At 43.4% G+C, this 115,343-nt stretch carries 94 protein-coding genes (2 of these 94 running past the window's edge); 42 read left to right on the top strand and 52 right to left on the bottom strand.

Annotation, left to right across the window (positions count from 1 at the left end; all coding sequences use genetic code 11):
• A protein-coding gene (locus tag N773_RS0102450; RefSeq protein ID WP_024856285.1) for a nucleotidyltransferase family protein crosses the window boundary here: on the top strand, positions 1–413 show its final stretch. It extends 496 nt beyond the left edge of the window; the window shows 413 of its 909 coding nt (coding positions 497–909); its start codon lies beyond the left edge, outside the window; the stop codon is at positions 411–413.
• A 114-nt stretch (positions 414–527) separates the two neighbouring features.
• Here N773_RS0102450 and leuD read toward each other — a convergent pair whose 3' ends face one another.
• From leuD to leuC, 3 genes are read right to left on the bottom strand one after another with little or no spacing between them, the layout of a single operon-like run.
• Positions 528–1,007 carry a 3-isopropylmalate dehydratase small subunit gene (leuD, locus tag N773_RS0102445; protein ID WP_024856284.1) on the bottom strand — a complete coding sequence of 160 codons (480 nt, stop codon included), beginning with the start codon at positions 1,005–1,007 and terminating at the stop codon, positions 528–530.
• Between the two features lie 21 nt (positions 1,008–1,028).
• Entirely contained in the window at positions 1,029–1,415 is a 387-nt protein-coding gene (locus N773_RS0102440; RefSeq protein ID WP_024856283.1) for a hypothetical protein, read from the bottom strand.
• Between the two features lie 47 nt (positions 1,416–1,462).
• Positions 1,463–2,725, bottom strand: coding sequence for a 3-isopropylmalate dehydratase large subunit (leuC, locus tag N773_RS0102435; RefSeq protein WP_024856282.1), 1,263 nt, complete (start codon positions 2,723–2,725; stop codon positions 1,463–1,465).
• Between the two features lie 296 nt (positions 2,726–3,021).
• Between leuC and N773_RS22495 the strand changes: the two genes are divergently transcribed.
• Positions 3,022–3,195, top strand: coding sequence for a hypothetical protein (locus N773_RS22495; protein ID WP_196231594.1), 174 nt, complete (start codon positions 3,022–3,024; stop codon positions 3,193–3,195).
• A gap of 243 nt (positions 3,196–3,438) precedes the next feature.
• Positions 3,439–4,944, top strand: coding sequence for a L,D-transpeptidase family protein (locus N773_RS0102425; protein ID WP_024856281.1), 1,506 nt, complete (start codon positions 3,439–3,441; stop codon positions 4,942–4,944).
• A gap of 98 nt (positions 4,945–5,042) precedes the next feature.
• Here the strand turns inward: N773_RS0102425 and N773_RS0102420 are convergent, their stop codons facing one another.
• From N773_RS0102420 to N773_RS0102395, 6 genes are all read right to left on the bottom strand, one after another.
• Entirely contained in the window at positions 5,043–5,639 is a 597-nt protein-coding gene (locus N773_RS0102420) for a hypothetical protein (protein WP_024856280.1), read from the bottom strand.
• A 38-nt stretch (positions 5,640–5,677) separates the two neighbouring features.
• Entirely contained in the window at positions 5,678–6,172 is a 495-nt protein-coding gene (gene coaD / locus N773_RS0102415) for a pantetheine-phosphate adenylyltransferase (RefSeq protein WP_024856279.1), read from the bottom strand.
• 2 nt (positions 6,173–6,174) lie between these two features.
• A complete protein-coding gene (rsmD, locus tag N773_RS0102410; protein ID WP_024856278.1) occupies positions 6,175–6,723 on the bottom strand; it encodes a 16S rRNA (guanine(966)-N(2))-methyltransferase RsmD in 549 nt (182 codons plus the stop codon).
• Between the two features lie 271 nt (positions 6,724–6,994).
• Positions 6,995–7,753, bottom strand: a complete 759-nt coding sequence (locus N773_RS0102405; RefSeq protein ID WP_024856277.1) for an SDR family NAD(P)-dependent oxidoreductase — start codon at positions 7,751–7,753, stop codon at positions 6,995–6,997.
• Between the two features lie 186 nt (positions 7,754–7,939).
• A complete protein-coding gene (locus N773_RS0102400) occupies positions 7,940–9,562 on the bottom strand; it encodes a hypothetical protein (RefSeq protein ID WP_024856276.1) in 1,623 nt (540 codons plus the stop codon).
• 246 nt (positions 9,563–9,808) lie between these two features.
• Positions 9,809–12,247 (bottom strand): TerD family protein, encoded by a 2,439-nt coding sequence (locus tag N773_RS0102395; RefSeq protein ID WP_024856275.1) that lies wholly within the window; start codon positions 12,245–12,247, stop codon positions 9,809–9,811.
• Positions 12,248–12,991: 744 nt separating this feature from the next.
• Here N773_RS0102395 and N773_RS0102385 point away from each other — a divergent pair.
• A complete protein-coding gene (locus N773_RS0102385; protein ID WP_024856274.1) occupies positions 12,992–13,534 on the top strand; it encodes a DUF5662 family protein in 543 nt (180 codons plus the stop codon).
• Positions 13,535–13,683: 149 nt separating this feature from the next.
• On the opposite strand, the gene N773_RS0102380 is transcribed toward N773_RS0102385, so the two are convergent.
• Positions 13,684–14,163, bottom strand: coding sequence for a metallophosphoesterase family protein (locus N773_RS0102380; RefSeq protein ID WP_024856273.1), 480 nt, complete (start codon positions 14,161–14,163; stop codon positions 13,684–13,686).
• Positions 14,164–14,273: 110 nt separating this feature from the next.
• On the opposite strand from N773_RS0102380, the gene N773_RS0102375 reads away from it, so the two are divergent.
• Genes N773_RS0102375 through N773_RS0102365 form a run of 3 tightly spaced genes read left to right on the top strand, consistent with a single transcriptional unit; the run spans position 14,274 to position 15,150 of the window.
• Positions 14,274–14,522: a hypothetical protein gene (locus tag N773_RS0102375; protein WP_024856272.1), complete on the top strand. Its 249-nt coding sequence runs from the start codon at positions 14,274–14,276 to the stop codon at positions 14,520–14,522.
• Positions 14,523–14,540: 18 nt separating this feature from the next.
• Complete coding sequence (locus N773_RS0102370; RefSeq protein ID WP_024856271.1) at positions 14,541–14,900, top strand: hypothetical protein; 360 nt, start codon at positions 14,541–14,543, stop codon at positions 14,898–14,900.
• Positions 14,887–15,150, top strand: a complete 264-nt coding sequence (locus N773_RS0102365) for a hypothetical protein (RefSeq protein WP_024856270.1) — start codon at positions 14,887–14,889, stop codon at positions 15,148–15,150. Before N773_RS0102370 ends, N773_RS0102365 begins: the two co-directional genes overlap by 14 nt.
• A gap of 37 nt (positions 15,151–15,187) precedes the next feature.
• Here the strand turns inward: N773_RS0102365 and N773_RS0102360 are convergent, their stop codons facing one another.
• Positions 15,188–16,186, bottom strand: a complete 999-nt coding sequence (locus tag N773_RS0102360) for a hypothetical protein (RefSeq protein WP_024856269.1) — start codon at positions 16,184–16,186, stop codon at positions 15,188–15,190.
• A 23-nt stretch (positions 16,187–16,209) separates the two neighbouring features.
• Positions 16,210–17,232 carry a hypothetical protein gene (locus tag N773_RS0102355; RefSeq protein ID WP_024856268.1) on the bottom strand — a complete coding sequence of 341 codons (1,023 nt, stop codon included), beginning with the start codon at positions 17,230–17,232 and terminating at the stop codon, positions 16,210–16,212.
• Between the two features lie 399 nt (positions 17,233–17,631).
• Between N773_RS0102355 and N773_RS0102350 the strand changes: the two genes are divergently transcribed.
• From N773_RS0102350 to N773_RS0102335, 4 genes are all read left to right on the top strand, one after another.
• A complete protein-coding gene (locus N773_RS0102350) occupies positions 17,632–21,201 on the top strand; it encodes a clostripain-related cysteine peptidase (RefSeq protein WP_024856267.1) in 3,570 nt (1,189 codons plus the stop codon).
• Between the two features lie 144 nt (positions 21,202–21,345).
• Positions 21,346–22,716, top strand: a complete 1,371-nt coding sequence (locus N773_RS0102345; protein WP_024856266.1) for a TrpB-like pyridoxal phosphate-dependent enzyme — start codon at positions 21,346–21,348, stop codon at positions 22,714–22,716.
• Positions 22,717–22,842: 126 nt separating this feature from the next.
• Positions 22,843–24,210: an MATE family efflux transporter gene (locus tag N773_RS19650; RefSeq protein WP_024856265.1), complete on the top strand. Its 1,368-nt coding sequence runs from the start codon at positions 22,843–22,845 to the stop codon at positions 24,208–24,210.
• Between the two features lie 184 nt (positions 24,211–24,394).
• Positions 24,395–25,369 (top strand): DUF6612 family protein, encoded by a 975-nt coding sequence (locus N773_RS0102335; protein WP_024856264.1) that lies wholly within the window; start codon positions 24,395–24,397, stop codon positions 25,367–25,369.
• Positions 25,370–25,429: 60 nt separating this feature from the next.
• On the opposite strand, the gene N773_RS0102330 is transcribed toward N773_RS0102335, so the two are convergent.
• From N773_RS0102330 to N773_RS0102320, 3 genes are all read right to left on the bottom strand, one after another.
• The gene (locus N773_RS0102330) at positions 25,430–26,662 is read right to left on the bottom strand and encodes a HAMP domain-containing sensor histidine kinase (RefSeq protein ID WP_024856263.1); all 1,233 of its coding nucleotides are present in this window, start codon (positions 26,660–26,662) and stop codon (positions 25,430–25,432) included.
• Position 26,663: 1 nt separating this feature from the next.
• Positions 26,664–27,329: a response regulator transcription factor gene (locus tag N773_RS0102325; protein WP_024856262.1), complete on the bottom strand. Its 666-nt coding sequence runs from the start codon at positions 27,327–27,329 to the stop codon at positions 26,664–26,666.
• Positions 27,330–27,505: 176 nt separating this feature from the next.
• Positions 27,506–29,875: an ABC transporter permease gene (locus tag N773_RS0102320; protein ID WP_024856261.1), complete on the bottom strand. Its 2,370-nt coding sequence runs from the start codon at positions 29,873–29,875 to the stop codon at positions 27,506–27,508.
• Positions 29,876–29,992: 117 nt separating this feature from the next.
• Between N773_RS0102320 and N773_RS22135 the strand changes: the two genes are divergently transcribed.
• From N773_RS22135 to N773_RS23245, 4 genes are read left to right on the top strand one after another with little or no spacing between them, the layout of a single operon-like run.
• On the top strand, positions 29,993–30,166 hold the full coding sequence (locus tag N773_RS22135; RefSeq protein ID WP_155250852.1) for a hypothetical protein: 174 nt from the start codon (positions 29,993–29,995) through the stop codon (positions 30,164–30,166).
• A gap of 26 nt (positions 30,167–30,192) precedes the next feature.
• Positions 30,193–30,822 (top strand): hypothetical protein, encoded by a 630-nt coding sequence (locus N773_RS0102315; RefSeq protein ID WP_155250851.1) that lies wholly within the window; start codon positions 30,193–30,195, stop codon positions 30,820–30,822.
• Positions 30,819–31,010 (top strand): hypothetical protein, encoded by a 192-nt coding sequence (locus N773_RS0102310; protein ID WP_024856259.1) that lies wholly within the window; start codon positions 30,819–30,821, stop codon positions 31,008–31,010. The genes N773_RS0102315 and N773_RS0102310 overlap by 4 nt, the downstream gene beginning before the upstream one ends.
• Positions 31,011–31,048: 38 nt before the next feature.
• On the top strand, positions 31,049–31,180 hold the full coding sequence (locus N773_RS23245) for a hypothetical protein (RefSeq protein ID WP_278245325.1): 132 nt from the start codon (positions 31,049–31,051) through the stop codon (positions 31,178–31,180).
• Here N773_RS23245 and N773_RS0102300 read toward each other — a convergent pair.
• From N773_RS0102300 to N773_RS0102220, 16 genes are all read right to left on the bottom strand, one after another.
• A complete protein-coding gene (locus N773_RS0102300; RefSeq protein ID WP_024856258.1) occupies positions 31,164–33,701 on the bottom strand; it encodes a heavy metal translocating P-type ATPase in 2,538 nt (845 codons plus the stop codon). The genes N773_RS23245 and N773_RS0102300 overlap by 17 nt on opposite strands.
• Positions 33,702–33,706: 5 nt before the next feature.
• Entirely contained in the window at positions 33,707–34,018 is a 312-nt protein-coding gene (locus N773_RS0102295) for a metal-sensing transcriptional repressor (protein WP_024856257.1), read from the bottom strand.
• A 170-nt stretch (positions 34,019–34,188) separates the two neighbouring features.
• A complete protein-coding gene (locus tag N773_RS0102290; protein ID WP_024856256.1) occupies positions 34,189–40,110 on the bottom strand; it encodes a hypothetical protein in 5,922 nt (1,973 codons plus the stop codon).
• A 17-nt stretch (positions 40,111–40,127) separates the two neighbouring features.
• Positions 40,128–40,484, bottom strand: coding sequence for a hypothetical protein (locus N773_RS0102285; protein WP_024856255.1), 357 nt, complete (start codon positions 40,482–40,484; stop codon positions 40,128–40,130).
• 1 nt (position 40,485) lies between these two features.
• On the bottom strand, positions 40,486–42,414 hold the full coding sequence (locus N773_RS0102280) for a protein kinase domain-containing protein (RefSeq protein ID WP_024856254.1): 1,929 nt from the start codon (positions 42,412–42,414) through the stop codon (positions 40,486–40,488).
• Between the two features lie 23 nt (positions 42,415–42,437).
• Positions 42,438–42,608 carry a hypothetical protein gene (locus N773_RS22130; RefSeq protein WP_155250850.1) on the bottom strand — a complete coding sequence of 57 codons (171 nt, stop codon included), beginning with the start codon at positions 42,606–42,608 and terminating at the stop codon, positions 42,438–42,440.
• Positions 42,609–42,614: 6 nt separating this feature from the next.
• Positions 42,615–42,956, bottom strand: coding sequence for a hypothetical protein (locus N773_RS0102270; RefSeq protein WP_024856253.1), 342 nt, complete (start codon positions 42,954–42,956; stop codon positions 42,615–42,617).
• The gene (locus N773_RS0102265) at positions 42,956–44,836 is read right to left on the bottom strand and encodes an FtsK/SpoIIIE domain-containing protein (RefSeq protein ID WP_024856252.1); all 1,881 of its coding nucleotides are present in this window, start codon (positions 44,834–44,836) and stop codon (positions 42,956–42,958) included. Before N773_RS0102265 ends, N773_RS0102270 begins: the two co-directional genes overlap by 1 nt.
• 3 nt (positions 44,837–44,839) lie before the next feature.
• Positions 44,840–48,370: an FtsK/SpoIIIE domain-containing protein gene (locus N773_RS0102260; protein ID WP_024856251.1), complete on the bottom strand. Its 3,531-nt coding sequence runs from the start codon at positions 48,368–48,370 to the stop codon at positions 44,840–44,842.
• Complete coding sequence (locus N773_RS0102255; RefSeq protein ID WP_024856250.1) at positions 48,357–49,586, bottom strand: hypothetical protein; 1,230 nt, start codon at positions 49,584–49,586, stop codon at positions 48,357–48,359. Before N773_RS0102255 ends, N773_RS0102260 begins: the two co-directional genes overlap by 14 nt.
• 259 nt (positions 49,587–49,845) lie before the next feature.
• Positions 49,846–50,160: a hypothetical protein gene (locus tag N773_RS19645; RefSeq protein WP_024856249.1), complete on the bottom strand. Its 315-nt coding sequence runs from the start codon at positions 50,158–50,160 to the stop codon at positions 49,846–49,848.
• A 24-nt stretch (positions 50,161–50,184) separates the two neighbouring features.
• On the bottom strand, positions 50,185–50,538 hold the full coding sequence (locus N773_RS0102245; RefSeq protein ID WP_024856248.1) for a hypothetical protein: 354 nt from the start codon (positions 50,536–50,538) through the stop codon (positions 50,185–50,187).
• A gap of 105 nt (positions 50,539–50,643) precedes the next feature.
• On the bottom strand, positions 50,644–51,015 hold the full coding sequence (locus N773_RS0102240; protein ID WP_024856247.1) for a hypothetical protein: 372 nt from the start codon (positions 51,013–51,015) through the stop codon (positions 50,644–50,646).
• Entirely contained in the window at positions 51,002–52,528 is a 1,527-nt protein-coding gene (locus tag N773_RS0102235) for a tetratricopeptide repeat protein (RefSeq protein WP_024856246.1), read from the bottom strand. Before N773_RS0102235 ends, N773_RS0102240 begins: the two co-directional genes overlap by 14 nt.
• 199 nt (positions 52,529–52,727) lie before the next feature.
• Positions 52,728–54,386, bottom strand: a complete 1,659-nt coding sequence (locus tag N773_RS0102230) for a hypothetical protein (protein ID WP_024856245.1) — start codon at positions 54,384–54,386, stop codon at positions 52,728–52,730.
• An 84-nt stretch (positions 54,387–54,470) separates the two neighbouring features.
• Positions 54,471–55,124 (bottom strand): hypothetical protein, encoded by a 654-nt coding sequence (locus N773_RS0102220; RefSeq protein WP_024856244.1) that lies wholly within the window; start codon positions 55,122–55,124, stop codon positions 54,471–54,473.
• A gap of 494 nt (positions 55,125–55,618) precedes the next feature.
• Here N773_RS0102220 and N773_RS0102215 point away from each other — a divergent pair, with 494 nt between their 5' ends.
• Entirely contained in the window at positions 55,619–56,206 is a 588-nt protein-coding gene (locus N773_RS0102215; RefSeq protein ID WP_024856243.1) for a hypothetical protein, read from the top strand.
• Positions 56,207–56,230: 24 nt separating this feature from the next.
• On the top strand, positions 56,231–56,749 hold the full coding sequence (locus N773_RS0102210; RefSeq protein ID WP_024856242.1) for an isochorismatase family protein: 519 nt from the start codon (positions 56,231–56,233) through the stop codon (positions 56,747–56,749).
• Positions 56,750–56,842: 93 nt separating this feature from the next.
• Here the strand turns inward: N773_RS0102210 and N773_RS0102205 are convergent, their stop codons facing one another.
• On the bottom strand, positions 56,843–57,328 hold the full coding sequence (locus tag N773_RS0102205) for a GNAT family N-acetyltransferase (protein ID WP_242836136.1): 486 nt from the start codon (positions 57,326–57,328) through the stop codon (positions 56,843–56,845).
• Between the two features lie 373 nt (positions 57,329–57,701).
• On the opposite strand from N773_RS0102205, the gene N773_RS21020 reads away from it, so the two are divergent.
• Positions 57,702–61,727 carry a hypothetical protein gene (locus tag N773_RS21020; protein WP_024856240.1) on the top strand — a complete coding sequence of 1,342 codons (4,026 nt, stop codon included), beginning with the start codon at positions 57,702–57,704 and terminating at the stop codon, positions 61,725–61,727.
• 224 nt (positions 61,728–61,951) lie between these two features.
• On the opposite strand, the gene N773_RS0102195 is transcribed toward N773_RS21020, so the two are convergent.
• On the bottom strand, positions 61,952–62,701 hold the full coding sequence (locus tag N773_RS0102195; protein WP_024856239.1) for an AraC family transcriptional regulator: 750 nt from the start codon (positions 62,699–62,701) through the stop codon (positions 61,952–61,954).
• A 644-nt stretch (positions 62,702–63,345) separates the two neighbouring features.
• On the opposite strand from N773_RS0102195, the gene N773_RS0102190 reads away from it, so the two are divergent.
• The gene (locus N773_RS0102190; RefSeq protein WP_024856238.1) at positions 63,346–66,354 is read left to right on the top strand and encodes a GDSL-type esterase/lipase family protein; all 3,009 of its coding nucleotides are present in this window, start codon (positions 63,346–63,348) and stop codon (positions 66,352–66,354) included.
• A 147-nt stretch (positions 66,355–66,501) separates the two neighbouring features.
• Here N773_RS0102190 and N773_RS0102185 read toward each other — a convergent pair whose 3' ends face one another.
• The 5 genes from N773_RS0102185 to N773_RS22845 form a co-directional block, all read right to left on the bottom strand.
• Positions 66,502–68,421 carry a dockerin type I domain-containing protein gene (locus N773_RS0102185; protein ID WP_024856237.1) on the bottom strand — a complete coding sequence of 640 codons (1,920 nt, stop codon included), beginning with the start codon at positions 68,419–68,421 and terminating at the stop codon, positions 66,502–66,504.
• Positions 68,422–68,778: 357 nt separating this feature from the next.
• Positions 68,779–69,687, bottom strand: coding sequence for a carbohydrate ABC transporter permease (locus N773_RS0102180; RefSeq protein ID WP_024856236.1), 909 nt, complete (start codon positions 69,685–69,687; stop codon positions 68,779–68,781).
• Positions 69,688–69,701: 14 nt separating this feature from the next.
• Positions 69,702–70,589: a carbohydrate ABC transporter permease gene (locus N773_RS0102175; protein WP_024856235.1), complete on the bottom strand. Its 888-nt coding sequence runs from the start codon at positions 70,587–70,589 to the stop codon at positions 69,702–69,704.
• Between the two features lie 94 nt (positions 70,590–70,683).
• Positions 70,684–71,985, bottom strand: a complete 1,302-nt coding sequence (locus N773_RS0102170; RefSeq protein ID WP_024856234.1) for an ABC transporter substrate-binding protein — start codon at positions 71,983–71,985, stop codon at positions 70,684–70,686.
• A 580-nt stretch (positions 71,986–72,565) separates the two neighbouring features.
• Positions 72,566–74,467: a dockerin type I repeat-containing protein gene (locus N773_RS22845; RefSeq protein ID WP_024856233.1), complete on the bottom strand. Its 1,902-nt coding sequence runs from the start codon at positions 74,465–74,467 to the stop codon at positions 72,566–72,568.
• 413 nt (positions 74,468–74,880) lie between these two features.
• Between N773_RS22845 and N773_RS0102160 the strand changes: the two genes are divergently transcribed.
• Positions 74,881–75,807 carry an aldo/keto reductase gene (locus N773_RS0102160; RefSeq protein WP_024856232.1) on the top strand — a complete coding sequence of 309 codons (927 nt, stop codon included), beginning with the start codon at positions 74,881–74,883 and terminating at the stop codon, positions 75,805–75,807.
• A 37-nt stretch (positions 75,808–75,844) separates the two neighbouring features.
• Complete coding sequence (locus tag N773_RS0102155; RefSeq protein ID WP_024856231.1) at positions 75,845–76,654, top strand: aldo/keto reductase family protein; 810 nt, start codon at positions 75,845–75,847, stop codon at positions 76,652–76,654.
• Positions 76,655–76,810: 156 nt separating this feature from the next.
• Here N773_RS0102155 and N773_RS0102150 read toward each other — a convergent pair whose 3' ends face one another.
• Positions 76,811–78,349 (bottom strand): IS1182 family transposase, encoded by a 1,539-nt coding sequence (locus tag N773_RS0102150; RefSeq protein ID WP_043537739.1) that lies wholly within the window; start codon positions 78,347–78,349, stop codon positions 76,811–76,813.
• 151 nt (positions 78,350–78,500) lie between these two features.
• On the opposite strand from N773_RS0102150, the gene N773_RS0102145 reads away from it, so the two are divergent.
• Complete coding sequence (locus N773_RS0102145; RefSeq protein WP_024856229.1) at positions 78,501–79,070, top strand: flavodoxin family protein; 570 nt, start codon at positions 78,501–78,503, stop codon at positions 79,068–79,070.
• Between the two features lie 39 nt (positions 79,071–79,109).
• On the opposite strand, the gene N773_RS0102140 is transcribed toward N773_RS0102145, so the two are convergent.
• Together N773_RS0102140 and N773_RS0102135 are read right to left on the bottom strand one after the other, a co-directional pair.
• Positions 79,110–79,631 (bottom strand): NUDIX hydrolase, encoded by a 522-nt coding sequence (locus N773_RS0102140; protein ID WP_024856228.1) that lies wholly within the window; start codon positions 79,629–79,631, stop codon positions 79,110–79,112.
• A gap of 46 nt (positions 79,632–79,677) precedes the next feature.
• On the bottom strand, positions 79,678–80,190 hold the full coding sequence (locus N773_RS0102135; RefSeq protein WP_024856227.1) for a hypothetical protein: 513 nt from the start codon (positions 80,188–80,190) through the stop codon (positions 79,678–79,680).
• Positions 80,191–80,432: 242 nt separating this feature from the next.
• On the opposite strand from N773_RS0102135, the gene N773_RS21015 reads away from it, so the two are divergent.
• Positions 80,433–81,002, top strand: a complete 570-nt coding sequence (locus tag N773_RS21015; protein WP_024856226.1) for a sporulation initiation factor Spo0A C-terminal domain-containing protein — start codon at positions 80,433–80,435, stop codon at positions 81,000–81,002.
• A gap of 410 nt (positions 81,003–81,412) precedes the next feature.
• Here N773_RS21015 and N773_RS0102125 read toward each other — a convergent pair whose 3' ends face one another.
• On the bottom strand, positions 81,413–82,513 hold the full coding sequence (locus N773_RS0102125) for a TraB/GumN family protein (RefSeq protein WP_024856225.1): 1,101 nt from the start codon (positions 82,511–82,513) through the stop codon (positions 81,413–81,415).
• Between the two features lie 350 nt (positions 82,514–82,863).
• Entirely contained in the window at positions 82,864–84,534 is a 1,671-nt protein-coding gene (locus N773_RS0102120; protein WP_024856224.1) for an FAD-dependent oxidoreductase, read from the bottom strand.
• Positions 84,535–84,559: 25 nt separating this feature from the next.
• On the opposite strand from N773_RS0102120, the gene N773_RS0102115 reads away from it, so the two are divergent.
• Positions 84,560–85,222: a Crp/Fnr family transcriptional regulator gene (locus N773_RS0102115; protein ID WP_024856223.1), complete on the top strand. Its 663-nt coding sequence runs from the start codon at positions 84,560–84,562 to the stop codon at positions 85,220–85,222.
• On the opposite strand, the gene trxA is transcribed toward N773_RS0102115, so the two are convergent.
• Genes trxA through N773_RS0102100 form a run of 3 tightly spaced genes read right to left on the bottom strand, consistent with a single transcriptional unit; the run spans position 85,211 to position 86,412 of the window.
• Positions 85,211–85,519, bottom strand: a complete 309-nt coding sequence (gene trxA, locus N773_RS0102110; protein WP_024856222.1) for a thioredoxin — start codon at positions 85,517–85,519, stop codon at positions 85,211–85,213. The genes N773_RS0102115 and trxA overlap by 12 nt on opposite strands.
• A 48-nt stretch (positions 85,520–85,567) precedes the next feature.
• Positions 85,568–86,167: a 4Fe-4S binding protein gene (locus tag N773_RS0102105; RefSeq protein WP_024856221.1), complete on the bottom strand. Its 600-nt coding sequence runs from the start codon at positions 86,165–86,167 to the stop codon at positions 85,568–85,570.
• Positions 86,164–86,412: a 4Fe-4S binding protein gene (locus N773_RS0102100; protein ID WP_278245322.1), complete on the bottom strand. Its 249-nt coding sequence runs from the start codon at positions 86,410–86,412 to the stop codon at positions 86,164–86,166. Before N773_RS0102100 ends, N773_RS0102105 begins: the two co-directional genes overlap by 4 nt.
• A 676-nt stretch (positions 86,413–87,088) precedes the next feature.
• On the opposite strand from N773_RS0102100, the gene N773_RS21010 reads away from it, so the two are divergent.
• Positions 87,089–89,584: a glycoside hydrolase family 11 protein gene (locus tag N773_RS21010; RefSeq protein ID WP_024856219.1), complete on the top strand. Its 2,496-nt coding sequence runs from the start codon at positions 87,089–87,091 to the stop codon at positions 89,582–89,584.
• Positions 89,585–89,691: 107 nt separating this feature from the next.
• Here the strand turns inward: N773_RS21010 and N773_RS0102090 are convergent, their stop codons facing one another.
• The gene (locus N773_RS0102090) at positions 89,692–91,938 is read right to left on the bottom strand and encodes an immunity 26/phosphotriesterase HocA family protein (protein ID WP_024856218.1); all 2,247 of its coding nucleotides are present in this window, start codon (positions 91,936–91,938) and stop codon (positions 89,692–89,694) included.
• Positions 91,939–92,210: 272 nt separating this feature from the next.
• Here N773_RS0102090 and N773_RS19620 point away from each other — a divergent pair, with 272 nt between their 5' ends.
• The 14 genes from N773_RS19620 (at position 92,211) to N773_RS0102015 (ending at position 109,685) form a co-directional block, all read left to right on the top strand.
• Entirely contained in the window at positions 92,211–93,812 is a 1,602-nt protein-coding gene (locus N773_RS19620; RefSeq protein ID WP_242840343.1) for a glycosyl hydrolase 53 family protein, read from the top strand.
• A gap of 494 nt (positions 93,813–94,306) precedes the next feature.
• On the top strand, positions 94,307–95,899 hold the full coding sequence (locus N773_RS21005) for a leucine-rich repeat domain-containing protein (protein WP_024856216.1): 1,593 nt from the start codon (positions 94,307–94,309) through the stop codon (positions 95,897–95,899).
• Positions 95,900–96,108: 209 nt separating this feature from the next.
• Positions 96,109–97,380, top strand: a complete 1,272-nt coding sequence (locus N773_RS0102070; RefSeq protein WP_024856215.1) for an ABC transporter transmembrane domain-containing protein — start codon at positions 96,109–96,111, stop codon at positions 97,378–97,380.
• On the top strand, positions 97,355–97,834 hold the full coding sequence (locus N773_RS23240; RefSeq protein WP_278245321.1) for an ATP-binding cassette domain-containing protein: 480 nt from the start codon (positions 97,355–97,357) through the stop codon (positions 97,832–97,834). Before N773_RS0102070 ends, N773_RS23240 begins: the two co-directional genes overlap by 26 nt.
• Positions 97,835–97,970: 136 nt before the next feature.
• A complete protein-coding gene (locus N773_RS0102060) occupies positions 97,971–98,531 on the top strand; it encodes a DUF6630 family protein (protein ID WP_024856213.1) in 561 nt (186 codons plus the stop codon).
• A gap of 376 nt (positions 98,532–98,907) precedes the next feature.
• A complete protein-coding gene (locus N773_RS0102055; RefSeq protein ID WP_024856212.1) occupies positions 98,908–100,548 on the top strand; it encodes a hypothetical protein in 1,641 nt (546 codons plus the stop codon).
• 301 nt (positions 100,549–100,849) lie between these two features.
• Positions 100,850–101,518, top strand: coding sequence for a response regulator transcription factor (locus tag N773_RS0102050; RefSeq protein WP_024856211.1), 669 nt, complete (start codon positions 100,850–100,852; stop codon positions 101,516–101,518).
• Between the two features lies 1 nt (position 101,519).
• Complete coding sequence (locus N773_RS0102045; RefSeq protein ID WP_024856210.1) at positions 101,520–102,824, top strand: sensor histidine kinase; 1,305 nt, start codon at positions 101,520–101,522, stop codon at positions 102,822–102,824.
• 9 nt (positions 102,825–102,833) lie between these two features.
• Positions 102,834–104,588 carry a Na/Pi cotransporter family protein gene (locus N773_RS0102040; protein ID WP_024856209.1) on the top strand — a complete coding sequence of 585 codons (1,755 nt, stop codon included), beginning with the start codon at positions 102,834–102,836 and terminating at the stop codon, positions 104,586–104,588.
• A gap of 180 nt (positions 104,589–104,768) precedes the next feature.
• Positions 104,769–105,455 (top strand): nicotinamide riboside transporter PnuC, encoded by a 687-nt coding sequence (gene pnuC, locus N773_RS0102035; protein WP_024856208.1) that lies wholly within the window; start codon positions 104,769–104,771, stop codon positions 105,453–105,455.
• A gap of 313 nt (positions 105,456–105,768) precedes the next feature.
• Complete coding sequence (locus N773_RS0102030; protein ID WP_024856207.1) at positions 105,769–106,515, top strand: DeoR/GlpR family DNA-binding transcription regulator; 747 nt, start codon at positions 105,769–105,771, stop codon at positions 106,513–106,515.
• Positions 106,516–107,415 (top strand): 1-phosphofructokinase, encoded by a 900-nt coding sequence (gene pfkB, locus N773_RS0102025; RefSeq protein ID WP_024856206.1) that lies wholly within the window; start codon positions 106,516–106,518, stop codon positions 107,413–107,415.
• A 25-nt stretch (positions 107,416–107,440) separates the two neighbouring features.
• Positions 107,441–109,360: a PTS fructose transporter subunit IIABC gene (locus N773_RS0102020; protein WP_024856205.1), complete on the top strand. Its 1,920-nt coding sequence runs from the start codon at positions 107,441–107,443 to the stop codon at positions 109,358–109,360.
• 58 nt (positions 109,361–109,418) lie between these two features.
• Complete coding sequence (locus tag N773_RS0102015) at positions 109,419–109,685, top strand: HPr family phosphocarrier protein (protein ID WP_024856204.1); 267 nt, start codon at positions 109,419–109,421, stop codon at positions 109,683–109,685.
• A 281-nt stretch (positions 109,686–109,966) separates the two neighbouring features.
• Here N773_RS0102015 and eno read toward each other — a convergent pair whose 3' ends face one another.
• Positions 109,967–111,268, bottom strand: coding sequence for a phosphopyruvate hydratase (eno, locus tag N773_RS0102010; protein ID WP_024856203.1), 1,302 nt, complete (start codon positions 111,266–111,268; stop codon positions 109,967–109,969).
• Between the two features lie 403 nt (positions 111,269–111,671).
• Here eno and N773_RS0102005 point away from each other — a divergent pair, with 403 nt between their 5' ends.
• Positions 111,672–111,920, top strand: a complete 249-nt coding sequence (locus N773_RS0102005) for a heavy-metal-associated domain-containing protein (RefSeq protein WP_024856202.1) — start codon at positions 111,672–111,674, stop codon at positions 111,918–111,920.
• A gap of 71 nt (positions 111,921–111,991) precedes the next feature.
• Entirely contained in the window at positions 111,992–112,489 is a 498-nt protein-coding gene (locus tag N773_RS0102000) for a hypothetical protein (protein WP_024856201.1), read from the top strand.
• A 230-nt stretch (positions 112,490–112,719) separates the two neighbouring features.
• Here the strand turns inward: N773_RS0102000 and N773_RS22840 are convergent, their stop codons facing one another.
• Genes N773_RS22840 through N773_RS0101980 form a run of 4 tightly spaced genes read right to left on the bottom strand, consistent with a single transcriptional unit; the run spans position 112,720 to position 115,096 of the window.
• The gene (locus N773_RS22840) at positions 112,720–113,283 is read right to left on the bottom strand and encodes a cyclophilin-like fold protein (RefSeq protein WP_242840342.1); all 564 of its coding nucleotides are present in this window, start codon (positions 113,281–113,283) and stop codon (positions 112,720–112,722) included.
• On the bottom strand, positions 113,276–113,839 hold the full coding sequence (locus N773_RS0101990) for a sugar O-acetyltransferase (protein ID WP_024856199.1): 564 nt from the start codon (positions 113,837–113,839) through the stop codon (positions 113,276–113,278). The genes N773_RS22840 and N773_RS0101990 overlap by 8 nt, the downstream gene beginning before the upstream one ends.
• A gap of 20 nt (positions 113,840–113,859) precedes the next feature.
• Positions 113,860–114,858, bottom strand: coding sequence for an alpha/beta hydrolase (locus tag N773_RS0101985; RefSeq protein WP_024856198.1), 999 nt, complete (start codon positions 114,856–114,858; stop codon positions 113,860–113,862).
• A 1-nt stretch (position 114,859) separates the two neighbouring features.
• Positions 114,860–115,096 (bottom strand): hypothetical protein, encoded by a 237-nt coding sequence (locus tag N773_RS0101980; protein WP_024856197.1) that lies wholly within the window; start codon positions 115,094–115,096, stop codon positions 114,860–114,862.
• A 141-nt stretch (positions 115,097–115,237) separates the two neighbouring features.
• Here N773_RS0101980 and N773_RS0101975 point away from each other — a divergent pair, with 141 nt between their 5' ends.
• Positions 115,238–115,343 carry the 5' end (the start) of a LysR family transcriptional regulator gene (locus tag N773_RS0101975; protein ID WP_024856196.1) on the top strand. It continues 785 nt past the right edge of the window, so the window shows 106 of its 891 coding nt (coding positions 1–106); its start codon is at positions 115,238–115,240; its stop codon lies off the right edge, out of view.

Genomic DNA, 115,343 nt, shown 5'->3' with positions numbered 1-115,343 from the left:
ACAGGGGTGTCTGCAAAGTCGATGGCAACAATATGCTGGTCGATGTTGAAGAGACCTACAATATCCGCCGCGATGCCGACGGCAGAGTTCTTTCGGGCAAGGAAGATACAAAGGAGCTCAGTGAAGACAGCTTTGTTTCAATGAATATGTGGGGATGTCCTGCAGGATTCATAGACAGGCTCAACAGGCGTTTTGAGGAATTTCTTGAAAAGAACGGAACAAGCCTTACTGCGGAATTTCTTCTGCCCGAGGGTATCGACTACATGATAAAGCACGGTGAAGCAGAATGCAAACTGCTTGAAAGCCATGACAAATGGTTCGGTGTTACCTATGCTGAGGACAAACCATCAGTTAAGGCTGCAATTTCTAAGCTGATAGCTGATGGTGCATATCCCGAGAAGCTCTGGAATTAAGCATATCAAAAATTGCGCTCGATAATATAATCGGGCGCATTTTTTATTGCACATTTTTTGGGACTGTTACGCAAAAAAGCGGGTACTGACGGCGCAGTACCCACTTTAATATTCTTATTTCAGAGAATTCAGCAGACCATTCGAATTGATTATCTTGATAAGGAACTCGGGGAAGGACTGACCCTGATAGGTCTCACCCTTGGTCTTATTGGTGATAACGCCTGAATCGAAATCTATCTCGACCTCGTCACCTGCTTCGATCTTCTCAGAAGCCTCTTCACACTCGATTATCGGCAGACCGATATTGATCGCATTTCTGTAAAATATTCTTGCAAAGCTCTTTGCGATAACGCAGGATATACCGCTTGCCTTAATGGAAGCAGGTGCGTGCTCTCTGGAAGAACCACAGCCGAAATTGGCTTTAGCCACCATTATATCGCCCTTCTTTACGTTCTTCGCAAAATCTATGTCGATATCCTCCATGCAGTGCTGAGCCAGCTCCTCCATGTTTGCTGTGTTCAGATATCTTGCGGGGATAATAACGTCTGTATCAACGTTATCCCCGTACTTATGTACTTTTCCGCAAGCCTTCATTCTATGAAAACTCCTTTCAACTTACTTGATATATTTGTCGGAATTAAAGATATTCTCGCCTGCCGCCTGCCTGCGCAGTTCTTCATACACCTGTTCAAGGTAGGTCGAATCCATCTTATCCTTGGTGCGGGTGATGAAATAGCAGACCTTTGCCTTTCCGAAAAAACCCTCTTTTACAAGACGGAAGCAGGATACGCCGTTGACAGATTCTGCGTAAAAGTTGTTGAAACCTTTTTTATCGATGATAGCTTGTGTCTGCTCAATGGTGAATACATTTCCGACTCTCAGCTTTTCGATGTAATCCATTACTTGTTCTCTGCGCTGAGCAGGAGTAAACGATGATCCGTATTTTTTGTTCATAATAACGGAAATGGTATCGAAGAAAATATCAACCAAATAATTAGTCATAACCCGCCTCCTATCTGATTATTCAAATAACCCTAAGTATGGGCTTATTACATAACGTCCGCAGGCTGAGCTATACGTCCTGCCACAGCAGAAGCTGCTGCAACGTAAGGTGAAGCAAGGTACACCTCAGACTCGGGATGACCCATTCTTCCTACGAAGTTTCTGTTGGTTGTAGCTACTGCCTTTTCGCCCGCTGCGAGGATACCCATATGTCCGCCGAGACATGGACCGCAGGTAGGTGCGGAAACAGCACAGCCTGATTCAATAAATATCTCCAGCAGACCTTCTTTCATTGCTGTAAGATAGATGTTCTGAGTTGCGGGGATAACGATACATCTTACATGGCTTGCAACGCGCTTGCCCTTGAGTATCTCTGCCGCTGCTCTCAGATCCTCGATCCTGCCGTTTGTACATGAACCGATAACTACCTGATCTATCTTGATCTCGGGGATATCATCAAAGGTTCTTGCATTCTCGGGCAGATGAGGGAATGCTACTGTGGGCTTGATGGTGCTGAGGTCGATGGTATACTCCTCATCGTACTCTGCATCAGGATCAGCCTCATATACTTTATACTCTCTGTCAGTTCTGCCCTTGAGATACTCCCTGGTAACTTCATCAACTGCGAAGATACCATTCTTTGCACCTGCTTCGATTGCCATATTAGCCATACAGAGTCTGTCTTCCATAGTAAGGTTCTTCAGACCCTCGCCCATGAATTCCATAGAGCGGTACAGCGCACCGTCAACGCCGATCTTGCCGATTATATGCAGGATAACATCCTTTGCGGAGCTGTACTTGGGCAGCTTGCCTACGATATTGAACTTGATGGCAGAGGGTACCTTGAACCAGGTCTTGCCGGCAGCCATGCCCGCACACATATCAGTAGAACCAACACCCGTGGAGAATGCGCCCAGAGCGCCGTATGTACAGGTATGGGAATCAGCACCGATAACTGCATCGCCGGGAACTACAAGTCCTTTTTCGGGAAGCAGTGCGTGCTCGATGCCCACATCGCCTACATCGTAGTAGTGAGTGATGTCGTACTTCGATGCGAACTCACGGCACTGCTTGCACTGCTGTGCAGCCTTGATATCCTTGTTCGGCGTGAAGTGGTCCATCACCATAGTGATCTTATCCTTATTGAAGATATCGCTGAATCCAGCCTTGTTGAACTCATTGATGGCAACGGGTGTTGTAACATCGTTGCCAAGCACAAGGTCGAGGTCAGCCATAATGAGCTGTCCTGCCTTGACCTCGTCAAGCCCTGCATGGGCAGCGAGTATCTTCTGTGTCATTGTCATAGCCATGATAGTGATCTACTCCTTATAAAACAATATTCTTATACAATTTTATTATAACTTATTTTTGCTGAAATGTAAAGTGATTAACAGAGAAAATTTAAATAAATTTTTTGGAAGTTTTTGTAAGAAATATCAAAAAGCAGACTATTAACCAATGGTTATCTGTCATGTTCATGCAATATATAAAAAATTGACAACTTAAAATTTCCTAGTATCATTCAATGAATGCAGACCATAATATTAACAGGACAGCTTTTGCTGTACTCAACAATTGTATTACTATCCTGAAAGGAGGAATATATATGATGGGAAAATCTTTAATAACAGGATTATATGCCGGTGTAACAGCAGGGACTATCGCTTACAGTCTTTCACGAAAAGCTCTGCGCGGAAAGCGAAAGCTGAAAGCCCGTGCAGGAAGAGCTCTGAAAAATATGAGCAGCTTCATGGACGAGCTCTCGGACATAATGAAATAGCTGACATCAGGCTGTCGCGCATTTTCGCACGACAGCTGTTTTACTGTACATATTTCAGTACAGTTCTAAAAAGTTTCACAAAAAATATACATATCTGACCCTTATTGCAGCGCAAAATTTGTTAAAGATTTTTTCTTAAAATCAAAGTACGATACTAGACAAATCGACCATGATTGTGGTATAATAAATTATATAAATGAAAGAATATTGTCGATTTGTGTTATGTAAGGAAGGATCAGATAAATGGGCGCAGATGCTGCAGGTTACGGCAAAAAGCTCTCATCTGCCGGGAGCAGGAAACGCGGCAGAAAAAAAGTTAAGAACCAGACCACTCTTATATGCGGTACAGCTATGATCGCGCTGCTGGCCGCTGTAGGTATATCATACGGTGCAGGCAGAGTTTATTACAGAAACAGATTTCTGGCTGACACTTTCATCAATGGTGTCGATGTAAGCGGAAAGACCTATGAACAGGCAGTAAAGGAACTTAAAGCTGACAATATCCCCAAGAAGTTCAAGGTTACTACTATCGACGGCAAGGAAGTTGATATCTCCCCTGCCGATTTCGATTACACACGCAGTGCCAAGGATGAGATCAAAAAGCTTTATGATAAAGTCAATCACGGCGCGTGGTTCTCGGGTTATGCAGGCAGAACAGACTTTAACTATACCGATGAATCCACCTATGATAGTAATAAGCTGAAAGAACTGCTGAACGAGCAGGACTGGGGCAATGTTGAAACTCAGGACGCTTCCCTTGAACTGACCGACGATGGCTATGTGATCAAGGATGAAGTTCAGGGTAATAAAGTCACAAATATGGATAAGCTGGAGGAAGCTGTTATCGATGCGCTGGGCAAAGGCGAATTCGAGGTCAAGCTTGCAAGTGGTACCGGATGCTATGATATCCCGCAGATAACCGCTGACACTTTCAAGGATCAGTGCGAGGCATTGAACAAAGTGTTCAACATATCCATAACATACGATTTTGATTATACCACCGAGACCATCACAGGCAAGACCCTGCTTGATCTTATCGATATGGATGATATGGGCAATTATGTGGTTGACAGAAAAGCTGTAGAGAAGTATGTCAATGGTCTTGCCAAGAAGTATGACACTCTGAAAAAGACAAGAACATTCAAATCAACTCTTCAGGGTAAAGTCAAGGTGGAACCCAGTGATGACGGCCGTTACGGCTGGTGGATCTGGAAGGACGCTACCGTTGAACAGCTGGAGAATCTTATCGAAGAAGGCAAGAGTGTAGAATCCATCGACCCGATATACTTCAGCGATGGTTCTTACGAATACACAGGTGTTGAATCTGCAAGAACCGCAAAGGACGATATCGGCAATACTTATATTGAGATTGACCTTACAAATCAGCATATGTGGTATTACAAGAAAGGCAAGAAAAAGTACGAATGCGACATCGTTTCCGGTCAGACAACTTCAATGGCAAGAACTACCCTTGAAGGCGTATACAAGCTGTGGTCGAAAGAGACCAACAAGCGTATGAAGGACAGAAATGCCGACGGTGAAGAGTGGGATACCACTTGTAACTACTGGAACAATGTTTCCCTATGCGGTATAGGTATGCACGACTCCACATGGAGAGGCGGCGCTTTCGGCGGCACTATATATCAGTGGAACGGTTCACACGGCTGTATCAATATGCCTTACGAGGGTGCTGAGTACGTTTACAATAATGTACCGCTTGGCACACCTGTTGTAATGTTCTACGATTAATATACAAAAATATAACGGACAGTTTTTATGGCTGTCCGTTTTTTTGTACCCGATATCATATCAAAAAAGTCGGGGAAATTATCCCCGACCGTTATTATTTATACCTGTTCACTCAGCTTGATGATAGCATCTCTCATGCGGTTAACGTCATCAAGGCTCTTAGAAAGTCTGTTGACGTCAGACTGGAGAGTCTCGGAAGCTTCGCCAAGAGTAGCGTTGATGTTCGCGATCATAGCATCAAGTATGCTCTGTCTTTTATTGTTAGCATCTGCAATTATATTTTCAGCATCAGCTCTTGCGCGGTTGATTATATCCTCAGCTTCCTGATTTGCTCTGTCGACCTGTTCCTTGACATACTGTTCAGCTCTTGCGATTATAGCCTCCTGAGAAACAAGCTTGTCAGCCTCAGCTTTAGCTTCTTTCATCACAGCTTCCTTTTCGCTTGTAGCAGAATTTCTGATAGCATCAGCTTCCTGCTTAGCATTTTCAAGGATAGCCTTTCTCTGGATCTCCAGCTCCTGAGCTCTCTTGATCTCGGGAGGGATGCTCATTCTAACTTCATCTACCAGTTCATGCAGATGATCGCCGTCTACCATTTTTTTATTTGAAAAAGGTACAGTCGCGCCATTGTCGATAGTTTCGTCTATTCTTTCCAGCAAATCATTCATAGGGGTATAATCGATGTTTTCACTCATAATAATACTTCCTTTCACTTGCCCCGTACTTCTCGGGGTTATTTATCCTCAGGCTTATAAAGCCTGTTTTTTATCATTTCAAGTACCTCGGGTGAAACAAAGCCCGAAATATCTCCGCCGAAGCTTGCTATTTCCTTCACCACGCTTGATGAAAGGAACATATTCTCACCTGCTGTGGTGAGGAATACTGTCTCGGCATCATTATAAAGCTTCTTATTGGCAAGAGCCATCTGAAATTCGTATTCAAAATCAGAGACCGCCCTCAATCCCTTGACAATGACCTCAGCACCTGTCATTTTCAGATAATCAGCCAGCAGACCGTCATAGCAGTCCACCACAACATTATCAAGACCCTTGGTAACGGCGATTATCATTTCCATCCTCTCTTTGGTGGAGAATATCGCTTTATTTTTGCTTCTGTTAAAGCTGACAAGTACTATTACCCTGTCAAAAAGCTTTGAAGCGCGTTGGATTATATCCAGATGTCCCAGTGTAACGGGGTCAAAGCTACCCGGGCATACAGCGATCTTCATAATTACTCTTCCTCTGTCGGTATTTTAAAAATAGTAACGGCTATCTTGCCGTATTTATAACGCTTATGTTTTTTCAGTCTGCCGTACTCATCACTGAGTTCAAGCTCTTTTTCATGTTCGCAGACAACTATTGCCCTGTCACTGAGATGAGCGTCTACACTGTTCAGCACTTTCTCGATTATGCCCTTATTGTAAGGCGGGTCAAGCAGTACGATATCGAACTGACCCTTTGCCACTTTAAGGTAATCAAGGCTGTCCATATTCAGCACTCGGGATTCAGCAACGAGTTTGCAGTCGGAAATATTTTCCTTTATAACTGCAACTGCCGCAGCATTATTGTCAACAAAAACGCAGTGCTTTGCGTCACGGCTGAGGGCTTCGATGCCCATCTGACCGCTGCCTGCGAAAAGGTCAAGCACCTGTGCGCCGGGCACATCAAACTGTATAGCAGAAAAAACTGCTTCCTTGACCATATCCGTGGTCGGTCTTGTATCGAGGTTCTCAAGCGTTTTCAGCTTTTTTCCTCTTCTTGAACCGGTTATAACTCTCATAAAAACTCTCCTAGACTCTGATATTTCTATTATACATTATTTCTCGCATTTTGTCCAGTATATTTTTCACTTTTTTTATAATTTTCACAAACTTTCCCCTATATTTCTTCAACAACGTAGTTTAACACAATATTTCTCACAAAAAAAGGCACCCCCGAAGCTCGGAAGTGCCGAATTATAGAGTGATAAACAGCATAGATACAACTGTTTAACAGTTCTGAATATATAATTTATTATGTTATATACTATAATATCATAACAAATAGTCTGATCACACCTTTTTATCTGACTGAAGTTTACCTGTCGCTGCAAGTATAAGGCGGCGCGGGGGAATATGAGCTGCCTTAGTGACAAAGGCAAGGGTCTTTTCGGGTACGATTATCATTTTTCCAGCAAACATACCCTCAACCGCTCGTTTTGCACAATATTCGGCTGATATAGACTTTACACCGAACTGAGCATTCGCCACGGAATTGAATTCGGTGTCAACAGGTCCCGGGCAAAGGGCTGATATCTTCACACGGCTGCCTGCCATTTTCAGTTCCTCATGGATCGCACTTGTCAGGCTTGTGACATAGGCTTTTGTTGCGTAATATGTCGCCATAAGCGGGCCGCCCGGCATAAGTCCAGCCGAGGACGCAACATTGAGGATATATCCTCTGTCAGCCGCCTTGAAATCCTGCAAAAAAAGTTTTGTCAGGATATGAACCGCTGTGACATTAGTATCTATCATGCGTAGTTCGTCCTCTAACGGTATCTTATCAAAGTCACCGAGTTTGCCGAAGCCTGCATTATTTATCAGAACAGTGACTTTTTCACCCTTGACCTCTTCATGCAGACGCTTACATTCGTCCTCGCGTGAAAGATCGCAGACTATCACTCTGCTGTCGAGAAGTTCATCTGCAAGTTCACGAAGTCTGTCCTCACGGCGTGCTGTCAGTATAACCCTGAAACCTCTGCTGTCGAGTTCTCTTGCTATCTCTCTGCCAATGCCCGAACTGGCACCGGTAACTAAAGCTGTCCTTGCCATACTATCAGTCCTTTCGTTATTAATATAACTATATTATACAGTATCAAGTTGCAAATTGTCAAGAGTTATAAAGTTAGATTTAAATAACCTTACAGAATATTAACACGTAATACAAAAAGACACCCCTGCTTGTATAAGCAGGAGTGTCATTATTTCAAATATTAAGTCTGATATAACTACCGACTATTATGCAGGGTCATTAGCTGTATTATCAGTGGACTCCTCAAACTTATCCCAGTCAAAATCATCATCGTCATCATACTGGCTGCTGCTGTAAGAAGATGATGAGCTGCCCATCAGATCATTATACATTTCATCACCCAGAGTATCCTTGAGCTTGGTCATGAAGCCTTCGGTATCGCAGGTAGACAGATACTCGTTCATTTCCTCTTCATTGAGAGCGTTGTAGACCTTTGCATCGCTGCTGATCTTGTCAACGTCGGAAGCCTCAGTCTTTTTGCTGGTCATAGTCATAGTAAATGCATTCTCTCCGGCAAGACCGAATTCAAATGTTACGTTTACATCATCAGCAGTGGAATCGGACTTGATCTCCATCCAACCGGACTCAGGCTCGCCGTCTTCACTGGAAGATATATCCAGTCTGATAGTACCTGCGAAATTATCGCCAACGTTCTTCATATCAGACATGGTGTAAACGACTTTAATTGTCTCCTTGCCGTCCTCGACAGAAGAAACAGTGTAAGAACCGTTAACTACGTCATTCTCGCTCTTCAGTGCGCCGTAAGCAGTGATAGTGCTGCCATCGCCGCTGTCAAAGCTCATATCCAGACCTTCAGCATCATCGTTGCTGACAGTGATGAGCTTCAGCTCGCCCTTATCATCAGCAGGCTTGATAGTGAAACCTGCGAATTCGCCTTCACCCTTCTCATATGTTTCAAGAACAACTGTCTTCTCACTATCGATCTCGCCCTTAACTTCATCGAGCATCTTGTCAATAGCCTCTTCATAGCTGGGTGAAGATGAAGAACTATCACCGTACTTAGCCATCTGCTGATTTGCAGCTTCCATGCTCTGATCGTACAGCTTCTTGAAATTCTCATCGCCCTTGGCCTTTTCAAGGATCGCGGTAGCTACCTTCTGGCCGTCAGCTGCAGTCAGGTCATATGACTTGGAAGTATACTCATAAGAAATACCGTCTATATCTCCGGACTTCTTGCCTTCCTCCTTAACCTCGGGGAAGTTATCCTTAAATACCTTTTCATACTCCTTGAGATCAGCCTCAAATGCCTCAGTATCAAAGTCGAAATTTTCTGCAGTCTGAGCATACTGGCTCAGGTCCATACCAACGGACTCTTTCAGATAATCCTCAGCTTCTGCCTTATTTACCTTTATATATGCTTCAGACAGCTCGGGAACTCTTACATACATATCCTCGCTGTTTTCTCTGCTGTATATCTGATTTACAGTTACGACTTTCTCGCCGCCGTATGTCAGAACGATATCGCCGCTCTCATTTCCGTCTTTCTGCTTGCTGGATACAGTCATGCCGAAATCCTTGGGAGCTGTGGGCATCTCTTTGGTCAGAGCAGGGCCGAAGCTTATATTAAATGATCCTTCATAAGCATAATCAACCTCGCCCTTAGCGATACCAGCTGCCCTGTCAAGTGTATTGGTGATATTATCAGCCATAACACTCAGCTTAGGGGAAACTACAACAGAGCTGTTGCTCTTTGTCTTTTCATTCTTATCTGCGTTTTTGTTCAAAACAAAATAACCAACGCCGGAGCCGACAACTGCGACACCGAGTACACCTGCAAGTACGGGTGTAAGTACATTCTTCTTAACCATAATGCTACCTCCTGAAAGTTTTTATCTGTGTTATTCTCTCTTTCTTTGCTACGACAGCAGACACCTGTTCTCACAAAACGGAGCCTGCGCCTTTCTGCAAATTAAATATACCATATTTTCAAATTACTGTCAATAGTGAATATATTACAAATTATCTCACATTAGTAACTTGTATTAGGGCAATTTCGGGCATTTGCGACAACTACACGACATCAAAATGATAACAAGGTGACTGTTTTGTGACGGTCACTGTCTTACATCAACGCCGTAGCTTCCGCACAGAGTTTGAAGGGCAAGTTTGAATCCACGACCGATGGTTTTTGCCTTCCAGCCGCTCTTGTTGTAGATCTCCATTGCTACTACGGAGCGTTCATCGTCAAGACCCGTTATTTCATAGCTGCACAGCTCTTTGCCGCCGCAGCTTATATGCACCGTAGGCTTGCTTACACGGCAGAACTCCTGACCTTCCTTATCACCGTAGATGGCAAAAGCCACTGCAAGCTTGGTTATATCAGCATCGAGCTTTGAAAGCTCCACCGTGAACATTCTTGTATTCTCGGGATGATTGTTCACCGCTCTGTCAACAGATGCTTTCTGTCCGAAGAATATAAGATCGGCATCGCTTCTTACCTTACCACTGTCATTCAGAAGGAATACGTAGCCGTCGATGTCCAGTCCGTCTTCAGCCTGATAATCCATATCGATCACCAGCATCTGCGAAGCATATTCGTTAAGATCAAATCTTGCACCGCTGACCAGCTTGACAGCACCATTATCTTCGTGCTCCCTTATTTCATCAGGTGCAACGTCGATGATCTCGTCATCGGAAGTATCATTCTGCTCTCCAACGACTTCGGCTGACACTTCGGGTATCTCCTCAGTCACAGGCTCTGCCGACATTATTTCGGGTTCAGGTACAGATACTTCCTCGGATATTGATTCTTCTGCTGTAATCTCGGGTTCCTGTTCTGAATCTGAGATTTCTCCAACTATTGGCTCCGCCTCAATGATTTCAGGCTCGATTTCGGGTGCAGAAATTTCCTCAGCTGTGGGTTCTTCTTCTGAGTTCTCGCATTCCTGTTCAGGAACTGAAATTTCTTCAACTTTAGGCTCTGCCGCAATGATCTCGGGTTCAGAAGTTTCCTCGGCTATCGGTTCTTCTGCTATGTTCTCGGGTTCAGGCACGATGGGAGATATTTCCTCCACCAATGGCTCCGCAGATATCTCGGGTTCAACGGCAGATATTTCTTCGGCAGCAGTCTCAGTCTTTGCGGGTACAGCCTGAGGAACTGCGGCTATGCACATTTCAGTTTTACTGCCGAAACGAACGCTCTCACCCAGCTGTTTCATACGTGCAAACATCGCCTTATCAGCGTCTTTTTCAATATCAGCTGCACTGAACTGTTTCTCGGCGTGTATACAGATGATATTGCCTGCATGGTCGATCTCCAGAACACAGCTGAAAATATCCTGCTGAGATGAGCTTTTCATCATAGTTGCTTTGATATAGCCGTTCCTGTCGTTGCGGACAGTTTCGGTATCTATCATTTGTCCGAAATTACAAAGCTGTGAAGTAAGTCCCGATTCTGCTGCTTCGGATGAAGTCATTGTTATTATCTCGCAGTCAAAATCGTCGGTACAGCCTTCATATGGGGTAAATCCCACATCGTTCAGCGTGAGTCTGTTCTTATCCTCGCCGCGCAGAACAGAGAAATCGTCAGCAGTTATGCAGACTTCATCTGCTATCTCGATCTCCATAGGCTTGCGCTCGGATTCTTCCAGCAGCAGGAACTCATTACCCTCTGTATTGGCATAGTGCTCAGCAGTACTGCCCTTACAGCCGCCTATAACAACGTCTTTGCCGACAAATCCTCTGCCGAGGACGATGTTCTTTTTGAGGACATCAACTTCTTTAAGAGAGGGACACTCCGTCAGCGCACCGTCGCTGATCTCAAGAAAAACAGGCAAAAGTGTCAGCTTTTCGAGATTTTTACAGCTGAGTTTTTCAAGCACTGTCACACCACCGATCGCCGATGCATCATTAAGTGACAGCATGAACTCTTCGGCCTGACCTTTTTCCCATTCAGCGTCGTTCCTGTCAGTTATCGAAAGCCTGCCGTCCTTCAGCAGCAATGCCGCACAGTCCGCACTGTAGCTGTCACCTACAAAATTCAGCTGCCAGTAGACCTGACTTCCGTTTTTGAAGCTCCTTCTTTCAAAACCGAAAGCGCCTGAAGTCTGTTCACCCTCGGAATAGGAACTGCGGGTGACCGTGATATCCAGCTTATCCGCGATATCAGTATTTGCAAAAAGATCAGCTACGGCTTTCAGCTTGCTTTCGGCAGTATCATCGACCGGCGATGCTATTTTGTAATTGAAGCAGTCAGCCCTGCCCAGTGTACTGAGAGTACACTTCATATCGTCAAAAAGCTTTCTGTCATCAGCGTTCAGCGATGCAGGATCACTGCCCGACCACGCCATGAAGATCATCTGCGGAAGATCAGCCTCGCCGCCCTCTTTCGCAAATATAAGCCCGTCCTCGTCACGGACTGTCCTTACGCCCGATGTGCTCTCAAATCCCACACTTGTGATACCGTTATTAGCAAGAACCTCTGCAAGAACGTCTTCGTTTATTTTATATGTGATAAGTTTGCACTGTGTTCCGCTAAGATTTGTGTTTTCCATTGTTGTTTTCCTCCTCATTCTGTGAGAAACATTCTCTCAGCCTGCCAAACTGCGGCAAAGAGTTTATCAAGTCTATTATATCATAATCCACAACAAAAGTAAAGATACTGTGAAAAAAATATTGAATTTTGTTCTTTATCTATGGATCAAAGAGCATCTAAATATATACCAGGATATACGACCGTATCATTTCGTATTTTTTTGTTACCATCTTTTACGACATCATACAAACCGCTCTCGCTGTTGTAACATATTAAACCAACTCTTTCCACTGTATACATAACAGACCGAAACGTTCATACAAACAAACCGAGATATACAAAGACAACAAAAAACCCCGACTCACGTCGGGGTTTTCTGCGAAGTATAGAAGTATATATGAAGAAAAAATATGAGGATCTCTAGGTTGGTTCTCTGCCTTCATTCCCTCGTCCCGCCATAGTTTTTGACCATGGTCGAGACGAAAGAAGAGGTGGAGAAATTGGAGAAAAAAATATATGAAAAAAAGTTATTATCAAATGTTCTTTATCACTCTCTTTATCTTGTTTATATCATACTCTGTTTATTTGATAGTTATGTGAAAAGTTATAAAAATATAAGCGAAAATAGATCAGACATTTACATAAAAAAAGCATAAAAATCTCTTTACAAATCAACCGTGATTTGGTATAATAGATGGAGAAAAGCACCTATATGGAGCGAAACCACGAAAATCATCACGAAAAGTTAAGGAAGTGTTCAGTTATGGACCGTGCCACCAGTGAAAAAGCACTGAAACATTTCAGGACTGTTGCGCGTCACCGCCATGAAGTAATGAAGAACTGTTTCCGTGCAGGTATACCCTTACAAGGGCTGACTCACGATCTGTCAAAATTTTCTATAGAAGAATTCTCATATGGAGTTAAATATTTTCAGGGAAACCGCTCGCCTCACGAGGGAGAAAGGGATGAATATGGTTTCTCATACGCTTGGATGCACCATAAGGGCCGCAACAAGCATCATTTTGAGTACTGGACGGACTATGACCCTGTGACCAGGGTTATGAGCCCAGTTAAAGTGCCACTGAAATATGTCAAGGAGATGTTCTGTGACAGAGTGGCGGCAAGCAAGATATATATGAAAGATAAGTATGATGACGGTTCTGCGCTGGCATATTTTATGAAAGGCAAAAATACCCGTATGATACACCCCGAGACTTCCGCACTGCTGGAAAAACTTCTGGTGATGCTGAAAAATAAAGGAGAACGCCGCACTTTCGCATATATCAGAAAGCTCAAAGACTACTGATATAAGTCGTAACGTTCCCTCAAAAAGAATAATCACACTGAAAAGCGTCCGCACAAGAAATCTGCGGGCGCTTTTTTTGTAATGTAATGGTTCAAAAACGGATCACTATGCATATAATAAAAAAGAACGCACCAAAAGGTGCGCTCGCATCACAGATTAACGAAATTATGTATCACTCCGGTAGGAGTTATATCAAGCCATGCATAACAAGGCGGCTTTTCGTCACGGGGCTGACCCGCACTGCCGGGATTGAGTATAAGCATAGTACCGCGCTGTTCATAATAGCGCTTATGGGTGTGTCCGAAAAGGGCGAACTGACATTCTTCCTCCTTGGCTTTCTCGTAAATGTTCTCAACAGAGAAATTCACGCCCCATTTATCACCATGTGCGAGGAACATACGCTTGCCGTCGGGCAGAACATAGACCATGCTTTCGGGAAGCTCTTTATCAAAATCGCAATTGCCTTTGACGCATATCATATTATTATCGAGATAATGAGATTTCAGCTTGCGGAACTCCGAAAGACCGTCACCCAGGAATATAAACAGATCAGCGTCACCATTGCGCTTGATTATCTTATGCATAGCGGCAAAATTACCGTGTGTATCCGAAAAAACAATGATCCTCATGGAATGGTCCCCCCTCCCGCATTGTGTATATTATATCACATTTAAAATTAAAAATCAAGACAATTAGTGCAAGTATGTGAATATTTACAAATTTTTAAGGAGGTCATGATATGACTGATAAAAGACAAACTCCGGAGAATATGCGACCCTTACTGGAAGAAGCTGCAAAAAAGCTCGGCGTTACGCCCGAATCACTTGAAAGAAATCTCTGCAGCGGCGATATTGGCAATTTGCTGAAAAAACTACCCGCCGTTCAGCAGGAGAAGCTCACAAAAACTCTAGCAGACAAAACTGCTTGTCAGAAAATCATGGAAAGCCCGCAGGCACAGGCACTTATTCGGAAATTTACGGGAAAATAGCGTAATAAGGGGGATAATATGGAAGACATGATGAACAGGATACAGGACGTACTGAACGACGAAGAAAGCATGAAACAGCTGCGTGACCTTGCGGGTATGCTGAGCGGTGGCAAGTCCGAGAGTATACCTGCTGCGCCAGTGTTACGATCCGAAGCCGATGGCATAGATACGGTGAAGCTGATGCAGCTTGGTCAGATATTGCAGACTGCATCACAGGACGACGATCATATCCGCCTTATGACTGCACTTCGTCCGCTTTTAAAGGAAGAGACCCGAAACAAGCTGGACAGGGTGATAAAAATATACCGCCTGATGAATATTTATCCTGCACTGAAAGAGAGCGGGCTTGGAGGAGGAGGGCTTCTTGGCATCATCTGACAATAATTTCAGCAAAATGCAGGAAGATGCCATGCGCCGTGTGATGGAAATGCAGCAGCGTTCCCGTGATGCTGTGAAGCATAACAGCGAGAAAGATGATACTTCTGCTGAAAAAACAGATATTGCTGGACTTTTCGGCGGTATAAAGATAGACGAAGAAAAAGCTCTCATCGCTATGCTTATATTCATTCTTTACAAACAGGGTGCTGACATAAAACTGCTGATGGGACTTGCATATCTGTTATTATAAAAGCTGCCCGTTCGGCATGAACGGACAGCTTATAATATTATTTAAGTACTATCATGCCTTTGCGTGCATCGTCTACAAGTTCCGCAGAAGCTACGAGAGTGTCGGCGTTTACGGAAACAAGGCTCCTGCCGCCGGTACCGTAGAATGGATCACAGCAGTAAAACTGTATATCTCCCTCTTCTTCGACCTCGTATCCGCATACGACCACATACTGTGTACCGGAACTGAGACCGTAGTAATCGCTGTAATCGAAATCCGCTATACCGTCATAGTAACGCACCGCAAGGAGGATACGCCTGCCTTCGTCAATGCATGAAGCCAGATCATTGGCGCTGAATGAGGTCTTTCTTTCGGCGATAAGGTCTCCGCCCGAATATTCTTCTATCAGTTTTACATAGTCATCGCCGGTACCAAGAGTACCTGCCGCGTCTTTAAGTTCGTACTTATCCCAGTTGTAAAGCTTCTGGCAATTGACCAGTGCAGCAGCTGCGATGAATCCGCTATCTTCGGCATCACTTGGGAAAGTTGAATTATTCGTATCAGTCCTAATACCGTTACCTGCTGTAGGAAGTACTGTCGCCGCACCGACTTCTTCAAGGTCATCGGCGGGAAGATATCCCTTTTGGGACAGATACTCCACCTCTATCTGCTGACCGGTACCAAACTGGGAGATATCAAGTTCATCGTAGGAAGAAAACAGTTCACCCTCTCCCGCTGCACCGATGTATTCTCCGTTCTTATCGGTGACAGTAGTATCGGCAGCAACTCGATAAAGATGCCCCATAGGTCTTTCGCGTTCATCCTCCCACTCGGAATCCTCATCAACATTCACAGCTTCGGACTTTTCAGCACTGCCCTGTACCGCCGGGGAATTTTTATCAACTTTATCAGATTTTTTGGTCTTTGGTGCTATACCATAGAATACAACACCTATTATAATGACCGCACCGAGAACTATACCGACCATCAGCCGTGAAGCCTTGGCTATGTCGTTGCGGTTATCATTCATTATTTTTTTTATCTCATTATTCTTCATAGAATATTATCCGCTTTCATTACTTATTTCAATTTGCACATAAGCAGAGTACAGTCGTATTTATCGCGCCAGTAAGGGTCATGGAGCTCGTAAGCATCGAGGTAACAGTTATAAGAAAGATAAGTTGTCATATTGTCGCTGCCTGCGGGCAGGTCAAATTCAACCGAAGTATCTGTTTCGGTATACCCCATCTCTGTACCTGTTTTAAACGTGCCCTCACCTTCTGAATCCGAGCCGTCTGTCTTTTTACATTTGACTTTTACCTTGCCGTCCTTGAATGTAAGCACAGGGAAAGCCTCATCGGCAATAAGCTGATGCCAGTTTTCCATTCCTTTCAGCATTACTTTTGGTACAAGAGTACAGCCATCGGGCAAATTCATTTTATCCTTTTCTTTGAAAGTATACGAATCTCTTTCCACCTGAGAAAGCGGCATAAGATCATCATTGAGATACATCACCGCCAGCACCATCTGTCCCTTGCTGTCAAAATAAAACCTCAGACCAGCATACTGTCCCAGTCTTCCTGAATCTTCGGGGAAAGGATACTTATAATCGAAATAATGATCTGCATGAGCTGCGTTCAACAGAAAAGCTTCAGTTTTTGTAAACTCAGCATACTGCAATAATTTGTCATCATCTTTCGAGGCAGGTATTGACTTTCCGCCGTAACATTCAACAATATCATAAGGGGTAGATTCGTAAGGTGTACGCATGAAGAAACTAAGATCGCGGTACTTTTCGTCATTCTCATCATAAGCACCCCAGTATACGAAGGTCCAGACCCTCTGCTCATCGTTCACGCAATTGTCGAGAAAATTAAAATCGTCCCCGACCGAAAAATCATCGTGAACAAGCTTACCGCCATTTTCCCACTCTTTGTTATCCGGTTCGATATGTGCAGGGAGAACTTCGTCAGAAACAACACTATCATCTTTATATTCCCTTGCTACAGGCTTATTGCTGTTGTTTTTTTCAGCCTGCGGTGTAACAGTACACCCGCAAAACATGATTGCTGCCAGCAATGCCGACGCTGCTTTTATCCTCACAGAGCAAGCCCCCTTTCATTTAAGATATATCATTAATTAGTATATCACACTTTCCTTCAAATGTAAAGATACTCCTGTACAATTTTTTACATTTCGGTACGATCGGGTATCTCTTAAAAAGCGCCCTGAAAGTGCTGGAAATATACGGATATCACAGCTGTAATTAATATTCATAATTTCACTGAAACAACTGATAAGAATTTTTAACTTTGCAGTTTTTACAAAAATTCTTCCTGTATGTGACGACAACCCATAATATAGTTAAAAATCATGTGATATGTCTTTACAAATTATCTTTATTGTGTTAAAATATCATTTGGTGAATTTTTAAAATTCTGACTACAGAGATCGGTTGCAGTAAACGAATAAGCGTCCGACAAAAAACACAGGAGGGATCCGATGAAAAACAAAAAGTTCATCAGTGCGGTAACTGCACTGATGCTCACAGCCTCACTTATGGCAGGCTGCAGCGACAAACCGGCGGAGGATAGTTCCCCGGCTTCTGATAGTTCTTCCGCTGCCGCCACTACGACGTCTGCTGATAAAGAAACTACCCCGGAAGAAACCACATCTGAGGAAGATACTACCGACGCAGAGACCACCGAAGATGAAAACGGCATGAAAGTCATTGATCTTTCAGGCGGCGGTGCTATCGCCGATAACATGAGAATGACTTCCCTTTCATCCGTGGAAAGAGGCGCACTCAGAACTTCATCTAACACAAGGGTGAATGTCGGCACTTCGGGCAAAGCCAGAAAATGGTCCGATAAAAAGAAAGAAGCCAAGAAAAAGCTGACCATAATGGTATATATTGTAGGCTCTGACCTTGAAAGCAAACAGGCTTCAAAAGCCGCGACCATTGACATAGGCGAGATGATATACAGCGGTCTCGACGACAAGGACGTTAACCTTGTGGCATACTGCGGCGGCGCTCAAACCTGGTGGATACCCGGATACCCCTCAGGTAAGAACGCTTACATTGAGTACAAGTCCAAAGATGCTGATATACAGGCTGACAACGGTGCAGGTATAAACATCTACGAGACAGATAAGAAAAACATGGGCAAATCCGATACTTTCAGCGATTTCCTCAAAGATGCACCTTCAAAGTATCCTGCTGATAACTATGCGCTGATCTGCTGGGATCACGGCGGTGGACCTGTTCTGGGCTACGGTTCGGACGAACTGAATGTTGACAGCAAGACTAATCTCGGCGACAGCCTTACCCTTGCCGAGATGAAGACTGCTCTCGACAAGAGTGATTTCAAAAAAAACAAGCTGAAATTCGTTGGTTTTGACGCTTGTGTAATGTCCTCGATAGAGATAGCAGACCTATGGCAGAACTATGCTGAATATCTTGTAGCATCTGCTGATACGGAACCGGGCTGCGGCTGGAACTATGAGTTCCTCAAAGATGTAAACGGCACCACCGATACCCCAAAGATCTGCAAAAATATTATCAAGACCTACTTCGATTATCTGTCCGAAGCAAGCGTACACTGCTATATTCCCGATGCTACTCTGGCAGCCTTCGATCTTTCTAAGACTGATAAGGTAAAAGACGCTGTGGGCAGCGTATGCAAGGCGATGAATGATGATCTTCAAAACGGAGATACAAGATCCTACGACAAATTTCTCAAGGGTGTACACAGCTACGCCTGCTACGACCTTGCCGATCTGGGAACTATTGTGACTTCCCTTTCAGGCGCCTATGCCAATGAAACAAAGCAGCTGAAATCTGCAATGAATGATATGCTGATCGACGGTACTACCACCATCGCCAACACCTGCGGTATGTCGGTATATTTCCCGCTTTCAAACAGCACAGCCGATCTCGATACCAGCATGGTCATCCTGAAATATCTGGGCGGTATCGATTATATCAGAAATACTCCTATCAACGCTGAATACGAGGAACTTATGAACACTCTGCTTAGTGAGACAGCGGGCACCGGATCTTCTTCTGCTTCCAAACCCGACAGCAGCTCTTCTAAGAAAGACAGCAGCAGTTCCAAAACCGAGTCAAGCTCATCAAAGAAAGAAGAGAGCAGTTCTTCCAAGGCTGAGTCAAGCTCTTCCAAAAAAGAAGAAAGCAGTTCCTCCAAAGCTGAGTCAAGTTCTTCAAAGAAGGAGAACAGCAGTTCATCAAAGGCTGATTCAAGTTCTTCCAGGAAAGATGAAAGTTCTTCCAAACCAGATAGCAGCTCTGTAAGCACCAACACCAATCCAAAACTTTCAAAGCTCGATCTTGAAGTAGTTGAAAAGGGTGCTAAATCCTCCAACAAGGATTTCAAAGACGACGGCTACGCTTACTCACAGCTGCCCAAGGAAGAAATGAGCAATATCCGTGGTGTATACTACACCGTACTTAAAAATTTATCTCTCAGTGAAGGCAAAACAAACTGGGCTCCTTATGTGATCTACATACCAGCCGAGATCGATGACAAGGGCATTGCCAAGATGGATCTCGACCCGACAATGATCGGTGTTGTTACCGATAAGGAAGCAGAGCCAAACCTCTGCCAGACAAAGTATCTCGGTGACGGCAATTATCGCTCCGCAGGTCTGCTGAGTGCTACCCGCGATCTTTCGGATGAATATATGTCGGTAATGGTGCAGTCTCAAGTAGACAAAAAGGGCAATGCCTCTATCACCGGTATTACTACTAACCAGACAACCGCAAACGGCGTTCCCATAACTTCAAAGGACGAAATAGACCTGAACGAGTGGCTCTCATTTGAAAGCCCCTTCGTAGCCTATGCTCCTGACAAGAGCAATCCCCGCAAGCATTACAGCGAAAGCGGTGAAAGTACATTCGGCGGACAATTCAGCCTGCTGGGCGATAACTTCGATGTAAAAGCCTGCAAGCCCTCAGAGATTTCGGGCGAATACGCCGTACAGATGAGTGTATTCACCATCGATGGTAAAGAGTATTGCAGCAATATCGGCAGCTGGACCATAAAAGACGGCAACACAGAAAAGCTCAAAGAGCAAAAGGTGGATAACGGCGTACTGAAATTCGCTATACTTGACGACCATGCTGAGCTCGTAAAGTTTGAGAAATCTGGCAAGAACGAGACAAAGAAGCTGACTGTACCCGACAAGGCAGACGGAAAGAAAGTCACCATTGTACGTGAGGGCGCATTCTCAGGAACTAACCCCGAAGAGATAGTATTCCCTGATTCTGTTGAATATATCGGCAGACTTTCATCTGGCGTTTCCACCACAAAGAAGATCACTCTGCCCAAGAAGCTGAAAACAATTTCGGAATCCATGTTCAGCTACTATAAAGATCTTGAAAGCATTGAGATACCTTCAACTGTTGAAAGTATCGGCGCATTCGCTTTTGAAAATACAGGTCTTAAAGAGATCAAGATCCCGAAGAATGTTGCTTCTATCGGCGAAGGCGTGTTCAACGGATGTAAAGACCTTGAAAAGATCACTGTTGAGAGCGGCAACAAGAACTACACCGCAGATGTTAACGTTCTTTACACCGCTGACAAGAAAAATCTTATTGCCTTCACTGGTCTTTCCCATGAGGAATTCACAGTGCCCGAAGGCGTTACCGAGATTTGCAGATACGCATTTACGGGATGCTTTGAAAAGGAACTGAGCTTTGGTAAGGAAGACAGTGATGAAAAGGGTCTGAAAAAGATCACATTCCCGAAAACTCTTGTGAAGATCAGTGACTTTGCATTTGAGGGCTGTACAGGATTTGACGAGATAACTCTTCCCGACAGTCTGGAATATCTGGGTTCAGGTGCATTCGGTGTATCGTTCATGCAGACTCCCACAAACGAGATAACACTGAAATTCGGTCCGAATGTAAGAAGAATACGTACCTGCGCATTCTCAGGCTACAAGATAAAGAAGATAGAGGTTGACAAAAAGAACACCTGCTTCAAGACCGACGGCAAAAAACTGACGAGTATCGATGGTTCCGCAGTGATCGCACTTACAAGATCATAATTCGGATAACCAGCGGCAAAACAGGCTCCTGTAAATTACATGAGCCTGTTTTTACGGTCAAATACCCTTGACATTATCACTTTAGTGTGGTATAATATCAGTGCTTTATAGTATTTATGTATTGAAAGGAGTTAATATCATACTATGGATAAGAATATACCTTATAAAACATACCTTGAAGAAAGTGAGATGCCGAAGCAGTGGTACAACGTCAGGGCTGATATGAAGAACAAGCCCGCCCCCCTGCTGAACCCTCAGACACTCAAGCCGATGACAGCTGAAGAGCTGGGCGTAGTATTCTGCGATGAGCTCGTTGAACAGGAACTGAACACTACCGATGCTTATATCGATATTCCCGAGGAGATACGCGATTTTTACAAGATGTACAGACCCTCTCCTCTGGTAAGGGCTTACTGCCTCGAAAAAGCTCTGGGCACTCCCGCTAAGATATACTACAAGTTCGAGGGCAACAACACCTCGGGCAGCCATAAGCTCAACAGTGCCATTGCTCAGGCTTATTATGCTAAAAAGCAGGGTCTGAAAGGTGTTACAACAGAGACAGGCGCAGGTCAGTGGGGCACAGCACTTTCCATGGCTTGTGCATATTTCGGACTTGACTGCAAGGTATACATGGTAAAGGTAAGCTACGAGCAGAAGCCTTTCCGTCGCGAAGTTATGCGTACATACGGCGCATCTGTCACACCTTCGCCCTCTGAAACAACTAACGTCGGCAGAAAGATACTGGCAGAACACCCCGGTACATCAGGAAGCCTCGGCTGTGCTATATCCGAAGCAGTTGAAGTTGCTGTAGGTACAGAAGGCTACCGTTATGTTCTGGGCTCGGTACTCAATCAGGTACTGCTGCATCAGTCTGTAATTGGTCTTGAAAGCCTTGCTGCATTTGAAAAACTGGGCGAAAAGCCTGATATAATCATCGGCTGCGCAGGCGGCGGTTCAAACCTCGGCGGACTTATCTCACCTTTCATGGGTCAGAAGCTCCGCGGCGAAGCAGATTACCGCTTCATCGCAGTTGAACCTGCTTCATGCCCCAGCCTTACACGCGGCAAGTATGCTTACGACTACTGCGATACAGGTATGGTTTGCCCCCTGGCTAAGATGTACACTCTGGGCAGCGGATTCATCCCCTCTGCTAACCACGCAGGCGGTCTGAGATACCACGGCATGAGCAGCACACTTTCTCAGCTGTATGATGATAAGCTGATGGAAGCTGTATCCGTTGAGCAGACCAAGGTATTCGAGGCTGCACAGCAGTTCGCACGTATCGAGGGTATCCTCCCCGCACCTGAATCCAGCCATGCTATCCGTGTAGCTATCGATGAAGCACTCAAGTGCAAGGAAACAGGCGAAGAAAAGACAATTCTCTTCGGTCTGACAGGTACCGGCTACTTCGATATGGTCGCATACCAGAAATTCAACGACGGTGTGATGACTGACTATATCCCCACAGATGATGATCTGGCTAAGGGATTTGCAGGTCTTCCTAAAGTAGACTAAAATGATATTCAATTGTGCGTCCGCGGTTATCCGCAGGGCGCACTTTTTGTTTATTCAGCCGATTGAAAATCAAAAAAAATAGGAGTATAATGTTAGTTGTGATTTTTTTCGGGAGCGGTGATAAAAATGTCAAAAAGGACAATGACGGAGGGTACTCCGTGGAAACATATAATCAGCTTTGCCCTGCCCGTGCTGGCAGGATCGCTTTTACAGCAGCTATACAATACAGCCGATTCGGTAATAGTCGGCAGAAATGCAGGACAATCCGCACTTTCGGGAGTCGGAACTACGGGAACTTTCTCATTTCTTTTCCTTGCAATAGCGATAGGTTTCTCTTCGGGAAACAGTGTTGTAATAGCGCAGCACTACGGCGCGGGAAATGAAAAAGCTGTTCGTCGAACAGCTTCAACAGGTATAATTCTACTGCTCGCCCTTGGTATCGCATCATCGGTAATAGGGATAGCCGTCAGCGAACCCGCGCTGACCCATATTGTAGGGGTAAAACCTGCATATCACGACTATGCTGTGCAGTATTTCCGATGGTACTGCTTAGGACTTATCTTCCAGTTTGGCTACAATGCCTTTTCATCAATACTCAGGGCGGTGGGTGACAGCAAAGCCACCCTTTATTTTCTGCTGATTTCTTCTGTGCTGAACATCGCCCTTGACCTGCTTTTCGTAAGTGTATTCAAATGGGGAGTTTTCGGGGCAGCGATAGCTACGGATATATCCCAGGCAGGTTCATTCATCGCGGCATATATCTACATGATAAAAAAGTACCCTGTATTCCGTTTCAAACTTAAAGAATTCGTATGGGACAGCAAAGCCGCAAAAAGAACTGTCATAGTCGGTACCCCCATAGCACTTCAGCTTGTTATAGTTTCTATCGGTTTGACTTTGATCCAGCGTGCAGTCAATGATTTCGGAGAGAATATGACAGCATCGTTCACAGTAGGTTCCAGAATAGAAATGTATCTGAACCTCCCCTGCAACGCTTTTCAGACCACTCTTGCCACATACACGGGTCAGAATTACGGCGCGGAAAAACCCGAGCGAATCAAACAGGGTGCGCGTCAGACGATACTTATATCAGTCGGCATAACACTTGTTATCTCGGCAGTGATAATGCTTACTGCCCAAAACATCATAGACCTTTTCAAGCTGAACGATGCTGCTGCGGGCTACTGTATACAGCATCTGCGTACGATAGCACTGGTGAACGTAGTTCTTTCGGTGTATATCCCGCTTTTCGGAGTATTCCAAGGAACGAACCACAGCGGAATGCCTACTATTGTCGCCACCTGCGCACTTTCTGTCCGCTTGATAGTGACCTATCTTTTCAGGTACAGCAGCTTTTTCGGATACACCATAATCTGGTGGAACGGACTTTTCGGTTTCGGCACGGGCTGTACCATTACATGGCTAAACTATCTCAACGGATGGTGGCTCAAAGGCACTAAGGTGCACGCTGAAAAGATATCTGAAAAAGAATGACAAGTACTGCATGGCATTGTCTGAAAAAACGATTTTTTAGCAAATCTATTGACTTTTCAGGAGATAAATGTTATAATGTAGTCGCAATTCCGCAAAGGTTAATTCATTTTTATAATGTATATTTGCGGAAAGCATTGAATGATCAAGGAATTTATAATTTCAAGAAAGAAAGGATAATCGAATTATGAAAAAGAAACTGATACTTATGCTCTGCGTAGCTGCACTCACTCTTAGCTTTGCATCCTGCGGAGATACCGACAAGGGCTCTAAGGACAACGAGTCTGCTGCTTCATCCGCAAGCGAGACAGTTGAAAGCGCGGCTGATGTAAGCGAAGCTGAAACCACCGAAGAATCTGCTGCTGAGGCTGAGAGCGCAGCTGAGGTCGAATCCAAAGCTGAGGCTACTGAGTCCAAGGCTGATTCCGATAAGCCTGCTGCTTCCAATGAAGAACTTACCGAGCTGCTTGCCAAGGTAAAGGAAACAACTGCTGACAGCAAGAATTGTGAAATGACTGCTAAGATGAATATAGATATGGTAATGACCATGAGCGGCACTACCACAAATATGAAAACCAACACTGATATGGTTTCAAAGACAAACGGCAAGAACACCCATACGACCCAGACCACTACTACCGATCAGGGTACAGGCAGTCCTATTTCAGAAACTCAGGATATCTATCAGGCTGAAGACGGAAATACCTATGTAACTACAGACGAAGGCAAGACATGGACAAAGACTGTTGGTCCTGCTACCACTCTTGACGCTGATGCATTCTCCAACGAGGTCATCGGTGATGAGGGAGCATTCAAGAATGCTACTCTTGAAAAAGACGGCGACAATTATGTTATCACCATCTCCCTGAACGATATTCTCGAAAACGGCGGTGAAGTTGCAGAGTCCCTCTTCGGTATGGGCGGCGGCGGAAAAGCTGAGGGTAATATGATAATGACCATCGGCAGCGATTATTATCCTGTAAGCATTACTATGGAGAACATAGCTTTTGATATGTCAGAACTGCTGAGCTCACTCAGCTCCGAGGATACAGGTGATATCTCGATGGATATGACAATGAACATGACTCTTAACTTCAGCAACTGGGGCGGCGTTTCTGATGATGAAGTTGCTGTTCCCGAGGCAGCACTTTCTGCTGAATAATTTATAACCAATATATAAAGACTGTGTGATCTCAGTGATCGCACAGTCTTTTTTGTGTATTCAGCTTTTGCGGCATACGGCGGTAACGAACATATAACCGTCGTTTATATCGGCAAAGATATCGCCGTGCATACTGTTCATCAGCCTGCGGCATATATACAGACCAAGCCCGCTTCCCTGTTTGCCATTTGTGTTAGAACCTCTCCAGAAGCTGTCGAATATATGGTCAAGTTCGTTCTTCGGAAGTTCACAGCCGCCGTTTTTCACTGTCACAAGACGACAGTCTTCTTCGTCAGAAAAGACGATCGAAATATTCTTGCCGTCACCGTATTTGATGGCGTTTTCAATGATGTTTTGCAGTACCTCGGTAAGTCGGTCAGGGTCGCCGTATATCAAGCAGTCAGTGTAGTTTTCCAGTGTTAATTCTGTTCCGTTCAGCGAAAGCTTGCTTTGGTAGAATGATTCCACGCTATCGATCACCTGTGACAGATAGAAGTCACGGTTCTCCACCTCAAAGCTTATAAAATCATCAGATGAATGCTTGATTATCTCTTCGAGATAACGTTCTATCTCGTCAGCCTTTTCACCGATACTGCCGTAGATCTCATCAAGCTTTTGCGGATCGGTGTACAGCCCTCTTGCCAGCGCTTTTGAATAAAGTTTGATGGACGATAGCGGAGTTTTGATATCATGTGAAAGGGAAAGTATCATTGTCTTTTCGGCTTTCGCGTGTTCAAACTCTTTCTGCTTTGAAGATTCCAGCTTCTCTCTCAGCATATCAAGTCCCCAGACAAATTTGCCGAAATACCTGCTCTTGTCCTCTTTTAGTGGGTCTGTCAGATTGCCCTTTGAAAGCTCATAGGGCAGTTCGCTAATACGATTGAAAGGCTTAATCATCTTGCTTCTGAGATACAGCAGTACAGCAAGACCTATTACCGTAACAGCGATAAAAGCAATGTTCACAGCGACAAATGATCTCCTTCTGCCGTTTTCAGTTTTGTCATCATACTCTATCCTGTAAAGTCTATCCCCCGCTTTGCAGATAACGTACTCTCTCTTGCTATCAAAAGCCGCTTCATCATCTGCATCGATATCATAGATGCCTGTTATGGCAGTAAAATCATCAGCGCTGACTTTTTCACCCGCATCAAGCCGATGTTTCACTCTGTTGACCTCAACAAGGTAATACTCAGAAGTCTCCCCGCGGTCTTTAAGCAGTATATGGTCAACTGAAGCTGTCAGCACTATCATTATCACAACGAAGAATACTATAAGCTTGTCGAAGCTTTTCATTTCAGCCCTCCCAGCGGTAGCCCTTTCCCCAGACCGTCAGTATGCGCTTAGGTTCTTTGGGGTCGGGCTCGATCTTCTGACGAAGCCATTTGATATGTACGGTAAGGGTCTGTATCTCTGATTCACTGTCAGAACCCCATATCCGATTAAAGATGTATTCTTTGGTAAGAGTCTGTCCCTTGTTCTCGATGAACAGCCTTAACAGTTCAAACTCCTTAGCTGTCATCTGCAGTGTTTCGTCGTTTTTGGTGACAGTCCCGCTTGTAAGATCGAGAGTGATATCGCCGTCGGTAAGATCGTCCATTGCAAGACGCCGCTTGAATATACCCTTGACCTTTGCTATCAGGATATCGATATCATATGGCTTTTCAATGTAATCATCAGCACCGAGTATAAGACCGTTCAGCTTATCCTCCCTGTCTATCCTTGCTGTCAGTATCAGTATCGGAGTATTGCTCTGCTCACGGATACGTCTGCACACGGCAAATCCGTCTATACCGGGAAGATTGATATCCAGAAGCACAAGTCTTGCGCCGTATTTTTCAAAAAACGCAAGAGCTTTTTCTCCGCTTTCAGCTGTGCTGACGGTGTAACCTTCAGCCCTGAGAAAATCGCACAGCAGAACGCAGAGCTCCTTGTTGTCCTCAACGATCAAAATATCTACCATATCACACCTCGCATAAATTTTTCCTTATCGTTTATATTATACTATTCTTTTGCATAAACGTCAACTGCAAAATCTTTTCCCGGGAAAACAGCAAACGACATCTGATCTTCTTTCGTTTTAAAAGATCGGTGTCGTTTACTGTGTAAATATCAGGCTGTAGGTAAAACAGTTCTTTCTTATTCGATGCTTGAAGTATCCGAAGCCCTGACCTTACTTGTATAAAGCGATGTTAAAAGTACGCTCACCACTGTTACAGCTATGATCACCGCGGGATAAATAACAAACATCGAAAAGATATCGAACTTGTATTCAACGCTGTTCATAACACCCAGCATACCGAATATCGGGTCCATAGTCAGCTTTGTGAAAGGCACGCAAAGTGATGCTGAAATAAGAACTGCAAGTATCGAAATGACCAGAAAACGCAGTGTATGGTGTGCAACTACCGAGCGTTCCTTGAAACCGATAGCTTTCATCAATGCTATCTCAGATCTTTCCTTTGCGATGAATGAACGCTCCATAAGCACACTTATCAGTACAATGATCACTACCGCAAGCATCAGTGCGAGATCTCTTACTGTTGACATAGTATCACCGACACCCATACTGCTTTTCGTAAATTCTCTTGAATCCTCGACAATACTGATATTCATGATGTCTTTCAGCTTTTCCCTGCGTTCGTCGATAACTTCCTTGCTTGGATGATCATCAAAATCTATCTGGAATGCAAATATTGAAGATGGTGATGTTTCCTTTATCTCGATATCCTGATGCAGTCTGCCTACCATGCCCATCTGGTCAAAACTCTGGAACAGTGCGGATACCAGATATTCATCTGTACTGCCGTCAATAGTAATCTTAACAGTATCGCCAATACCTATGCCTATCTTCTTTGCGGCAGCCTCGGCAAAAGCTACCTCATTGGTGTACATCGGCGCTGTGCCTTCGCTATACTCGTAATCTGTTGTATCCGTCTTGCCGCATTGCAGAAAACTGAGATTTGTGTTCTTGCCCTCATACTCAACGTTCAGCTGATACCATGGTTCAGCCCAGACCTTTCCGGGCATATCGTTTTCGGCAAGTATCTTTTCTATCTCTGCCGATGCTTCATCGGGAGTTTTTAACCCTCCTATTATCTCCATGCCTCGCTCACTGTCGGTCAGATAAACATCGCTCCGCTTAACACTCAGCAGATACAGCAGCGAATCGCTGTCGATAGTATTTGCTGTCGCTGTCAGTATCATTATCAGCAGAGTGAAAAGCACGAATATAAAGGTTATAAGACCGTACTGCTTTGGTGCGCTGAGTATATCGTTCACGGATAAGAAACCCGTACTGCCAAGCTTGCTTTTGCTAAGGCTCATAACGCTGCGTTTCTTGAATCGCTCACCTGTCTGACCGTTGCGTACAGCATCTATGGGAGAAAACTTGTTTATCTTCGAGGTGCATCTCCAGCAGAACAGCATTATCATTGCAACTACCGCCAGACAACAAGCTATACCTATCAGCACACTGTTATCACTGCCAAGCACCATGTTTTCGCTGACGCTTTTAAGAAGTGCCGCACCGAAAGGTACACTTATAGCATATCCCACAGAAGCACCCAGTACCGCGATACCAAGATACTTCACCAGATACATTCCCCTGATAGAGCTGTTTTTAAGACCGACCGCTTTCATTACACCTATCTCTCTGAATTCTTCCGAGATAGTAAAGCCGATGGTAAATCTTAGTACCACAAAGGATACTACCAGCAGACCTATACTAAGCACCATAAGTATCGCCGCTACCAGTATATCCATGATGTAAGTCATTCGGATAAGGTTCTTATCAAAATTCAGCTGAAGATAGGGTGCGTTTTTGGCAGAAGCATCTTCAAACCCTTTCTCATCGGTGATATCGAAATAATACATATTTCCTGCAAAATCAGCCTTTATCGTTTCGTTCTCGGCGAACACGCTGTAATCCTCGCTGTTTATAACGTATCTCGGATTAGACATCATAGAAGAACCGTAAAGAGCGTCCTTGATAAATCCCGCAAACTCAAAATCCTTACTTACGTCTCCCAGTTTTATGGTTATCTTATCGCCTGTCTCAAGATCTGTCTTTTTGATATCCTGACCCGCAATGTAGATCTTTCCTTTTTCGACCTCGGACAGCATCTCGTCATTGCTGTCAAAAAGATTTATGCCCACCGTATCAATATTGTTGAGCATACCCACTCTGTCAAGATCACAAAGATTTTTACCGTCACGCAACAGATTCGAGGATATGAGGTAAATAACGTCCTCGCGTCTGTATTCGTTGACGTATTCGCTCTCCTGCAAAAACTCCTCGATATACTGTGATTTCTTTTCACCGCGTGTCGCATAGAACACATCGGGCATATTCGCTTTATCGAAGAAGTAATCCAATCCGTTTACCACAGACAGGATATTATTCACACTCGATGCCGCGAACATTGCAGAAAGTATCACGAACAGCAGAAGTATGATGTTCATTGTCTTTTTTCTTTTCAGGTCTTTCTTTAATATTCTCAGATACATGTTGTTGCCTCCTTTTCTCTGTTCACATTATAGCATGGGGATTATTAAATAATCCTTAAATCGAAAGCAAGGCAGGGCTTAACTGCTACATCGAGCGCAAGGACGGTCACAAATGCTGTGACTGGTGCTCGAAACTTGCAGGGCGTTATCGTTACCCCGATGAAGTTCCGAAGGACGTTTACCGCAGGCATGATAACTGCACATGCGATGTGTCCTACGTTTCGGAGAAAGGGCGGCAGAACGTTCACAGTAAGCGGTGGGCTAATGAGCAGGCTAAGGCTCAGCGGATAGAGTATGCGGCTAGTCTGCCTAAGCCTATGAAGCTGACTAAGGCAGAAGCACAGGCAAAACACTCCGAAATTTTGGCTCAAAGACAGTTGACTTATGGAGTAAGTCGTGGTATAATAAAGTCAATAGATGTAGATGATTATAAGATCATCACCGGAGGGAAAGGAATATCTCAGGAAGTTAATGATGTTATAATCAACACTATGAAAAAATGCGAAAAAGATGGGCAGTTCGTAATTAGTGAGATTTCAGATAAGATTTCGCTGACAAAGACAGAAGGTACTCCTGTACTTCAAATTGAACCTATGGCAAACGGTTTATTGAAACTTAATGTTAATACTGAATATTTATCCGGGAAAACGTTAGAAGAAATTAATAAAGCATTTGCTGATACAAAAATAAATGTGGCAATCTCTTTAGAAGAAGCTATCATTCATGAAAGCGGACACGCGATTTCTATAAAAGGTAAAACGGGCAAACAAGTCGAAGATTTTTATGCGATGCTTAAAGACAAAGGTCTGCCGGGTATTAGTAAAATCGCACTTGACGATGGAGCTGAATGCCTTGCAGAACTCGAAGTCCTACGTCATCGAGGTACTAAAGTATCAAAAGCACTTTCTGATTTCTACGAACAATATATGGGGAGGAAATATTTATGATGTGTGTAATTGATTGCAAAGATTGTAAAAATAGGCTTCCCAATATAGATGGTTGGCTAGCCTGTTGTAAAGCTTTCCCTGACGGATATCCAAAGGAGTTTAATTTTATAGATCTTAAAAAGCGCAAAGAATGCAACAATGGTATAGGCTTTGAGCCAATTGAAGATAACGATAAACCGTCTGAATGATCAGGCGGTTTTTTCATACCCAAACGGAGGTAAAGACAATGCCAAGATCACCCGAACCGACCTCAAAGCCACCTCCTGCGGCTGATGAGGAAATAAATGGCAGCCTGCGCGACCTGCACAGACTGCCTTTCTGCTATAACAGATATTTCATGATCACTCGATACCGATGACCTTGTAATCCTTTGCTTCAACAGCATTTTTCAGCACATCGTTCTCAACCTCAGCCGAGAGTGTTACCACAGCAACACCTGCGGTGTGGTCGGGTGCGGCACTTTCAACGCCCTCAATAGCTTCAAGAGCCTTCTTTACAGTTGCCTCACAGTGGGGGCACATCATACCTTCGATCTTCATTGTTTTTGTCATGGTTTTATCCTCCTTTTTTTCTGTCAGGGAAACTATCTCTGCGATAGCTTCCCTATTTATCTGCCCGATCTTTCGGTCATGAGCGGCATCATATGGCTTTACCAGATTAAGCCGCAGAGCATTCATACATACGAAAAAGCTTGAAAGTGCCATCGCCGCCGCGCCGTACATCGGCTTCATCTCAATTCCGTACAGCCCCATTGCCAGAGGTATGCACACCGCATTGTAGAAAAATGCCCAGAACAGGTTCTGATGAATGTTGCGTATAGTGTGTCGGCTAAGCCTTATGGCGGCAGTTACGTCGGAAAGGCGGTTCTTCATAACCACTATATCCGCGGCATCGACTGCGATATCTGTTCCTGCGCCGATTGCTATACCGCTGTCGGCGGAAGTAAGTGCAGGGGCATCGTTTATTCCGTCGCCCACCATTGCGGTCTTGCCAAGGGTCTTCATGGCGGTCACTACCTCTGACTTGTCAGCAGGCAGAACATCTGAAATAACATGGTCAACGCCTGCCTGTGCGGCTATGGCTTTTGCTGTGCGATGATTATCGCCTGTAAGCATTATGGTGCTTATGCCCATATTTCTAAGTTCGCGGACTGCTTTTGAGGAATCCTCTCTTATCTTATCGGAAACAGCGATAAGTCCTGCCGCTTCACCGCCATATGCGAACATCAATGGCGTTTTGCCCTGTTCAGACAAAATATTTGCTCGTTCTGTCAGCGATGGTTCGGATATACCCTTTGAAGCAAGAAACTTCATACTTCCGCCGATAAGTTCTTTGCCATCGAGCATACACCTGAGACCATGCCCTGAAAGCACCTCAAAATCCGTAACTTCCCTAATCGGCAGACCATCAGCAGCAGAGGTCACCGCCTTTGAAAGAGGGTGCTCGCTGTTCTTTTCAAGTGATGCGGCAAGGGTCAGAAGTTCATTTTCATCTCTGCCAACTGGAATTATATCGGTAACAGATGGCTGACCCTCGGTCACTGTGCCTGTTTTATCAAGGGCTATTATCTGCGTTCTGCCTGCGGCTTCAAGGGCAGAGGCAGTTTTGAAGAGTATGCCATTTTTCGCACCTACACCGCTGCCCACCATTATCGCAACAGGTGTTGCAAGCCCAAGTGCGCAGGGACAGCTTATAACCAGCACAGAGATACCCCTCGCTATGGCAAATGTAAAGGACTTCCCTGCTATCAGCCAGCATGCAAGTGTCAGTACAGAGAGGACTATCACCGTCGGTACAAATATCATTGAAACTTTATCGGCTATTCGAGCAAGGGGGGCTTTTGTAGCGGCGGCATCGGATACAGTACGTATTATACCTGCAAGAGTGGTATCCTCTCCGACCCTTATTGCCCTGCATTCGATATACCCCTGCTGATTTATCGTTGCAGCGGAAACATTGTCCCCTTCAGACTTATCTGCGGGTATGCTTTCACCTGTCAGTGCTGATTCGTCCACCGATGTGCTGCCTTTCAGTATAACTCCGTCTACGGGTATCTTTTCTCCGGGACGTACTGCGAAGATATCCCCTGCGACAACTTTATCAATGGCTACTTCGGTTTCAACACCATCTTTCAGTAGCACAGCGGTCTTCGGTGCAAGGCTCATCAGACCTTTGAGTGCATCAGTAGTCCGTCCCTTTGACTTTGCTTCAAGCATTTTTCCTACAGTAATAAGTGTCGGTATCATGGCGGCAGATTCAAAGTACATATTCATGCCGTACTTCATCACGATATCATGTCTGCCGTTACCCTGAGCAAGTATCATGAGAAAAAGCTCTGCGACAGAATAAATAAATGATGCTCCCGAGCCCAGTGCCACAAGGGTATCCATATTCGGAGCTTTATGCAGAAGTGACGACACGCCGGAAACGAAGAATTTGCCGTTTATGACCATAACAGCCGCCGCGATAAGCAGTTCAAAAAGTCCGAGAAAAACATGATTATCGAATGCTTCAGGTGCATACCAGCCCCACATCATATGACCCATCGAAAAGTACATGAGTACCATCAGCAAAGGCAATGACCACATCAGACGTTTTTTCAGAATTGGAGTTTCACGGTCTTTAAGTGCGTCAGAATCTGCCCAGGATGGCGCACTGCCTGTGTCAGTTTTTGACAATGTGCTCTTGGGTGATGCTCCGTAACCTGCTTTTTCAACGGCTTCAACTATGTCAGCCGCCGATGCACTTCCCTCGACCCCCATTGAATTTGTCAGCAAACTTACACTGCATGAGTTCACACCGGGAACTTCCTTTACTGCTTTTTCCACCCGACCCGCGCAGACCGCACAGCTCATGCCCGTGACTTGATATTGCTCCATTGAAATCACCTCATAAGCTTTTCAAGAGTATTCATCAGTTCATCGATAGTATCCTCGCGCCCCTCACGGATATCCTCCGATACACAGGTGCGAAGGTGGCTTGCAAGAAGAGTTCTGCAAAAACTGTTAAGTGCAGAATTTGCCGCCGAAGCCTGAGTCAGGATATCGGGGCAGTATGCATCTTCATCAAGCATACGCTGCAAGCCGCGTATCTGACCCTCTATTCGTTTCAGACGGTTCATAAGCTCGCGGCGTTCCTTTTCACTGCGGACTTTTTTTCTTTCACAGCAACAGCAATTATGTTCAGTATCCGACATACTTTATCAGCTCCTATTATACCCCACAGGGGTATTCTTTATACATACATTATATACCCCCACAGGGTATTTGTCAAGAGCTTTCACAGAAATTTAATGTTCAACATTCGCCGCATACAAAGCATACAAAAAGCTGTGCAGAAGTTCATTCTGCACAGCTTAGTATGATTTTACTTATTGGATAATCTGCGGCGTCTGCTTCTTGCTACTGCCGTTACACCACCCACGGTAACGATAAGCATAGTAGCACCTGCCGTGCCCAGCCATATCCTGGTGTTGCCCACGGAGAAATGCTCAACTTCGGAGATTATACGCATATTACCTGCCTTATCAACAAGCTTAGCACCTATCGAATAAGTACCTGCGGGAAGTGTCAGACACAGCTCATCGTCCTTTGCATTGTAGGAAGCGCTGACATCTTTGCCGTCAACACTTGTCTGCAGACCGTTTGCCGTAACTTCCTGACCATTGACGTAAACAACTGTTTGATTATCGTCAAGAATCTCGCTTATATTAGAGAAGGTAATGGTCTTTTCACCTGAGCCTTTGAGCCAGCCCCAGTCAGAAAGATAATCGGGTACTGCGCACTCGGGCTTTGTGTTGTCGATGTACATCTCACCAAGGTCAACATATTCGCCGTCATTTTCAGCTCTCAGATACAGTCTGGTATCTGCATCGTCTGTAAAGGTCGTAGCGAAGAATTCACCGGAAAGTCTGTACTTTGTTGCATTGACCATATAAAGCTCATCTTCTATCAGGCTCTCACCCGCAGCAGTTGCATGAGTGTCGGTCTCAGCTTCGGTATCCTTATCAACCAGAAGCAGCTTAGGCGAAGTGCCTGCCTTTGAGAACATGACTATGTCAAGATCCTCAAAGCTTGTAGGCTGTTTCGATATAGGACCATACTCGTCGTCCTCAAATGAGTACCAGCCTGTACCCTCTTTCTTACTGCTGTTTTCGATATAAGCCAGCATTGGAGTGTTCATTATGCGGACATAGGTATTATCACTAACCTCACTCTTATTGCCTGCCATATCTACTGCATACAGCTTAACGGAATACACGCCGTCCTTGTCAAAATCGGGCACAGTATATCTGATAACGTCCTGCTCAAGAGCTTTTTCGGACTTCGAGATATCTATAGCCTTGTCCTTTTCAAAGTCGCTGTATTTCTCATCAGCCTTTTTCTCGCCCGGAAGTATCTCGCCTATCTCCCTGCCGTCGCTGTAAGCAGGCTTAAAGGAAGTCAGCTCGTATTCCAGTCTGTAGAGGTTGGTGTCTGTAAATTCAACAAAAGGCGCTTCGTCTTCAAATCTGTCAATGTCATACACTGCAAGAGCATCGTATTTATCATCGGTCAGTTCATTATAATCGCCTTCGTTACGTGCACCGAGAACAGGAACAGTTGTATCGACCTCGAATATATCAGTCTTGCTTGAAGAACCTTCTGCTATCTCACCGTCGTTGCCCGCACGATCCTTAGGGCTTATCTCGATCTTGTAAACACTGTCTTCGTCGAGTTTGAAATTCAGTCGATGAGAATCCTTAGCAGTATTGTGGGTCCATGTATACTCGGGAGAGGTTTCAAACCACTCTTCACTTTCGTCTTCTTTGTGAGAGCTTCCTGCTAATTTGCTGAATACTCTTATGTTCAGGTCTTCTTCTTCAAAGTTCTTATCGGTAACATTTACCTCAAATTCTGCTTTTCTGTCGCCCTGATTATTGTAGTAAAGTTCGGTGCTTCCGCTGATCTCATCGGGAGTACCTGTCTTGAAATCAGCAAAGTTATTGGTGATAACAGGCTTTGTCTTATCAATGATAAAGTGCTGTCCGGGATCGAATGTACCGGGATTGCCTGCAAGGTCGGAGTATTCGACTTTAACAGTGTAATCGCCGTCATCTTTCAGATCAACCGTAGCAGTATGAGTAAGACCGTTGCCTGAATCGTCACCGCTCCAAGCAACTTTCTGCTCAACGCCGTTTACAAGTACCTTCGCATCAGAGCTATTGAAGTTCTTTTCAACGATCGACAGGTTGACCTGCTGATCCTTATCATAGTAAATACCGTTCTTAGCATCACTGTTGCCAAGAGATGTGCTTACAGCAGGCGCAGTCAGATCAAGGGAGAATTCTGCGGAACTGGACAAAGTGTTGCCAGCGTTATCTGTCATGGTTACAGTAACTTGATTGTCGCTTTCATCTGCCTCAACAAGGAGCTGGAATGATACTTCTGTTATAAGGTTAGCATCGGTGCTGATTATTTTCTCATCAACAGGATAATCACTTACCAGCGACATATCATATGTGGAAGCATTCAGCTGACCGCTCTTGTTATCCTTGTCTATGGACCAGTTTATGTTGGATATACCCGAGAAAGTATCCCTGACAGTTACATTAAGAGCCAAGGCATGATTATACAGACCGTTTACGGGTGTACCCACAGGAGTGATAGTAACCGTAGCGTGTTCGGAATGGAGCTGATCGTCCTCAATAACTGTTCCGTTAGGACCCAGTATTTTAGAGGAGCGACCGACATTATCTGTTACCTCAGCCGCCAAATGACCCTTGAAGCCCTTGGGGATCTCAAATTCAGCATAAGTTCCTTTAGTATCACTTCTCACCTTTTCGGGGTCAACCGGCCACGAAACAGGATCTCCGCCAACTTCGCGTGTCCAAAAAGTTATAGAATCTATTCCCGAAGAAACACCGGGGTCATTCACATAAACTCTTGCAGTAGCTTTTTCCTTAAAGAAGTAGCCGTAAGTTTCGTCGTGCTCGAAAGGTGCTTCTTCAGATTCGCCGTTGATAATGAACTCAGTTATCTCGGGATCCTTCATATCGATAAAGAACTCCTCAGAAACTTTGTTAGAATTGCCTGCATTGTCAACTGCCTCTGCTATCAGGTTATAACGACCTTCCTCAGTAATAGAATAATTATACTCGGCAACATCTTTTACAAATCTGACATCCTCAAAGTTAACTCCATTATATGAAGTTTTCTGCAGGATACGATTGTTTTCGTTAGGTTCGTCGCCATTGTAAACATTTACTTCTTTCAGACCTGACCTGTATACACCCAGATCCTTAGCCGATACTTTATAATCGACTTCACCTGAGTACCATATCTGATCATTGATCTCAGTATATTCGCTGCCAACGCCGACCTTAAGACTTACTGTAGGTTTGCCATTCTCCAGCGTCAGGAACACGCGTTCATGAGCTGTTTCGGGATCTTCACGGATAAGTTCTCCGACATTCGAGCCTAATGAGTTAGTAGTGAAATAGTAGGTGTTCTCATTATCCAGATTATCACGAACTGTGATCTTGGGATCACCTGTATAATAACCTTTTGTTTTATCAGGGATGTCTATACCAATAAATACATACTTGCCCGATTTGCTGTCATAGGTGCCTTTGTATGTTTGATTTCCCCATACAAGTTCTGCTTCCTTAACACCGCAGCCGAAGTGGTTATCTTTTACAGAAATTGCGAGAGATATCTTTTCACTGCCGAAGATACCGTATTTCCTATAATTCAGCGCATCATTCAGCTGACTAAGAATCAATTCTCCATCGACTATTTTTACATCTACGATCTCGTAAGAAGAACCATCGAAGCCCTCAAAACCATTAATCGTAGGAGCGGCCTTATCAACATAGAATTCCCGATAAGCAGTTGGTACATCATTTACTGATCCTGCAAGGTTGCTTACGTGTCCATCAAGATGATATCTGCCTGTCGGAAGATCAGTGGGGATATTTACAGTGTAAGATGTAACAGGTTCATCGCCTTCAATATACGACTTCCTGCTGGTGTGCTGTGCATCTGTTCTGCCATTATCGTCAGTAATGATAATTTCATGCTCATTAAGAGCATTAGCATCAGTGAACGTAAAATCAAAGGAATTTTCGGAAGAATTGCCGAAGAACTGGGCATATTTCTTTCCGTCAACAGGGTAAAAGTTCTGACCTTTTCCATTAGCTTTGATTTTTATTTTCGGCTGTTCTTTGTCGATCACAAGCTTGACTTCATTTGGTGTCAATGTAAGCTTTTCGCCGGTCATCTTTTCGTCAAAATTCTCAACTGTTTTAAAGTAATAGGTTCTGGTATTGCCTGCCTTATCGGATACAGTTATATGAGCTTTGCCGCTTACATAGGAGTTGATTCCTTCAAATATATAGCTGGTTCCTTGCGGCTTAGCTATATATACATTATCTCTGTTGTCTTTATCGATTATATGGAGCTGTATATCATCAGGGTTGATATTATTTGGTAAATTATCATCGGCAGAAAGAGTGATAGTCAGACTTTTATCTGAGAATATACCGTAAGGTGTATATTTAGGTTCAGGGCTGATCGTATATGTGTTGCCTGAGATCGTTGGAGCTTCTCTATCAACAGCAAATTTGTATTCATAGGTTTTTACATTGCCGTCAATATCGCTTATTTTGATCCATGCTGAATAAATGCCATCTTTAGCGAGCGGTATCTCCTCCGATTGTACAGATAATGTTGGTTTATAGTAAACATCGCCTGCTGTATCTGCATTTTCATCATCGACAGGAACCGCAGTTGCCGTAACGTCAACGTCCTTAACTTCATAAATTGTTTCGTTATCTTTCTTGATCTGAACCGAATACTTAGCAATACCCAGATCATCACTCAGATTGAACGCGATTCTGTTGCCATTTTCACCTTCATCGATGAGATAAGCATTTACAGTCTCATCCAGATCGGAATGATCGGCGTTATCATGGCTGACATTTTTATTTCCTTCAACAGGAGACATTGATGCATATGCGTCACGGTCGTCAGTCTTTGAATAGTAGAAATCCTCAGACAATTTAACGCCCTTAGAATCAAACTGCCTATCCGATGCGGAAACAGTGAATTTATAATTGCCGTCATACTTCAGATTGAGCATGGAGAAAGGTACGTATACAACATCCTTTTCAGGAGTGATGCCCTCAGGAACAGGGATATCCGAAAGTTTGACATCACGAAGCTGATCTCCATCTTTATCAGTCCACTTGACTTTTACAGAGCAATTTTTTATAGTATCGTCACTGACCTTAACCTTCAGGTAAGAAGCATCACTGGTATAGGTATAATTTGTATACGGATACTCGCTAAGATCTTTATTACCGTAAGCCTGTGTTGTAACAGGAGTTTCTTTTCCGTCGTTGATATTTACAGCACCAAGATACTTGAATTTTGGTATGCCCTTGTTTCTGAGTGAATATTGTTTGATCTCATGCTTACCGGATTTATCAAAGACATAGACATAAATAGTTTTATTGCACATCTCCGGTTCAAAAGGGAAACAAATATCAAAAGCACCGTCACTGCGGTAGAAAGGGTTAAGTTCATGACCACGTTCTTTGAGTTCGTTCCAGTTAGTGCATTCCTTACCGTATGAATAATATACCTTGTAAAGACAGTTAGCATCTTTTTTAATGGGCTCATCATTTACGATGAAGATACCTGTTTTTGAAAAATTATCTATCAAATATACAGGGTTAACGCAAAACCACGGAACTGCTTTCAGATTACTTAAAATAAGATCATTTTTATCAAGCTTGTAGTGGTAAACTTTAGAAATTGATGCCATGTCCGAACCGGGCCACATAGCATAAAAACATATATAATGTTCGCCTTCCGGTAATGGATGATCCTCCCTGATATCATAAGAAGCTGCTGATCCAACTCTAATATCCGATTCGTTGGGTTCAAAACCTGTAGATTCGATCCTGTAAAAAAGGTTAGCACCCGGTTCAGTTGAAACCTCAAAATTTCCCAGATCCTTTACCCAGTTGTCATTTTCAGGGAATTTTACATTAAGCTTCGGTCTTAATGTGTGACCGTTCTCATCGGTAGCATTCTCATCGTTAGTTGTGTCCTCATCAGAAGTTGTCAGGCCGTCACTATCTTCGTCATCGGTGAGAGTTTCGTCACTGAGAATCTTGTTATTTTGAACTCTTTCTCCATGGTCAGCATTCATCAATGTATGCGCCAGCCCTATAGGAACGCTGTTGTTTGAAACAATAGAAAGTGCTGCCACCATAGAAAGAATCCTCTTTGCGATAGTCATACTTTTTCTCCTTTCAATTAATCCTTTTTTCCATACAGTATCCTGCTCAGCGCCTTATATGAAGTGCCGTTTTTATAGGGCTTTCCGATAGAGGAATATCTCCTGTACTTTTTCAGTCCTATATAAACCGCATATAAGAAAAACGCCAGCGCCGCAGCGAAAAATAATTTCACAAGAAATATCAGTGCCGCAGAATTATACCTGATATCCCATTCGTTTATAAAATGCTCCAACTCACCTGTGAACCACAGAATCCCCATTGCCAAAAGAAGCAGAAACAGAGATATTGCGATGGTTATCAGAAACGGCTTTCTGCCGCGCTTAAAATACGCACCAAACAATTCGGCGAGCTTTGATAGTAATCCATCTCTCATATTATACACCACGCTCCTCAAAGCTGTCAAGATATTCTTTTACAGAACGTCTGACCAGAGCATCAGGCTCATCACTTTCACGCTGTTCTGTTATCTTGTCTATCTTTTCATCTGTGTTGAGCTGTTTTGCAAGATAAGCTAGAAGATTGTTGTATTCTTCTCGGTCTCCGTATTCAACAAGTGACTCATAACAATCATTCGCATATCTCGGCTGTCTTGATTCATATATTTTTTCTAGCAATTTATAACTGATACACTCGCTGTCTTCCTTGATATCAAGATCAGCTGCAGCGGCGTATTCCGAGAACACAAGTAGCACTTGTCTGTCGGTATTGCCAAGAAGCTCATCAAACTGCGTCCTTGAATACTCCTCGTCGGGTATCATATCCAGAAGCTGAGCAAGATCCTCAGCCTCTTCTTCGCTCATAACTGTTTTATCAGTACCCTCGTTCTCATTATAATAAAAATCATATATTCTTTCGTAGATCTTTTTTCTGCCATCCGGATCAGTAGCTTTCATCTGTTCCTCAGCAGCACGTCTCAGCGCGTCATGTTTCGATACCTGATAACTTTCCATGATAGAATCTATCTTATGGGCAGCAAAATATCCGCCAAAAAAGTACAGAAAGCTCTGAAAACACAGAAGAGTGACAAGAAGGCCCATAAACACTGCACTTACATTGAAAGAATTTCGCACCTTTATGTCATCAGTTCTCAGCACCGCGGGTGAACGCTCTCTTGCATCGATTATATCGTTTCTCAGCGTTGCATAGTCATGATAATAATTTTTATTGCTCTTGTCAAAATAATTATATGACCTTGATCTTGTCGCCTTTTTGATTATCTGCTCCAGCTTTTCGTAGAAATGCACGGAAGCCAGTGAAAGATCGCGGTTACAGTATGTTTCCTCGTTTAGCATTATCGAGGTATCAAAAAATGTCTGATAATGATATCCTCTCAAAAACTTCTTGCGGTATTCCTCGTTGTTCATGTACAGTACGAAAATGTTCATACATTCCCACAAAGTAGCGCCCAGTGAAAAAATATCGCTTTCTACTGTAAGACGGCAGGCACCATTCATATCTTCATTCAGATTTTCTGAAGTAAAGTGAGCGTGGGGTACCATTTCAAGATTATAGGCTTCAGGAGCGGCATATCCTACCGTACCGTATTCCTCAAGGCTTTCTCCACCGAACTGTACAGTTACATAATCCTTGCCGTAATCCATATAGTTCGCTCTGCCGAAGTCGATAAGCACGACTTCGTTGCCTGCATTTGTTATCATGATATTATCAGGCTTGATATCCATGTGGAGTATCCTGTTTCTGTGCATATAATCAAGCACATCACAAAGCTTTACAGCAAAATTATAGATTACACTCTGAAAACGCAGACAGAAATCATTGTCATTAACATACTTACGGGTACGCATCTTGCTTTCATCGCTGTAATCATTAAAACCTGTAACAGCCTGATTAGATCTCATTACCAGCGGAAAATCACCATATTCCAGACAGAATTCTTCAAGGGTCTTACCTTCGATGAATTCCTCAACAACACAGAAGAATCCGTGACGATTGATATAAAACTCCTCTTCACCATCGGCTACGTGTTCAAATTTTATCGAAAAATCACCAAGATCTTCTATAAGATCGTATATCCTGACTACCGAACGACAGCCCTGAAGATCGTTGAATATCTTCAGATCCTTACTCTTAAATCTGCTCAGTATCCTGTCGTTTGTACCTCTTCGCTTGAATTTGAGTACACAGCTCATGCAGATATTCTCGCTGGAGATACCCTCTGCCGCTCTTATGCCTTTATATACTATACTTTCTGTACCGCGGGCAATAAAACCGTCGCCGTATCTGTAAAGGTCCTGGTAGCTGGTGTCGATCGTATACGTAAATTTTGTACCATGAATCTGCATAACGCCGCGCTGCTCCTATCCGATCAGTCTTCGTCTATAAATCCTAACAGATCAAATATATTGACCTGTAGTTTATCATCGACGATACTTTTCTTTTCAGCAGTTGTATTCAGCTTCTGAGGCTTTGCCTCTTGCGCTCTGTATTCTTCTTCCTGCTGAAAGCTGTCCGTACTGTTGACAAAACCATTTGCCATTAAAGATCACTCTTCCTCGTCATTAGCCATTTTTCTGATCTGCTCTCCAAGCTCGGCATCCATATCGCTGATCGACTGCCTTACATTGCTTATACCATCTGTATTGAGTGCGTCAACGGCACTGTTCATGTCGCCTATCTTTTCAAGTATATTATCTGTCTCATACTTATACTCGTCAGCGCCTTCGCCTTCCCAAGTATCCAGCAAAGCTCCATTAATTCTGTTAAATTCCGTTTTGAGATCTTCAAAATCTTGAACAAGCTGCTGTGCTTTAGTTTGAAGCTTTGATATCTCGGTAGTATCAACAACCTTAAACACAGCGTCATTAACTACAAATTCGTCTGCCATCAGAAATCCTCCTCTTGTATCATCTTAAACTTTTTCAGGCTGTCCGCCTCTACGTCATAAAAATATCCATCGCCCTTTTCACAGAGCGCATAGTCTGCTTTGAGCATCTTTACATCGAGATCACCGAATATGGTCTTCTGTCCTTTCTCCGCTACGAACTCAGCAATATTGTCAAGCACAAAAGCCGTATGTACCAGAGTATTGAACTTATCGTTCATCTCGATATCCGACATTTTCCTTACATCCGAGAAAATGAATATGTAATCCCTTTCCTCAGCCATATCGGAAAGTATCGGCATTATGTATTCAAGGAACTGCTTGTTCTCGCGCACCGAGCTGTATACCAGCTTGCTGTGGAGTACGAAAACGGTGGGGTCACGGTAAGTTTCCAGGCACCCTATGGGTACGTTCGGATTTCTCTCCAGCATGGAAAGATATTCCTTGCCCGTGTAAAGCAGGCTCGCAAAGTTGCCTACGTCCACGCATTCCTCGTGTATGTATTTTATAAGCTGCTGCATAGGTGAAAGCTTTGAACCCTGTGGTATCACAGGCTTGCTTATCTCGGGGGGCTTCGCAAATCTGGGTTCAGCCTTCTGTCCGCTGAAAAAGCTGCTGCCTGCCGAAGTCCTTCCTGCCATCATTGCTGATGCCGCTGAGGGTACAGGTTCAGGCTCTTTCGGCGTTTCCTTTTCCTTTTCCAGCTCGCTCCTCGCTACATACTGTGATATGTATTTCGCAGCGGGAAACTTATCTTTGAGCATCTTCAGCTGACCGCGTCCGTCATCGAAAAGTACAAGCTTTCTGTGATCGTGTTCCATCAGGCTCGTAACTATCCTGTCCAGCAGCTGATCCTGTCCCGCACCGCGCTTAGCGTATACCGCCAGAAAACGCGAATCCTTGAAATTCACCACAACAGGCTTGAAATCAACATAGTCGAGTCCCACAGCAACTTCATACTGCGGATCTGTTATATCCTGCTCGCCTTCCAGCTGATGATGGTACTCAGCCACTCCGAAAGTCTGGGGAAATATCTTGTATTTCTCCACCTGTTTTCCGAAGCACTTATTATCCGCATCGTACTGAAACTTCTTGTGGAGATTTATCCTGAAATCGCCCTTGTTGATATCCTCTGCGAAGTTGCAGTGTATCTCGTAGGGAGCGTTTATATTGTAAGTACCCGTTATCTCGTGATACTTTCCCTTGCGGTCCTTTTCACGAAGTCTCATGGTTATGTTCGCAAAACCGCGGCCCGGAATGTTACCTATGCTGGATACCTTTCCGCTGAATATCTCGCCGTACCTGTCGTTTGAAAGGTTAAGCGCTATCTTCTGCCCGAGGTTGTTTATGTATGAACTCATTCCCTTGTTCTCCGACGCAGTTACCACTACGGATATGCCTTTCGACAGACCGTCACGGCAAAGTCTTGCAAACTTTTCCTGATAGCCCTGATATCTCGGCTCATCAAGGAACGAATTGAAGTTGTCTATAAAAAATGTTATGTGCTTTGGCTGACCATCCTTTTTAGCAGCAAATCCCACGCCCTGCAAAGCCCTTGTGTTTTCTTTCAGCTTTGTTTCAAGTATCTTAAAAACACGCTTTACGTATTCTTCGTTGGAATTGTCAAAATACGCCGATACCAGCGGCATGGTCTGATAATCAGCCAGTGCGCCGCCGAAATCGAGTATGAATATCTGCTCATTCTCCACATTCATTTTTTTGTGAAGAATATTGATTATAAGCCTTATAAGATTAGTCTTGCCGCTCTGGGGAGAACCGAACAGGATTATATTCGATTTCAACAGATCGACCTCGAAATCAGGCTGCTTCTGCAGAATGGGAACATCGTATTTTCCAAGCTGAACTATGATGTTTTCCGTCATCTGTCAGATACCCTCCCATTCTGTCTTGTCCATTACTGATTCAACATCAGCCTTGAGCGGATTGAGGAACAGCTGTATCGAAGGCTCATAATCATCTTTCAGCGCATTTATAGTGTTGATGATGTAGTTGAGCTGGTTGTCGTCCTCATTAACGCTCTTGTTCTGTTTTGCCATTCTAATATTATCTTTTTTGGAATTATAGAAGCTGTCATCAAAGCCGCCGCATTCGGGCACCATTGTCATATTGACATCGCCCTTTATGGACAGGTTCCTGTTTGCACCGGTGTATGCAGACTGGAAATACTCGTATCTGCTTCCCGTGCCTACCAGTATGTACGCTCTTCCGTGTCCGGGCATGGTAGCCGCGGCCGCATCGGGCGTACCTATCATATCCTTTGATGCGCTCTTGGTCGCAACTTTAAGACATATCCTCGCCTTGGAGTTTACACGTATATCTTCGGTTATAGCACCCTCGATGTTCTGCGATACCAGTATGATATGGAATCCCAGAGTTCTGCCCACACGGGCTATCGTAGTGATATCCTTGATAAAATCTATATCGTTGCTCTCGCTTGAAAATCTTTTCAGCTCCGTGAACTCGTCCACTATCAGCAGCAGATGCGAAAGCGGCTTAGGTTCGGGGTTTTCGGGATCACAAGCTTTTATCCTGTTATCCTTATTTATGAATTCTTTCTTTATCGAGGTCAGAGTCCTTGTACCTTTCTGTATATCCTCGCGGTATTTCAGGACTGTCTTTCTCGTCCTCATGTACGAATCTATATTATCCGTATCAAGTTCTTTCAGAACTACCTCGCGTCTTTTTATCTCAGCGTTAAGCGTTTCCAGGAATCGCTTCAGCATATACTCTGGTGCGATACCTTCGGCTTCACCCGTGGTATTAGTAACAGCGCCTACCAGGTGCGGCAGATTGCCGAGTCTGTCAGAAAAGCCACCGCCCTTCATATCTACCAGCATGAAATTCAGCTCATCAGGTCTGTACTTCATGCAGCAGCCGATAACGTAGGTTATCAATGTCTCGGATTTACCTGAACCTGTAGTACCCGCTACCAGACCGTGAGGTCCGTCGCCGTTCTGGTGCATATCGAGATAAGTTACCCCATGCTCGTTCTTGCCTATTGGCACACTGAGCCCTTTGGTAATATCGTTCTGGGGAGAATCCCAGTAATCCTTTATCATCGTATATACCTTGCTCTGTGCAGGGTCATCGGTGACAGCTTCCTTGTCTATACCCCATATTTCAAATAGCGATACCACATCGGGAACCTTGCCGTTTTCAGCTATACGCTTGTAGTACAGCGAACTAAGCTGCCTGTAGGCACTGCCGAATTCTTTTTTTACATCGACCCTGCAGGTATTGTTGTTATGATCAAGATACTGAAAATGATCCTTGAAAAGGTAATCGCTTTCAAATCTCTTTTTATCTACCATACTGCTGGTATCAGCAGCATTGCTGTTGTGTGCCAGTGTTTCACGGGAGAGCACGTTGTAGCGCCTTGTAAGCTCACCTCTGGGACCTGTGCAAAGCTCTATCATGCTGCTGCAATACTTCGGCAGCATACCCTTCTTGTCTTTCAGGAATATGAAAGACAGTCCCAGCTGATTCTTGAAATCCTCACCCTGCTTCGGTGGCTCGGGCAAAAATCTGGAAAACACCGTTTCCTTGATATCATAGTCATCAAACATTATGCAGACTATCTGGGTGAAATTCTGATCCTCGGATTTTTCATCGCCGCCGTCGCCATTATCATCATTAGTCTTTATGCTTCCGCTTCTCTCGTTCATTATACCAAACAAGGCACTGTAAACATCGCCCGCACTCTTCTTGTCGAATACGAACTGAGATAGCGAATTTCCGAACAGCTCGTTAGTATGCGGAAGATACTTGTAGTTCTCGATAGTGCGGTCACGCTCATCGATATTGTCAGTACGCTTGAAGAAGAATACAAACTGCAGATTCTCAGGCGAGTGATAGTATGAAAGCTCAAATACTACATGGCGAATAAAATTCAGCGCAGGATCACCTTCGCTGTTGACCTTGTCGTCGCTGACAGGATCGTATATAACACCAAGAGCGCCACAGTTTTTCATCTCAAAAAGCAGCGGAGGAAGATTTCTGGGATTCTTGTAATCTCTCAGATATCTGAATCCTACCCTGCTTTTTCCATTACTGCTGTTATCCGTAGTACCTATATCCGCAGGATCATTGTGTGCGAGATCGTAAGCCAGTTCCGAAAGCAGAAGCTCATCACTGTTATTCACATCAACAATGTTTTTCAGCTCGGTAGTACCATTTTTCTTATCCTTTTTGCGGAGCTTACGCTGTTGCTTACGCAGCTTCGTCCTTGCTTTTTCATCGGGCTGATCTATCCTGAAAACAAAGTGAGTATCGTTTGTCGGATTGACGATCTGCTCCAGCCTATAAGTTATAGGCTCCGATAGACCCTCATCCTTTTTCTCAGCGCTTATGGTGAACATAGGCTCGATCTGCCTTGACTGACCGAGGGATATCATAAGATAGTCATCATCATTGTGCGAACGCGAGAATATGGCATCCGAGGCATTGCGCACACCATCAAAAAGCTTGGAAACATTCGGATATACAGTATTCATGTACTGTATGTCCTGCCTCTGATAATCCTCTATCTGCTTGAGCTTTTTCAGTATGTAGCTCTCGTAGTTGCTCACCCAGTCATCAGCATTGCGTATGGACTTTCTTCGCTGGCTTATGCCGTTTACCAGCATAGTAGTCGCAGATACAAGACCCATTCCCACTGACATGATTATCATGGAATTTCCCATACTTGCCATTGCGCTGCCACCCATATAACGCATACCTACACGCATACCTACACCCATCATAATGGATATCATAGAAGTTAGCATGGAACCGCCCAGCGCACCGCCCTCTATCTTGGGATATTCGCCCGCAGGCGCTATCTCTATCACCGAAGGTTCAACAACATTGATATCGCGGGTACTAATGTTGTATTCAAGATTTTTCTCCTTTACAACATAAGATGGCGATGTCATCTGCTTGTCGTCGCTGTCGGTAAAGATATACGGTCCCTCTGCTTTTACAGCATTAAGATCGAAATCCAGAACCGAAGCCGTAACGATACCAAGTTCTTCCAGTGTAAGATCATATATCTTAACGTTTTCAGCTTCGTTATATTCTGCAATTATCCTGTTGAAATCAATGCAGCTTTCAGTTATAATCTCCTGCTTGATATCCTTGCACTCGGTAAAGCCGATGGACTTGTACTTTATATTGATAAAAGGGTATTTCTGAAGATACTCCTTCATTATCTCAAAGCACTCTGTCATCGAAAGATCCACATCACCATAGTCGAAACCACTCTTGGCTTTTTTCCTCAGACCATAGAATATACCCTCTGTCAACTCACGCAGGGTTATGCTTTTCAATACGAGAAATGTCAGTTCGCGCGATTTTACAAAAGAATCATCACCTTTTTTTGAAAATCGTGCCGAAACCATTATCTCATTGTTTTTCATTCGCTAAATCACTCCGCAATTTTTTCAGGATCTCTGCAGTTTCCGATTCAAAATCGGTTTTTATCTGAGGAACGAACACCTTCACTCCCAAAGGCTTGGCAATCTCGGGCTTTACATAGTCCACAGATGCAACTTTCGGTACTACAGGCTCGACCTTTGGTGCCACAGACGTTTTAGTGGTCTTCCCTATCTCGCCAATATTTATCTCGGGTACGAATACCTTAACAGGAGTTACAGGCTCTCTTACAGGCTTCACAAATTCGACCATGCTGACTTCGGGAACCACCTTTTTGATTTCCCCGATAGCAGACCTCTCGGGCTTTTTAAACTCTACCTTGCTTACCTCGGGAACTACCTTCTTGATCTCACCGATAACAGGCTTCTCGGGCTTTTTAAACTCTACCTTGCTTACTTCGGGAACTACCTTTTTGATCTCCCCGATAACAGGTTTATCGGGCTTTTTGAACTCGACCTTGCTTACCTTGGGAACTACCTTCTTGATCTCCCCGATAACTGGTTTCTCGGGCTTTTTAAACTCGACCTTGCTTACCTCGGGAACTACCTTTTTGATTTCCCCGATAACAGGCTTTTCGGGCTTTTTAAACTCGACTTTGCTTACCTCGGGAACTACCTTCTTAATCTCTCCGATAACAGGTTTCTCGGGCTTTTTAAAGTCTACCTTGCTTACCTCGGGAACTACCTTCTTGATTTCACCGATAACAAGCTGCTCGGGCTTTTTGAACTCGATCTTGCTTACCTCGGGAACTACCTTTTTGATCTCACCTATAACAGGTTTCTCGGGCTTTTTGAACTCGGGCTTTTTAACATCCGGAGTTACCACCTTGAATCCCTTGACCTTTACAGGCTCGGGAGCTATGAACTTACGTCCGCTGACAGTAGGTACAAACACCTTGTAGCCCTCAGGTTTCTTCATTTCGGGCGCTTTATACTTACCCTCAGCCACCTGCGGCACAGGAACTTTCGGCGCATCCACCGGCTTTCTTTCGATTTCTTCAAAGTGAACTTCTGCAGGCTTGATTATTTTCGGGAATGTCAGTTTTACTTTCGTTTTAGACAGATCGAGATTTGACAGTCTCTCAAGAATCGTTGCAAAACGCATCCTTTTACAATACATATCGTATTCGCGTTCATATATCTCTTTTTGATCGGGAGTCAATCTCTCTATCTCTTCTTCACTCAATACCCGAAAAGCCATTTATTCCACCTCATTTGTATGCCATCACAGACATACGATCCAAAAACTAAAAAAAACTGATAACTTCAATGAATACAAAGCACCGCTTTCAAAACAGAACAACTTCAAAGCTATCAGACAAATCACTGCCATATATAATTGAAAAGCTGTATGCAGCAGTATGCCCATGGGACATATCTGCTGCTTACCAGCTCAACTCAGCACTGTCCCCGCAATAATGCGGAAGAATGCTTTAAAGATCTCTTATCCGATATGGATATTACTGTGAACCGCCCTTGATGCTCTCAGCTATGCTGTGGTCAACCGAAGCAAACTGTGAACGGTTAGTTTCGATCAGATCACCGAAGCCCATTACCATTGCGGGTATACCGCTCTCCTCGCTGCTTACGAGATCACGGATATTATTATTGAAGAACTCTTCAAGAGCGTCCTTTGCCTCACCCTTCATGTCAGCAATAGCTGCATTGAAAGAATTAACAAAGGTAGTACCTGCTGTTAAGAATTCATCCTTTACAGTAGTCTTGATATTGTTAGCTGCGTCCTTGACCTCAGCATTTTTGATCATACAATCCATGGTATAGTTCTCCTTTCTGTTATATCACTGTCTGTTTACTTTACCAAGCTCGTTATCTACCCCTGCGTCGCCGGGGATCTGGTCGCGAGCAGCCTCGCAAAAGCCCTTCAGAGCATCCACAAGCTGATATACGCTACCGGTATCCTTCTTCAGCATAGCCTCTATCTTATTTGTATAGAACTCCTGCAGACCATTTGCAGCATCACCTGTAAAGTTTGCTGTAACATTTGCGTACTGTGTATTCAGATTACTAAAAGCGCCATCGATTGCTTCCTTGTAAGCTGCGATTGCGTTAAGCGCATCTGTCATCATCTGAGTCGACATGTTCACAGTACCCTGAGTACCCATTGTTCCTACATCCTGATTTACATCAGCCATTTTCAAATACCTCCTTGAAAACTCTCATTGTTCTGCCGCATCTGCGGCTGTTATTTTTATTTGATCACAGGTATTTTTTTATCCTGTGATATTAACTTGTTAATATTAAGTAGTGATACCCTCTACGAGAGTATTGAAATCATCGAATATTTTCTTGTAATAGCCGTCGCCATCGTCACTTACGGTAATCGGCTGACCATCACAAGTAGTAAGAGGTTCATTGATAACGATCTGCAGCGTATTATACACCTGTTGTATAACGATTTTCAGATTATCGATCGGCTCTAATATGACATCCTGACTTGCAACCGTAAGCTCATCTCCTGTTTCACACTGGAGTGCTTCCGCAAAATCCTTAAACAGTTGCTCAAATTCACCTTTCAGGTCATCTGCGCTATGCCAAAGTTTTTGCAGATCACTTATAGCTGTGTCAAAAGCATCGTCGTTGATCTTAACGTCTTTTTTAAGTTTCGCCATTCTCTGCGCCCTCCTCTGACTTCTTCTGAGCATCTCTTATCTGCTTCATCAGCGGCTCTCTTACATTCTTAGAGAGTGTTCTGCAGTAGCTTATAGCCTCATCATATTTTTCCTGATCTATATAACATTGTACCTTAAAGCTGAATACTGTTATATCCGAAGGATCCTTGATGATCTGCCTGTTGTAGTACCTTATGAGTTCATCATACAGTCTTTCGGGATCAGGTGCGCCGCTGTCTACGCGGGCTTTGGTTTCCATATATCTCGCCGTATTCACAAGAGCTGCTTCCTTGCTGCTCTGGAGTTTTACAGCATATTCCAGCACTCTGTCATTTTTATTGAGAGCAGAGTAAGCAGTAACATAAAGCAGGTTCATCTTGTCCCTGACTTCGTCGCTAAGCTCTCTCGGTTCATTCGGGAGCTTGTACTTCTCGGGTTTGTCATCGGGTATAGGCGTCATCATGTCGGGATCAACAGGTTCCTGTTCCTCCTGCATCGACTTTGCTGCCATAGCCTCAGCTTCCCTGTTAAGTTCCTCAGAACTCATACCGTCATACTTAGCAGAATTTGCTGCAAAATACGCATCGCTCAGCGGTGATTCAAACTCAGGCGGTTCTACCCACGGCAGTACCGAGAATCCGCTGTTGAACGACTGTACAGGCTGATCGGCAGCCTGCAGCATCTGCAAAGCTTCCTCATTCTTGCCTGTCTGTAAGCATATTTCAGCACTCTGCAAATAAGCATTCACAACTTCACCGACATCGGGCTTTGTTTCTTTAAGTCCCATGTCCAGCATACACAGCGCAGCCACGAGATGATCGTTATTATTGTCCTTTTTGAACATCTCTCTCTCGTAGTCAGAAACACTGAAATAGTAATCCATCGGGAGTTCCTTGACATATTTCTTCGCTCTGAGCAGTTCCTTATTGGCTTCCTCATACTGTTCAAAATTCACCAGTATCGTGTAAGCCAGTTCGTAACCGTCATACGAAGTCGGAGCAAGCTGCTTTATCGTGTTAGCTGTCCTGAGTGCCTCACCGAACTTGCCCGCCATCGAGCAGGCTACCGTTTTGTACATCAGCAGTTCCAGGTCAACCATTCCCGATTCCTGAGCCTTGGTATAATTTACGATAGCGTCCTCATACCTTCCAAGCTCCTGATCTACCATAGCGAGTGTCCTGTACATACCGCTGAGGTGATCCTCCGATATCTCATGTCTTTCAGCTTCTCCGAAAGCCTCCAGCGCTTTCATCGTGTCGCCGTTGCTGCCGTAAGCTACGCCAAGCTCCACATATCTGTCGCCGTTATCAATATCGCATTGTACAGCTTTCTGAAAGTAGAATATAGCTTCTTTGTAGTTTTCCATCGCCTGATAGGCTTTAGCCGCCAGTTCCAGCGGATCGGGATCCTTAGGTCTTAACTTATGACCCTCAACGCCATACTCTGCAGCCGTCTTGAAATCTGCCGTAACAAAGGCATTTTTTCCGACCGCCATCAACTCATCAAATTCCAATTTATCACCTTCCTGTTGTTCTCTTTTTTTACAGTTGCGGACTTTTGTCCTGTCCGTTTCTGCATATAGATATCTTTAATATATTGTATCTATCAATGTATAATCTGTAGCGCAGACTTTACAGTATCGCTGAAGAGCTCACAAACATCTCCGTTTTTGTAGTGAGATCCTGTGTTCCTTTGACCTTGTCTTCTATTTATTAATTAAATATCGGTAGTTTTTCAAGGCTCTTAATGCCCAACTGCTCACGGTCACTCAAACCCGAATTAGGAAGTATAACTTCGTTAAAAATAAACTCAGGAGCTTTACCAAACAGATCACCTGCACATTTCTCGCCAAAGGAATTCTGGAACATATTATTCATAGTATTCATATATCTATTATAATCGCCCATCACGATGCTGCGGAAATCATGATTAACACCGGGAATATTACTGGTCAGAATACGAGATGTTTCCGCTCCGCCATCGGTAGCTCTGTATGCCCATGATGGAACAACTGTTACATTTGCAGTTCCGGCTGCATCGCCGGCACCGGTACTAAGTGTAAAACCATTGTGTCTCAGAGCATCATAGAGATCATCTCCGTTTGAGATATTATTTATATCAACTCCCGTGCTATCCAGCAGCTGCCTGGAAAGATTTTCATTTCCCTTGACTGAATTAAGGAAAGCATCTCCGGAATTTCCGGTTCCGGTAGGAACATTAACATCCATTCCCTTGAAAGTTGCTCCGTTGGTAGTAAGACTACTGTTGTTTCCCATAAATGCATTAAGTTCATTTCTGTTCGCGTCAATCATATTATCATAGCGCTGCATATTTGGTCCATCACTCAAGTTCGGGATATTATTCAATCCAATGAGTTTGCACGCAGTTTCACTTAGCGCAGCTCCACGCTGACCACTCTTATAAGCTTTCCAAAGTGCCTTACCATTTTTCAGTTCATCCAGACCTATCAGTTTTCCGCCCCATTTAAGTGCTCCATCACGTAAAAATTTCAGACCATTTTTAAAGCCGCTTCCAAAAGCAGTCCTCGCTCCGCCAATAGCAGTCTTGACCGAGTTCCATCCACCTTTTAAAACATTGCCGATCGAACGTATCGGGTGTGTGAAAGCTTCTTTGAGTGTACTTTTGACCGAAGCTTTAAACGCCGCTTTTCCAGCTGCAGACATTGCACCTATAGGAAGTATAACACTCGCAATATCAAGACCCCATCCAAGGCCCTTATAAAATTTCGCAAATGTTTCAAATCCCATATATTCCAGCATACCGGCTACATCTGTTCCGAAAACCACTGTGAATACGATATCCGCAATACCCATCACGGCAGACAAAACACCTACAATAATGGCAAGTATCGCACAAGCTCCGGGAAAAAAGACAACAATCACTATTGCCGCGAGCACAATCAAGGCAGCCGTAATAACATCAAGATGATCCGCTACCCATCTTCCTATTTTTTTCCCAAAATCTGCAGCCCTGTTCCAAAAGTCTTTTTCGCAATCAGGTTCCAGATAACTATAATTCTTATAAAAATCTTTCTTTTTTTCTCTTATCTTATCAGCCGCAGCCCTTTCATGCTGTACCGCATCATTTACAAAAGTTTCGAGCTTATCCTTCAGATCATTTATCTTCTTTTTCTTATCTTCCTTGCTTTCCTCTGAATCCACTATAGCATCGATAGCGTCACTCAGATCACTTGATACTTGATTGTTTTCTTCACATCCAACACCTGCAACCGTGTTTCTGAGATCTTGTACAGTTGAGTCATAGACATTCAATTTTGAAAGAAGTCTATCAAACACATCACTAAAGCTGTCAAATTTCGACTTCTTTAGTGTTATGACCATTCCGCTCAAGTTATCGCCTCCATATTGTTTTTCTCTTGATCGTATACCGCATATTCAGCAGTACACTTTGTTATCACACAATTATACAGGAGATCAACCTGCATTTGCAGCGGCTGCAGCAGCTGCTGCCTCGGCAGCCTCTCTCTCAGCCTTTCTGCGGGCTTCTTCTTCCTCGGCAGCAAGTCTGCGTTCAAGAGAAAGATACATCTCCATCTCATTGGACTTTTCGTTCTTCACGCCGTCCCAGTAGCTTATCTGACCCTCGAGTCTTCTTATCTCTGTTTCAGCAGCATCTATCTCTCCGTTTGTCTTTTTGATAGAAGCTTCAAGCTCTGTGATCTTATTTTCGACCTTTTTCTTGGCACTGTCAATATTAGTGAAGATCCTGCCGACTACCGACTTTCTGTGGGTCTTGTCGTCTTCATTCATTATGTGCTTTGTGAGGTCAATAGTGCCCATACTGGATTCGCCCAGAGTCTTGAAATAAGAAGTGGCATCGTCCATTTCTGTATGTACTTTATTAAGATCACCATCTACCTTGTCGCGTATATTCGCCTTAACAAGAGTCTCATTAGCAGTTGTATAGCGATTCTTATCAGCAGTAAAATCATTCAATCTTACCTGTGCTTCTCTTTTGAGTATCTCCTGCCTGTATTTGCTGTCAGCGCAAGCATTCTTTTCAGAAATTGCTTCCTCGTACTTTGACTTAGCATTTAAATAGCAACTGTGTGCTTCACCCGAAGTCATTAACAACTCTCCCTTCTGCAAGTTTCTCAGCCCTATATTATTATAGTACTGAATCATGTTCCGACATTTATTATAAAATTTTGACAAATTATAAATTCTCTCTTCAATTATACCATCTTTTAATATGATTGTCAAGGTATAATTAATAATAATTTTACCTAAATACATCATCTTGTATATATTTTTATTAATTAGCAAGCTTTATACTAAATAGCGTCTTAACTATGATAATATTAGTATGTTTTGCCTTTATTAATAGTTATAATGTATTAATCCAGTAATTTATTATTGATGATTTTTTACATATCATTTTATATAAAAGATATCGTAGGTTGCTTTAGAAAATAAACTTACAATAAAGTTCGCAAAAAATGTGAAATGCACAATAATTGGTCAGTTTATTTCTATCTTATCTCTTTCATGGGTTGACAAAAACAATATAACATGGTATACTGGGCTTATCAATTAAACACGTTTAATAGTTAGGTGATGATATGGCTCAAAAACAAAAACGTGATCTTGACGCTACAAAGGAAGCTTTGCTCAAAGCCGCAAAAGAGCTCATGACAACTTGTACCGATTCAGATGATGTTACCTCACGTAAGATAGCAGCAAAAGCTCAGGTCAATCCTGCAATGATAAACTACTGCTACGGCTCGAGAGAAAATCTGCTTTATGAAGTTTTCAAACAGCTGCTTGCCGATGCGCAAAACGTCCGTCCAGAACTTACCGAAATGATCAAATCCGATATTCCCGCAAAACAACGCCTTATTATGCTGCACTTCGGCATGATGAAGCTTATGATAGAAAATTACAGCTACTCGAAAGCAATAACGAAGTACATTCTTCTCAATCGTACGGACGGCATCGGCATGGAAAGTCTCCCCTTCATCACAGAACACTTCAATGGACATAAAAGTGAGAAAGAATGCAGACTTATAGCCTTTGAACTCAGTAGCCTGCATGAACTTGCGGTTCTGAGACACGAAGAAATAAAAGAACTTTGCGGTATTGACCTGACAAATGATGAAGAACTTTCATCATATGTCACCACTAATGTCGATCGTTTTCTCGGGCAATAATTCAGAAATTACAGGAGGTCACTCATGACAGATAAAAAAGCACTTCTCGTAATAGATATGCAAAACGATTATCTATGGGCGGAGCGAAAGACCATATTTTCATACGACACCGATAGCCTTGTGAAGTCGGTGAATGATACTATCGCACAGCATAAGGCTTCAGGCGAAGATATAATCTACATAGGTCAGGTCTTCCCGAATATCTTCACTAATCGCCTTATCATCGGTTTTTCGATAAAGGGCTCAAAAGGAGCTGAGCTTTACAGCGGACTCGATGTGGTATCACAGCTGTACTTTGAAAAGTATCTCCCTAACACTTTTACCTCTAAATGTTTCAAAGAACATCTATCCCAAAATACGTACAGCACTTTCACAATATGCGGCTTAGACCTTTGCGGCTGTGTCGGTGCAACAGCTGAGGGTGCGCTCAGAACAGGGGCAGAAGTTTTTCTTGACGAAAAAAGCACAGGATGTAGATTTTCAGCCCATAAAGCTCAAAAGCGCAAAACGGAACTGATAAATAAGGGTGTGAAGTTTATTTAGAATTATTAATTCCAAAGCTTCAAAATATACTATCTATAAATAAGTAGGACCGTTCCCACCAAAAAGCAGGAACGGTCTCTGTTTTTTATCTTATCACAAAAGGCTTTTTTCCATATGCACACAGCGGAAAGTCCCGCCCTCGATAATATTGTCACAGTCTGCAATATAACCGAGTTTTTCATAAAAGCCCGTCTTTTCCACACGGCTTTCCAGCACTGCACGGGTGTAGCCCAGTTCACCTGCCCATTCTTCGGCTGAAAGCACTGCCCTGCTGCCAAGACCTCTTTCACGGTATTCGGGCAGAACAACTACCCTTCCTATCATCACTGCACCATCTTCGATTTCGTAAAAACGACAGGTCGCAACGGGAAAATCATCGTCGAGGATAACTATATACTTTGTTTCATCATTGTCATGTTCATCGAATTCCTCTTCCAGCGTGATGTGATATTTCTTCGCCATCGCCTGTATGCGGACGTAATACGCCCCCGCCCTTGTCGCTGTATTTTCAGCCCTTATCACCTGCACAGATATCACCTCTGCAAACATTATAGCATACCTTGCTTGAAATGTAAACATTTTATCTGATGACCGAGATAGTTAAGATATATAAATATATTATCATTTTCCAAAGTTAAATTAAGTCTATATTTTGAATTATTATAATTTATAATTATATGAAATCAAATTCATGAAATATCGGCTTACGAAAACCTTTTCGAGCAAAAAGCCCGATAAAAATGCATCTTCACTTTTGTTATATGATTTGTATAATATCACTTATTTTCATATTATTCACAAAAATAATACAAAAAATGAATATTCATCACTGAATTTTGAATAGAATTGTTTGAAGTTTTAGTGTATAATTAACATTGTTAGGAGGATATTAACCTCATTAACATCAGAATGGAATATAAAAATCTGAAAACAAAAGGAGAGCTGATCAATTATGAAAGCTATAATCATGAGAAAGACAATGGCGACACTTATGGCAACTGCCGTTGTTGCATCGTCTTTCGGTGCAGGGGTCATCAATTCCGATAACGGCGCTCTGTTTGGCGTGAACAGCATTATCGCAAACGCTGAAAGCACCTCATCGGTAACCGTAACAGCTTCGGCAGGATACGCAGAAGGCGCTTATGCCGAATGGAAAGCAGTTTCCGGAGCTTCGGGATACAATGTATATGCCGACGGATACAAGCTTGATTCTATGCTTATCCGCCAGTATTCCTCATGCTTCCGTGCAGACGCTCTTGGTCTGAAGTCGGGCAGCCATACGCTGAAGATCGTTCCTATCATAAACGGCAAAGAGGATTCTTCAAAGTCCGCATCAGTGAATGTGAACACATCAGCCCACGACCGTTCGGGCTTCGGCTTCGTCAACGGAACATCATCGGGTGCTTATAACGACAACGGTTCACTCAAAAGCAATGCAACTGTTATCTATGTTACCAATGCAAACAAGGATTCCGTCACTGTTACCATGCCCGACAAGAAAGGCAATTCAACATCTTTAACAGGCGTGCAGAATATCCTTACCAACTTGAAGAGCAACAGCAAGGTAGGTCCTGTCTGCATACGTTTCATCGGTAACATTCAGGATCCTGCAAATATGCCCAGCGGAGACCTTTATGTTGATGCAATTACCTGTGGTCTTACCATCGAGGGTATCGGCAAGGACGCAACTTTCAACGGTTTCGGTATCGTTGTAAAGAATTCTTCAAATGTTGAGATCAGAAATCTCGGTTTCATGAACTGCAACAGTTCCGAGGGCGATAACGTCGGCCTGCAGCAGAAGAATGATCATGTCTGGGTACACCACTGCGATATGTTCTACGGCGATGCAGGTTCTGATGCCGATCAGGCTAAGGGCGACGGCGCACTTGATACCAAAACATCCAGCTATATCACCCACTCATACAATCATTTCTGGGATAACGGCAAGTGCAATCTCCAGGGTATGAAGTCTGAAACTACCAGCAATTACATAACCTATCACCACAACTGGTATGACCATTCCGATTCTCGCCACCCCAGAATACGCACCTGCACTGTACACATCTATAATAACTACTTCGACGGCAACGCAAAGTATGGCGTTGGTATGACCCTCGGCGGATCAGCTTTCGTTGAGAATAACTATTTCCGCAACTGCAAGTATCCTATGCTGATATCCATGCAGGGCTCCGATAACGCAACAGGCGGAACATTCTCAGGCGAGAACGGCGGTGTGATAAAGTCCTACAACAACAAGGTAACAGGCGACAAGACCAAGGGCTATGTTACCTATCAGCAGAATTCCACCGATTTTGACGCTTATGAGGCCAAAAGTGCGACCGAGCAGGTACCTTCCTATGTAAAAGCAAAGCAGGGCGGCAGTACTTACAACAATTTTGAAACTTCAAGCGTGATGTACAAATACTCCGCACAGAGCCCAGAAGCCGCTGCCGAGACTGTTAAAGCTAACGCAGGACGTGTACAAGGCGGCGATTTCAAGTGGACATTCAACAATTCCGTTGATGATGAGAGTGCCTCTTTAAATACAGGTCTGAAATCTGCACTGAAATCCTACAAGGATTCCATCGTTGCAATCGGTTCAGGATTCTCCGATTCCACCACACCTTCAGGCAATGACTCATCAAGCAGCTCAAAGCCTGATAATTCCAGCAGTTCCAAGCCTGATTCTTCAAGCAGTTCCCAGACTTCTGTACCCGCATCATCAAACGTGCATAACTTCACTAAGAACGGAACATCGAGCAGCTTCTTCTCTATCACAGGTAATCTGTCAACATCTAAGGGCACCGTTAACTACGGCGGTCAGACCCTGACCCAGTGCCTGAAACTTGAAAGCTCCACAAGCATAAGCTTCAACGCTCCTGCTGCCGGTAAGCTGACACTTGTATTTGCCGAAAGCACTGGCACTATCAAGCTTGACGGCAAAAAGCTGACTGCATCAAACGGCGTTATCACAGCAGATGTTTCCGCCGGCAGCCACACCCTCACAAAGGCAGATGTTTCAAATCTGTTCTACATGGCTTATTCAACTCAGGGCGGTACATCTTATCAGCAGCCCGATGACAGCTCACAGAGCGGCGGAAATAATGGCGGCAATAACAGCGGCAACAACGGCGGAAGCACAGGCGGAAATAACAGCAGCACCACTATCAACGGTGTTAAGGCTGTAAGCGCAGGCGGCTGGAACGAAAGTCTGTATGTTGTATTCTCGGGACTTTCTGATTCCGATGTTACAGGAGTGTCATACTCAGGCACAGCATCAGGCAAGCTGGCAGGCAACGACCTGAAATATCTGGTTCGTGATACCTCGTCAGGTCTGAGAGTTGATATCCCCGGCGTACCCGCAGGCACTTATTCTGTGACCTTAAACACAACAAAGGGCACTATCGTCCAGAGCGGTTTGAAGGTAAATGCACAGGACCGTTCGGGTTATGCACACTACAATTACACCGCAGGTGTCGGTGCATACAACGATAACGGCACACTGAAATCCAATGCTATCGTGCTTTATGTAACAAACGACAACAAGGACTCCGTTTCTGTAACTTCCAAGGACGGTACAACTGTTACCGGTATCGGCAACATACTCAACTCTGTTGGTCAGGACGCAGGAAGCGGTAAAACTTCCAACGGCGGTAAGGCCAATTCCAATAAAGGCATCATCAAGAAGCTGGCTCAGGACGGTACACCTCTTGTTATACGTATAATCGGAGATGTCAAGGCTCCTTCGGGTCTTACAGCTTATGACTCCATAGATTACGGCGGAATTGTCGGCGACAACGGCTATATGGCAAGAATGAAGTCGGGCAAGGATATCACCATCGAGGGTATCGGCACTGACGCTACTATCAACGGCTGGGGATTCCATTTCATCTGTGAATCTTCTGCTCCAAGTCTCGGCAAGAGCTTTGAAGTAAAGAACATCGCATTCAGGAACGTTCCCGAGGACTGCATAGGCATGGAGGGCGTTCAGGAAAGCTCAACACTGACAGCTTCCGTTGAAAGATGCTGGATACACAACTGCGAATTCTACGCACCTTCAATATCTAATCCTGCTGAATCAGATAAGGCAGGCGGCGATGGTGCCTGCGATTTCAAGCGCGGTCAGTACTTCACAAACAGCTACTGCTACTATCAGGGCTACCACAAGACGAACCTCGTTGGTTCCTCCGACAGCAGCCTGCAGTACCACCTGACTTATCATCACAACTACTGGAACAAGTGCGAATCCAGAGGACCTCTGGCTCGTCAGGCAGACATACATATGTACAACAACATATTCAGCGGACAGACAAGCTACTGCATGAACCCGAGAGCAAATGCCTACATTTTCTCTGAGTACAATATCTTCGATAGCTGCAAGAATCCTATGCAGGTTAAACTGGGCGCAGTAAAGAGCTTCAATGACGTATTCAACAACTGCAAGGGCGATATGCAGGGCACTATCGTATCAAGCAAGAGCACCAAGGTAAACACCGATAACAAGTATGCAAACTTCGATACAAACTCATCGATATGCTACATTCCTTCGGGCAATTACTTCCTCCAGACCGATACATCAAAGCTGTCCTCATACTTCAACACTTACGGCGGAACTCTCGATGCGACCACAGTTGTAAACGGCTCAACATCATCTTCGGGAACATCACAGACAACTACTCCTACTCTTGATCCCAATGTTTATCCCGTGATAAAGTCTATCGATTACAACGAACAGTACCACCAGATAAGATTTACATGGAGTCCTGTTCAGGGTGCTTCAAATTACGGTATTGCTGTATACCTCGCAGGCAAGTGGAGAGTCCAGACTTCTGCCATCCCTGCTTCGACACTCAGCTTTACTACTCCCAAGAATCTCACTCCCAATATGACCTATAAGGTAGCTATCGCTGCCAAGATCAACGGCGAGTGGACATCGACTGCTTCTATCAAGCACGCTGTTACAGTTACTGTAAGGTAATTCAAGGAAAGAACCATCCTTAAAAAGAAGAATGCACCTCGCCACTTGTACGGGGTGCATTCTGTATATATTGACATTTTCATGATCGGGAAGTATAACGTTCACATATGATCTCCCAAAAGTGTTCGATAATCATTTTGGCAAACCAAAAATAAACTCAGCCCCGCAGATGACTAACGCGGGGCTGAATCTATATCTACATGAGGTTTGATGTAAACAATGTTTTATGCGCCAGCCGAATGCATGGCGGCATAGTTTTTCGGCGAGCATCCGAAATTCTTTTTGAACACGCGAGAGAAATACAGCGAGTCGGAATATCCACAGATATACGCGATCTCGGATATATTCTGCTCAACGGTATCAGGAGAACAAAGCAGTTTCTCTGCCATATGTATCCTCAGATTTGTCAGATAACTATGAGGTGTCATACCCATCTCACTTTTGAAAAGCTTTCGCAGATAATCGTAGCTGAATGGTATCGAGCGTAGATACGAGTCAAGTTCGTAATCGCAGTCTGTAAAATTCTGCATGATATTGCTCTTAATCTCATCCACCACATCACGCAGAGGTTTAGTTTTGCTGAAAGCAATAACGTAATTCACGATGAGGTCACCGAAAGCAGCCATAATTGACTGCCTGCTGTTGATATCACTGTTGAAGAAATAGAAGGCATCCTTGAAACCGCCCATGATATGCTGTTCTGCATCATCTGAAATAAGCAGAGGTTCCTTGAAATTGAACGTCGCATCTGTAATGTTTATGTGGATATTTGTAAAACCATCTTCGCTGTTATTAGCGTGTACAACATGGGGCGGGATTATCACAAGATCCCCCGTTGTGTACTCGATCGTGCTGTCTTCAAATTCAAATCTGCCCTGACCGCCCGTACAGTATACAAGTTCCCATTCTTCATGAAAATGCTGCTTGCAGGTAAAAGTAGTCATATTCCTGCCTACATAAATGATATTATTCATGTTCTTCCCCCTCTTCGGATAACTGTTGCCAAGAAACTGTCATTTTATCCGCTGCGCAAGAAATACGGTAATATGAAACATATATCATTATTCTTATAGGTGTAATATTTTCCAATTTGTAATCATATCATTCTTTAAACATTCGACAAACGTTCACCGAACATATACAAGAATATTCTACCGTTTTTCACGCACACATATAACCCATTTTCCGAAAATCCCTATGTTTCGGTCTTTATTACTTCACTTTGTTTCTAATAAAATTATATCATTTTGATATTTTAAAGTCAATAGTTTTAACAAAGCACCCTTTCGTTATGAACTAACTTTGTTGAACTTAACATTAATCAACAATGTGATTTGTTGAATATTACACGCTTTTCACCTTCAAATATAATAATATTATCCAATAAAAAAATATTCTCAGTCAAAGAATTTACCTCTCCGCCACATGATATGCCCATATCTCTGCAGGTTCTCATCGAAGCATTATATCACATAAAATCCCAACGAATTTCAATAGAATATGTAAATAATCCACTATTTTTTAAAAATAATAGATTGACAAACTATTATGTTATATGATATAATTAAAAAAGGTGGTACTATGGATACAATACCATATTTTGATTGGAGGTAATTGAATGAATCTTTTTCACAGAAAGAAAGTGTCACGCACTTCGCGTGTGCTGAGCGGTGTGACCTCGGCTATGATGGCACTTTCGGCTTTTTCAGGTCTTTCGGCAAACACAGCTTTAAAAGCTTCTGCCGCAACGACTAACTGGAAATTTGACCTTGGCGGCAGTGGTGCCGCTAGCGGATACACAGGAGTTTCCGCTTATGACGGCTATAACAGCTCCAGAGGCTACGGCTTTTCGGGAAGCGTTTCAAACGTTAGTGCAGGCGGTTACGGCGCACTTTCCGACGCCGTAAAATTCACGGGGGGTACTTTCAACGTTGACCTGCCAAGAGGTCTTTATCAGCTGACAGTCACAACAGGCAACAGCCCGCGAACTACTATTAAAGTCGAGGGTATGTTACAGATGATAAACCTCACGGGAAACAACGCGAGTGAGACTATACAAGTACCTGTCACCGATGGTCAGCTGAATATCGAAGCTGTTGCAGGTATGAAGAATGCTGATTATACTATCTCAGCGATCGAGATAACCCAACTGAATAACACAGGTGAGATGAAACCTACTATCTGGATATGCGGTGATTCTACCGTTGCAAACTACTACAATACCTCAGATGATAAACAGCACGGCTGGGGTCAGTACCTGAACCAGTATGTCAACACCAACGTCTTTGAAGTCCGCAATCTTGCGTCCAGCGGACAGTACGCCAAGGGATTTTATCAGGACGGTCAGTTCGCTCCGATAAAATACTACGGCAAGGCAGGAGATTATTATATCATCTCCATAGGTATAAATGATACCAACTATTCCAATTCGGACGAATATTACAGCGTTGTGACCAGCATGGTAAAGGAAGCTAAATCCAAGGGCATGAACGTTATACTCGTCAAACAGCAGGGCCGTCACGGAGACATGAACCGCAATCCCAGGCTGACAGGCAGATGGTTCGGCGGACAGCTGGATACTATCGGCAAAGAGCAGAATGTCAAAGTCGTCGATCTCTTCACCGCATGGCAGAACTTCGGTTTCAGTTCAGGCGGCTACGATGCTATGACACCCTACTATGCATATAATGACGATCTTCACCAGAGTGCCAGGGGTGCCCAGAAAAACGCCGAGCTGGTTGCAGGTCTCATGAACATAGGTGATACCGCTATGGATACCGATACCTACTATACCTTCAAGAACATGAACAGTGGTCTTGTAATGGATATATCAGGCGGCAAAATAGCAGAGGGCTCAAATATCCAGCAGTGGACTTCAAACGGTCAGAACAATCAGAAGTGGAAACTAACCCCCTTCAATAACGAAACTACATATTATTATATCCGCTCCGCCGCAAATCCCGACTACGTACTGAAAGCCATGTCAGGATCAAACGGCGGCAATATCGAGCTTGTCCCCTATTCAAGCAAAGACAGTATGATGCTCTTCCAGTTCACCAAGCTGGGCGACGGTAGCTACTACATATCCACACGTTCTTCAAGAGATGTGTGCTTTGTTGAAGTTGATTCCGCAAGTACATCAGGCGGAGCAAACGTTCAGCAGTGGGGCATGACCTACAACAAGTGCCAGAGATGGACAGCCGAAAAGACCACCGCTTCAGTTAACACCGATCCCGTTAACAATGATCCCCCTGCACAGAATGATCCCTATGTCGGCGATGTTAACATGGACGGCACTATCGATGTATTTGATCTGGTAGAACTAAAGCACATCGTAAATAATCCATGGAACTATAACTCCGTACCTACTTCTGTCTGCGACTTCAACGACGATAACAATGTTAACGATACAGATGTACAGATAATGCGTGAATATCTCGCAGGACTGAGAACACAGCTCACTGATAACAGCCAGAATGAGCAAAATTCCGAACAGACCTATTACGCAATAGACCAGACATGGTCAGAAGCAATTATCGAGACAACGAATTCGGGCTACACAAATGCCAATGGTTATATAAATCTTGATAATACCGATACCAGCAACATTACATTCACAGTAAACGCAAACCAGACAGGCAACTATATGACACATATCCGTTTTGCAAACGGAACTTCCGAAGACCGTCCCATGAAGATATATGTGAACGGTGACACCAGCCGTTACTGGCTGCAATCCTTCCCGGGCACAGGCGCTTGGACTTCATGGAATGAATTCGGAATAGTGCTTCCCCTTGTAAAAGGTGTCAATACCATCAAGATGGTTTCCACCGTTTCAGGCAAGGGCGGTCCAAATCTCGACTATATATCTCTCATAAAAACCGATGAACCTTATGCCGAGACTTACGACCCCAACAACAATCAGCAGTATTACAACAATAATCCCACAGTATTCATACTCGGTGATTCTACTGTACAGTCCTACCGCGCAAGCTATGCTCCTCAGCAGGGCTGGGGCTATTATCTGGCAGACTACTTCAACGGAAATGTCAATGTCGATAACCGCTCCATGGCAGGCAGAAGCACTAAGAAAGCTTATGACGAAGGCAGATGGCAGAGTCTTGCAGACAGTCTGAAATCAGGCGATTATGTTCTGATACAGTTCGCTATCAACGATGCAGGCAAATCCAATGCTGACAGATATGCACCTGTCTGCGGTAACGTAAACTATCCCAGCGAAGGTTCCTACGAATGGTATATGACCCAGTTCATCAACGGTGCAAAAGCTAAGGGTGCAACACCGATCCTTGTAACCACCGTTATCGGAATGAACGCATACAACAGCTCATCAGGAAAATTCACCAACAGCTACATCGATTACTGCAACGCCTGCAAAAATCTTGCAAGCAAATACAGTATCCCCTGTATCGACCTGAACACCATCATGGTGAACCACTACAACTCCGTTGGCTACAACACAGCACTTTCCTACCATCTGAAAGGCGCTGTACAGGGTTCAACAGATGGTACTCACTTCTGTGAAAAGGGCGCTAACATCGTGGCAGGTCTTGTAGCACAGGCTATAAAAAATCAGCAGATATCAGGACTTTCAGGTTATGTAAAATAACGACCATCCAAATAACGAAATATCAAAAAGCACATTTCCGGGCTGAATGCACAGCTCGGAAATGTGCTTTTTAGTTATTGTATCAAAATACAGCAAACTTGACAATCTGAAAAGCCGGAATATCCTGACTTTTGACGGTCAGAAATTTCATTGATCAGCTTTTAACAGTTCTTTTTTCATAAATTCAATATCTATTTGATCGATCTTATTATCTTTGTAAATATCTCCTGCTTCCCTGTTCGGGAGATACACATTACGCCCCGCGATAAACCTCTCAGCCAGCACAATATCTGATACAGTTAGTTCACCATCAGCGTCAACATCACCTTTTACATACTTAGGTTCTATCGTTAATGTTCCTTCAAGAGGCACATCCCACTTCTTTGCATCAAGATCATATCTCCAGATGCTTCCGTCAGTACGGAGGAAATATACAAATCCTCCATCCAGCTTAGTATCGTATGTGGCACCTATTGCACTTTCAACATTGGTCAGGCTGCACCAGTCATCAAGAAATACCATGCGCAGGGTCTTGTTCTTATCTATATAATAATCAAAGACTGCATCGTTTTCACTGATACCGCGATACTGATATTCGTGAATATAGAAATTGCTCACAGTTATCCCGAGTTTTGCTCCGGCGTTAACATAGTAATAGCTATCTGGTATCGATACCTCAGCTACTGTACCGTCTTTTTTAGTGTACACAGCCTTTGAACCATCAGCAGACAGTTCCACAGATGCAACACCCTCAGCTATTGCCGTTTTTGAAAGCGAACTTGTATATTTTATTTCGTAAAGTGTACCGCCGCTCTCCACAACATAGCAGGTCGAACCCATAGCGCAGGCACTGACAGGTTCACCTATATTTGTGTTGCCTGTATAAGCACTTATCCTGCCGTCAGCGATCAATCTTTTGCTGTAATACTTTATCTGTCCGTTCTTTGAAACATAAAAAGGCTCACAGCCGTCTATCCAGCCTTTTGAATCTGTTGCTACTGCCGCAGTGGTAAATTTGTCATCATTTGGAACGAGGGTGTATATGCTGCCATTCTCAGCAAGAAAATAACCGCTGCGAATAGCCTTGACCTTAATATCTGTTATAGGTTCACCGTTTACAAGCAATGTGCCGTCCTTTTTCAGTACCATATCGGCATAGTTGTAATCTGAGTTGTAGGCACGCCCGTAATAATGTTCATAATCTGCAACATCGGTTTCAACGGCTTCAAACGCTCTTCCATTGATGGTGTACAGTGTACCGTTAATGAGCGTTACAAGATCGCTGCTGCCCCTTTCAATATCGGGATTATAGTAGGAACTGTATCCGACTTCAAAATTATCGATATATGCTTTACTGAGACTTGGATCGTACACATTTTCAGAATTCTGAACTGTGATGTTTCCTGTGTAATGATGCTTTCCGTTCACAGATATCGTGTAGGTTGTTTTACCTGCAGTATTTCCATAGATTTTTTCATCAACATTATGACTAGATGATGTACCGTTAAGAAATACAGCAGTATTTTCATTTGCTATCGAAAGATCATACTCCGCCAATCCTTTTGGTTTATATTCGATCTGCGCAGCAGTACCTTCGGGAAGTTCAAGGTCAGAAAACTCAACCACCTCTAACCGCTGTTCCGGTGTGATCTGATCCATTTTATAAAACCAGCAGTATTCAAGATCCAGATCTTTAATAAAAGAAATATCAGTGATCGGAACTTCTCTCATATCCAATACTCTGAGTAAAGGCATTTTTTTCAGCGGAGAAAAATCTGTGATAGTACCATTACTAACGACTACATATTCACAGGATGTCATTTTTGAGACCCATGACAGATCGGAAATGCCATCAAGATCAATATACAGTTGGTAGGCCTGTGCAAGTTCATCATCAGTAATAATTCCATCGGAATTATCATCATACAGAAATTTATGTTCTAAAAGCTGTGTATAAACAGCTTCATCAACATTTGCAGGCTTCGGTGAAGTTTCCGCAAATGCTGTCATATTACAGCACGAAAGCAGTGCAGCAAGTGCTGTAATTATCGATATGTTTCTTTTCATTGTTTGCTCCTCCGCTAAAATTTATATTTTTCATTGTCATGGTAAAATATCATACCATGGCTATATGTTCAGATCATAAAAAAGATAAAAGAAATCCCGCTACATATGCTAACACGATATAAGCGAACAGTTAAGATCTTACCATCCTTCATCAGTCTGAACTAAAATATATTATATCATAATTCTATTAATAATTCAATACCTATAACAAATAATCAGACAATCAATAAATAAATCCTACGGCTGTATAAAGGTATACCATTTGAAACAGATAAATATAAAGACACCTCTGTCACCAAAGCAACAGAAGTGTCTTGAATTACTTTGTTTAAGCACCCGATAAGCAGGTACAGATTATTAGCCCTTTACAGCGCCTGCAGTCAGACCGTCAACGATCTTGTTGGAGAATGCGCAGTAAACTATGATAGTCGGGATGACAGCTATCATGATAGCCGCGAACATCTGTGAATAATTCGTATTGTAAGGACCAACGAACTTCGACAGAGATACGGGCAGAGTCTTTTTAGCATCATCGGAGATAAATACCATCGCAAGCAGAAGCTCGTTCCAGTTACCTACGAACGTCATCAGACCTGTTACAAAAAGACCTGTTCTGCCGAGAGGGAGACATATCTTGAAGAATATCTGGAAGATATTCGCGCCCTCCATACATGCACATTCGATAAGCTCATTAGGCATACCTGAAAAGAAGCCTTCCATAATGAATATCGTAATAGGAAGTGAGAATGTAAGATAAGGAAGAACAAGGCTTGTAAGGGAGTTTGTGAGATGGAAATTCTCAAATCCCAGATTATTCATAAATTGTGTGATCTTCGCAAATCTTGTGAACAGGGGGATAAGTACACAGTGGATAGGAATCATCATACCTGTAAGGAAATAAGTCATCGCAAGCTTTGAACCTTTCCAATGCAGACGTGAGATACCGAATGCTGCCATCGAACCAACGAGCAGACCAAGTATCAGCGCGATAACACAGACGATGAACGAATTGAGTGTCGCTGTACCAAGATTACCTGCAGTCCAAGCGAATGAATAGTTATCAAATGTTACATTTTTTGGAAGTGCAAAAGGAGCGGTAAAAATCTCCCTGTTAGTTTTGAACGAAACGTTGAACATCCAAAGCAGGGGTAACAGATATGTTACGGCTATCACTGTCAGGAATACATATATCAGTATCTGCACAGGAGTGATCTTTTTTTTGGAAGAAGGATCCGCTGCTGCAGCTCCATTTTTTAAAGAACTCATTAAGCTGTACCTCCTTACATCTCGTACTGCTCGGTCTTAACGACCTTATTGATGAATAATGTTACTGCCAGACAGAGAATGAGCAGTACAACGCCTATAGCACTTGCATAGCCGTATTTTGAGAACTTGAAGCCCTGCTGATAGAGGTGAGTTGCAAGTACCTCTGTTTTATGGTTAGGACCACCTTCGGTCATGTTGAATATAAGATCGAAGAATTTCAGCGAACCGATGGCATTCAGCGACATAGCAGTAGCTACCATGGGCTTTATAAGCGGAAGGGTAACATATCTGAATGTCATGGGCTTTGTACATCCGTCGATATAGCTTGCCTCCATAAGGGACTTGCTTATACCGGATATCTGAGCCATATAAAGCATCATTGACTGACCTACATACTGCCACAGAGCAACAAAAGCTATAACCCACATAGGGAGTATGATAGCGCCCTTGGTATCCATAAGCCACATAGGAGGATCTTTAATTCCGATCTTTTCAAGTATATGATTGAGACCGAAAGATGAACGGAATATAAACATCCACAGCAGACCAAGTGCTGCCGATGAAAGTACGCAGGGAAGGTAAATAATGTTCTTGAATAAATTACGTCCTTTCTCGATGTTTGTAAGCAGCGCTGCATAGAAAAGTCCTATAATAAGCTGCGACACACATGAAAAAACGAGGAAGAACATTGAGTTCTTTAAAGCAATAACAAACGTTTTATCGGATAGTATAGCCTTATAATTATCAAGCCCGATATACTTTGGTGGCTTGAGTACACTATATTCACAGAATGAATAATATACCGACTGAACGATCGGTACAAATAGCACCAGTGTGAACAAAAGAAACGCAGGAAGCATAAAGAAAACAATCGCTTTCTTGTTCCTAAGCATTTTGTCCATCACGGATCAACTCCTTTCAAAATAGGGGAAACGTTAAAAACAATATAGAGGCGTAATATGCGCCCCTATATCGTCTTTGTAATAGATCGAAATTTTACTGTCTGCAATTTGCAGCGTAGAATTCTTCCATATCCTTAGCAGCTTCCTTAGGTGACAAGTCGCCGAGGAATACAGAAACCATAGTGTCATCGAAGTGAGAACCAGTCTCAGTAGTAGGCATAGACTCGTTGTAGAATCCGAATGTACCCTTTGCACCACTGAATACGTCCATAACGTAAGCAAGCTGCTGAGGAGCTGCGGATGCGTCATACTCTACCTTAGTTACAGGAATCTTACCACCCTTTTCAGCGGTATACTTCTGAGCTTCATCATCAGTGAAGTACTTGATGAGTGCAGCAGCACCTTCAGGGCAAGCAGTTTTAGAACTCATGCAGAGAGAGTCAGACTTAGCGATAACTCTGTCAACGCCGGGGAACTGGAATACGCCGCACTTGGACTCAAAGTCGGGATTCTCACCGTTGATCTGACCAATAGCCCATGAACCCTGGATAAGGATAGCAGCTTCACCGTTGTAGAAGTTTGCAGTTGCAACATCGTTAGTATCACCGGCTGCAGTCTTCTGGAAATACTTGGACAGGTCGAGGAGCTTGTTGCAAGCGTTCTCAAGCTTACCATCTTCCCATGAAGCAGAACCGTCAGCCAGAGCAGCAAGGTCAACGCCCTCACCCTCACACAGATAACCTGCAACCATTGAGAGACACCATGCAGTACCTGCGGAAATTGTTATAGGAGTATAACCTGCATCCTGAAGCTTAGCACAAGCATCCAGCATTTCTTCCCATGTAGTAGGAACCTTTGCGCCTGCCTTCTCGAACATCTCGGTGTTGTAGAAGCAGCAAGCAGCAGCTGTATTCAGCGGAACTGCGTAGATCTTGCCGTCATAGGTCTGCTGAGAGAATACTGCGTCACTTGTAAAGGTATCCTTCCAGCCGTCCTTTGCAAGATAATCATCAAGAGGAGCTGCAACGCCGGGCTTAACATAGTCAGTCAGCTGAGGACCGGGGCTTACGATGAATACATCAGGTGTCTCACCTGCTGCAACCTTAGCGTTGAGGTTGTTGTAGTATTCCTCAAGGTTGGTAGTGATAGGTGTTACGTGGTATGTACCCTCGTAATCCTTGTTGAATCTTTCGATAGTCTGCTTGTAACCCAGCGAGATAAGATCCTCGGTAGCGTTCAGGTCATCCCAGAACATCCAAGTGATCTCCTGAGAGCCATCAGCATTTTTCTTGGCTTTTTTAGTGCCGCCATTACCGTCTGTGTTGCCGCAGCTTGCAAATACAGTTGAGAGCATAGCTGCTGAAACAATCGTTGCTAAGATTTTTCTCTTTTTCATTAGTATTACCTCCTAATAAGATACCCGTCGGCAGATCCTTCAAATTTGACATATCCAACCAAAAGATATATTCCGTGTGCCTCCAGGTAAGCATTTTTGTCACACCAAATTCGTTATTCACCCTTTCGGTGTCTGTATAAATCTTACCATAATTATATTAATTTGTCAATAAATATAAGCAAGAAGCACAAAAATTGATAAAGATTTTCATATTCTTATAAAAAAGAGCAATAAATGGTCAAGCCACATATCAGCTAGTCGTCCAAAATATGACAGCATATCGTCTCATAATGCGGTAAATAGCCTTATATCATTTGTGCATAATGTGTAATGATATAAAATTCATCTATTAATTTTATCCGAAAATATTAAAATCAACGGTAACTGTGTATCAAAAATCAACATCATTCCTTACTAAATTTTGTAATTTTGTTTTTTCAACTGCGCTAAAACTGGTATAAACAATTATTTCTTAGGATAATATTTTCTAAAAACTGCATTTTCAGACTATGAGAGACATAATAAAGGCACCTTTGCCAAAGTCATGACAAAGGTGCCCGAAAAATAGTCTGTATTTTCTTTAGCGATCATTTACGATCAGCTTTTTGCCCTTAATATGTGCAGCTATCCTTATGATATCTGTTACATTTACAGAGCCATCTCTGTTTATATCTGCACGTCTGATCTGATCGTCGGTAAGCATCCTTTTTCCCTTGACGTGAGCAGCTGCCTTTGAAAGATCGTTTATATTTATCTTTCCGTCGCTGTTTACATCACCGAGTATGAAATTCTCATCGTACTTAGCTTCGATCTCGGTATCTCCTGTAACTGTCAGGCAGTAAGCCTGTTCTGTGGAAACAAGTTCTGCGCCGATGTACCAGCCTGCAAATGCGGGAGTATCCTCTGCCTCAATAACTATCTTGTCATCATAAAGATATACTTCCTTTTCACCATCTGCAATAGTACCACCCTTTACAGTTACGGTATATGTGTCGTCAAAGATCTTTGTATCGGTGTAGGTCTTTTCATCAAAAACAGCTATAGCAGTATAGGTAGTCTGCTTGCCGTCATCCTTTGAACTTACCTCGGCTTTGATATCTTCAGTATCACCGCAGGTCTTGCACTTGAACTGAATGCCGACATCAAAACCATTCTCGCTTTTTGTCCATGTCCATACGGGAGCCTCAGTGTCATAATCATGACCCTTTGCAGGTATAACTACTGAACTGTCGATCTCGTTCTCGCCCTTATCATCGCTGAAAAATTCGCCAAGTTCGTTAGTCCAGTACACTTCCTTTGCACCATCTTCTGTACAGGTTGCATCAGCTTTTTCGTGTTTGGTATACAGGTGGTCAATGGTAACTTCGAGACTGCCGACCTCAGAGGATTCCCAGTTGCTTGTTTCTTCGACTTTGTACCATACGGTATACTTTCCTGCTGCTGTGGCTGTTGGTATCTCCTCACTGTAAGTTTCACCGTCAAGGCTGTAAGAAAGCTTGCCGAAGGTTGAAGAACCTGCTGTTACCAGCTCCTGCGCCTCGCCATTGTAAGTAAGTTCGTTAGCAGTGGGCGCAGTCACTTCGGGTACAGCTTTGTCGATAGTAACAGTGAAGCTGTTATTACCTGTGCCGCCATCGAACTCACCATCACAGTCCCACATATAGTATACTGTGTATTCACCTGCATCAGCGGCATAAAGAGGTGCGCACTCGGCATTTATAACACCGTCCTCAACTGTACCCGCTTCATATGTATCCGACTCCTGTTCGCCACGTGTGAAGTAGTATGTGAAATATCTCTGTTCTTCATCAGCTGTAGGTACAACACCGAATGTTCCCTTGAAAGATGAATCATCTATGAGCAGCTGAGGCTCACCGTTGTAAACAAGACCTTCCTTTGCAACAGGATCAGCGTAGGCATTGAAACCTGTGCTGTCAGCTGGTTCATAAGTTCCGCTTTCTGTTGCGAAAGTTCTTACAGTAGTATTGCCCAAATAGTAGAATTTTCTGTTTCCGCCGAAAATTACGTTGCGTACTGTAACATTTATAAGTATAACAGGATATGTGTATTCATAGCACGGACCCGAGGTATCATCAATACAATCCACCGAGCCGTTCTTTACGATCAAAATACCGTTTTTGTTTTGCAGATTGAGATAACCGTTGATCGAGAATCCGTTGAGGTCAATAACACCATCATCTCTGGTTATGATTATCGGGCCGTAGATATTATCCTGAAGTACCAGTGTAGGATTACTGCCGGGCTCTGCTGCTTCAAACTCTGCAACAGTGAAAAATGTGTTGGGAGCGATCACAGGTTCATCCGGCTCTTCCTTTTCATTCCCGACCTCGGTGACCTCCTCAGTTTCAGCGCTTGCAGTCACCGTAAACGATCCCCTTGCACCGAACTCGGCAGGGATAGTTCCCGCAGCTAGTGCCAGTGCCAGAAGTGCAGCAGCTGCTTTCTTGATAGTTTTTGTCATGTTTCTTTCCTCCTATATAAATGTATTACAAAATAAAAAGCACACCAACAGAGCTGCTGCCCCGACAGTATGCTTTCTTTGACTTATATGAACGGGTTAAAGCAACTGTTAACGCAGAAAAAACAGTATATGCAGGCACAGTCCTCGACCCCTTTCAGCAATTATTTCATTTCATACTATTTGTTATTTGTTTTACATTATAACACAGCACGTTAATGTTGTCAATAGTTTATGTAAATATAATAACAAAACAACATTCAATTATATAGAATAATAACACTTAAAACAATATAGTTTTATACAATTTTTTCAGGAGTATTTTTATATTTTTAAATTCTGAGATATGCTATAATACCAACATAGTTTTTAGTCTGAAAGAGCTTTACAGCTCATGAAAGAAGGAGCGAAATGATATGAAAATGCAGAATGTAGTTAACGGACCTCAGAACGTATCCAGCATAATCCTCGGCTGTATGAGAATGCCTGCCCTCACTGTTGCTGAGGCAGCAAAGATGATCTCATGTGCAGCTGAGCTGGGTATAAACTTCTATGACCACGCTACCGTTTACGGTGAAGGTGAAGCCGAGACACGTTTCGGTGATGCTTTCCCCCTCACAGGTCTCAAAAGAGAAGATGTTATTCTCCAGAGCAAATGCGGACTTCATTTTGACCGCGGTGAGTTTGACTGGACACAGAAAGATATCCTTGAAAGCGTTGACGGAAGTCTTAAAAGGCTGAAGACCGATCATCTCGATGTACTTCTGCTGCACCGTCCCGATGTTCTTTTCGATCCCGAGGAGATAGCTGAGACATTTGATATGCTGGAAAAGAGCGGAAAAGTACTGCACTTCGGTGTCAGCAACGTTACTCCCGGTCAGCTGGAACTTCTGAAAAAGTTTGTTAAACAGCCGCTGGTATTCAATCAGCTTCAGCTCTCTCTCGATCAGTCACAGCTGATAGATGCGGGACTTTACATCAACAATACCACCACAGACCGTTCAACCGACAGGGACAACGGAATTCTTGATTACTGCCGTCTGCACGATATCACAATTCAGGCATGGTCACCTCTGCAGATCAGCATGTTCAAAGGCTGTTTCGTAGATCACCCCGATTATCCCGAGTTAAATGCCGTTCTTGCAAAGCTGGGTGAAAAATACGGCGTTGCCAAAACAGCTATCGCCATCGCATGGATACTCAGGCATCCCGCAAAAATGCAGGCTATCGCAGGAACAATGAACCCCGATCACCTTAAAGATATCTGCGATGCTACAAAAGTTGAACTAACACATCACGAATGGTATGAACTCTATCTGGCATCAGGTAAATTCCTGCCATAAAACATAAGTCAACCATCTCAAACAGGAGGCTAAAATAATGATATACCGCGAAACATACACCCTGTCAAACGGAAATACCATACCTAAAATAGCACTTGGCACATGGCAGACTTCTGATGAGGATGCTGAAAGAGTTGTTAAATATGCGCTTGATATTGGCTATCTTCATATCGACACCGCTATCGCTTACGGCAACGAAGTCGGTGTGGGCAAGGGCATGAAAGCAAGCGGTAAGAAGCGCGAAAGCTATTTTATTACATCAAAACTCCCTGCTGAGATAAAATCCTACGACGAAGCAGTAAGGCATATCAACGAGTCTCTTGAAAGAATGGTCACACCTTATATCGACCTGATGCTAATACACTGGCCGAGACCCTGGTGCGGCGATCCGAACAAGACATATAACGAAGAAAATCTCGCTGTGTGGAAAGCTTTTGAAGGAGCTTACGAAGCGGGAAAACTCAAAGCTATCGGTGTATCGAACTTCTCTGTTGAAGACCTGCAAAATCTCTTAGACAATGCTAAGATAAAACCTATGGTCAACCAGATAAGAGTTCATATAGGTCATGTGCCGCATGACCTTATAGAGTTCTGCAAGGTTAATGATATTCTGGTCGAAAGCTACTCCCCAAATGCAACAGGCAGACTTTCAGCAAAGAAAGAGATCACCGATATGGCTGCAAAATACGAAGTTCCCGTTTCACAGCTGGCTAACCGTTTCGATCTTCAGCTGGGCACTCTGCCACTGCCGAAATCGGTACATGAGGAATACATCAAGCAGAATACCGAGCTTGATTTTGTCATCAGCGATGAGGATATGAAGGCACTGCTTGAAATAAAAGAATAGTATGACAAGGGGGTGTTGCAACCGCAGCACCCTCTAACCATATCCGAACATCAGAGTAAAAAAACATAATTACAGGTGAAATAAGCTGTTTCAGTGCGCACACCCCCAAGCCCTCTTCAAAAAAGAGGACTCGGGGGTGTTTTGTTCTATTTGTTTTTATGCCGTTTTCAGTTCAAAAAGAGAAATTCCAAGTCGGTTTTCTGAGATCTTAGCAAAATGCTTCTTTATGTTGTATGCAAGTCCCAGCAAAAGGAACTCAGTTCTGATGTTATTTTTGCCCCTGCACAGGAATCTTCTGAAGCCATGATCCTGTTTCAGCACTCCGAATACGCCTTCAGCCTGTATGCTTCGGTTCATTCTGAGCTGTTTTCCGAATTCGGTCGTTATATTTTCCAGGCTTTCTGTTCTCAGTTCTTTGAACTTATGCGATATAGACAGCGTCTTGTTTCCTTTTGCTTTTGTACAGTTCTGTTTGTAGGGACAACCTTCGCAGCTTTCACATCTGTACATAGCTTTTTCGGAAACGAATCCCGTCTTGCTTTTTTCGTGTTTAGTCCCGACTCTCCAAAGTATCCTGCCGGCTTTGCATACGAAAATATCGCCCATTTCGTGGTATTCCATATTCTCGGGTCTGCCGTATTTTGTACGATAATTCCGCTTTTTGCTCTGCTCATAATTTACGGGTTTTATGTATGAGGTCATGTTATGTGATCTGATATAAAGATAGTTCTCCTCGCTCTCATAACCCGCATCACAGATGATGTTTTTCAATACAAACAGCTCCAGATCGTTGAGCTTTGACAGAAACGGGATCAGCGTATTTACATCGCTCCGTTCGCTTGAAACGTCTATACCTACAATATACTCGCCTTCCACTGCTGCCTGTATGTTGTATCCGGGTTTCAGCTGACCGTTTCTCATATGGTCTTCCTTCATGTGCATGAATGTTGCATCGGTATCTGTCTTTGAAAAGCTGTTCCTTCCGTCAAAAAGGCTGTTGTAATAGTCATACTGTGCCATTTTATCGCGATATCCTTCCAGCTTTTCAAGTGCTTTCTGATATGATGATTTATGATGTCCTTTTCCGTAAACTCGTTCAATACCAAATTTTATCATAAGTGAAGAAAGTGTACCGATCATATCCGAAACTGGCGTATTTTCGGGGAATCTCACACCATAAGCATAATTTATCTCATCAAGTATCTCAGGCAGTTTTACTCGCAGTTTCTGTTCGTTTTTGGATACAGACTTCTTCCAGACGAATGTATATCTGTTTGCATTAGCTTCGATCTTGGTGCCATCAATGAACAGGTTCTTACCGCTTATCTCTTTCATATTCAAAAGATACTTTACAACAGCGTAAAACACACGCTCAATCTGTTCTCCCATTTTCTGTCGAAATCTTGAGATAGTGCTGTGATCCGGAGCTCCAAAGCCATCGAGAAGCCACATGAAATGGATATCCCTTTTGCAGAGCTGTTCAATCTTACGGCTTGAAAAAGAGTCGTTCATGTAGCCGTAGATGAGTATCTTCATCATGATATCCTCGGGTATGGCGCCATTCCACTTGCTTACTATCGTGTATTCTTCTTTTTGATAGATCTCATCTATAACATTGCTCAATACTCTGACAGGTGAGCTTTCTTCGATGTAGATCTCATAATTCATGTTAAGACGCACTTGACAATTTCTCATTTTTGTGGTACAATCCTTTCGTTGGTTTGATGTTATATTTGCAATTACATTATACCACAAAATGAGACGCCTGGCACTACCTTTTTGGTGTGTCAGGCGTCTTTTTCTTTGTTGGGGCTGCAACAGCCCCATTTTTAAAGGAGGACTTATCATGAAAAAAGTAGCAGTAATATGGTCGAGCCCGAATAAAAACGGTCTGACAGCATCTTCAAAAGAACAGATTTCAAATGGTATTGCCGATGCAGGTGCCGAGGTCTGTGAGATACACCTTAACAGCAAAAATATTAACCATTGCCGCGCCTGCGGAAACGGATGGGGTACCTGCAACAAAAATGGCTCTTGCGTTATCGGGGACGACTTTGCCGATATTTACAACACCCTCAAAGAAGCCGACGGTATCGTATGGATAAGCGCTGTTTACTGGTCTGATATGACCGAGTGTTTCAAGGCTTTCTTTGACAGACTTCGCCGCTGTGATGCCACATTCAGCCACTCCCTTACCGAAAAGCGCTGTATGCTGATAGCCTGCGCAGGCGGTACAGGCAGAGGAACTCTCGAATGTCTTACCCAGCTTGAACGTGGTCTTGTTCACATGGGTATGCGCGCATATGACCGTATCCCCGTTGTTCGTTTCAACAAGGATTATATGCTCCCCGCACTTTATGATGCAGGCAAGACATATGCTGATCGTCTTGAAAACGGGTTTGATATGTATTACTAAAGACAAGGGCGCAGAAATCACCTGCGCCCTTGTTGCATTTTATTTCAGCATAGCCCGAACTTTATCATAGAATTTTTCGTATCTTTTCACACTGGTCTTGATAGCAAGATCTGATTCCGAATACTCTATCAGTCCTGCCGCATCTACCCATTTGTATTCCGTCGTTTCAGTATCCTGAAGAACAACTGCGTTCTTTGGGCAATCGACGGTCGCAGTAAAACAGTATACCAGACTATGACTTTTATCGCTGAATGCTATATTTATCAGTTCAAGGTTTTCCGCCGTAAGACCTGTTTCTTCAAACAACTCACGCCTTGCACATTCTTCGGCATTTTCACCCTGCACCGCAGAACCTCCCGCACCTGCTTCCCAGTATCCGGGGTAAACATCTTTACTGGTATGTCTTTTACACAGAAGAAAAGTGCCGTCCCTATGCTGTACCAGTACATCACTCACCAAATGGTAACGACCCATTGGTATCTCAAGAAAATTTCCGTATCTGCGTTTCCAGACTTCTCCCGTTCTGTTTCCTTCACCGTCGTACAGATCCCATAATTCCATGACGCTCCTCCTTTGTAAGTTTCAGATCTATATACTTACACTCATTTCAATCCACCGAGTTTCCTGCAGCCGACGGCATCGCGCCACCGTTCTGCAGATAAGCATCAAGCAGCTGCTGCAACATTCTGTCGCGGTCGAAAAGAAGTCTGTCAAGCTGATCGAGCTGCTTTTCAAGCAGAGATATGGAACGTTCATATGCTTTTCTGCGTTCCTCATATACCGAAAGACGCTTGTCAAATTCGTCCTGCTTGCTTTCGAGCTGAACAAGAAGATCATCTATCTGACGATTGCGATCTTTCAGCATCTGTTTCAGTGCCATGACATCATCCGAGGAATAATCATCGCCATAAACATCTATCAGCGCTTCATATATCGGTGCAATGGACTGATAATGAAAATTCTTTTCCTCAGAACCGTCAGCAAAAATGTCATACATCGTCCGCGGCGATACATACCCGCCATGATCTGCAACTATGTCCTGTATCTGCGGAATAGACATACCGTGCTGATTTTTTATCTCTTTGATCGTTTTGATCCTTTGTCTTAATGTTCTTTCCATACACTATCCTTTCAAAAACTTGCAGGAAACTTGCAAGATCATTTCATTGAATAATGCCCAGTAATCCTGTATAATTAATCATGCAGCTGCGTATTTCACCTATGGGATGTACAACTTACTCATTAAAAATTAATATGTATATTATTTTACCATATTTGAAGTACTTTGTCAAATATGATCAATTATGCACTTGATGCAATATTGGATCAATGTAAAAATATTAAGGAAGGTTTGGATGAAGTATGATCATTGAAGAAAAAGAAGAACTGCTCGCGGCAAAGCTTGCAGACAGATTAAAGAAAGAAAATATAAATGCTGTTGCAAATGGTACTGTACTCAAAGTGCAGGACTATACATTCGTACTGCAAAGTTCAAATGAACAGCCCATACACTGTGGGGTTAGGTACGAAATGCCTTCCGGATACGGTGAGGAGACACTCTACAGCTACATAAAAATGACCGTTTCTACCCCGCTGGAAAGAAAAATAGAGGATATGACAATAGATACCATACTTTCCCTGGGAATATCCCGTGCACTGAAAGGATATCTGTATCTTGCCGAATCGATAGTAATGTGTGTTGTAAAACCGGATAAGCTTTATTGCCTGAGCAAGGATGTTTATCCTGAGATCGCTCAAAAATACGGCGTTGATATGTCCTGCGTAGAACGAAGCATACGCCACGCCATAACCAAAGCCTATTCCGAGGACCCGACACCAATGCGTGCAATGTTCAGAAGACCGATACAACGCCCAAAATGTCAGGAACTGATAGCTGAATGTGCGGATACTATCAGGCGTGTGTTTTATTGAAGTCGAAAAATCAAAAAAAGCCGGACGTTCAGGAAGCACCAATTTGGACGCACACGATAAAAATACTACACCTATAACGTCATTGCTATGACCTTCAATAAACGAAAAGTGCAGACGCGATGTCTGGGCGGATGATTAAAACGACTTTTTCATCTGATGCACTAAGTTCGGAAAATGCCTTTTCCTGAACAAACGCAGCGGTTAAAACACTATCTGTGTATGAACGGTCGGAATTCGTTTTCATACAAATAAACTCACCCGTCAGCAGTTTGAACTGTTAACGGGTGAGTTTTTAATGTATAATTATTATACAGTTTTATTGTATATAATAGTTTTTCATTCTGATGCTTTATCAGCATTAGTGAAATTATATTTACAAGTAAATATTTACCATGCTATCCGGTTTAATATCAGCCGATCTTTTCAACAGTAAAGCCCATTTTTTCAAGAAGATTGTCAACACCGTTATCACCGGAATAGTGAGCAGCGCCTACCATGAACAGGCAGTTCTTGCCAGCCTTGATATATTCCGATGCCTTATCAGCCATATACTGATTGCGATTCTCAAGCAGTGCCTTGTTATAAGCATCATGGTCATCCAGCAGATCTTCGGGTATCTCAGCAATATCCTCTTCAGTCTCGCTTGCTATCTCGCCGTCGCCCTTAGCCCACTTATCAAAGAGGTCGCCGAAATCCTCTGCAAATCCGTCTATATCGTCGATATCATCGATCAGATCTTTGATGGTATAATCAGCATATTCATCTGTATAAGCGGTGAGAGCTTCTGTCTGCATGGATATATCTTCGATATTGATAACTTCCTTGCCGTCTTCCTGTGCCTTGCCTATGAAATATGCATCTGTTCCTGAAAGTTCAAGATTTTCAAGACGCAGAAGCATTACAGTGTTCAGCTGGTTTATCCAGTAACCTGCAGTGTACTGATCAAGCATCTCACTGTATGCACCTATCTTTGTGAAATAATCCTTTGCCTTGTTGTAGGTATCCTCGGAAATATGATCCTTAACAGTAGTTCCGTCAGAATATGTCATGCCCTTTACATACTCCATCTGAGCGTTGATATCATTCTGCAAAGCAGTTACATCATACTCAACTGCGATAGAATCACAGCTGTTGTAAATATCCATCAGATCTGAAGGATAATCGGAAACATCCGCAGGCAAAACATGAATAGTACCTAAAAGGTACATTGAATTACCGCTTTCGGGATCGGTAACTTTCCACATGGGTGGGTCGATCTCCTTAGTATCAATGAAGTCATTGATATCAGCTGTAGTACCGAATTGATTTTCAACAGTTTCCTGATCGGTAGTCTCAACTGTTTCCTCAGGGGTAGTTTCGGTGATATCTTCATCACTTGTTACCACAGTATCAACAGGAGTTTCCTTTGCTTTGGAATCAGCCTTTGAAGAATCATCTTCCTTTTTTCCGCATGATGCACATGAAAATGCCATCACAAAAGCAATTGCTGCTATGAGAGTCTTGTTTTTCATTTTCAAATTTTCCTTTCCTATAACGATACATGATAAGTATCTTTCGTTTAATAGTTTTTACACACAAACATTTAATAATATACAATTACTTTCATCATATGTCAATGATTTGAAATGACATTTCACTTAACCAACACAATGATTGTTATATTTGACCTCTGTATTTAAGTGATTAAGCTTATTATTTGTACATCATTACATCAAGAAAATATAACAAAAAGAGCTTTACTTTACATAAAAGCAAAACTCTTTTTAATATAGATAAGCACAAATATCGGGAGATCACCGACTCAATACCTTCTTGACATATCACTGATCAAAATGATATAATTAACCTACCGAATATGGAATTATTTATCTTCGGTGCAAATATAGTCCTTAACCTTCTGAGAGCTGATAACCGAGCTGTAAAGCCTCCAGCCCCCTGCAAGGTTATAGCAGTCGTACCCGTTGCCTGACAAAATCCGACAAGCGATATAACTGCGCAGACCGCTGTGGCAATGTACATACACCGGTCTGTCTTTCGGGATAGAATCAAGATTTCCACGGAGAGAATCCAGCGGGATATTTATAAATCCGTCTATCATTCCTCGTGCGACTTCGGTCTTGGTACGAACATCAAGCAGAGTGACACTTCCGTCACGAGGCAGGGATCCAACATCATGCCAGAAGAACTGCTTCACTGTACCGTTTATGATATTTTCTGCAACGAAACCAACCATATTCACAGGGTCTTTCGCACTTCCGAAGGGCGGCGCATAGCAGAGTTCCAGTTCTTTAAGATCAGTAACTTTTGCGCCGAAACGAATCGCCGCAGCAAGAACATCCATGCGCTTGTCAACACCATCAAAGCCCACTATCTGCGCACCTATCAGCTTGTGTGTATTCTTCTCCCACAGCACCTTAACAGACATGTTCTCCGCACCGGGATAGTAACTTGCGTGAGATGCCGAATAGGTGTAGGTCTTATCAAATTCGATGCCTGATTCTTTTGCACGCTTTTCGTTTAGTCCCGTAACAGCGATGGTCATATCAAACAGCTTAAGCACTGATGAACCCTGCGTTCCTTTGTATTCCGATGGTATGCCCGCAATGTTATCAGCTGCAATGCGTCCCTGCTTATTGGCAGGTCCCGCAAGTGGAATGAAGACTCCCCTGCCCGTCACGAAATCACGAACTTCCACTGCATCACCCACAGCATAAATATCTGGAATGCTTGTCTGCATATGGCTGTTTACAATGATGCTTCCCCTGCTGTTGACTTCCATTCCGCAGTCTTTTGCAAGTATCGTCTCTGGGGTTACACCCACAGACATTATCACCATATCAGCATCGATATTACCCTTCTGAAGAATCACTCGGTTTTCGGTGATCTCTTTTACGCCATTATCCAAATAAAGCCCTATCCCTCGGCTTCTGATATACTGATGAACGTCAGCCGCCATATCAAGATCAAGGGGCGCGATAAGGTGATCTGCAAGCTCGACCACAGAAACTTCCAACCCTGCATCAACAAGGTTTTCAGCCATTTCAACTCCGATATATCCACCGCCTGCGATAACTACTTTCTTCGGCTTTTCGGTTTTGATAAAATCCATTATCTTCATAGTATCCGGAATATTCCGCAGGGTGAAAACATTGGGCAGATCAATGCCTTTGATATTTGGACGTATAGGCTCAGCACCCGGAGAAAGTATCAGCCTGTCGTAGCTTTCCTCGTAAGTCTCTCCAGAATCAACATTGCGTATCTTCACAATATGTGCCCCGGGATCGATCTCCACTGCTTCGTTTCTGATACGGACATCAATATTGAAACGCCTGTTAAAACTCTCGGGAGTCTGCAGAGTCAGCATTTTTCTGTCGGCGATCTTTCCTCCTATATAATAAGGAAGACCGCAGTTCGCAAAGGAGATAAATTCTCCACGCTCAATAATTATTATTTCGTCTTGTTCGTTCAGACGGCGAAGTCTTGCGGCTGCGGAAGCACCGCCCGCAACGCCGCCAATAATTACAGTTTTCATAAATACCTCCGAAAGGATAGTTGTTATGTTTGAAAGTGTTTACAAGAAAGTTTTCCCTTTCTGGGATGATTTATCCGATAATGACCGCAGTTTTATCTGTGAAAATTCGTATAAAAAGACATTTGCAAAAGGAACAAATCTCCACAGTGGCAGCGACTGCTCGGGAGCATTCTTTGTCTGTTCGGGAAGTCTGCGTGCATACATTCTATCAGAGGACGGCAAGGACGTAACCCTCTACCGTCTTCACAAAGGGGATATGTGTATGCTGTCAGCTTCCTGTGTTTTACAGACCATCACATTCGATGTGGCTGTTGATGCCGAAGAGGACAGCGAATGTATCGTCCTCAGCGGCACAGCATTCAAGCAAATGTCGGAAAAATATCCCGCTATCCGCATATTCGCCCTCGAGACTGCTGTATCCCGCTTTTCCGATGTTATGTGGGTAATGCAGCAGATACTTTTCATGAGTATGGACAAACGTCTTGCCATATTTCTCCACGATGAATCAGCAAGAACTTCCTCAGATACTATCTCTCTCACTCAGGAGCAGATCGCAAAGTATATCGGCTCTGCCCGTGAGGTAGTTTCACGTATGCTCAAATACTTTGTATCTGAGGGAATTGTCGAAGTATCTCGAAAGGGCGTGCGTATCCTTGATAAAGAACGTCTGCGAAAGTTAGCCCTTTAACATATCGAGTATAACGGGCTTTGGTCTGAAACCAACTTCCTGTGCGGTAACTCTGCCGTTTTTCATAACAACAAGAGTCGGTATACTGATAACACCGAACTGCGCTGCAAGCTCAGGCTGTTCATCAACATCGATCTTGCCCACGGTGAATTCCGAATTTTCATCCGCGATCTGTTCTACAATCGGCGATACCATCTTGCACGGTCCGCACCATGTTGCGTAAAAATCCAGAAGAACAGGCTTTGCACTGTTTACGATATCAGCGAAATTTTCCTTTGTTACATTAATTACTGCCATAGTGATACTTCCTTTCTGTTTGTTTTATTGTGTCTTAATTATACACAATTATTCCCCTGCGGTATGTGACTTTGTCGCGTTCTTTGCCTTGCAGATAAGTTGTGTCATGGTACCCATAGGGCAGTAAACACACCATGAGCGCGGCTTGAAAAGGAGCATTGTCACAAAACCGAGTATTGTTGAAGTCAGCATAATGCTGTAAAAACCAAATGCGAACTGTGCCACTCCATCGGAGAACAGCGTACCGTGATATGCCCAGTGCCAGGGCACCTTAAATGTCCAGATAAGCTTGACTGTCTGCGACAGCGGACGTCCTCCTGCAAACACAAGATAAGTGTTCCACAGCATCACAAAGAACATTGTGAAAAAGAATATCAGAAATCCATAACGGAATGCTTTCGACCTCATCCACTTCGGCATATCGTGCTTTCGTGACAGACCAAATCTTCCTCCCAGCATCGTAAACAGCTGTCCCCTGCCGCAGTATTTGTTGCAGTAAGCCTTGGTTCCGTGACTGATTGAGATAACAAGCGGTGTGATAAAACAGATCATACCCAGCCAGGCAAAAAGTATATTCACAAAACCCAGCAGCAGATATGTCATAGAAAATATCCAAAGATGATCATACCATTTTTTACGCTGTATCATTTTATATCGCCCCCGATCTCAATAATGCTCGCGGGGCATTCTTTCGCACATTTTCCACATCCGACACAAAGAGCGCTGTCAACCACAGCGAACACACCGTCAGGGACACTTATTGCAGATCTCGGACAAACTTTCACACAGCTTCCGCAAGCCACACATAGCTCTGTATTTACGTTAGCTTTTCGTTTCATATCATCGCCTCCGAGATATATTATATCCGATCGGGCGCGGCATTTCTGTGACAAAGTCACATTTGAATTGACAATACATCAAAAATTGCGATATAACAGCTGTTCAGTTATGATTATAACATAAATATTAATAAATTTCCATTCCCGAATCTTCCAAAATCTAACACTGGTTTTTGTAATATACACTGAATTCTCCAATATCATACTACCAATAATCGTTTTTGCTGCATTTATTCAATAACTTACTGCAAACCATCAGTCTATTCTTCGCATGGACTCCGGACAGCGGAAAACAACTAATATTTCGTGTATGATGTACGACTGTAAACTTCTCAATATTAGCGCGAAAAATGTTATGTTTTTGACAAAAAAATTGCATTAATATCAGGTGAATTATTATATCCAAACATACGTTTCTATACTATCAATCATGTGAAGTTGCGCAATTCAGGACTTTTATGCGTTAAATGCTTATCTCTAAAATAATTAAAAGATTTGCGATAATTATAATTTAAAAAGTAAACAGTTGATGCACTAAAGGTGAAATCGCAATTTTTGGTATCACCTATATCACAATGAGCAAAATTTGATTAGAACCAATGACTAAAAAATTATAAAATATAATCAAATGATACGGAAATTAACATTTGAACAAAAGGGTCAATGTGCTGTATCATTGTTGGTATCTATTTATAGTTTTATATTTTTTAGAAAGAGAGGTAATTTGTTTATGAAAACTGTTTCAAAGCGTCTGTCAAGTGCTTTTGTTGCAGGTATGATGATGGTTTCACCCATCGTTTCATCAATTTCTGCATCAGCTGCCAAGGTGCTCACAACAAGCCCTTCTCACACACAGGAAGTGGGCTGGTACAATGATTACCATCATGAGATCTGGCAGGCAGATACCCCCAACTCTTCTACAATGACACTGCACGACAATGACGGCGGTTTCAGCACATCATGGAAGTGCGGTCCTAACGGCTCAAGAGGTAACTTCCTTGCTCGTCGTGGTCTGTACTGGGGTCTGAACAATCCTAAGACTTATAAGGATTATGGCGACTTCTACTGCGATTACGACTGCAGCTGGTCCGCAGGTTCATCCGGTAACTCCAGAATCTGTATCTATGGTTGGGCACAGAATCCTCTGGTAGAGTACTACATCATCGAGGACTGGAAGAACTGGTCACCTGCACAGGATTCTACTGCACAGTACAAGGGTCAGGCTACTATCGACGGCAGCGTATATAAGATCTATACAAGTGCAAGAAATTCTTACACCATTGAAGGCAACAAGAACTTCACACAGTACATCAGCATCCGTCAGAACCTGAGAACCAAGGGTACCATCAGCGTTTCCGAGCACTTCAAGGCTTGGGAGTCCATGGGCATGAAGATGGGCAACCTGTACGAAGTAGCTTTCAACGTTGAAGGCTGGGAGTCCGATGGTCAGGCTGACGTTACTCTGAAAATGCGTGAGGGCGGCAGTAGCTACACTCCCGATCCAGAGCCTGAGACCCCTGAGATCGAAGGCACACTGTACTCCGCTACTTTCGAGAACGGCACCAATTACTGGACCGGCAGAGGTTCTGCAAGCGTAACATCATCTTCTTCCACTGCTTATGAGGGCAGCAAGTCCCTGTATGTAAGCGGCAGAACTGATAACTGGAACGGCGGTGAGATGGAGCTTAACACCTCTACTTTCAAGCCCGGCAGCGCTTACAGCTTCAGCACAATGGTAAATCCTACTGAAAGTACTACTCTTCAGCTGACTATGCAGTATGATGACCAGAGCGGTACCACCAACTACACTCAGATAGCTGAGGGTTCCTGCACAGCAGGCAAGTGGACCAAGCTGGAGAACACAAGCTTCACAATTCCTTCCGGTGCATCCAACGTTAAGGTATATGTTGAAGCTCCCGACAGCCTGTGCGACTTCTATGTTGACAGAGCTATCATCGCTAACAAAGGCTACACCGCAAGCGGCAGCTCTTCCAGCGGTACAGGCAGCACAAGCGCAACTGTTCCTTCAAACATCAAGGTTGCTTACAGCAGCCAGTACAAGCAGCTGCAGTTCACTTGGGACAAGGTAAAGGGCGCTGACAAGTACGGCATCGCAGTTTATCTGGCAGGCAAGTGGAGAGTTCAGACTTCTAACATCTCCGGCAATTCTTATGTTACACCTAAGAATCTTACACCCAATATGTCTTACAAGGTAGCTATCGCTGCAAGAGTAAACGGCAAGTGGGATACTGCAGGCGCTCTGGAAAACTACGTAACAGTAACTACCAGAGCTAACAACAACATCGAGTATCATACTCCTTCCAACTCAGGCAATAGCAGCGGCAACAACGAGAATAACGGCGGTAACAACAACCAGCAGCAGACAACATCGAATTATAACTATCAGTCAAATATGCAGTTCAAGGAAGCTCCTTCTTACTACTTCAACAGCTGCTCACAGCAAGGTAAGGTAGTAAAGGAATCCTATAACGGCATCAACGGTTATAACTCACTTAACGTATATCTGCCTTACGGCTATGACAGCAGCAAGAAGTACAACATCTTCTACCTGATGCACGGCGGCGGAGAGAATGAGAATACTCTGTTCTATCAGGACGATACAATGATGCAGAATCTCTTCGACAACATGATAAAGAACGGCGAACTCGATCCTCTGATCGTTGTTACACCTACCTTCAACAAGACTGAGGCAGGCAAATTCTACAACGAGTTCCGTCAGAGCGTTGTTCCTTTCGTTGAAGGAAAATATTCTACCTATGCAGGCAAAAATACTTCACAGTCATCGCTTCAGGCTTCAAGAATGCACAGAGCATACGGCGGATTCTCAATGGGTGGCGTTTCAACATGGGCTGTAATGGAGAACTGCCTTGACATCGTCGGCTACTTCATGCCTCTCAGCGGCGACCACTGGAATGGAAACTCCGGTTACGACAAGGCTAAGTCTATAGCAAATGCAATAGACAGATCCGGTCTCCAGAAGAATCAGTACTTCATCTTCGCAGCAACAGGTTCTGACGATATAGCATATCCCAACGTAAATCCTCAGATAAATGAAATGAAGAAGATGAGCCAGTTTGTATACACATCTGATTTCTCCAAGGGTAATCTCTACTTCCTTGTTGCATCAGGCAAAACACACTGGTGGGGCTACGTAAGACACTATGTTTACGATGCACTTCCCTCTTTCTTCCATGAAGGACAGTAAAATTTCTACTATAGAATAACGATTAAAGCCCTCGGGATTGTTCCGAGGGCTTTTTCATATATATTCACATTGTTGTGGAAGCTAAATATATAACGATACTATAAATATCATTTGCTTCGATTGCAGATAAGTTCGATGTACGTCTGTCTTGTTATCCCGCCGTATTTTTCTGCAAAGTCATCATATCCCGAACCTTTTGGCAGACCCAGAAATTTCATGACCATATCAAGTCGTTCCCTGTTTTCGGGAAAATGGAGATCTCCGCCCAATATATTTCTTGGATATTTTTGCAGTATCTGAGTCAGGGTCTTGCCGCAGTAAGCACCGCTTATACCCAGTGACACTCCGCCGTTGCTCCAGCTGCGCTCGCTCATCATATCCCTTATATTTTCCGGGGCATCTGCCCAGGGTATTTCCATTGATACAAAGCCCCATTCGATGTACAGCGACATAGGCTCGCGTGTCTTTTTGCCATTTTTTTCATCCTCCCTCATAAACAGCTCAGTTGTGAAAGGTGTTATATGTTTGTTTTTTACGACGATACGTGTAAGGTGTATACAGAACTCTATATCATCCGGCACAAGCTCCTTATGACAGATGATCTTATGTCTGCCCCAGATGATATCACCGTCTGAGCATATCTCGGGCGGACGAAGGGAAATATCTGCCAGCTGAATTGCTGTCATATTACTGTCGGCAGTAACAAAGTCGTACATACGCACTATGATAGGCTGAGTCATAAGATGTCGGAAAGAGTGCTCCTTCGGCAGTTCGTCCCATTTCTCGATATCCCGTGTCTTTCCGATTATCAAACCGTAGGTGTAGTGCTCACGGTCGATCTGACAGCGGAAAATATCGCCTGCCCTGAACTTCACCGTCTGATGTTTCATGTTCCTTATCTCAGCAATACGCTCAAAATAGTTATCGGGGCAGGTGGACATATAGTACTGCATGAACTCATGGAAATCTTCATCCGTCAGGATATTTCTTACTCGTTCTTTTTCGCCCACAGCGATCTCCTGATTATTTCTCAGATTACGTGCGGCAATTCTGCTTTCGCCCTTTTGCAGAAAGATATAAAAATCACACCCGAAAGGCTTCACAGCCATGATATTTGTAGGAGTCACAGGCTTCGCTCTTCCCCTTGAAGTCAGCGGAAGAAGCATTGTTCTATTATCAGTTTCGAGCTTTGTATCAAATTCATTGTAGCTTTTACACTTGCAGGAACCATCTTCGTTTATCGAATATTCCTCATATATCACTTTTAAGATAGTATTTCCCTCATAGAAAATAACCGTTCGTTTTTGTGTGCAGTAAGTAACGCTGTACAATGTCTCAGTTTCCCATGATTCATCAAGAGGATCGAGAGCCAGATATCTTCGCTCGTCATTGGTAAGCGTTATGGTATATACGCCGTCGTTGAAATACTGTTCTGCCTTTGAAGCCGTTCTCTTACTTGGTACATCTTTCTCCTTTTTTTCGGGAGCAGCTGCCTTTTCAGGTGAGAGCTTATCACCGCATAAACATCCGAAAATCTTATCTACCGCATCATAGTTCACGCCGAACTTTCCGCGCCAGAAATTCAGCGGAAAGAATGTCAGGCCGTCTCGCCCGAAGCCCTGCTCGTCCCTGTTTGTGAATTCATAAAGAAATCCCTTTTTCTCATCGCTCTGTAATATACCGCATACCGAAAGTATACCCAATATACAGTGTATTGCGTTGCCTGTAGCATCGAAGAATTTCTGCCTGCGTATCTCGGAAACAAGGGCTGTATCCATATTGTGGGACTTCATTTCTTTTACACAGGCAAATATACCGTTCAGTATACGGTAATCATCTTCGCATGGTTCAACGGCAGGAAGTTTTTCAAATTCCCGCAGATCGTTAAGAACATATTCAGGACTAGTGAAATCAGGTTCTCTGCCGTAATGCTTGGGCGAAAGATATCTGAAAACATTGAACTTATTCCAGTCGATCATTTCACTTGCTTCCAGTCCGTGGGTACAGCCACACACGATACACATAGGACTGCGCCAGCCACCGGGTTCAACGCCGTTAGATACAAACTTATGTTCAGTCAGAGCCTTAGCCCATATAAGAGATGACACAGCTGAACGGTAGCGCATATCTCCGCTTGAAAGACTATAAAGAAAAGCTTTTGCGGCACTTTCAAGAGAGATACGTTCTGATAGTTCCTTGATAGCTTTTACGATCTCATCGTGTGTCATTTCGGAATCAGGTACAAATACACCGCTTTTGACCGCATCTGCAATGTCAGCTTCCGAGGGCTGTCCATCTGACTTGTAAGAAAGATAATACTTCTTAAATAATGTCAGTGCTTTTTTATCCACCATAGCTGTGACCTCCTTTTTACAGATAAGTATAGCAAAATGTGTTATTTATGTCAAGAACTATGCGAACTGTTGAACAGGATTTTACTTGAAAAGGAATGAAAAAATAATTAATCATGGTTATCCCCCTAACATACTGCACCATATTTTCAATATGCTCCGTATCTCGTCTGTCAACCGGATTACGTTGACAAGCGAGTGAAAAGATGATATAATAAAAATACTAAAATGGTTATTTGATTATACCAAATAATATTATAGGGAGGAAAAATTAGATGGTTATGAAGACAAAAATATTTCAGCGCGCAGTAAAAGTATGCGCGGGACTGACTGCATCTGTTATGATGCTGACATCCTCTGCATTTATAATGAGATCGTCAGCTGCAACTTATAACAAGAGCGTCATTTTCAATTCTTTTCCCGTAGCTGTCAATGACGGTGAACCGATACGCGGTGTTGATATTTCCTCAATTCTCTCGATAGAGAAGGCGGGTGTCGTTTTCCATGATGATAACGGAAAAGAAGAAGATATTTTCCGCGTGCTCCACGACCACAAGATAAACTACATCCGTGTACGTGTTTGGAACGAACCAAATGACGGAAAAGGTCACGGCTACGGAGGCGGAAACAACGATGTTAATGCTGCCTGCGAGATCGGCAGACGTGCTGCAAAATACGGTATCAAGCTGCTGGTGGACATTCAGTATTCCGATTTCTGGGCAGATCCTGCCAAGCAGACACGCCCGAAATACTGGGCAACTCACGATCACTATACCCTTTCGAGAGAGATATACAAATGGACGACATGGGTATTGACTGCTATCACGGAAGCCGGCGGCGATATAGGTATGGTGCAGGTGGGCAATGAGACCAACTGCTTCTTCTGCGGCGAAACAGATATGTACAAAATATGTGAGCTTTTTGCAAGCGGTGACAAGGCAGTGCGTGATTTTGACAGAAATATTCTGATCGCACATCATTTTGCAAATCCTGCTAAAGTAGATCACTTTTATTGGTATGCAAAGATAATGAACGAATGCAATCTTGATTACGATGTCTTTGCAACTTCTTACTACCCATACTGGCATGGCACAACGGAAAATCTCACCAACGTACTGAGTACGATTGGCAATACATACAACAAATATGTTATGATCGCTGAAACAGCTTATCCGTATACATCCGAGGACGGTGACGGTTTCGGAAATACAATTTCCAAATGGTCTACAGGTGTTAATCTCAGCTATGATATATCCGTTGATGGGCAGACAGAATCTCTGACAGATGCATTTCAGGCTATTGCAAATTGTCAGGGAAGAGGTATAGGCGTATTTTACTGGGAACCTGCATGGCTGGGCGTCAGTGGTATCTCGCAGTCACAGCAGAGAGATAACTGGGACAGATACGGTTCAGGCTGGGCATCATCTTATGCATCAGAGTACGATCACGATGTGACTTCAGCAGGCGGTTCGTCCTTTGATAATCAGGCGTTGTTTGATTTTAATGGCTATCCTCTCGATTCACTGGATGTATTCACCCGCATTTATCCCCAAAAACAGAGGCCATTCTTTCCGAAAGACCTAGATAATGACAATACCATCACATACCCCACAAACATCACAGTTTCATACAGCAAAGATTATCATCAGGTAAGATTTACATGGGATAAGGTTCAAGGTGCTGACAGATACGGAATCGCCGTATATCTGGCTGGAAAATGGAGGATACAGACCCAGAATATCACCAACACCATTTATACTTCACCCAAGAACCTTGCTCCCGGCAAGTCTTATAGAGTCGCAGTAGCAGCGAGAGTAAACGGAAAATGGGATACCGCAAACGCAATCAAAAATGCTGTGACTGTTACCATAAAGTGATATACAGCTGATCTTTTACAAATATATTCAATATATTAAATGCTCCCCTTTTGTCAGGCAGTTTGGTATGATAGAGATATTCCGAATTGCTATCGCAAAAGGGGGCTTTTTATAGCAGAAATTAAGTTTCTAAATAGCATTTATGAAATTCATCTTCATAGATCAACAACAGCTTATTCGATATACTGCGCTCAATAATTTACTTACTATTATTTCAAATCATTAAATCCATTTCACTATAAATGTATGTCTGCTTGACAATTATGAACATATATGCTATAATGTCTAAAATAGAAATATAAATTGAACTATTAATTAACGCGTAAAGAGATGACAGGTATGCCGAAACGTGTTATGCTTTTACATTCGGTGTTTACTTGTATTCTTCTTATATGTTAATACAAGCGTATCTCAATGAGATAGGTTCTCTTTGCGGTGCGCTTTTAATGTAATACGGCAATTACAAAAACATTTGAATGAGGAGGACCGAGCTTATGAACAACACATTGAAAAAAGTTACAGCAGGTATGCTGGCTTTGGCTCTTGTAGCAGGCGCTGTGCCTGCAAACGTAGGGAGCTTTTTGACAGGAGGCACGGCTATTGTGGCGAATGCTGCAACGGTTAGTTCATCGGGAAACTGCGGTACAACCGGTCATGAATCCGAAGTTAGATGGACGCTTGACAGCGACGGCGTGCTTACGATTACCGGAACAGGGGCTATGGCGGATTATAATACAACTTCGAGACCTCCGTGGTATAATAATATAAATAATATCACAAGAATAGTTGTAGACTCAGGTGTCACCAAAATAGGTAATTATTCATTTTATAAATTTAGTAAGTTAAATAATGTTACTATTCCGAACACTATTATAAGTATCGGTTCTTCTTCGTTTAAGGATTGTTCTGCATTAGATTCTATTTACATTCCGAATTCTGTTATTTCCATTGGTAGTAGCGCATTTAAGGGATGTTCAAATCTTATGACCGTTAGTTTTGAAGACAGGATTACATCATCTCTTACTATTGGCAGTAGTTGTTTTGTTAGCTGTAGCAACTTGAATACTATCATCCCATCCGGATTAAAGTATAATGATTCAAAAGGAACATATGACCTTTCTAATACAGCACTAGGAAGTGGTAATTTAACTATCCTGCCAAACGTTACACTTGCTTTGGTTCCCGCCGCAGATGCAACCTGCACCACATCCGGAAACAGCGAGTATTACGAAGGTTCGAACGGAAAATATTACAGCAAAAGCGGAGATACTTATACCGAGATAGACGAAAACTCATGGATGATCCCCGCAACAGGAGTTCACACCTACGATGAATCTTCACCTATGTGGACCTGGATAAGGAAAGACGACAGCTATGATGTTACCGTGAAATTCAAGTGCAAGGACTGCGGTGATATCGAAACTCCCGACGAACAGCCGACACTTAATGTCGTTGACAATGGCGGTTTCAGAACATTCACTGCCACCGTGACTTATAACGATATTGAATACAAAAGCACCAAGAGCGAGGAAACCTGCATTAACATCACTGTCAACGGTACTGAAAAGCAGTATAGATACGGTGTTCAGGTAAAGGCTGTCGCACAGGTACCCGCGGGTAAGTATTTTGAGGGCTGGTATGAAACAGGTACTGAAAATAAAGTCAGCGGTTCTGAAACTTACTGCTTCTATGCTACCCGTGATATGAGCATTGAAGCAAGATATACTGATGATCAGGTTGCGGCAGAGCCTGTTCTTACTATGAATCTTTCTAACAGACAGGCTCTTACAAATGGCAAGAATAAGGTATCATTCACATACGATTGGGAACTGCCAAAGGGTTGTACACTTCAAAGTGCCGCTATTATAAGAAGCTATGTTATAGGTGAACCGACAATTTCCACTACGGACACCAATGTGCATTACACCGCTCTGACAACTGCAAGAGGTACATACAAGATCAACTTAACGATCGGTGCTGCAAATGCAGATAAGGCAGTATATGTTCGCGGATATATCAAATATATGGACAAAAACGGATCACATGAAGCATATACAGATGTATTTACTTCTGCTTCGTTAAACTAAAAAACGATTGGAGAATAAATAATGGAAAAGAAATGGCAGAAACCTGAAATGGAGATAATAAAATTTGAAACCATAGATATCATTGTTGCATCTGACGGTTTTCAGGAAGACGATATTGAAGATTAATTAATGATACAAAAAACACGCATCAGACGGCAGGCAGCTTCGGCTGTCTGCCGTTGATACTGCATTTACCGGAGAAACAATAAATGAATAATAGCGCAATAAAGTGGCTCTATGCCGTACCAAAAAATAAAAAGCTGTATATTCTCGCGCTTATGCTTGTGCAAGCTATTCTCGGTGCATGCGGTGTTATGTATGCACTGCTGCTTCGGAATATCGTTGACAACGCAACTGCTCATAACAAGACGGATTTCCGTAATTATGTTATTATTACCGTACTTCTGGTGCTGGCACAGATAGGAATGAAAGCTGTCCTGCGTTGGCTGAATGAGCTGTCTAAATCAACTTTTGAAAATATATTCAAAGCTCGGTTAATGAGAAATATCCTGCATAAGGACTTTGCCAGCGTAAACGCCGTCCATTCTGGCGAATGGCTGAACAGACTTACAAATGACACTGTTGTAGTTGCAAATGCCTATGTCGAGATACTCCCGGGTCTGGTGGGAATGATCGTGAAGATGATAAGTGCTGTAATTATGCTGATCGTGCTGGATTGGCGGTTTGCCTGCGTTCTCCTGCCGTGTGGATCTCTGCTTATCGGTTTAACCTATGCTTTCCGTAAAGTGCTCAAAAAACTCCACAAGCAGGTTCAGGAGCGCGACGGAAAACTGCGTATCTTCCTGCAGGAGCATATCGGCAGTATGATGATAATACGTTCTTTTGCTGCCGAACAGCAGACAGAAGTCGAAGCAGTCACCAAAATGCAGGAGCACCAGTCCTCACGAATGAAGAAAAACCGCTTCTCAAATCTCTGTAACATCGGCTTTGGGATAGCTATGAACGGAATGTACCTATTTGGTGTGGGCTACTGTGGTTACGGCATTCTTCTCGGCACTATAAGCTATGGCACACTGACTGCGATAACACAGCTGATTTCTCAGATCCAAGCACCTTTTGCGAATATTACGGGTTATCTTCCGAGATTCTACGCTATGACAGCGAGTGCAGAAAGGCTTATGGAGATCGAAGGCTTCTCCGATGACAGCGAAAAATCCGCACCGGATATTGATACGGTCAAAAAATACTATACCGATAAACTTAGGTCATTCGGTCTGAAAAACGCCGATTTCACTTACTATCCGGCGGTTGACAGCATCAAAGATCTGTCAAAAGAAAATCAGCCGATAATCTTGAAAAATATCAGCATTGATATCAAAAAAGGCGAATATGTTGCGTTCACGGGGCATAGCGGCTGTGGCAAATCAACAGTGCTTAAACTGCTGATGAGTATTTATCGGCTTGACAGCGGCGAGCATTATCTAATCGATACAGATGGCAAAAAAAACGTTATCAGCTGAATGGCACAGGCTGTTCGCCTATGTTCCGCAAGGTAATCAGCTGATGTCGGGTACTATCCGTGAGGTCGTTTCTTTCGCCGATAAAGCAGATATGCAAAATGATGAGCGTATCAACATGGCTTTACATATTGCCTGTGCTGATGATTTTGTATCCGAGCTCGAATGCGGGATCGATACACAGCTGGGCGAGCGTGGCACAGGTCTTTCCGAGGGACAAATGCAGAGGATAGCCATAGCACGGGCGATCTATTCGGATAGTCCGATACTGCTCCTTGATGAAGCAACTTCAGCACTCGACGAGCATACCGAAAAACGCTTGCTCCATAATCTGCGAAGTATGACGGATAAGACCGTAGTGATCATTACACATCGTCCTGCTGCGTTGGAGATATGTGACAGGGTGATCGATTTTGGAAATACTGGCACCGAAAATAAACAGACTGTTTCAGTTTAAGCAATTGAATAATCATATATACTATACTTAATTTCTCAGAACCGATGCTTTATAATCAAAGAAAAGATCACTATTCTGCTTGCCCGATAAAGTTGAATTTATTTTAAATGATAATTAGTGTAAAAGGATGGTAGATATGGGATTATTTGACAAATTCAAAAAAAACAGATCCAGCGACAGTAAAGACAATTCTAAGATAATAGCTGATATTTTCAGAACAATTTGCAAAGAAAACGAAGCTATCACTGCCGAGATCTCCGAATGTACAAACTCACCTAAGGAATACGCTGTTAAAAATTCAACGCAGTTTTCAGAGCGTGGAATATCTCACAATGATGCCGATCCCGACACTCTTATGTGGATAGGCTGCGTGGATATACTGATAAATAACTCATATGCAGCGGAACTTGATTTCAGCTGTGAACTTGAAGATCTTATTTTCAATCTGGGTAAACTTAAAACTATTACCGCCGAAAATATAATACTTGACGAGAAAGATTTTTCTTCAGATGAAGACATTATCCTTTGGCTTAGTCAACTTGACGGACAGCTTAAAGAGCGAAACCTCTGCATAGGAGGTATAGATATTGACAGCGACAGCTATGTTATTTTTCTTACCGATATCCGAACGTTTAAAACAATTAAGGATAGTGCCGATAGTATTGGACACAGGATCGACTATGCTAAAAATTTGTAGATCTGATGACAGATGGTTGTATCGCTTTATCAAATCTATAATACTGCATTTCATCATAAAACAGAATAACAGGATTTTAAAAAGATCGCAGCCTATAACTGTGATCTTTCTTTTGCTTTTTCTGCCTGCAATTGTCCTACCATGATGGAAAATGCAGGAAATTCAGGGCTTTTTGACGATTCAGGCAGTCGTCACCTTTGCCTAACTTACAATTTTATGAATGTTTAATTTCAACAAAATCATCGGTAAAATATAAAATGTCAGCAAAAATGCTTGCATCAAAAATAAAGCTGTTATATAATCATTAATGTTAGATGAATAAATCATCAACATTCCAGTGTAGTAAAAAGATATTATGAAAACGGAGGTACTCAAAGTGGAAAAGAAATACAACGTCATTAAGCGTACACTTGCTGGTCTGACCGCTGTTATGTGCATGGCAGGCTGTCTGCCTGCTTTGGCAGCAAATGCGGAGGATAAAGGAGAAAATTACGGATATCACGAAGCTTCGGAGCAAGTCGCAGGCGGCTGGGAGGTCGTAAGGGGAGATACTTCACCCGAAAGCAATCCCGATGCTGTTGCCGCGATGGATAACGCCCTCAAATACCTCGACGGAGTTGCATACACCCCTGTTGCAGTTCTGGCAAGACAGTGCGTTGCGGGAACAAATTACTGTATGCTATGCAAAGTCAAGCCTATCACTCCAAATGCTACGCCTTCCTATCATCTGGTATATGTCTATGAGGACTTAAAAGGCAATGCGGAGATCATAGGCAGGACAACGGTATTGAACAGCCCAAGTGAAGGTGCAACCGGCGGCTACTCTGTCAATGACGGCGATACCTCGCTTTCAGCCCACGAAGATGTTCTTGCGGCTTTCAATAAGGCGATGGACGGCCGCGGAGGTGTAGATGTCCGTCCGATAGCTTATTTAGGAAGTCAGTTAGTAGCGGGAATGAATCATATGCTTCTTTGCAAATCGACAGTTGTTTATCCGGGTGCAAAACCAAGTTACAGTATAATGACTGTTTATGAAGACCTTAATGGAAATTGCCAGCTGAGCACATCGCTGAAAATAGATTTCGGTAATATCAGCGAATTCAACAGGACCATACATTATATTGCTAATGAACCTACCTGCACCAAGGACGGAAATATCGAATACTGGTACAATACGTCCAGTTACAAATACTATTCCGACAAAAAGTTTGTGAATGAGATCAGCTATGAAGATACCATCGTCAAAGCACTCGGTCACGACATGGACAGTCCGGAATGGACATGGAGCGATGATCATACATCCGCCCACCTTATCGTTAAGTGCAATAGATGCGGCGAAAAGGCGATCGATGAAGACGCTGTAGTAACAAAAAAACAAATATATCCAGCCACCTACAACAGAACAGGCTTCATTAGCTATGTTGCGACAGTGACCGTCAACGATGAGTCATGGGAGAACAACTGTATTGTAGTTCTGCCAAAGCTTACTTACACTGCACCGACCATATCCTATGAAAAAGGCGAGGGCGCAGTCAAACTCTGCTGGACAGAAGTTGAAGGCGTAGAAGAATACGGAGTTGCAGGATTCATAGGCGGCAAATGGCAGCTTCTCAATCACGGCAAGGGTACATCTTATGTACTTAAAAACCTTAAAGCAGGCACCAGCTACAAAGTTGCAGTTGTCGCTAAGGCAGACGGACAGTGGATAAAGGACTTCTCAAATGCTGTAACAGTTGATCCGAAGGAAGCTTCTTGCTATCCAAATTTCAGGACACAAGTGATAAATGGAAAAATCGGTTACAAGTGGGAAGCAATTCCGGGCGCTGAGAAATACGCGGTAGCAGTTTGCCTTGCTAACAAGTGGCAGATCGTTAAGCAGCTCGACAGCAATGTTCTCACCTGGACTTCACCTAAGGTACAGAGCGGCACTTACAAGACAGTTGTTGTAGCCAAGATAAACGGCAAATGGGTGACTGCACAGGCTCCCGCGCACGCTGTTACGGTTTCTGTAAATTGATACAAAACAGAACAAAAAGAGATATTTAAGATTTTAAAATAAGGCTGCGTGATCCGTATGGTTACGCAGCCTTTCTCTTTACAACTGATATCAACAAATGGAAATGATAATATACAAACAGAATGTAATAACACTCTGTTTTGTCCCGATCGGTGGAGTAGAATAGCAAAGAAGAATATTCACATCAAAGCAAATCATCTTTATATGTAATTTGCTCTTTTATTTAACCTGATTTTAACATACCGATACTATTCAAGTTTACATTGATATGATATACTTTCTATTAAAGGGGCGTGATTAAGTGCTTATATATATAGTTGAAGATGAAGAAAGCATCAGGGAGCTCGAAAGCTATGCCCTTGAAAAAAATAATTTTGAAGTTATGAGCTTTGAGAGTTCCGAGGGTTTCTATAAAGCGCTGGAAAACAGGATACCCGACCTGATACTGCTGGATATAATGCTTCCCGATGATGATGGGCTTACGATACTGAAAAAGCTTCGCTGTAATGCTATTTACGAAAAAATACCTGTTATTATCATATCTGCAAAGACCACAGAGCTTGACCGCGTAAAGGGGCTAGACCTTGGGGCTGACGATTATATGTGCAAACCTTTCGGGGTAATGGAGATGGTCAGCCGTGTAAAGGCGAGACTTAGGGGAATAACAAAGAATACAGAAGATCGGCTGACGTTCGAGAAGCTGACGATATCTGAAAAAACAAGAGATGTCATCTTAGATGGAAAAACAATAGAGCTTACTTATAAGGAATTTGAACTGCTGAAAATGTTCATGGAAAATCCGAAGATAGTGCTCAGGCGTGATGATATACTTGACAGGATATGGGGACATGACAGCACGGGAAGAACTCTTGATGTGCATATCCGTACACTCAGGGCAAAGCTGGGAGAATACGGAAAATATATCGTGACAGTTCGTAATGTAGGCTACAAGCTGGATAAGGACGAGTGATATGGAAAGAAAAATCGAATTCAGCTTGTTCTATATGGGGATAGTCACAGCCATAATCGGTATCGTTATAACTACTTTTGTATGCTACGGATTTTTTCATAAGGAAGTCAAGGAAAATCTGGCACATGAATGTAATATCGTTGCACAGTGCTATGATAAGATAAGCTCTCCCGATGAACTTGAACGTTTCACACAGGAAGACTTCCGTATCACGCTTATCAAAAAAGACGGTGCGATATTGTACGAAAGTGACGCCGATGCTGTAAATATGAAAAATCACCTTGACCGCCCCGAGATAATCGAAGCCATTGAAAACGGAACAGGAAGCGATACACGTTATTCTGACACTATCGGAACGGAAGATTACTATTACGCAGTCAAACTCGATGACGGCAATATCCTGCGTGTATCTATCCGTTCAGATTCGATATTCAGGCTGTTTGAGCGCTCTATGCTGCTGATACTCATTGTAACTATCTGCATCATATTGGTATCAATGTTCGTTTCCGTGAAGCTTACGGACAAGCTTATAGCACCGCTTAAACGCATCCCCGAAATGATCGAAAAGGACAAGTCGCCCGAAGAAATGGGGATATACAGCGAGATAATCCCTCTTGCCGAGGAAATAAAAAATGTAAGAAGCTCGCAGGAACTTATGCGACAGGAATTCACGGCAAATGTTTCTCACGAGCTTAAAACACCGCTGACTTCCATATCGGGTTATGCAGAACTTATCGAAACAGGCATGGCACAGGGAGAAGACAGCAGAAAGTTTGCGGGAAATATCAGAACAGAGACCGCAAGACTGCAAATGCTTATCAGCGATATACTGCGTTTGTCAGAGCTTGATACAGTTAATTCACTGTCACTGGACGATGTGGTTGATATCGCCGCTGTTACAGAGGAATGTAAGGAAAGACTTTCAGGGCAGGCTGAAAAGAAAGGTGTTCGTATCACTATTCACGGAACTTCCGAAACTGTAAAAGGCAATCATACCGAACTGACCGAGCTTATCTACAATCTCATCGACAATGCTATAAAGTACAACCGTGAAAACGGCAATATCGACATTACCATCGAGGATAAAAAATTCATCATAGCCGATACGGGTATTGGTATACCGAAAGAAAGTATCCCGCGTATTTTTGAGCGTTTCTACCGTGTTGACAAAAGCCGCAGCCGCGCAAAAGGCGGAACAGGTCTCGGACTGTCGATAGTTAGGCATATAGCAGACCGCCACGGAGCAAAGATAGATGTAGAAAGCACTGTGGGAGTCGGGACAACAATAAGTGTAAATTTCAGATAGGAGACAGTTATGAATATTTTTTCGATATGTACACTATGCGGAGGACTGGCGTTCTTCCTTTTCGGAATGCACGTTATGTCAAAAAGCCTTGAAAAAGTCGCAGGCGGCAAGCTTGAAAGCACGCTGAAAAAAATGACTTCAAATCCTGTCAAGAGCATGGCACTGGGTGCAGGCATAACCATCGCAGTGCAGTCGTCATCTGCTATGACAGTAATGCTTGTGGGACTTGTAAATTCGGGTATCATGGAGCTTGAGCAGACTGTGGGCGTTATCATGGGTTCAAACATCGGCACTACGCTTACCGCATGGCTTCTCAGTACCGCAGGTATAAAAAGCGACAACATCGCCATCTCAATGCTGAAACCCGAAAACTTCGCGCCTATCGTTGCCCTTATCGGTATAGCAATGCTGATGATGAGCAAGAAAAAGAAACGACAGGATATCGGTACCATAATGGTGGGATTTGCAGTGCTGATGTACGGAATGCAGCTTATGAAAGATGCAGTATCTCCCATTGCTGAGACCAAAGGCTTCTCGGATATGCTTATCGCATTCAAAAATCCGATACTCAGCGTATTGTTTGGTGCACTGTTCACAGGTATCATACAGTCATCTGCGGCTTCAGTAGGTATTTTACAGGCACTTGCTATGACAGGTGCTATATCTTATCGTATGGCTATACCCATCATCATGGGACAGAACATCGGCACCTGCGTGACCGCTCTGCTTTCCTCTATCGGTGTAAACAAAAACGCCAAAAGAGTAACAGCCGTGCATATGTCTTTCAACATCATCGGTACTATCGTTTGTCTGACCCTGTTTTACATTGCAAACGGACTGTTCAATTTCAGCTTTGTGGATAAGCCCATAGGTGCTGTTGAGGTAGCAGGGGTACACTCCGTATTCAATATAATGACCACAGTTATCCTGCTGCCGTTCTCAAATCAACTTGTAAAGCTTGCTAAAAAGCTTATACCCAACTCAAAAGAAAAAGAAGATGAGGTACTTCTCGACAAGCGTTTGCTTGCAAACCCTCCCCTTGCAGCTTCACAGTGCAGAGAGAGGACAAAGGAAATGGCAGTTATGGCAATGGAGGCACTGCATGAAGCCTTGTCAGCGATGTTCAATTATACGCAGAAAGGCGTTGTGAGCATTGAGGAGAAGGAACAGGAACTTGATGTCATGGAAGACCAGCTGTCAACATTCCTTCTGGAACTTTCATCACGCAACCTGACTGATGAGGACAGCCGTACCGTAACCGAACTTCTCCACAGTATAGGCGATTTTGAGCGTATCAGCGACCACGCAATAAACATGATAGAGATAGGTGCGGAGATGAATCAGAATAATCAGAACTTCTCTGACAGTGCGAGAGCTGATTTTGCCACACTGTTTGCTGCACTTACCGAGATATCGGAGATAACTGTCAGGGCATTTTCCGAGCAGGATACCAATATTGCAATGACTGTTGAACCGCTGGAAGAAGTAATCGATGACCTGACAGCCACGATACGTGATAAGCATATCTCCAGACTTCGTACAGGCGAATGCAGTCCCGAACTTGGCGTATATCTCTCCGATCTGCTAATAAACTGCGAGAGAGTATCCGATCACTGCTCCAATGTAGCTGTATCCATAATCGAGATAGGACAGGCAAAACTCCTTAATCACGAATATATGACTGCGCTGAAAGCCAAAAGAACTCCGCAGTTTATTGAAAACTATACTGCTTACGGACAGAAATACAGGCTGGCAGAGAACTAAAAACAGCTACCCATTATGATTTGCCATTTACGCCATGTATTGACTTTTTTAAGCCTTCGTGCTATGATATAAACAATATAGAAACTGCCACCGGGTAGAAATGCGTAAAGCATTTGTTCACACATCGTTAGGTCTTTGAAGATGTGTGCGCAGATGCTTTATTTTTTGGAGGAAAACAGAATGATAAAACGTATCAAAGAATATTTTTCCAAGTCTGAGATCATGCTTTGGAGCATTTCAACTCTGCTTGTTCTGACTTCGTTTTTTGTATTTGACAGGAGCAGTTATCTGACTTTATGTGCTTCACTGATCGGTGTAACTTACCTGATATTCAATGCAAAAGGCAATCCTGTCGGTCAGGTGCTTGTTATAATATTCAGCCTGTTGTACGGGATCATCTCCTATAAATTCTCGTATTTCGGAGAAATGGTCACTTACCTCGGAATGACGATGCCTATGGCTGTATTTGCTCTTATCTCATGGCTTCGCAATCCATTTAACGGCAACAGAGCAGAAGTTAGGGTCAACAGCATAAGTAAAAGTGAAACAGTGTTTATGTTTGTTTTGGCAACGATAGTGACCATCGTATTCTATTTCATATTACAGATGTTCCATACCGCAAAAATCATTCCAAGCACACTATCGGTCACAACGAGCTTTATAGCCGTCTACCTGACATTCAGGAGAAGTCCCTTTTATGCCATAGCATATTCAGCCAATGATATCGTCCTGATAATACTCTGGATAATGGCCAGTATTACCGACACACGCTACATATCGGTCGTTGTATGCTTTGCAGTATTTCTTGTAAATGATATATACAGCTTTTTCAGCTGGCAGAAGATGAAAAAACGTCAGGCAGCCTGAGTTTACAGATATTCCGCATATCATACTTTTTTGAGAATAAGCCGGGAGACTTTCAGCTCACGCATGGGCTGAAGTGCCGAGTACCGCACTTATATGACTATTTATGAAACTATGTGCAGTGATAGTGAAAGGAATAGTCAGATCAATTTATTCATAATCACCAATCCATTGCCATCAGAAGTGTACGGTTATACAAAAATGATTTATTTTGAATGAAAATGAATGATTTTCCTTGACTTACAAGAAATAATATGATATATTTACGTTAGAAACAGTCAAATTCGTTCAAAAGGAACACAAGAGGTGATCGATAATGCTTACTGAGGAAAGACATTCGATAATCTTAAATTCAGTTAATTCCAACAAAAGTGTACAGCTGGGAGAGCTTTGCGAGCTGCTGAACGCTTCTGAATCTACAGTAAGGCGCGATCTTAACGCTCTAGCAAAAAAAGGACTTCTTGTTAAGGTTCACGGCGGTGCGATCTCGGTAAATGACTCATTTGTATATGAAGAACAGGATATAGAGAAAAAGTCAAAACTGTTCAATGATGAAAAACTGGCTATTGCAAGATATGCAGCATCACTTATCGATGATGGAGATTTCGTATTCATTGACGCAGGTACTACTACCGAAAAGATGATAGACTTTATCCCCGATAAGGATGTTACCTTTGTGACCAACGCATTCATCCACGCAAAGAAGCTGGCACAGCGAGGATTTAAAGTATTTATACCCGCAGGTGAGATAAAGCTTGCTACCGAAGCTATCGTAGGTGCGGAATGTGTGAGCAGTCTGCAAAGCTACAACTTCACCAAGAGTTTTATCGGTGCAAACGGCATCTCACTTTCAGGAGATATCTCCACACCCGACAGAAACGAAGCGAGCGTAAAAACTGCGGTGATAAGAAACAGCAGAATGGTTTATATTCTTGCAGATCATTCCAAATTCGAGCAGATCACATCAGTATCTTTTGCTGATCTGGGACGGGTAATGATAATAACCGACAAACTCGGTGACAAGAAGTATTTGTCAGCAACAAATATTAAGGAGGTAATGTAGATGGTATACACAGTAACATTTAATCCTGCAATCGATTATGTTGTCCGCATGGAGAAACTGAAAACTGGTGAAGTAAACCGTGCTTCTTACGAAGAGATGTTCTTCGGCGGAAAGGGAATAAACGTTTCTATAGTGCTTAACGAGTTGGGAATAAAGTCAAAAGCGCTGGGCTTTACAGCAGGCTTTACCGGTGAGGCTATCGAAAACGGATTAATGGCTATGGGCATCGACGCTGATTTTGTCAGACTTGAAAAAGGCAATTCCCGCATAAACGTAAAAATAAAAACCAACGAAGAGACCGAGATCAACGGACAGGGACCTCACATTGATGAAAATGCCCTCGCTGCACTTTTCGGGAAACTTGATAAACTGAAAGACGGCGACACGCTAATACTAGCAGGAAGTATACCCAACAGCCTGCCTTCCGATATATACGAGAAGATCTTACAGCGGCTTTCGTGCAGGAATATCATGACAGTTGTGGACGCTACAAAAGATCTTCTGCTGAATGTTCTGAAATATGAACCGTTCCTTATCAAGCCAAATAATCACGAGCTGGGTGAGATGTTCGGCGTAAAACTCACCACTATCGATGAGATAGAAAAATATGCCAGAAAGCTTCAGGAAAAGGGTGCAAAGAACGTGCTGATATCTATGGCAGGCGACGGTGCACTTCTTGTTGACGAAAACGGGGAAACTCACATAAGCGGAGTTTGCAAAGGCATCGTTAAAAATTCGGTTGGAGCAGGCGATTCAATGGTAGCAGGCTTTGTGGCAGGTTCGGCAGAGGGCGATTACGAATATGCGCTGAAGCTCGGAACAGCGGCTGGCGGAGCAACAGCATTTTCAGACGGCCTAGCTACAAAAGAAAAAATAACAGAGCTTCTGAATACACTTTGATATCATCAGAGAAGGAGGAAAATTTATGAAAATAGTTGATTTGCTAAGTAAGAACAGCATACAGCTTGGCGCTTCACCAAGATCAAAGTCCGAAGCGATCGATATGCTTATAGACCTTCAGGTAAAAGGCGGCAGTATCGCCGACAAGGACGCATACAAAGCGGGAATTCTTGCAAGAGAAGAAAAAGGTTCTACAGCAGTCGGCGAAGGCATCGCTATCCCCCATGCCAAAAGCGATGCGGTAAAGGCTCCTTCTCTGGCGGCTATGACGGTTCCCGATGGCGTTGATTATGAAGCTCTCGATGATGAACCTTCAAACCTGTTATTCATGATAGCAGCACCAAACGACGGTGATGTTCATCTTGAAGTGCTGTCCCGCCTTATGACAATACTTATGGATGAAGATTTCAGAGAAAAACTCCTGGGTGCACATGACGCGGATGAGTTCTTAAAGATAATAGACGATATGGAAAAGGAAAAATATCCCGATGAGCCTAAAGCAGAAAAGACTTCGGCAATGGGTTACAGAGTACTTGCCGTTACTGCTTGTCCCACAGGTATAGCACACACATATATGGCAGCCGAAGCCCTTGAAAAAGCGGGCAAAAAGCTTGGTATCACAATAAAAGTCGAAACAAACGGCTCGGGCGGCGCAAAGAATGTTCTCACTAAAGAGGATATCGAAAACTGCGACGGTATAATAATCGCAGCAGACAAGACGGTGGAAATGGCACGTTTTGACGGCAAAAAAGTTTTCAAAACAAAAGTGTCGGACGGAATAAAGATCCCTGAAGAACTGATAAAGCGAATTGAATCAGGCGATGTTCCAGTATATCATCATGAGGGCGGAGCAGACAGCAGCATTTCAGCTTCGGGCGATGATGAAAACTTCGGCAGAAAACTTTATAAGCACCTGATGAACGGTGTATCGAATATGCTGCCCTTCACGGTAGCAGGCGGTATCTTCATAGCTCTGGCATTCCTGATAGACTCCCTTGGCGGAGCACCGCAGGACGGCGACTTTGGTACGCATCTGGCAGCAGCAGCGTGGTTCAAAACTATCGGCGGCTATGCTTTCCAGTTTATGGTACCGATACTTGCAGGATATATCGGTCTTAGTATCGCAGACAGACCTGGTCTTCTGGTCGGTATGGCAGGCGGAGCAATGGCGGCAGCTGGCGCAACCTTTGCAAACCCCGACGGAAATGTTCCATCTGGCTTCCTCGGAGCTTTGCTGGCAGGATTCCTCGGCGGTTACCTTATGCTTGCACTTGAAAAGGCTTGCAATGGTCTGCCAAAATCACTCAACGGCATCAAGCCCGTACTTATCTATCCTCTTGGCGGACTTGGAATAGTTGCTATCATGATGTGTGCAGTCAACCCGATAATGGGTATACTCAATGAAGGACTTGCAAACCTGCTCACCAACATGGGAAGCTCCAGCAAAGTGCTTCTGGGCTTTGTACTCGGTGCGATGATGTCCATAGATATGGGCGGACCTTTCAACAAGGCAGCTTATGTATTCGGTACAGCAGCTATCACTTCTGAGAATTTCGACATCATGGCAGCCGTAATGGTCGGCGGAATGGTTCCTCCTATTGCTATAGCTCTCGCTACTACTTTCTTTAAAAACCGCTGGACCGAAGAAGAAATCAAAAACGGTCCCGTAAACTACATAATGGGTCTTAGCTTCATCACTGAAGGTGCTATCCCATACGCAGCAGCTGACCCCACAAGAGTTATCCCCTCTTGTATGATAGGTGCAGGAACAGCAGGAGCTCTTTCAATGGCATTCGGCTGTTCCCTCAGAGCACCTCACGGCGGTATATTCGTATTCCCTGTTGTCGGCAATCCTATACAGTATATACTTGCACTTGCTATCGGTTCGGTAGTAGGAATGATCATGCTAGTACTTCTTAAAAAGAAGCAGCCCAAGGCAGAATAACACATCGACCATTTGACTATAAGACATTGGATATACTTTTGTAAAGGAGTGATCTTATATGGTATCCAAAAAAGTAGAGATCGTAAACGCAGAAGGTATGCACATGAGACCCGCAGGGCTTATTGCAAAAGCAGTAAAAGCTCATCCTGACAGCGAAGTGATACTTAAAGCCGAGGGAAAAGACATCAAGGCTAAAGCTGTAATGCAGATCATGGCAGCAGGATTGAAAAAGGGCACTGTAGTCGAGATCGTAGTAAACGGCGGAGAGGAACAGGCTGTTCTTGACGAGATAACTGCAATGTTCGAGAACGGATTCGGCGAGTAAAAGGATATGTGCTATTGTGATATAAACTAAATTGCAGCTATAGACCTATCACTGTATTGATCAAGCTGAGCAGTCGGTTTGCATTATTTATTCCGTTCTCAGATATCGACAAGAAATTTGTGCCGCTATTTGCAGTATATCCATCGAAAACAGTTACGGACATATTACGTATACGCAATGTGTGCAAAACCCTGCACTAAAAAAACAGAATAACAAAGAAAAGTGACAGCAGCCGTAGATCAGCTGCTGCCACTTTCTTATTGAAAGAGAAAATGATTATATTATTTCTTAACATTGAACGCGCCCATCTGAGGATAGCAAGCTGAATCACCCAGCTGTTCCTCTATGCGGAGAAGCTGGTTGTATTTAGCAACTCTCTCAGATCTGCTGGGTGCACCTGTTTTGATCTGGCAGGTGTTGAGCGCAACTGCAAGATCAGCAATAGTAGTATCAGCTGTCTCGCCCGAACGGTGAGAAGAAATTGATGTGTATCCTGCCTTGTGAGCCATTTTGATAGCTTCCAGAGTTTCGGATACAGAACCGATCTGGTTAAGCTTGATGAGTATAGAATTACCCGCACCAAGCTGAATACCCTTTGCAAGACGCTCTGTGTTGGTAACAAACAGGTCATCGCCCACAAGCTGAACTTTGTGACCTATCTGCTTTGTCATCTTTACCCAGCCGTCCCAGTCTTCTTCATCAAGACCGTCTTCAATAGAGATAATGGGGTACTTATCCACCAGTGCTTCCCAGTGTGCGATAAGTTCATCTGATGTGAACTCCTTACCGCTCTTGGGCTGCTTGTAGAATCCCTTGCCCTTTTCACTCTTCCATTCAGAAGAAGCAGCGTCCATAGCAATCATGAAATCCTTGCCTGGCTCGAAGCCTGCTTTCTTTACTGCTTCAAGTATCTTCTCGATAGCTTCTTCATCACTCTTCAGGTTGTTAGGTGCAAAACCACCCTCATCACCAACGGCGGTAACATCATCCATCTCCTTCAGCAGAGCTTTCAGTGCATGGAAGACCTCTGCACACCAGCGCAGACCTTCCTTGAAAGAAGGTGCTCCGACAGGCATTATCATGAACTCCTGAGTATCAACAGCACTGTCAGCGTGAGCACCGCCGTTGAGGATATTCATCATAGGTACAGGCAACTTTGTTCCCTGAATACCGCCAAGGAATCTGTAAAGCGGGATATCCAGTGAAGTTGCCGCTGCTCTTGCACACGCGATGGACACTGCCAGTATAGCATTAGCACCAAGCTTTGATTTATCATTTGAGCCGTCAGCCTTTATCATAGCCCTGTCGATAGCATAAATATCCGAAGCATCCATTCCCTTGATTGTATCAGCGATAACTGTGTTGATATTCTCAACTGCTTTCTGAACACCCTTTCCAAGATATCTGCCCTTGTCGCCGTCACGAAGTTCCAGAGCCTCAAACTCACCTGTTGAAGCACCGGAAGGTGCAGTACCTCTTGCAACAGTACCGTCTGCAAGAGTTATCTCTGCTTCAACTGTGGGGTTTCCGCGGGAGTCAAGTATCTCTCTGCCAACGATCTTTTCGATCTCTAAATAATCCATATCTGTTCTCCATTCTGCCCATCGGCATTTATTTAACGTGATCACTCACATTATTGACGCGCAGACCCGAAGTATTCATATGCCCTATCGCACAAGGCTTCCGAAAGGGGTCTGCAATGATCTATTCGCGGTTAGTGTTTACTAACCTATTTAATTATATCACAGCTCCCCTTCTCTGTCAATATGGTCAGATGTGTAATTAGTGCCGAATCGGCTATAAAATAATAACACAAAAATGTACTAAGATCCGATATTTCATATAACTATTGACATACACCGAAAGATGTGTTATAATATGGTTAGTTATAACTAATTTCAGAGCAGCGTTATGTTGCTTTTTATTTGAAACAAAGTTAGATAAAACTAATTCAGCTTTTATTGTCAACGAGAGGTTATAGATGCTATGTATAAAACAACAGTAAAAATAGACGGTATGATGTGCGGAATGTGTGAAGTTCACATCAATGATTCGATACGCAAAAAAATTGAAGTCAAGAAGATCGTTGCTTCTCACAAGAAAGGTGAAACCGTGATCATCAGTAAAAACTCACTCACGCGTGAAGAGATCGAAGCAGCACTTGCAGACAGCGGTTACAAGGTGACCGGTTTTGTATGCGGGACATACGAGAAAAAAGGTCTGTTTGGCAGATGATGAACGTGACCGTATATCGATAATAATGCGCTGCTGCCGTTTGCATTTTATGGCGTGAAAGGAGAAACGATATGCTGATAACGATATTTTTAGCAATAGTGTTTTGTGCAGCGATATCCCTGATGCTGCTTTCGGCAGTTGCTTTTATTCAGGATAAAAAATTCTTTTCCTCTGCACCTAAAGAGGCACAGAATATCTTGAAGCCGAGAAATACCGCGTTGTTTTACGGTGCAAGAGTAATCGGTTGGGTATTGATGGGTTTCAGCATTGCGATGATCATCGGGGTAGGTGTTATATCGATATGGGACGGCTTCAGATGCAGTTTAACCTTCAGACAGTTTTTTCTGCGGTTTGTACTGATATTTACGATATACAAGATTTATGACATGGTCTGCTTTGACTATTTCCTGCTTATGAAATACAAGTTTTTTCAGTATTATTTTCCCGAAATTGAAAGCGTATATTCAAACAGAAAATACGGTTTCAACATCAGAAGTCAACTGCTTAAACTGCTGGTTATATTCCCTGCTGCTTCTGCACTTGCGGCATGGATATGTGCGTTGTTTTGAGATGACAAATATTTGGCGGCATTTGAATACTTTCCAACACTGAAACGACCTGATATCCCACATGGATGCGAGATCGATGGAGAAGCATTTCGCGAATGATCCATTATATCTATTTCTACAATCAACAGTGTATTAAACTCAAAGCAAAGAACTGACTCCGCTTGAATTGCGAAGCCAGTTCTTTGCTTGATTTATTTTGCCACATGGGCTTTTTTATAATGTACGATGTATCAGGTATCATTCCTGCCGTCCATTTCAAATGTTACGGTCACACTGCCCGTACCGAGTGTATCAGCAAGTTCTGAAGTATCATCGATATGCCCGATCTTCGTGTATGTGTAAGAAGTATCAAAGCTATCATAGAAAACGACAAGACAGCTGTCTCCGTATAGCATAATATCACCCTCATTGATATGATCCACGTTTTCAGGCAAAGAAGGCAGCGATGTATCAAGGTAATAATACTTTTCATTGCCGTTCAGCTCGGACATATCAAGTGTTAATGGCAGCATTTCCATCAATTCCGTGACGGTATCGTTGCTTTCCAATGTCACAGAAAAATGCTTATCTCCTGCAACTATCTGCATACCGTCTGCTTTCTTTTCTTCTTGCTGTTCGGAGTTTGTGACCTCTCGTCGGTCGGAGGTAATGTATGAAACGCTGCTGTCGCTTTGCATAATAACAGACGAATTTTCGCTTTGCACCGTCACAGCCGAACTATCCTCTGAGTAACTCCCGCACCCGTTCAGCATCAGAAAAGAAGCAATAACTGCCATAGATCTGCTTTTAATCATAAATGCTCCTCATCACCTTTGCGGGACTGCCGACCGCTATCATATTTTCCGGAATATCCTTTGTGACGACCGAGCCTGCACCGATGACCGCATTATCACCGATAGTCACCCCTGAAAGGATAGTCGAATTTGAGCCGATCCACACATTCTTTCCGATATGAATAGGTTTCGGTATCAGATCATGACGTTCTTCGGGAAGAAGTCCATGATTAAGTGTAGCAAGCACAGTATTATGCCCGATCAGCGCTCCGTCACCTATAAATATACCGCCCTGATCCTGAAATTTACACCCTGCATTGATGAACACGCCTTTTCCGAGATGAATGTTCTTTCCGCAGTCTGTGTAGAACGGAGGAAATAGCCCGACTTCAACAGGTTCACCGATAAGCTCAGACATCAGCGCATTTATCTCATCTGGAGTATGATAACAGCTGTTGATCTCCATAGTTATGCGGATAGCCTCCTGACTCAGCTTATGCATGATCTGATGCACATTGCTCTCCGCCGTGACTTGTTTTCCACTGTTCATAAATTCAAGAAATTCGGCTGTTGTCATTGCGTTTTCCTCCGATCGGATCATTTCAGATACTCGTTATAGAAAGCTTCCAGCTTGTCAAACGGGATAGCGTTATTCTCACCGCCGTCATAAAGGTCGGTATGCGAAGCACCCTCAATTACAAGAAGCTGTTTGTTGTCGGTGTACTTGTTTCCGTTTATCATAGCTTCATAAGCGTCTTTTCCAAAATAGAAAGAATGTGCCTTGTCGCCGTGCATTATCATAACTGCAGAACGTATCTCATTGCTGTATCGCAGTATAGGCATATTGATAAACGACATACAGCCTATCTTGTTCCAGCCGCCGTTTGAATTGAGCGAGCGTGGGTGATAGCCGCGCTCGGTCTTGTAGTAAGCGTGGTAGTCTTTTACGAAATACGGCGCATCTTCTGGCAGAGGATCAATAACACCGCCGCCAAGCTCATACTCGCCGGACTGATAATCCCTGATACGCTGAGCATTAAGAGCTACCTTCTTTTCATAGCGTTTTTCTTCGCTGTCCTCACTGTCAAAATAGCCCTTTGCATTCACTCTTGTCATATCGTACATCGTAGATGCAACAGTCGCCTTGATACGGGTATCCAGTGTTGCAGTATTCAGAGCCATGCCGCCCCAGCCGCAGATGCCGAGGATACCGATACGGCCGGGATCAACATTTTCCTGAACAGAGAGAAAATCTACCGCTGCCATAAAGTCCTCTGTGTTGATGTCGGGAGAAGCCATATAACGAGGTACACCTCCGCTTTCACCCGTAAAGGACGGATCAAAGGCAATAGTCAGAAACCCACGCTCCGCAAGTGTCTGTGCATAAAGACCGCTGCACTGCTCCTTGACTGCGCCGAAAGGACCGCACACAGCGATAGCAGGGAGCTTACCGTCTGCGTTCTTCGGAGTGTACATATCTGCAGCAAGGGTGATACCGTAGCGGTTATGGAATGTCACTTTCTTATGATCGACCTTGTCAGACTTCGGGAAGGTCTTGTCCCATTCAGCGGTCAAAGTAAGCATTTCGTCTTTCATTTCAGATACCTCCGTTTTTTCTTAATGTGTAGGTGAGAAAGTCCAAGCAGTCGATACGGTCATTATACTTGTGAACACTTTCAAGAAGCGACTGCCGATAGGCTTTCAGCAGCTTTTCAAGCTCTGCGTAACGCTTTTCTTCGATCAGCATCAGACATTTAGCAGTCATTTCATCGTCCAAGCCCATGTCACGCAGATTTTCGGTAATTACCGCTGTTTTGTCGGCTGCGTTTGCCATTATTATCACCTCCGTGTTACTGTAATTAAAGTATAACATATCTTTTCTGATATGTAAAATACCTATATGTAATGACTTGTCATTCTTGACAGGAATGACAAGTCAGGGTATAATAGAAGTATATTATTAAGGAGGTGCAGAATGGAAATACGGATACTACGCTACTTTTTAGCGATCGCAAGAGAGGAAAACATGACAAGGGCGGCAGAACGCCTGCATATCTCGCAGCCGTCGCTCTCAAAGGAGA

It is taken from the genome of Ruminococcus albus AD2013 (assembly GCF_000526775.1).
Taxonomy (GTDB): domain Bacteria; phylum Bacillota; class Clostridia; order Oscillospirales; family Ruminococcaceae; genus Hominimerdicola; species Hominimerdicola alba_A.
This window is presented reverse-complemented; position numbering and strand designations above follow the sequence as displayed.

What these genes read in the sequence shown, in the direction of transcription:
- leuD (WP_024856284.1), bottom strand. Translation starts at nt 1,007, where the DNA reads ATGAAGGCTTGCGGAAAAGTACATAAGTACGGGGATAACGTTGATACA.
- N773_RS0102440 (WP_024856283.1), bottom strand. Translation starts at nt 1,415, where the DNA reads ATGACTAATTATTTGGTTGATATTTTCTTCGATACCATTTCCGTTATT.
- leuC (WP_024856282.1), bottom strand. Translation starts at nt 2,725, where the DNA reads ATGGCTATGACAATGACACAGAAGATACTCGCTGCCCATGCAGGGCTT.
- N773_RS22495 (WP_196231594.1), top strand. Translation starts at nt 3,022, where the DNA reads ATGATGGGAAAATCTTTAATAACAGGATTATATGCCGGTGTAACAGCA.
- N773_RS0102425 (WP_024856281.1), top strand. Translation starts at nt 3,439, where the DNA reads ATGGGCGCAGATGCTGCAGGTTACGGCAAAAAGCTCTCATCTGCCGGG.
- N773_RS0102420 (WP_024856280.1), bottom strand. Translation starts at nt 5,639, where the DNA reads ATGAGTGAAAACATCGATTATACCCCTATGAATGATTTGCTGGAAAGA.
- coaD (WP_024856279.1), bottom strand. Translation starts at nt 6,172, where the DNA reads ATGAAGATCGCTGTATGCCCGGGTAGCTTTGACCCCGTTACACTGGGA.
- rsmD (WP_024856278.1), bottom strand. Translation starts at nt 6,723, where the DNA reads ATGAGAGTTATAACCGGTTCAAGAAGAGGAAAAAAGCTGAAAACGCTT.
- N773_RS0102405 (WP_024856277.1), bottom strand. Translation starts at nt 7,753, where the DNA reads ATGGCAAGGACAGCTTTAGTTACCGGTGCCAGTTCGGGCATTGGCAGA.
- N773_RS0102400 (WP_024856276.1), bottom strand. Translation starts at nt 9,562, where the DNA reads ATGGTTAAGAAGAATGTACTTACACCCGTACTTGCAGGTGTACTCGGT.
- N773_RS0102395 (WP_024856275.1), bottom strand. Translation starts at nt 12,247, where the DNA reads ATGGAAAACACAAATCTTAGCGGAACACAGTGCAAACTTATCACATAT.
- N773_RS0102385 (WP_024856274.1), top strand. Translation starts at nt 12,992, where the DNA reads ATGGACCGTGCCACCAGTGAAAAAGCACTGAAACATTTCAGGACTGTT.
- N773_RS0102380 (WP_024856273.1), bottom strand. Translation starts at nt 14,163, where the DNA reads ATGAGGATCATTGTTTTTTCGGATACACACGGTAATTTTGCCGCTATG.
- N773_RS0102375 (WP_024856272.1), top strand. Translation starts at nt 14,274, where the DNA reads ATGACTGATAAAAGACAAACTCCGGAGAATATGCGACCCTTACTGGAA.
- N773_RS0102370 (WP_024856271.1), top strand. Translation starts at nt 14,541, where the DNA reads ATGGAAGACATGATGAACAGGATACAGGACGTACTGAACGACGAAGAA.
- N773_RS0102360 (WP_024856269.1), bottom strand. Translation starts at nt 16,186, where the DNA reads ATGAAGAATAATGAGATAAAAAAAATAATGAATGATAACCGCAACGAC.
- N773_RS0102350 (WP_024856267.1), top strand. Translation starts at nt 17,632, where the DNA reads ATGAAAAACAAAAAGTTCATCAGTGCGGTAACTGCACTGATGCTCACA.
- N773_RS0102345 (WP_024856266.1), top strand. Translation starts at nt 21,346, where the DNA reads ATGGATAAGAATATACCTTATAAAACATACCTTGAAGAAAGTGAGATG.
- N773_RS19650 (WP_024856265.1), top strand. Translation starts at nt 22,843, where the DNA reads ATGTCAAAAAGGACAATGACGGAGGGTACTCCGTGGAAACATATAATC.
- N773_RS0102335 (WP_024856264.1), top strand. Translation starts at nt 24,395, where the DNA reads ATGAAAAAGAAACTGATACTTATGCTCTGCGTAGCTGCACTCACTCTT.
- N773_RS0102330 (WP_024856263.1), bottom strand. Translation starts at nt 26,662, where the DNA reads ATGAAAAGCTTCGACAAGCTTATAGTATTCTTCGTTGTGATAATGATA.
- N773_RS0102325 (WP_024856262.1), bottom strand. Translation starts at nt 27,329, where the DNA reads ATGGTAGATATTTTGATCGTTGAGGACAACAAGGAGCTCTGCGTTCTG.
- N773_RS0102320 (WP_024856261.1), bottom strand. Translation starts at nt 29,875, where the DNA reads ATGTATCTGAGAATATTAAAGAAAGACCTGAAAAGAAAAAAGACAATG.
- N773_RS0102315 (WP_155250851.1), top strand. Translation starts at nt 30,193, where the DNA reads ATGAAGCTGACTAAGGCAGAAGCACAGGCAAAACACTCCGAAATTTTG.
- N773_RS0102310 (WP_024856259.1), top strand. Translation starts at nt 30,819, where the DNA reads ATGATGTGTGTAATTGATTGCAAAGATTGTAAAAATAGGCTTCCCAAT.
- N773_RS23245 (WP_278245325.1), top strand. Translation starts at nt 31,049, where the DNA reads ATGCCAAGATCACCCGAACCGACCTCAAAGCCACCTCCTGCGGCTGAT.
- N773_RS0102300 (WP_024856258.1), bottom strand. Translation starts at nt 33,701, where the DNA reads ATGGAGCAATATCAAGTCACGGGCATGAGCTGTGCGGTCTGCGCGGGT.
- N773_RS0102295 (WP_024856257.1), bottom strand. Translation starts at nt 34,018, where the DNA reads ATGTCGGATACTGAACATAATTGCTGTTGCTGTGAAAGAAAAAAAGTC.
- N773_RS0102290 (WP_024856256.1), bottom strand. Translation starts at nt 40,110, where the DNA reads ATGACTATCGCAAAGAGGATTCTTTCTATGGTGGCAGCACTTTCTATT.
- N773_RS0102285 (WP_024856255.1), bottom strand. Translation starts at nt 40,484, where the DNA reads ATGAGAGATGGATTACTATCAAAGCTCGCCGAATTGTTTGGTGCGTAT.
- N773_RS0102280 (WP_024856254.1), bottom strand. Translation starts at nt 42,414, where the DNA reads ATGCAGATTCATGGTACAAAATTTACGTATACGATCGACACCAGCTAC.
- N773_RS22130 (WP_155250850.1), bottom strand. Translation starts at nt 42,608, where the DNA reads ATGGCAAATGGTTTTGTCAACAGTACGGACAGCTTTCAGCAGGAAGAA.
- N773_RS0102270 (WP_024856253.1), bottom strand. Translation starts at nt 42,956, where the DNA reads ATGGCAGACGAATTTGTAGTTAATGACGCTGTGTTTAAGGTTGTTGAT.
- N773_RS0102265 (WP_024856252.1), bottom strand. Translation starts at nt 44,836, where the DNA reads ATGACGGAAAACATCATAGTTCAGCTTGGAAAATACGATGTTCCCATT.
- N773_RS0102260 (WP_024856251.1), bottom strand. Translation starts at nt 48,370, where the DNA reads ATGAAAAACAATGAGATAATGGTTTCGGCACGATTTTCAAAAAAAGGT.
- N773_RS0102255 (WP_024856250.1), bottom strand. Translation starts at nt 49,586, where the DNA reads ATGGCTTTTCGGGTATTGAGTGAAGAAGAGATAGAGAGATTGACTCCC.
- N773_RS19645 (WP_024856249.1), bottom strand. Translation starts at nt 50,160, where the DNA reads ATGGATTGTATGATCAAAAATGCTGAGGTCAAGGACGCAGCTAACAAT.
- N773_RS0102245 (WP_024856248.1), bottom strand. Translation starts at nt 50,538, where the DNA reads ATGGCTGATGTAAATCAGGATGTAGGAACAATGGGTACTCAGGGTACT.
- N773_RS0102240 (WP_024856247.1), bottom strand. Translation starts at nt 51,015, where the DNA reads ATGGCGAAACTTAAAAAAGACGTTAAGATCAACGACGATGCTTTTGAC.
- N773_RS0102220 (WP_024856244.1), bottom strand. Translation starts at nt 55,124, where the DNA reads ATGACTTCGGGTGAAGCACACAGTTGCTATTTAAATGCTAAGTCAAAG.
- N773_RS0102215 (WP_024856243.1), top strand. Translation starts at nt 55,619, where the DNA reads ATGGCTCAAAAACAAAAACGTGATCTTGACGCTACAAAGGAAGCTTTG.
- N773_RS0102210 (WP_024856242.1), top strand. Translation starts at nt 56,231, where the DNA reads ATGACAGATAAAAAAGCACTTCTCGTAATAGATATGCAAAACGATTAT.
- N773_RS0102205 (WP_242836136.1), bottom strand. Translation starts at nt 57,328, where the DNA reads ATGTTTACATTTCAAGCAAGGTATGCTATAATGTTTGCAGAGGTGATA.
- N773_RS21020 (WP_024856240.1), top strand. Translation starts at nt 57,702, where the DNA reads ATGAAAGCTATAATCATGAGAAAGACAATGGCGACACTTATGGCAACT.
- N773_RS0102195 (WP_024856239.1), bottom strand. Translation starts at nt 62,701, where the DNA reads ATGAATAATATCATTTATGTAGGCAGGAATATGACTACTTTTACCTGC.
- N773_RS0102190 (WP_024856238.1), top strand. Translation starts at nt 63,346, where the DNA reads ATGAATCTTTTTCACAGAAAGAAAGTGTCACGCACTTCGCGTGTGCTG.
- N773_RS0102185 (WP_024856237.1), bottom strand. Translation starts at nt 68,421, where the DNA reads ATGAAAAGAAACATATCGATAATTACAGCACTTGCTGCACTGCTTTCG.
- N773_RS0102180 (WP_024856236.1), bottom strand. Translation starts at nt 69,687, where the DNA reads ATGAGTTCTTTAAAAAATGGAGCTGCAGCAGCGGATCCTTCTTCCAAA.
- N773_RS0102175 (WP_024856235.1), bottom strand. Translation starts at nt 70,589, where the DNA reads ATGGACAAAATGCTTAGGAACAAGAAAGCGATTGTTTTCTTTATGCTT.
- N773_RS0102170 (WP_024856234.1), bottom strand. Translation starts at nt 71,985, where the DNA reads ATGAAAAAGAGAAAAATCTTAGCAACGATTGTTTCAGCAGCTATGCTC.
- N773_RS22845 (WP_024856233.1), bottom strand. Translation starts at nt 74,467, where the DNA reads ATGACAAAAACTATCAAGAAAGCAGCTGCTGCACTTCTGGCACTGGCA.
- N773_RS0102160 (WP_024856232.1), top strand. Translation starts at nt 74,881, where the DNA reads ATGAAAATGCAGAATGTAGTTAACGGACCTCAGAACGTATCCAGCATA.
- N773_RS0102155 (WP_024856231.1), top strand. Translation starts at nt 75,845, where the DNA reads ATGATATACCGCGAAACATACACCCTGTCAAACGGAAATACCATACCT.
- N773_RS0102150 (WP_043537739.1), bottom strand. Translation starts at nt 78,349, where the DNA reads ATGAGAAATTGTCAAGTGCGTCTTAACATGAATTATGAGATCTACATC.
- N773_RS0102145 (WP_024856229.1), top strand. Translation starts at nt 78,501, where the DNA reads ATGAAAAAAGTAGCAGTAATATGGTCGAGCCCGAATAAAAACGGTCTG.
- N773_RS0102140 (WP_024856228.1), bottom strand. Translation starts at nt 79,631, where the DNA reads ATGGAATTATGGGATCTGTACGACGGTGAAGGAAACAGAACGGGAGAA.
- N773_RS0102135 (WP_024856227.1), bottom strand. Translation starts at nt 80,190, where the DNA reads ATGGAAAGAACATTAAGACAAAGGATCAAAACGATCAAAGAGATAAAA.
- N773_RS21015 (WP_024856226.1), top strand. Translation starts at nt 80,433, where the DNA reads ATGATCATTGAAGAAAAAGAAGAACTGCTCGCGGCAAAGCTTGCAGAC.
- N773_RS0102125 (WP_024856225.1), bottom strand. Translation starts at nt 82,513, where the DNA reads ATGAAAAACAAGACTCTCATAGCAGCAATTGCTTTTGTGATGGCATTT.
- N773_RS0102120 (WP_024856224.1), bottom strand. Translation starts at nt 84,534, where the DNA reads ATGAAAACTGTAATTATTGGCGGCGTTGCGGGCGGTGCTTCCGCAGCC.
- N773_RS0102115 (WP_024856223.1), top strand. Translation starts at nt 84,560, where the DNA reads ATGTTTGAAAGTGTTTACAAGAAAGTTTTCCCTTTCTGGGATGATTTA.
- trxA (WP_024856222.1), bottom strand. Translation starts at nt 85,519, where the DNA reads ATGGCAGTAATTAATGTAACAAAGGAAAATTTCGCTGATATCGTAAAC.
- N773_RS0102105 (WP_024856221.1), bottom strand. Translation starts at nt 86,167, where the DNA reads ATGATACAGCGTAAAAAATGGTATGATCATCTTTGGATATTTTCTATG.
- N773_RS21010 (WP_024856219.1), top strand. Translation starts at nt 87,089, where the DNA reads ATGAAAACTGTTTCAAAGCGTCTGTCAAGTGCTTTTGTTGCAGGTATG.
- N773_RS0102090 (WP_024856218.1), bottom strand. Translation starts at nt 91,938, where the DNA reads ATGGTGGATAAAAAAGCACTGACATTATTTAAGAAGTATTATCTTTCT.
- N773_RS19620 (WP_242840343.1), top strand. Translation starts at nt 92,211, where the DNA reads ATGGTTATGAAGACAAAAATATTTCAGCGCGCAGTAAAAGTATGCGCG.
- N773_RS21005 (WP_024856216.1), top strand. Translation starts at nt 94,307, where the DNA reads ATGAACAACACATTGAAAAAAGTTACAGCAGGTATGCTGGCTTTGGCT.
- N773_RS0102070 (WP_024856215.1), top strand. Translation starts at nt 96,109, where the DNA reads ATGAATAATAGCGCAATAAAGTGGCTCTATGCCGTACCAAAAAATAAA.
- N773_RS23240 (WP_278245321.1), top strand. Translation starts at nt 97,355, where the DNA reads ATGGCAAAAAAAACGTTATCAGCTGAATGGCACAGGCTGTTCGCCTAT.
- N773_RS0102060 (WP_024856213.1), top strand. Translation starts at nt 97,971, where the DNA reads ATGGGATTATTTGACAAATTCAAAAAAAACAGATCCAGCGACAGTAAA.
- N773_RS0102045 (WP_024856210.1), top strand. Translation starts at nt 101,520, where the DNA reads ATGGAAAGAAAAATCGAATTCAGCTTGTTCTATATGGGGATAGTCACA.
- N773_RS0102040 (WP_024856209.1), top strand. Translation starts at nt 102,834, where the DNA reads ATGAATATTTTTTCGATATGTACACTATGCGGAGGACTGGCGTTCTTC.
- pnuC (WP_024856208.1), top strand. Translation starts at nt 104,769, where the DNA reads ATGATAAAACGTATCAAAGAATATTTTTCCAAGTCTGAGATCATGCTT.
- N773_RS0102030 (WP_024856207.1), top strand. Translation starts at nt 105,769, where the DNA reads ATGCTTACTGAGGAAAGACATTCGATAATCTTAAATTCAGTTAATTCC.
- pfkB (WP_024856206.1), top strand. Translation starts at nt 106,516, where the DNA reads ATGGTATACACAGTAACATTTAATCCTGCAATCGATTATGTTGTCCGC.
- N773_RS0102020 (WP_024856205.1), top strand. Translation starts at nt 107,441, where the DNA reads ATGAAAATAGTTGATTTGCTAAGTAAGAACAGCATACAGCTTGGCGCT.
- N773_RS0102015 (WP_024856204.1), top strand. Translation starts at nt 109,419, where the DNA reads ATGGTATCCAAAAAAGTAGAGATCGTAAACGCAGAAGGTATGCACATG.
- eno (WP_024856203.1), bottom strand. Translation starts at nt 111,268, where the DNA reads ATGGATTATTTAGAGATCGAAAAGATCGTTGGCAGAGAGATACTTGAC.
- N773_RS0102005 (WP_024856202.1), top strand. Translation starts at nt 111,672, where the DNA reads ATGTATAAAACAACAGTAAAAATAGACGGTATGATGTGCGGAATGTGT.
- N773_RS0102000 (WP_024856201.1), top strand. Translation starts at nt 111,992, where the DNA reads ATGCTGATAACGATATTTTTAGCAATAGTGTTTTGTGCAGCGATATCC.
- N773_RS22840 (WP_242840342.1), bottom strand. Translation starts at nt 113,283, where the DNA reads ATGATTAAAAGCAGATCTATGGCAGTTATTGCTTCTTTTCTGATGCTG.
- N773_RS0101990 (WP_024856199.1), bottom strand. Translation starts at nt 113,839, where the DNA reads ATGACAACAGCCGAATTTCTTGAATTTATGAACAGTGGAAAACAAGTC.
- N773_RS0101985 (WP_024856198.1), bottom strand. Translation starts at nt 114,858, where the DNA reads ATGAAAGACGAAATGCTTACTTTGACCGCTGAATGGGACAAGACCTTC.
- N773_RS0101980 (WP_024856197.1), bottom strand. Translation starts at nt 115,096, where the DNA reads ATGGCAAACGCAGCCGACAAAACAGCGGTAATTACCGAAAATCTGCGT.